This window comes from Burkholderia sp. Bp8963, assembly GCF_003854275.1.
GTDB lineage: Bacteria > Pseudomonadota > Gammaproteobacteria > Burkholderiales > Burkholderiaceae > Burkholderia.
The window spans coordinates 1-112,232 of the sequence record NZ_QTQP01000018.1 but is presented as its reverse complement, the minus strand read 5'-3'; the positions used below and the strand labels follow the sequence as shown (position 1 = coordinate 112,232).

Annotated in this window: 103 protein-coding genes, 2 pseudogenes and 1 riboswitch (1 of these 106 running past the window's edge); of the genes and pseudogenes, 35 read left to right on the top strand and 70 right to left on the bottom strand. The window is 67.5% G+C overall.

The window, feature by feature from the left end; translation table 11 throughout:
- Window positions 1-88: the 5' end (the start) of a DUF3563 family protein gene (locus tag DID96_RS17435; protein WP_124600526.1), read on the bottom strand. 89 nt of this gene lie to the left of the window's left edge; only the first 88 of its 177 coding nucleotides appear in the window; it begins with the start codon at window positions 86-88; the stop codon falls past the left edge of the window.
- Between the two features lie 82 nt (window positions 89-170).
- Window positions 171-1,304 (bottom strand): PHB depolymerase family esterase, encoded by a 1,134-nt coding sequence (locus DID96_RS17430; protein ID WP_124600525.1) that lies wholly within the window; start codon window positions 1,302-1,304, stop codon window positions 171-173.
- Window positions 1,305-1,552: 248 nt separating this feature from the next.
- Here DID96_RS17430 and DID96_RS17425 point away from each other — a divergent pair, with 248 nt between their 5' ends.
- From DID96_RS17425 to DID96_RS17410, 4 genes are all read left to right on the top strand, one after another.
- Window positions 1,553-2,251, top strand: a complete 699-nt coding sequence (locus DID96_RS17425; RefSeq protein WP_124600524.1) for a phosphatase PAP2 family protein — start codon at window positions 1,553-1,555, stop codon at window positions 2,249-2,251.
- A gap of 209 nt (window positions 2,252-2,460) precedes the next feature.
- On the top strand, window positions 2,461-3,261 hold the full coding sequence (gene modA, locus DID96_RS17420; RefSeq protein WP_124600523.1) for a molybdate ABC transporter substrate-binding protein: 801 nt from the start codon (window positions 2,461-2,463) through the stop codon (window positions 3,259-3,261).
- A 10-nt stretch (window positions 3,262-3,271) separates the two neighbouring features.
- Complete coding sequence (gene modB, locus DID96_RS17415; RefSeq protein WP_124600522.1) at window positions 3,272-3,946, top strand: molybdate ABC transporter permease subunit; 675 nt, start codon at window positions 3,272-3,274, stop codon at window positions 3,944-3,946.
- A 1-nt stretch (window position 3,947) separates the two neighbouring features.
- On the top strand, window positions 3,948-4,649 hold the full coding sequence (locus DID96_RS17410; RefSeq protein ID WP_124600521.1) for an ATP-binding cassette domain-containing protein: 702 nt from the start codon (window positions 3,948-3,950) through the stop codon (window positions 4,647-4,649).
- A gap of 45 nt (window positions 4,650-4,694) precedes the next feature.
- On the opposite strand, the gene DID96_RS17405 is transcribed toward DID96_RS17410, so the two are convergent.
- From DID96_RS17405 to DID96_RS17395, 3 genes are all read right to left on the bottom strand, one after another.
- Window positions 4,695-5,567, bottom strand: a complete 873-nt coding sequence (locus DID96_RS17405) for a TOBE domain-containing protein (RefSeq protein ID WP_124600520.1) — start codon at window positions 5,565-5,567, stop codon at window positions 4,695-4,697.
- Window positions 5,568-5,613: 46 nt separating this feature from the next.
- A complete protein-coding gene (locus DID96_RS17400) occupies window positions 5,614-7,317 on the bottom strand; it encodes a CHAD domain-containing protein (protein ID WP_124600519.1) in 1,704 nt (567 codons plus the stop codon).
- 127 nt (window positions 7,318-7,444) lie between these two features.
- Window positions 7,445-7,828 (bottom strand): tautomerase family protein, encoded by a 384-nt coding sequence (locus DID96_RS17395; protein ID WP_124600518.1) that lies wholly within the window; start codon window positions 7,826-7,828, stop codon window positions 7,445-7,447.
- Between the two features lie 109 nt (window positions 7,829-7,937).
- On the opposite strand from DID96_RS17395, the gene DID96_RS17390 reads away from it, so the two are divergent.
- The 5 genes from DID96_RS17390 to DID96_RS17370 all read left to right on the top strand — a co-directional run bounded on the left by DID96_RS17390 (window position 7,938) and on the right by DID96_RS17370 (window position 12,669).
- A complete protein-coding gene (locus DID96_RS17390; protein WP_124600517.1) occupies window positions 7,938-8,795 on the top strand; it encodes a LysR substrate-binding domain-containing protein in 858 nt (285 codons plus the stop codon).
- Between the two features lie 39 nt (window positions 8,796-8,834).
- Window positions 8,835-9,758: a DMT family transporter gene (locus DID96_RS17385; RefSeq protein WP_124600516.1), complete on the top strand. Its 924-nt coding sequence runs from the start codon at window positions 8,835-8,837 to the stop codon at window positions 9,756-9,758.
- A gap of 76 nt (window positions 9,759-9,834) precedes the next feature.
- Complete coding sequence (locus DID96_RS17380) at window positions 9,835-10,614, top strand: sensor histidine kinase KdpD (RefSeq protein ID WP_185732282.1); 780 nt, start codon at window positions 9,835-9,837, stop codon at window positions 10,612-10,614.
- A 77-nt stretch (window positions 10,615-10,691) separates the two neighbouring features.
- Complete coding sequence (locus DID96_RS17375) at window positions 10,692-12,032, top strand: hemolysin family protein (RefSeq protein ID WP_124600514.1); 1,341 nt, start codon at window positions 10,692-10,694, stop codon at window positions 12,030-12,032.
- 52 nt (window positions 12,033-12,084) lie between these two features.
- Complete coding sequence (locus DID96_RS17370) at window positions 12,085-12,669, top strand: thiamine phosphate synthase (RefSeq protein WP_124600513.1); 585 nt, start codon at window positions 12,085-12,087, stop codon at window positions 12,667-12,669.
- A 30-nt stretch (window positions 12,670-12,699) separates the two neighbouring features.
- Here DID96_RS17370 and DID96_RS17365 read toward each other — a convergent pair whose 3' ends face one another.
- Window positions 12,700-14,316, bottom strand: coding sequence for a DUF3459 domain-containing protein (locus tag DID96_RS17365; protein ID WP_124600553.1), 1,617 nt, complete (start codon window positions 14,314-14,316; stop codon window positions 12,700-12,702).
- Window positions 14,317-14,613: 297 nt separating this feature from the next.
- Between DID96_RS17365 and DID96_RS17360 the strand changes: the two genes are divergently transcribed.
- A complete protein-coding gene (locus tag DID96_RS17360) occupies window positions 14,614-15,393 on the top strand; it encodes a class I SAM-dependent methyltransferase (protein WP_124600512.1) in 780 nt (259 codons plus the stop codon).
- Window positions 15,394-15,466: 73 nt separating this feature from the next.
- Here the strand turns inward: DID96_RS17360 and DID96_RS17355 are convergent, their stop codons facing one another.
- A complete protein-coding gene (locus DID96_RS17355) occupies window positions 15,467-16,120 on the bottom strand; it encodes a DUF1345 domain-containing protein (protein ID WP_124600511.1) in 654 nt (217 codons plus the stop codon).
- Between the two features lie 141 nt (window positions 16,121-16,261).
- Between DID96_RS17355 and DID96_RS17350 the strand changes: the two genes are divergently transcribed.
- The gene (locus DID96_RS17350; protein ID WP_124600510.1) at window positions 16,262-17,005 is read left to right on the top strand and encodes a metallophosphoesterase; all 744 of its coding nucleotides are present in this window, start codon (window positions 16,262-16,264) and stop codon (window positions 17,003-17,005) included.
- A 26-nt stretch (window positions 17,006-17,031) separates the two neighbouring features.
- On the opposite strand, the gene DID96_RS17345 is transcribed toward DID96_RS17350, so the two are convergent.
- Both DID96_RS17345 and DID96_RS17340 read right to left on the bottom strand, forming a co-directional pair.
- The gene (locus DID96_RS17345) at window positions 17,032-17,739 is read right to left on the bottom strand and encodes an RES family NAD+ phosphorylase (protein ID WP_124600509.1); all 708 of its coding nucleotides are present in this window, start codon (window positions 17,737-17,739) and stop codon (window positions 17,032-17,034) included.
- Window positions 17,730-18,149, bottom strand: coding sequence for an MbcA/ParS/Xre antitoxin family protein (locus DID96_RS17340; RefSeq protein ID WP_124600508.1), 420 nt, complete (start codon window positions 18,147-18,149; stop codon window positions 17,730-17,732). The genes DID96_RS17345 and DID96_RS17340 overlap by 10 nt, the downstream gene beginning before the upstream one ends.
- A gap of 278 nt (window positions 18,150-18,427) precedes the next feature.
- On the opposite strand from DID96_RS17340, the gene DID96_RS17335 reads away from it, so the two are divergent.
- Window positions 18,428-19,210 (top strand): ABC transporter substrate-binding protein, encoded by a 783-nt coding sequence (locus DID96_RS17335; RefSeq protein WP_124600507.1) that lies wholly within the window; start codon window positions 18,428-18,430, stop codon window positions 19,208-19,210.
- Window positions 19,211-19,323: 113 nt separating this feature from the next.
- Here DID96_RS17335 and DID96_RS17330 read toward each other — a convergent pair whose 3' ends face one another.
- The 16 genes from DID96_RS17330 to DID96_RS17255 all read right to left on the bottom strand — a co-directional run bounded on the left by DID96_RS17330 (window position 19,324) and on the right by DID96_RS17255 (window position 33,850).
- Window positions 19,324-20,295 (bottom strand): type II secretion system F family protein, encoded by a 972-nt coding sequence (locus DID96_RS17330; RefSeq protein WP_124600506.1) that lies wholly within the window; start codon window positions 20,293-20,295, stop codon window positions 19,324-19,326.
- Window positions 20,296-20,339: 44 nt separating this feature from the next.
- On the bottom strand, window positions 20,340-21,317 hold the full coding sequence (locus DID96_RS17325) for a type II secretion system F family protein (RefSeq protein ID WP_124600505.1): 978 nt from the start codon (window positions 21,315-21,317) through the stop codon (window positions 20,340-20,342).
- A gap of 48 nt (window positions 21,318-21,365) precedes the next feature.
- Window positions 21,366-22,733, bottom strand: coding sequence for a CpaF family protein (locus DID96_RS17320; protein WP_124600504.1), 1,368 nt, complete (start codon window positions 22,731-22,733; stop codon window positions 21,366-21,368).
- A 20-nt stretch (window positions 22,734-22,753) separates the two neighbouring features.
- A complete protein-coding gene (locus tag DID96_RS17315; RefSeq protein ID WP_124600503.1) occupies window positions 22,754-23,962 on the bottom strand; it encodes an AAA family ATPase in 1,209 nt (402 codons plus the stop codon).
- Window positions 23,963-23,984: 22 nt separating this feature from the next.
- Window positions 23,985-24,446 carry a TadE/TadG family type IV pilus assembly protein gene (locus DID96_RS17310; RefSeq protein ID WP_124600502.1) on the bottom strand — a complete coding sequence of 154 codons (462 nt, stop codon included), beginning with the start codon at window positions 24,444-24,446 and terminating at the stop codon, window positions 23,985-23,987.
- Window positions 24,443-24,976, bottom strand: a complete 534-nt coding sequence (locus tag DID96_RS17305) for a TadE/TadG family type IV pilus assembly protein (protein ID WP_124600501.1) — start codon at window positions 24,974-24,976, stop codon at window positions 24,443-24,445. The genes DID96_RS17310 and DID96_RS17305 overlap by 4 nt, the downstream gene beginning before the upstream one ends.
- A gap of 13 nt (window positions 24,977-24,989) precedes the next feature.
- On the bottom strand, window positions 24,990-26,270 hold the full coding sequence (locus DID96_RS17300) for a pilus assembly protein TadG-related protein (protein WP_124600500.1): 1,281 nt from the start codon (window positions 26,268-26,270) through the stop codon (window positions 24,990-24,992).
- 25 nt (window positions 26,271-26,295) lie between these two features.
- On the bottom strand, window positions 26,296-26,595 hold the full coding sequence (locus tag DID96_RS17295) for a hypothetical protein (RefSeq protein WP_124600499.1): 300 nt from the start codon (window positions 26,593-26,595) through the stop codon (window positions 26,296-26,298).
- A 19-nt stretch (window positions 26,596-26,614) separates the two neighbouring features.
- Entirely contained in the window at window positions 26,615-28,990 is a 2,376-nt protein-coding gene (locus DID96_RS17290) for a type II and III secretion system protein family protein (RefSeq protein ID WP_260463925.1), read from the bottom strand.
- A gap of 101 nt (window positions 28,991-29,091) precedes the next feature.
- The gene (gene cpaB, locus DID96_RS17285; RefSeq protein ID WP_124600498.1) at window positions 29,092-29,937 is read right to left on the bottom strand and encodes a Flp pilus assembly protein CpaB; all 846 of its coding nucleotides are present in this window, start codon (window positions 29,935-29,937) and stop codon (window positions 29,092-29,094) included.
- Window positions 29,938-29,972: 35 nt separating this feature from the next.
- Entirely contained in the window at window positions 29,973-31,373 is a 1,401-nt protein-coding gene (locus tag DID96_RS17280) for an ATP-binding protein (protein WP_124600497.1), read from the bottom strand.
- Window positions 31,374-31,403: 30 nt separating this feature from the next.
- Complete coding sequence (locus DID96_RS17275; protein WP_124600496.1) at window positions 31,404-31,952, bottom strand: prepilin peptidase; 549 nt, start codon at window positions 31,950-31,952, stop codon at window positions 31,404-31,406.
- A gap of 28 nt (window positions 31,953-31,980) precedes the next feature.
- On the bottom strand, window positions 31,981-32,220 hold the full coding sequence (locus tag DID96_RS17270) for a Flp family type IVb pilin (RefSeq protein ID WP_260463924.1): 240 nt from the start codon (window positions 32,218-32,220) through the stop codon (window positions 31,981-31,983).
- Window positions 32,221-32,300: 80 nt separating this feature from the next.
- Window positions 32,301-32,471, bottom strand: coding sequence for a Flp family type IVb pilin (locus DID96_RS17265; protein ID WP_124600495.1), 171 nt, complete (start codon window positions 32,469-32,471; stop codon window positions 32,301-32,303).
- 219 nt (window positions 32,472-32,690) lie between these two features.
- Complete coding sequence (locus DID96_RS17260; protein ID WP_124600494.1) at window positions 32,691-32,864, bottom strand: Flp family type IVb pilin; 174 nt, start codon at window positions 32,862-32,864, stop codon at window positions 32,691-32,693.
- 707 nt (window positions 32,865-33,571) lie between these two features.
- Window positions 33,572-33,850 carry a hypothetical protein gene (locus DID96_RS17255; RefSeq protein ID WP_124600493.1) on the bottom strand — a complete coding sequence of 93 codons (279 nt, stop codon included), beginning with the start codon at window positions 33,848-33,850 and terminating at the stop codon, window positions 33,572-33,574.
- Window positions 33,851-33,918: 68 nt separating this feature from the next.
- Between DID96_RS17255 and DID96_RS17250 the strand changes: the two genes are divergently transcribed.
- The 5 genes from DID96_RS17250 (at window position 33,919) to DID96_RS17230 (ending at window position 39,461) form a co-directional block, all read left to right on the top strand.
- On the top strand, window positions 33,919-35,163 hold the full coding sequence (locus DID96_RS17250; RefSeq protein ID WP_124600492.1) for a glycosyltransferase family 87 protein: 1,245 nt from the start codon (window positions 33,919-33,921) through the stop codon (window positions 35,161-35,163).
- A gap of 2 nt (window positions 35,164-35,165) precedes the next feature.
- Entirely contained in the window at window positions 35,166-36,545 is a 1,380-nt protein-coding gene (locus DID96_RS17245; protein ID WP_124600491.1) for a glycosyltransferase family 87 protein, read from the top strand.
- 24 nt (window positions 36,546-36,569) lie between these two features.
- Window positions 36,570-37,637, top strand: coding sequence for a glycosyltransferase family 2 protein (locus tag DID96_RS17240; protein WP_124600490.1), 1,068 nt, complete (start codon window positions 36,570-36,572; stop codon window positions 37,635-37,637).
- Window positions 37,638-37,657: 20 nt separating this feature from the next.
- Window positions 37,658-38,065, top strand: coding sequence for a GtrA family protein (locus DID96_RS17235; protein WP_124600489.1), 408 nt, complete (start codon window positions 37,658-37,660; stop codon window positions 38,063-38,065).
- Between the two features lie 187 nt (window positions 38,066-38,252).
- Window positions 38,253-39,461, top strand: coding sequence for a glycosyltransferase family 87 protein (locus DID96_RS17230; RefSeq protein WP_124600488.1), 1,209 nt, complete (start codon window positions 38,253-38,255; stop codon window positions 39,459-39,461).
- A 179-nt stretch (window positions 39,462-39,640) separates the two neighbouring features.
- On the opposite strand, the gene DID96_RS17225 is transcribed toward DID96_RS17230, so the two are convergent.
- Both DID96_RS17225 and DID96_RS17220 read right to left on the bottom strand, forming a co-directional pair.
- Window positions 39,641-41,131 carry a sigma-54 dependent transcriptional regulator gene (locus DID96_RS17225; RefSeq protein ID WP_124600487.1) on the bottom strand — a complete coding sequence of 497 codons (1,491 nt, stop codon included), beginning with the start codon at window positions 41,129-41,131 and terminating at the stop codon, window positions 39,641-39,643.
- Between the two features lie 477 nt (window positions 41,132-41,608).
- A pseudogene (locus tag DID96_RS17220) lies at window positions 41,609-41,794 on the bottom strand (metal-dependent hydrolase); the annotation flags it as partial.
- A gap of 260 nt (window positions 41,795-42,054) precedes the next feature.
- Between DID96_RS17220 and DID96_RS17215 the strand changes: the two are divergent.
- The 3 genes from DID96_RS17215 to DID96_RS17205 all read left to right on the top strand — a co-directional run bounded on the left by DID96_RS17215 (window position 42,055) and on the right by DID96_RS17205 (window position 44,832).
- A complete protein-coding gene (locus DID96_RS17215) occupies window positions 42,055-42,396 on the top strand; it encodes an FKBP-type peptidyl-prolyl cis-trans isomerase (RefSeq protein ID WP_124600486.1) in 342 nt (113 codons plus the stop codon).
- A gap of 23 nt (window positions 42,397-42,419) precedes the next feature.
- Window positions 42,420-43,232 carry an AraC family transcriptional regulator gene (locus DID96_RS17210; RefSeq protein ID WP_124600485.1) on the top strand — a complete coding sequence of 271 codons (813 nt, stop codon included), beginning with the start codon at window positions 42,420-42,422 and terminating at the stop codon, window positions 43,230-43,232.
- 127 nt (window positions 43,233-43,359) lie between these two features.
- On the top strand, window positions 43,360-44,832 hold the full coding sequence (locus DID96_RS17205) for an MFS transporter (protein ID WP_124600484.1): 1,473 nt from the start codon (window positions 43,360-43,362) through the stop codon (window positions 44,830-44,832).
- Window positions 44,833-44,845: 13 nt separating this feature from the next.
- Here the strand turns inward: DID96_RS17205 and DID96_RS17200 are convergent, their stop codons facing one another.
- Window positions 44,846-45,316, bottom strand: coding sequence for a helix-turn-helix domain-containing protein (locus DID96_RS17200; protein WP_124600483.1), 471 nt, complete (start codon window positions 45,314-45,316; stop codon window positions 44,846-44,848).
- A gap of 173 nt (window positions 45,317-45,489) precedes the next feature.
- On the opposite strand from DID96_RS17200, the gene DID96_RS17195 reads away from it, so the two are divergent.
- Window positions 45,490-46,743 carry an MFS transporter gene (locus DID96_RS17195; protein ID WP_124600482.1) on the top strand — a complete coding sequence of 418 codons (1,254 nt, stop codon included), beginning with the start codon at window positions 45,490-45,492 and terminating at the stop codon, window positions 46,741-46,743.
- A gap of 295 nt (window positions 46,744-47,038) precedes the next feature.
- Here the strand turns inward: DID96_RS17195 and DID96_RS17190 are convergent, their stop codons facing one another.
- The 10 genes from DID96_RS17190 to DID96_RS17145 all read right to left on the bottom strand — a co-directional run bounded on the left by DID96_RS17190 (window position 47,039) and on the right by DID96_RS17145 (window position 59,810).
- Window positions 47,039-48,202, bottom strand: a complete 1,164-nt coding sequence (locus DID96_RS17190) for a glycosyltransferase family 4 protein (RefSeq protein WP_124600481.1) — start codon at window positions 48,200-48,202, stop codon at window positions 47,039-47,041.
- A complete protein-coding gene (locus DID96_RS17185; protein WP_124600480.1) occupies window positions 48,202-49,386 on the bottom strand; it encodes a glycosyltransferase family 4 protein in 1,185 nt (394 codons plus the stop codon). Before DID96_RS17185 ends, DID96_RS17190 begins: the two co-directional genes overlap by 1 nt.
- Window positions 49,383-50,852, bottom strand: a complete 1,470-nt coding sequence (locus tag DID96_RS17180; protein ID WP_124600479.1) for an O-antigen ligase — start codon at window positions 50,850-50,852, stop codon at window positions 49,383-49,385. The genes DID96_RS17185 and DID96_RS17180 overlap by 4 nt, the downstream gene beginning before the upstream one ends.
- A gap of 10 nt (window positions 50,853-50,862) precedes the next feature.
- Window positions 50,863-51,996: a glycosyltransferase family 4 protein gene (locus tag DID96_RS17175; RefSeq protein WP_124600478.1), complete on the bottom strand. Its 1,134-nt coding sequence runs from the start codon at window positions 51,994-51,996 to the stop codon at window positions 50,863-50,865.
- 43 nt (window positions 51,997-52,039) lie between these two features.
- Window positions 52,040-52,999 (bottom strand): glycosyltransferase family 2 protein, encoded by a 960-nt coding sequence (locus tag DID96_RS17170; RefSeq protein ID WP_124600477.1) that lies wholly within the window; start codon window positions 52,997-52,999, stop codon window positions 52,040-52,042.
- A 30-nt stretch (window positions 53,000-53,029) separates the two neighbouring features.
- Window positions 53,030-55,255, bottom strand: a complete 2,226-nt coding sequence (locus tag DID96_RS17165) for a polysaccharide biosynthesis tyrosine autokinase (protein ID WP_124600476.1) — start codon at window positions 55,253-55,255, stop codon at window positions 53,030-53,032.
- Between the two features lie 65 nt (window positions 55,256-55,320).
- Window positions 55,321-56,502, bottom strand: coding sequence for a polysaccharide biosynthesis/export family protein (locus tag DID96_RS17160; protein WP_124600551.1), 1,182 nt, complete (start codon window positions 56,500-56,502; stop codon window positions 55,321-55,323).
- Window positions 56,496-56,939 carry a low molecular weight protein-tyrosine-phosphatase gene (locus DID96_RS17155; protein WP_124600475.1) on the bottom strand — a complete coding sequence of 148 codons (444 nt, stop codon included), beginning with the start codon at window positions 56,937-56,939 and terminating at the stop codon, window positions 56,496-56,498. The genes DID96_RS17160 and DID96_RS17155 overlap by 7 nt, the downstream gene beginning before the upstream one ends.
- Window positions 56,940-56,955: 16 nt before the next feature.
- On the bottom strand, window positions 56,956-58,368 hold the full coding sequence (locus tag DID96_RS17150; protein ID WP_124600474.1) for a UDP-glucose/GDP-mannose dehydrogenase family protein: 1,413 nt from the start codon (window positions 58,366-58,368) through the stop codon (window positions 56,956-56,958).
- Window positions 58,369-58,433: 65 nt separating this feature from the next.
- Window positions 58,434-59,810, bottom strand: coding sequence for an undecaprenyl-phosphate glucose phosphotransferase (locus DID96_RS17145; RefSeq protein ID WP_124600473.1), 1,377 nt, complete (start codon window positions 59,808-59,810; stop codon window positions 58,434-58,436).
- Between the two features lie 438 nt (window positions 59,811-60,248).
- Between DID96_RS17145 and DID96_RS17140 the strand changes: the two genes are divergently transcribed.
- Window positions 60,249-61,775: a mannose-1-phosphate guanylyltransferase/mannose-6-phosphate isomerase gene (locus tag DID96_RS17140; RefSeq protein ID WP_124600472.1), complete on the top strand. Its 1,527-nt coding sequence runs from the start codon at window positions 60,249-60,251 to the stop codon at window positions 61,773-61,775.
- Between the two features lie 130 nt (window positions 61,776-61,905).
- Here the strand turns inward: DID96_RS17140 and DID96_RS17135 are convergent, their stop codons facing one another.
- The 9 genes from DID96_RS17135 to rrtA form a co-directional block, all read right to left on the bottom strand.
- The gene (locus DID96_RS17135; RefSeq protein ID WP_124600471.1) at window positions 61,906-62,844 is read right to left on the bottom strand and encodes a transposase; all 939 of its coding nucleotides are present in this window, start codon (window positions 62,842-62,844) and stop codon (window positions 61,906-61,908) included.
- Between the two features lie 783 nt (window positions 62,845-63,627).
- On the bottom strand, window positions 63,628-64,209 hold the full coding sequence (locus tag DID96_RS17130; RefSeq protein ID WP_124600470.1) for a DUF3501 family protein: 582 nt from the start codon (window positions 64,207-64,209) through the stop codon (window positions 63,628-63,630).
- Window positions 64,210-64,232: 23 nt separating this feature from the next.
- A complete protein-coding gene (locus DID96_RS17125) occupies window positions 64,233-65,570 on the bottom strand; it encodes a heterodisulfide reductase-related iron-sulfur binding cluster (RefSeq protein ID WP_124600469.1) in 1,338 nt (445 codons plus the stop codon).
- 146 nt (window positions 65,571-65,716) lie between these two features.
- Entirely contained in the window at window positions 65,717-66,139 is a 423-nt protein-coding gene (locus DID96_RS17120) for a rubrerythrin family protein (protein ID WP_124600468.1), read from the bottom strand.
- Window positions 66,140-66,304: 165 nt separating this feature from the next.
- Complete coding sequence (locus DID96_RS17115; protein ID WP_124600467.1) at window positions 66,305-67,573, bottom strand: RNA polymerase sigma factor; 1,269 nt, start codon at window positions 67,571-67,573, stop codon at window positions 66,305-66,307.
- Entirely contained in the window at window positions 67,570-67,731 is a 162-nt protein-coding gene (locus DID96_RS38325; RefSeq protein WP_185732281.1) for a hypothetical protein, read from the bottom strand. Before DID96_RS38325 ends, DID96_RS17115 begins: the two co-directional genes overlap by 4 nt.
- Window positions 67,732-67,756: 25 nt before the next feature.
- Window positions 67,757-68,179 carry a YciI family protein gene (locus DID96_RS17110; RefSeq protein WP_124600466.1) on the bottom strand — a complete coding sequence of 141 codons (423 nt, stop codon included), beginning with the start codon at window positions 68,177-68,179 and terminating at the stop codon, window positions 67,757-67,759.
- A gap of 124 nt (window positions 68,180-68,303) precedes the next feature.
- Window positions 68,304-68,657, bottom strand: a complete 354-nt coding sequence (locus DID96_RS17105; RefSeq protein WP_124600465.1) for a YciI family protein — start codon at window positions 68,655-68,657, stop codon at window positions 68,304-68,306.
- 141 nt (window positions 68,658-68,798) lie between these two features.
- Window positions 68,799-69,449: a rhombosortase gene (gene rrtA / locus DID96_RS17100; RefSeq protein WP_185732280.1), complete on the bottom strand. Its 651-nt coding sequence runs from the start codon at window positions 69,447-69,449 to the stop codon at window positions 68,799-68,801.
- Window positions 69,450-69,762: 313 nt separating this feature from the next.
- Between rrtA and DID96_RS17095 the strand changes: the two genes are divergently transcribed.
- The 4 genes from DID96_RS17095 (at window position 69,763) to DID96_RS17080 (ending at window position 74,311) form a co-directional block, all read left to right on the top strand.
- Window positions 69,763-71,706, top strand: a complete 1,944-nt coding sequence (locus DID96_RS17095; RefSeq protein ID WP_124600463.1) for an ExeM/NucH family extracellular endonuclease — start codon at window positions 69,763-69,765, stop codon at window positions 71,704-71,706.
- A gap of 354 nt (window positions 71,707-72,060) precedes the next feature.
- A complete protein-coding gene (locus tag DID96_RS17090) occupies window positions 72,061-72,447 on the top strand; it encodes a YqjD family protein (RefSeq protein ID WP_124600462.1) in 387 nt (128 codons plus the stop codon).
- Window positions 72,448-72,497: 50 nt separating this feature from the next.
- On the top strand, window positions 72,498-73,082 hold the full coding sequence (locus tag DID96_RS17085) for a YSC84-related protein (protein ID WP_124600461.1): 585 nt from the start codon (window positions 72,498-72,500) through the stop codon (window positions 73,080-73,082).
- Between the two features lie 176 nt (window positions 73,083-73,258).
- Entirely contained in the window at window positions 73,259-74,311 is a 1,053-nt protein-coding gene (locus tag DID96_RS17080) for an AI-2E family transporter (protein WP_124600460.1), read from the top strand.
- Window positions 74,312-74,361: 50 nt separating this feature from the next.
- Here the strand turns inward: DID96_RS17080 and DID96_RS38930 are convergent, their stop codons facing one another.
- The 5 genes from DID96_RS38930 to DID96_RS17055 form a co-directional block, all read right to left on the bottom strand.
- Window positions 74,362-74,508: a hypothetical protein gene (locus DID96_RS38930; protein ID WP_260463923.1), complete on the bottom strand. Its 147-nt coding sequence runs from the start codon at window positions 74,506-74,508 to the stop codon at window positions 74,362-74,364.
- 498 nt (window positions 74,509-75,006) lie between these two features.
- Window positions 75,007-75,795 (bottom strand): SDR family oxidoreductase, encoded by a 789-nt coding sequence (locus tag DID96_RS17070; RefSeq protein WP_124600459.1) that lies wholly within the window; start codon window positions 75,793-75,795, stop codon window positions 75,007-75,009.
- 133 nt (window positions 75,796-75,928) lie between these two features.
- Window positions 75,929-77,245, bottom strand: a complete 1,317-nt coding sequence (locus DID96_RS17065) for an Nramp family divalent metal transporter (protein WP_124600458.1) — start codon at window positions 77,243-77,245, stop codon at window positions 75,929-75,931.
- 134 nt (window positions 77,246-77,379) lie between these two features.
- Window positions 77,380-78,324: a helix-turn-helix domain-containing protein gene (locus DID96_RS17060; RefSeq protein WP_409333783.1), complete on the bottom strand. Its 945-nt coding sequence runs from the start codon at window positions 78,322-78,324 to the stop codon at window positions 77,380-77,382.
- A gap of 532 nt (window positions 78,325-78,856) precedes the next feature.
- Window positions 78,857-79,738, bottom strand: a complete 882-nt coding sequence (locus DID96_RS17055) for a Dyp-type peroxidase (protein ID WP_124600456.1) — start codon at window positions 79,736-79,738, stop codon at window positions 78,857-78,859.
- Between the two features lie 549 nt (window positions 79,739-80,287).
- Between DID96_RS17055 and DID96_RS17045 the strand changes: the two genes are divergently transcribed.
- A complete protein-coding gene (locus DID96_RS17045; protein WP_124600455.1) occupies window positions 80,288-82,150 on the top strand; it encodes an ABC transporter ATP-binding protein in 1,863 nt (620 codons plus the stop codon).
- A gap of 110 nt (window positions 82,151-82,260) precedes the next feature.
- On the opposite strand, the gene DID96_RS17040 is transcribed toward DID96_RS17045, so the two are convergent.
- The 7 genes from DID96_RS17040 to DID96_RS17010 all read right to left on the bottom strand — a co-directional run bounded on the left by DID96_RS17040 (window position 82,261) and on the right by DID96_RS17010 (window position 93,789).
- Window positions 82,261-82,980, bottom strand: coding sequence for a carboxypeptidase regulatory-like domain-containing protein (locus tag DID96_RS17040; RefSeq protein ID WP_124600454.1), 720 nt, complete (start codon window positions 82,978-82,980; stop codon window positions 82,261-82,263).
- A 62-nt stretch (window positions 82,981-83,042) separates the two neighbouring features.
- On the bottom strand, window positions 83,043-85,454 hold the full coding sequence (locus DID96_RS17035) for a YjbH domain-containing protein (RefSeq protein WP_124600453.1): 2,412 nt from the start codon (window positions 85,452-85,454) through the stop codon (window positions 83,043-83,045).
- A 358-nt stretch (window positions 85,455-85,812) separates the two neighbouring features.
- Entirely contained in the window at window positions 85,813-87,051 is a 1,239-nt protein-coding gene (locus DID96_RS17030; protein WP_124600452.1) for a voltage-gated chloride channel family protein, read from the bottom strand.
- A gap of 81 nt (window positions 87,052-87,132) precedes the next feature.
- Window positions 87,133-87,236, bottom strand: a riboswitch (Fluoride riboswitch).
- A gap of 191 nt (window positions 87,237-87,427) precedes the next feature.
- Window positions 87,428-88,561 (bottom strand): hybrid sensor histidine kinase/response regulator, encoded by a 1,134-nt coding sequence (locus tag DID96_RS17025; protein ID WP_124600451.1) that lies wholly within the window; start codon window positions 88,559-88,561, stop codon window positions 87,428-87,430.
- 385 nt (window positions 88,562-88,946) lie between these two features.
- Window positions 88,947-90,530, bottom strand: a complete 1,584-nt coding sequence (locus DID96_RS17020) for a Na+/H+ antiporter (protein WP_124600450.1) — start codon at window positions 90,528-90,530, stop codon at window positions 88,947-88,949.
- Window positions 90,531-90,685: 155 nt separating this feature from the next.
- Window positions 90,686-92,119 (bottom strand): aldehyde dehydrogenase family protein, encoded by a 1,434-nt coding sequence (locus tag DID96_RS17015; protein WP_124600449.1) that lies wholly within the window; start codon window positions 92,117-92,119, stop codon window positions 90,686-90,688.
- A 29-nt stretch (window positions 92,120-92,148) separates the two neighbouring features.
- Window positions 92,149-93,789, bottom strand: coding sequence for an acetolactate synthase large subunit (locus tag DID96_RS17010; RefSeq protein ID WP_124600448.1), 1,641 nt, complete (start codon window positions 93,787-93,789; stop codon window positions 92,149-92,151).
- A 386-nt stretch (window positions 93,790-94,175) separates the two neighbouring features.
- Between DID96_RS17010 and DID96_RS17000 the strand changes: the two are divergent.
- Window positions 94,176-94,491: pseudogene (locus DID96_RS17000) on the top strand (type II toxin-antitoxin system RelE/ParE family toxin).
- A 3-nt stretch (window positions 94,492-94,494) separates the two neighbouring features.
- Window positions 94,495-94,794: an addiction module antidote protein gene (locus tag DID96_RS16995; RefSeq protein WP_124600447.1), complete on the top strand. Its 300-nt coding sequence runs from the start codon at window positions 94,495-94,497 to the stop codon at window positions 94,792-94,794.
- A 33-nt stretch (window positions 94,795-94,827) separates the two neighbouring features.
- On the opposite strand, the gene DID96_RS16990 is transcribed toward DID96_RS16995, so the two are convergent.
- The gene (locus DID96_RS16990; RefSeq protein WP_260463921.1) at window positions 94,828-96,045 is read right to left on the bottom strand and encodes a benzoate/H(+) symporter BenE family transporter; all 1,218 of its coding nucleotides are present in this window, start codon (window positions 96,043-96,045) and stop codon (window positions 94,828-94,830) included.
- A gap of 7 nt (window positions 96,046-96,052) precedes the next feature.
- Complete coding sequence (glyA, locus tag DID96_RS16985; RefSeq protein WP_124600446.1) at window positions 96,053-97,300, bottom strand: serine hydroxymethyltransferase; 1,248 nt, start codon at window positions 97,298-97,300, stop codon at window positions 96,053-96,055.
- 229 nt (window positions 97,301-97,529) lie between these two features.
- Here glyA and DID96_RS16980 point away from each other — a divergent pair, with 229 nt between their 5' ends.
- Window positions 97,530-98,918 (top strand): PLP-dependent aminotransferase family protein, encoded by a 1,389-nt coding sequence (locus DID96_RS16980; protein ID WP_124600445.1) that lies wholly within the window; start codon window positions 97,530-97,532, stop codon window positions 98,916-98,918.
- 28 nt (window positions 98,919-98,946) lie between these two features.
- Here DID96_RS16980 and DID96_RS16975 read toward each other — a convergent pair whose 3' ends face one another.
- From DID96_RS16975 to andAc, 7 genes are all read right to left on the bottom strand, one after another.
- Entirely contained in the window at window positions 98,947-100,233 is a 1,287-nt protein-coding gene (locus DID96_RS16975) for a DUF445 domain-containing protein (protein ID WP_124600444.1), read from the bottom strand.
- A gap of 98 nt (window positions 100,234-100,331) precedes the next feature.
- Window positions 100,332-101,063 (bottom strand): Fic family protein, encoded by a 732-nt coding sequence (locus DID96_RS16970; protein WP_124600443.1) that lies wholly within the window; start codon window positions 101,061-101,063, stop codon window positions 100,332-100,334.
- A 117-nt stretch (window positions 101,064-101,180) separates the two neighbouring features.
- A complete protein-coding gene (locus DID96_RS16965; RefSeq protein WP_124600442.1) occupies window positions 101,181-101,849 on the bottom strand; it encodes a hypothetical protein in 669 nt (222 codons plus the stop codon).
- Window positions 101,850-102,190: 341 nt separating this feature from the next.
- Window positions 102,191-103,411, bottom strand: coding sequence for an anthranilate 1,2-dioxygenase system ferredoxin--NAD(+) reductase (gene andAa, locus DID96_RS16960; RefSeq protein WP_124600441.1), 1,221 nt, complete (start codon window positions 103,409-103,411; stop codon window positions 102,191-102,193).
- Window positions 103,401-103,727: an anthranilate 1,2-dioxygenase ferredoxin subunit AndAb gene (gene andAb / locus DID96_RS16955; RefSeq protein WP_124600440.1), complete on the bottom strand. Its 327-nt coding sequence runs from the start codon at window positions 103,725-103,727 to the stop codon at window positions 103,401-103,403. The genes andAa and andAb overlap by 11 nt, the downstream gene beginning before the upstream one ends.
- A 14-nt stretch (window positions 103,728-103,741) precedes the next feature.
- A complete protein-coding gene (gene andAd / locus DID96_RS16950) occupies window positions 103,742-104,230 on the bottom strand; it encodes an anthranilate 1,2-dioxygenase small subunit AndAd (protein WP_124600439.1) in 489 nt (162 codons plus the stop codon).
- 14 nt (window positions 104,231-104,244) lie between these two features.
- Window positions 104,245-105,516, bottom strand: coding sequence for an anthranilate 1,2-dioxygenase large subunit AndAc (andAc, locus tag DID96_RS16945; protein WP_124600438.1), 1,272 nt, complete (start codon window positions 105,514-105,516; stop codon window positions 104,245-104,247).
- A gap of 212 nt (window positions 105,517-105,728) precedes the next feature.
- Here andAc and andR point away from each other — a divergent pair, with 212 nt between their 5' ends.
- Window positions 105,729-106,688 (top strand): anthranilate 1,2-dioxygenase regulatory protein AndR, encoded by a 960-nt coding sequence (gene andR / locus DID96_RS16940; RefSeq protein ID WP_124600549.1) that lies wholly within the window; start codon window positions 105,729-105,731, stop codon window positions 106,686-106,688.
- Window positions 106,689-106,772: 84 nt separating this feature from the next.
- Here andR and DID96_RS16935 read toward each other — a convergent pair whose 3' ends face one another.
- A complete protein-coding gene (locus DID96_RS16935) occupies window positions 106,773-107,663 on the bottom strand; it encodes a LysR family transcriptional regulator (RefSeq protein ID WP_124600437.1) in 891 nt (296 codons plus the stop codon).
- A 91-nt stretch (window positions 107,664-107,754) separates the two neighbouring features.
- Here DID96_RS16935 and DID96_RS16930 point away from each other — a divergent pair, with 91 nt between their 5' ends.
- Genes DID96_RS16930 through catC form a run of 3 tightly spaced genes read left to right on the top strand, consistent with a single transcriptional unit; the run spans window position 107,755 to window position 110,152 of the window.
- Window positions 107,755-108,888 (top strand): muconate/chloromuconate family cycloisomerase, encoded by a 1,134-nt coding sequence (locus tag DID96_RS16930; protein ID WP_124600436.1) that lies wholly within the window; start codon window positions 107,755-107,757, stop codon window positions 108,886-108,888.
- Window positions 108,889-108,921: 33 nt separating this feature from the next.
- The gene (gene catA / locus DID96_RS16925; RefSeq protein WP_124600435.1) at window positions 108,922-109,824 is read left to right on the top strand and encodes a catechol 1,2-dioxygenase; all 903 of its coding nucleotides are present in this window, start codon (window positions 108,922-108,924) and stop codon (window positions 109,822-109,824) included.
- A 37-nt stretch (window positions 109,825-109,861) separates the two neighbouring features.
- Window positions 109,862-110,152: a muconolactone Delta-isomerase gene (gene catC / locus DID96_RS16920; protein ID WP_124600434.1), complete on the top strand. Its 291-nt coding sequence runs from the start codon at window positions 109,862-109,864 to the stop codon at window positions 110,150-110,152.
- A 184-nt stretch (window positions 110,153-110,336) separates the two neighbouring features.
- Here the strand turns inward: catC and DID96_RS16915 are convergent, their stop codons facing one another.
- The gene (locus tag DID96_RS16915; RefSeq protein WP_124600433.1) at window positions 110,337-111,125 is read right to left on the bottom strand and encodes an NAD(P)H-dependent oxidoreductase; all 789 of its coding nucleotides are present in this window, start codon (window positions 111,123-111,125) and stop codon (window positions 110,337-110,339) included.
- A gap of 86 nt (window positions 111,126-111,211) precedes the next feature.
- Here DID96_RS16915 and DID96_RS16910 point away from each other — a divergent pair, with 86 nt between their 5' ends.
- Window positions 111,212-112,105: a LysR family transcriptional regulator gene (locus DID96_RS16910; RefSeq protein WP_124600432.1), complete on the top strand. Its 894-nt coding sequence runs from the start codon at window positions 111,212-111,214 to the stop codon at window positions 112,103-112,105.
- Window positions 112,106-112,232: the final 127 nt, after the last annotated feature.

The following is a 112,232-nucleotide window of genomic DNA, read 5'->3' as shown; positions in this document are numbered from 1 at the left end:
CTTCGGCAAGGTAAGCATCGGCACGCTCTTTCGCGGCCTGCTCGGCGTTCTTGGTCAGCATCAGGAAGAGGTGGCTCAGCAGGTACATGATCGATCTCGCAAGTCCAAGGGTTTTCGACTAGGTGTTTTCCCGTATTATAGGGAAAACCCTTAAGACTTGCCAGCGTCGATCAGACCGTGCGTCGTTCCGCCGCCACAGCGCGACGATGCGCCTCAAAAAAGGACCAGATCATCCTGCTCGCATCAGGGCCGAGCGCCGAGTGGAACGGTACGGCCTCGTCGCCGCCCGCCCACGCGTGGTCGAGCCCCTTGACGTGACACAGCCGGACGACCGATTCGCCGTCACGCTGGTAATCGCAGATCTGCGCACCGGCTTCGCGCGCTTCGACGCGCTGGCCGCCGCGCAGCGCACCGCGGCTGTCCGCCATCCCGTTCAGGCGCAGGAACTGGACGGCAAGCTGATCCGCGTTCTTCGGCGAGACCACGTGATCGCCGTCGCCATGGACGATCAGCGCGGGCATGCCCGGAAACGCGTCGTCGCCGATCAGCGCGTCGACTGCTGCGGCCGGATCCTGCCGTACGCCGCGCCGCATCACGTCCATCGCGGTGATGCCCGAATGCGCTTCGCCGAGCGCGGGCCCGGAGTGCAACGCGACCGCCGCGAAGCGGTCCGGGAAATGCAGCGCGAGCAGCGATGCAAGACCCGCGCCGGCCGACAATCCCGCGACATAAACGCGCGACGCGTCGAAACCGTGCGCATCGACCAGCGCATCGACCAGCGACGCGACCGTGTGCGCCTCGCCGCGGCCGGCGCGCTCGGTATCTTCGTACCAGTGCCAGCAGCCATGCGCATGCGCGCGCATCGACTGTTCCGGATACAGCACCGCGAATCCGTGACGGTCGGCGAGCAGGTTCATCCGGGTGCCCTGCACGAATTCGTCGACGGTCTGCGTGCAGCCGTGCAGCATCACGACGAGCGGCATCCCCGCGCGCCGGCGGCCCGACGGCACGTACAGGCCGTAGGAAAGAAGCTGGACGAGGCGGCCGATCGCGGGCGCCATCGGATGTTCGCCGCGCGTCCACTCGCCGGCCGCCCACGCGGCCGCGCGCGGCCGCACCCGCGACTCGCGCACGGGCGAAGGGGACAGATCGACGGAGACGGGCGACGAGGCAGAGACGGGTGACGCAGCGGCGTCGATCACGTCGCGCGCGATGCGCTCGACGTCGCGCGCCGCGCGTTTGGCCGATGGGGACAGCATGCGTTTCACACCGCCCAGCCATAATTTCGTCAGACTTTTGGTCATCGATAGGGCTCGCAGTCAGGAATTGGGGACGCCACAAGTGACGCATCGTTCGGCGTTGTGCGATGCACAATAACATTGTTTCTGGGATTTATCCTGCGCGCCGATAGTTCCCGCCGGTGCAAAAAGCGGGCCGCGTGCATGCACGCGGCTATACTGGTGTTTCGCCGCTTGTATCCGTTGTAGTCGCTCTTCCCGGCTCGTGCGTTGATTAAGCATTCCGTCCCGCCCCTGCTTGCTCTCCTCTCCCGATGTTCGACCTGCCGTCTCACCTGTGGATCTCGATCACCGTGTTCGGTGGCGCCGGCCTGACCCTGCCGCTTGCCGTCACCATCGCCGTCTGGCTCGCGCTCGGTTATTCATGGCAACGCGCCGCAGCATGGCTCGCCGTGCTGACCGCCGCGATCGGCGTCGTCGCGCTCACGAAGATTGCCTTCCTCGGCTGGGGCATCGGCATCCGCGCGTGGGATTTCACCGGGTTCAGCGGCCACGCGATGCTGTCGACGTCGGTCTACCCGGTCGCGATGTTCCTGATGCTGATCCGCACGCGCGTGCCGGTGCGCCTGCTCGGAATCGCACTCGGGCTCGCGGCGGGCGTCGCGGTCGGTGTATCGCGCGTCGCGCTCGCGGCCCATTCGCCGTCCGAATCGATCACCGGCTGTATCGTCGGCGCGCTCGCCGCGCTGGTGTTCATTTACGGCTCGTGGCATGCCAAACCGCATCGCTGGTCGGTGTCGGCCGTCGTCGTGAGCCTCGCGCTCGTCACCGTCGCGCTGCACGGGATCACCGTGCCGTCGCACCGCTGGGTGACCAAGGTCGCGCTGCAATTGTCCGGCCACGAACGGCCGTTCGTGCGCGCGCGCTGGAAGGCCAACCCGAACTACCATCCGGCGTCGCAGCCGTCGTCGCTGCAGCGCACTGAAGCGCAGGTCCATCTGCTGCACGCGTAAATGCCGCTCGCCCGCGCCGTGGCGCGGGCGGCGCCCAAGTCGTCCCGCTTCGTCCCGATTTTTGCCGCTTCTTCCCGCGCTTACCGCTTCTTCCCGCTTCTTCCCGCTCCGTCCACCACTCATGCCCACCGTCGCATGAGTAGTATGCGAAGCGTTATAACCCGCCCTATATTACGATTACGGTTTCCTTCATTCGAACGAAAACCACCATGCGCTCATCCGTCCGTCCGCTCCGCCGCACCCTGCTCCGCCTGCTGCCGCTCGCCACGCTCGCGGCCGGGATCGCGTTCACCGCGCCCGCTCGGGCCGCCGACGAGCTGGTCGTGTCGGCCGCCGCCAGCCTGACGAACGCATTCAAGGCCGTCGGCGACGCGTACGAGAAACAGCACCCCGGCACCAAGGTGCTGCTCAACTTCGGCGCGTCGGACGTGCTGATGCAGCAGATCGCGAAGGGGGCGCCGGCCGACGTGTTCGCGTCGGCCGACCAGAAGGCGATGGACCGCGCGGCCGACGAGAAGGTGATCGTGCCCGGCACGCGGCGCGACTTCGCCGCGAACTCGCTGGTGCTGATCGTGCCGGCCGACAGCCATGCGGCCGCGCCCGCGTCGCTGCACGACCTGACCGCGCCGGGCGTGAAGCGGATCGCGTACGGCGATCCGGCCTCGGTGCCGGTCGGCCGCTACACCGAAGGCGCGCTGCGGGCGGCGGGCGTCTGGGACGCGGTCAGCGCAAAGGGCGTGCTGGCGGCCAACGTGCGCCAGAGCCTCGATTACGTCGCGCGCGGCGAAGTCGACGCCGGCTTCGTGTTCGGCACCGATGCGGCCATCATGCCCGGGCGCGTGAAAGTCGCGCTGACCGTGCCGACGCAAACCGCGATCACCTATCCGATCGCGGTGGTCAAGGACAGCCAGCATGCCGCGCAGGCGCAGTCGTTCGTCGACTTCGTCACGTCGCCGCAGGGCCAGTCGGTGCTCGCGAAGTTCGGCTTCAGGCCGGCCGCCGCCAAGTGAGTCGCCTGACATGCATGACGCCTGGGTTCCGCTGCTGCTGTCGCTGAAGGTTGCCGGCTGGGCGACCGCGCTCGACATCGTGCTCGGCGTCGCCGCCGGGTTCGCGCTCGCGCGCTGGCGCTCGCCCGTGCGCGACGTGATCGATTCGCTGCTGACGCTGCCGCTCGTGCTGCCGCCGACCGTGCTCGGCTATTACCTGCTCGTGCTGCTCGGGCGGCGCGGGGTGTTCGGCGAGTGGCTCGACCGGTACGGGATCCAGCTCGTGTTCACGTGGCAAGGCGCGGTGATCGCGTCGATGGTCGTTGCCTTCCCGCTGATCCTGAAATCCGCGCGGGCCGCGTTCGAAGGCGTCGATCCGCAGCTCGAGCGCGCCGCGCGCACGCTCGGCCTCGGCGAGGCCGCCGTGTTCTTCCGCGTGACGATGCCGCTCGCCGCACGCGGCATCCTGGCCGGCGCGCTGCTCGCGTTCGCACGCGCGCTCGGCGAATTCGGCGCGACGCTGATGATCGCGGGCAACCTGCCGGGCCGCACGCAGACGCTGTCGGTCGCCGTCTACGCAGCCGTGCAGGCCGGGGAAGACGGCACGGCCAACTTTCTCGTGCTGGTGACGTCGGTGACCTGCGTGATCGTGCTGCTCGTGGCCGGGCGCCTCGTGCCGTCGCGCGCGCTGACGGGGGCACGCTGAGATGAGCCTCGCCGTCGACATCCGCAAGACGTACGCAACCGCCGAACGCCATTTCGCGCTCGACGTGACGTTCACCGCGACGACGCAGCGCGTCGTGCTGTTCGGTCCGTCGGGGGCCGGCAAGAGCCTGACGCTGCAGGCGATCGCGGGGCTGCTCGCGCCCGACGCCGGCACGATTTCGCTGAACGGCGAGCCGCTGTTCGACGCTGCGCGCCGCATCGACGTCCCAACCCGCGAGCGCCGCGTCGCGTACCTGTTCCAGGACTACGCGCTGTTCCCGCACCTGAACGTGCGCCAGAACCTCGCGTTCGGGCTGACGCCCGGCTGGCGCAATCCGCGTGCGAAGGCCTTGCCGCCGGAAGTCGCGTACTGGCTGCACGTATTCGAACTGGAAGCGCTCGCCGGCCACTATCCGGCGCAGTTGTCCGGCGGGCAGAAGCAGCGCGTGGCGCTCGCCCGTGCGCTCATCGCTCAGCCGCGCATCCTGTTGCTCGACGAACCGTTCGCGGCGCTCGACGGCGCGATGCGCCAGCGCATGCGCCACGAGCTCGCCGAACTGCAGGCGCGGCTCGATATCCCGATGGTGCTGATCACGCACGACCCGGATGACGTCGCCGTGTTCGGCGACCAGGTCGTCCACGTGAACGAAGGACGCGTGCAGCCGGGCGCGCCGCACGCCGTGTGGCCGAGCCGCGTCGCGTAGCGGCGCGCGGCCCCGCCGGCGTCACCTCGTCACCTCGTCACCCAGTCACCCAGTCACCGCGAGGATCACGCTCGACGCCTTGAACAGCGCGATCGCGCGCTGACCCGCGGCGAGCCCCAGCGCATCGGCGCTGTCGTTCGTGACGATCGCGGCCAGCGTTCCGCCGCCGTCGAGCGCGAGCGTCACTTCGCTGTTCACCGCGCCGCCCTTTACCGCTTCGACGGTGCCGTGCAGCTGGTTGCGTGCCGACAGCTTCAGCGCTGGCCCGCCGTCGTCGACCGCCAGCACGACCCACGACGCCTTCACGAGCGCGCACGCGTCGCCGCCGACCTGCAGGCTGAGCGCGTCGGCGCTTTCGTGCGTCAGCACGGCGACGATCGCCTGGCCGCCCGGCAGCGTCAGCACGACCTCGTCGTTGACTGCGCCGCGCCGGATCGACGCGACCTTCCCGAACAGCTGGTTGCGCGCACTGGTTTTCATGCCGATTCTCCCGATCAGCGCCCAGTCGACATCGAAGCCGGCCACGGCCGCGCTCGCCGCGTCGATGAAACGGCGATGCTCGCGCTCGATCGTGCGGAATGCGGCAATCAGCGACGTCGCGCGCGGTGTCAGCGCCGTGCCGCCGCCGCCCTTGCCGCCAGTCGAGCGCAGCACCAGCGGTTCGCCGGCAAGGTTGTTCATCGTGTCGATCGCCTCCCACGCGGCCTTGTAGCTGATGCCGACCGTCTTTGCGGCGCGCGTGATCGAGCCGGTCTCGCCAATCGCCGCCAGCAGCGCGATGCGCGCCGCGCCGCCGAGCGTCTGCGTACCCGCGCGCAGCCATAGCTCGCCACCCAGCTCGAGCGGCTGGAGCGGCTCGGACGAGACGGATGGGTCGGTCGAGACCGACGATGCGGATGGGTCAGGATCGGCGCTCATCGTTCGGCGGGCAGGAAGCGGGATGCCATGATCGTCAACGCACCGCTCAGCCGGCAAGCTTCGGCGGCCGCAGGCTGGCGAGCAGCGCCTCGGCGTCGCGCACCGCGCGCTGCTCGAGCGCCGCGCCGTAGCCACGCACGAAGCCGAGCTGGTACGGCGGCGCCGCCAGTTGCTCGAGACGATGCAGCGCGACCACCGTGTCGTTCGCTTCGCCGAGCACGCCCTGCACGCGCGATAGCGTCTTGACCGTCTCGGTGCGCGTGCGGCGCGACGCCAGCGACGCGAAAAACTCGAGCGCGTAGCGCAGCCGCTTCGCATCGATCCGGACCTGATGGCGCGCGGCCGTGTCGAGCGATTCGAGCGACGGTGAGCCGTACAGATGACCGAACAGGCGGCGCACGCGCTTCGCGACGTGCCGCTTCAGCGACGGCGCATCATCGTCGCCGACGGGCGGCAGCGCCAGCGCGCTCACCCATTCGAGCCAGCCGAGCGTGAGCCGCGCGTACCGCGCCGAATGCAACTGCTGCCGCAGCTCGACACGCGCCGCCACGCATTGTGCGCGCGACGCGTCGAGCGTGCCCGCCCACTCTGGGTTGCCGCCGTCGGCGGCAATCAGTGCGGGCAGGCTCTCCGTCGAGAACACGTCCCAGTCGCGCACGGTGCCGAGCATCGACCCGAGCCAGCGCAGGTCGGTCGCGAGACTGTCCTTCCAGCCGCCGTTCGCGTAGCGCGGAAAAAAACGCATCAGCGTGCGCAAGCGGCGCAGCGCGACACGCATCTGGTGGACGAATTCTGGATCCTCGCAATCAAGCACGCCATTTTCGTTGCCGAGCCATTGGGCGGCGATGTCGCCGGACAGCGCGAACAGCGCCGCGCGCTGTGTGCGGATGCCGCTCAGGTCGACGAGCCGCGCCTTCACCGGGGTGTCTGCAGCCAGCGCGCCCGCGCAGGCGCGATCGATCACGCTCGTCAGCTGCACGAACGCGGGCCACGCACCACTCAGTTCGCGCGCGGCGGCGAACAGCGCGTGCAGCGCTGCCGTGCGCGCATCGAGCGTCTCCCAGTCCGGCGCCGCGAGGCGCAGTTCGCAATAACGGCGCGGCGGGCCGTCGCCGTCGTGGATCGACACGTCGTCGAGCGTCATCTCGACCACCACGCCGCTGTCGTCGGCCCAGCGCCCGCGCCGCCGCTCGCTGACGAGCCGCAGAGGCACGGCGCCAGCCGGCGCTGCGGGTTCGGCCTGGGGGGCGGACGCCTCGGCGGCGGCGGTTTCCAGCGCGATCGCGGCGTCCTGCGCTGCGGACGCTCCGGACGCATCGGTCACCGCGGACGCCTCCGCCGCCCCGGACCCGCCGGATGCCTTCGCTTGCGCCGACGGATCGGCCCGCACCGCCGGCTCCGGTTCACGCGCGGCGACGACGATGCCCGCGTGTTCCGCATCGAAGACCTCGCGAAGCGTGACGCCGGGCGCGAACGCCCGCGTGCGCGACGCGACGACGCGCCGCCCGTTCGCGGTGGATTCGACCCACGTCCACCAGCTCGCGCCGGGACTCGGCTCGGCTTCGACGATCTCGCACGGTTCGATCGTCACACGCTCCTGGCCGCGACGCATCCGGACCTGCGGGCAGATGCGCCACGCGCGGCCGAGTTCGGCGCCGAAGTCGCGTTGCGCGCCCCGCGCCCGGCCCGTCGCCGCGGCCGGCCAACCTTCCAACGACATGCACAGCACTAGTTCCAGCACACGCGACATGGAGGCTCCTGCGTATGAAGAATCGCCGGCGTCTCCCCGTCGCCGGCATCGCTTGTAATACAAGTGCCATAGTACACGGCACAAAAGCCTCCTGGCGACGCGCGTGCCGTCGTCGCGTTGCGGCCCGTCAGACGACGTACTGCGCGATGCCGTTGCCGAACGACCAGTCCTCCTTCAGCACCTCGACGAGACTGATGAACACGTCCTGCCGGCGCACGCCGGGCCGCTCGGCCAGGTTGTCGGCGATGGTCCGGTACAGCGCCTGCTTCTGTTCGAGCGTGCGCGTGTTGTTCACGGTCATCTGGATGATCACGAGATCGTCGCTGCGTTCGATGTCGAGATAGTGGCGGCCGAACACGAAGTTCTCTTTTGCGTGCTCGGTCACGATCATGAAGATGTCGTCCTCGGGCACGTTGAACATGCGCATCAGCGCGCGATGCACGCCGTCGACGAGCGCCGCGCGGTATTCGGCCGGCTTGCCTTCGCGTACTGCGATACGGGTGAGTGGCATGGTGGTTCTCCTGACGGTGACGTTGAAGGATCGAAACGCAAGGTCAGGTTAAGCGCGCCCATCTATAATGAACAGTCATCAATGCATATTTCATTCATTTATCTTTGAAATGAAAGTCCTTGACCTCGACGCGGTGCGCGCATTCGTGCTGGTTGCCGATCTCGCGAGCTTCACGCGCGCCGCCGACGCGCTCGGCACCACGCAATCGGCCGTCAGCCTGAAGCTGAAGCGGCTCGAAGCCCATCTCGGCAAGCCGCTGCTCGCGCGCACGCCGCGCGTCGTGAAACTCGCGCCCGACGGCGAAACTTTCCTGCCCGCCGCCCGCGCGCTGCTCGATGCGCACGATCAGGCGCTCGGCGCGATCGCAGCCGGCACGCGGCGCCTGTCGCTCGGCGTCAGCGAGCACGTCGCGGTGCCCGACCTGCCTGCGGTGCTCACGAGCCTGCACCGGCAGGACCCGGGCCTGTCGCTCGAAATGCATCTCGGCTCGTCCGCGAACCTGCTCGCGCGCTTCGACGAGCGCCGGTTCGATGCGGTCATCGTGCGCCACGAACCTGGCGAGGATCCGCCGCGCGACGACGGCACGCTGCTGTTCACCGAACCGCTCGCGTGGCTCGCCGCGCCGGACTGGACGCCGCGCGCGGGCGAGCCGCTGCCGCTCGCGGTGCTGGCCGGCCCGTGCGGCGTGCGGGCCGCCGCGTTGCGCGCGCTCGACCAGGCGGGGCTGCCGTGGTGCGAACGCTTCACGGGCGGCGGCGTCGCGGCGGTCGCAGCCGCCGCCGCCGCAGGGCTCGCCGTGTGTCCACTGGCCCGCCGCGTCGCGCCGCGCACGATCGTCGACGTCGGCGCGAAGTTCCGCCTGCCGCCGCTGCCACGCTCGCGGGTGGTGCTGTATTCACGGGTGCGCGACCCGCGCTCGGCGGCGTCGCTGCGAAGGTTTGCCGACAGCCTTGCAATGTCGGCGTAAACTAACGGGTTTCGTCAGCCCTCCACCTTACAAACATTCATGAAGCCCGCCGCCCGCCAGCACCTCCGCGCCAACCTGCTGATGCTCGCCGCCGCCGCCATCTGGGGAACGGCGTTCGTCGCGCAACGGCTGAGCCTCGACGTGATCGGGCCGTTCCTGTTCACCGGGCTGCGGTTCCTGCTCGGCGCGCTCGTGCTGATCCCGCTGCTGCGCCTGAACGCGGCGTCGCGCGCGCACCTCGCGGCGATCCGCCAGGCGCCCGCGCTGCTGCTGCCCGGCCTCGCGCTCGGCACACTGCTCGCGGTGTCGATCTCGCTGCAGCAGATCGGCCTGCAGTACACACGGATCGCGAATGCCGGCTTCATCAGCTCGCTTTACGTCGTGATCGTCCCGCTGATGGGCGTGTTCGCGCGGCACCGGATCGGCGCCGGCACGTGGTTCGGCGCGCTGCTCGCGGCGATCGGGCTGTATTTCCTGAGCATCGACGAGCATTTCTCGGTTCTCTACGGCGACTGGTTCCAGCTCGCCGGCGCAGTCATCATCGCCGCGCACGTGATGGCGGTCGGCCACCTCGCGCGACGTCACGATCCGCTCGTGCTCGCGTTCCTGCAGTTCGTGGTCTGCGGCGCACTGTGCCTTGCGGTCGGTCTCGCAATCGAGCCCGTCACCACCACGATGCTGCGCGGCGCGCTGCCGACGCTGCTGTACGGCGGCCTGCTGTCGGTCGGCGTCGGCTATACGCTGCAGGTCGTCGCGCAGCGCGACGCGGCGCCTGCGCACGCGGCGGTGATCTTCAGCATGGAAGGCGTGTTTGCGGCGATCGCCGGCTGGGCCGCGCTTGGCGAGACGCTGTCGCTGCGCGCGCTGTTCGGCTGCGTGCTGATGCTCGCTGGCCTGCTCGCCTGCCAGCTGCTGCCGAACGGCGATGCGCGGAAGAAGGACGAGGACGCGCTGCCGGCGTGACGCACACGATCCCTATAATGGCGGTTTGCGTTGCAACTGCAGTTGCAACACCAACCGCTTACGACAGGCCTGCTCCGTGACGCCCACTCCCGTCGATCCCGCCGCCGACCTGCTGCGCGAACGCGCAGCCCACTATGCCGCGCAGGCGGCACTGTTCCTCCGCGACCAGGCGCTGTCGACCGCGTCGCACGACCTGCGCAGCCCGCTCAACGCGATGCACAGCTGGGCGTACGTGCTCGAGCGCCAGCTCGCCAATGCCGATCCGAACCTGCAGCGCGCGCTCGCGGGCATCCGCGCCGGCATCGATCAGCAGGTCAGGCTGATCGATGACGCACTCGATGCGCCGCGCGCCGACACGCGCACGCTCGCCGTCGCCCCGCAGCGGTTCGCGCTGCGCACGCTGCTCGACGACACGCTCGCGCTCGCCCGCTTCGCGCTCGCCGATGCGCGGCAGGTGACGCTCGACGCGACGCTGCCCGAACCCGACACATCGCTGGCCGCCGACCGCGAACGCGTCGCGCAGGCGCTCTGGGCGATGCTGATCGCAGCCGTCGAGGCGAGCGCCGCCGGCAGCCGCGTGTCGTTCTCCTGCGCACGCGACGGCACGCAGCTCGTCGCGCGCGTTGTTTGCGACGTGCACGCCGCGTCGCTCGCCGACCCGACCCTCCCCCACGTGCTCGAGCCGTTCGCGCGCCGCGAGATGCTGCGCGAACGCGATGCGAAACGCGTCGCGTGGATGCTCGCGCTACCCCAGCGCGTCGCACTCGCGCACGGCGGCACGCTCGCACACGACCGGTTCGCCGACGGCGCGGCGGCCACGATCACGCTCACGCTCGCTTGCGAGGCGCCGGTGTAAGCAATCCGGCACCCGCGACACATTACGGTTTCCTTTCGGCCCTATACTGACGGGCCTGTCATTACCGGAGCGATTCCTTGGTTCAGATCTTCGCGCTGATCGGCGCGTTGTTCCTGGTGGCCCTCAACGGCTTCTTCGTCGCGGCCGAATTCGGCCTCGTCAAATTGCGCGCGACGCGCGTCAAGACCCTCGCGCGCAGGCGCGGCTTGCGCGGCCGCATCCTCGGCATCGTGCATTCACGCCTCGATGCCTACCTGTCCGCGTGCCAGCTCGGCATCACGCTCGCGTCGCTCGGCCTCGGCTGGATCGGCGAACCTGCGTTCGCCCAACTGATCGGCCCGCTGCTCGACCTGATCGGCGTGCAGTCGGAGCGGCTCGTGCACCTGATCTCGCTGGTGTTCGCGTTCTCGCTGATTTCGTTCCTGCACATCGTCGTCGGCGAACTCGCGCCGAAATCGATGGCGATCCGCCAGGCCGAGAAGGTCGGCCTGTGGGTCGCGCTGCCGCTGTACGCGTTCTACTGGGCGATGTACCCGGCGATCTGGGTGCTCAACAACAGCGCGAACGCGGTGCTGAAGCTCGCGGGCCTGTCGGCCGACCACGGCGGCGACGCGCACTACTCGACCGACGAGCTGAAGCTGATCCTGCGCAACCGCCGCAGCGCCGGCAACACCGCGCAGCCGGCCCGCGGCACGTACAGCAACGACGAGTGGAACACGCTCGCGCACTCGCTCGACTTCTCGTCGATGACGGTTTCGGACCTGATGCGGCCGGCCCACGAGATGGTCGGCCTGCGCCGCGACCTGCCGCTGCCGGACAACATGGAGATCGTCGCGCGGCACCGCTTCAGCCGCTATCCGCTGTTCGACGACGCATCGCGCGAACAGGTGGGCGGGCTGATCCACCTCAAAGACCTGCTGCTCGCGCGCCATGCGGGCGCGGCGCTCGACGACCTGTCCGACTACGTGCGCCCGGTGCAGTACGTGAAGCCGGACACACCCGCGCTCGACCTGTTCCGCCGCTTCCGCAAGGGTGCGCCGCATTTCGCGCTGGTCGGCAAGAAAGGTGAGAAGCCGATCGGCTTCCTGACGCTCGACAACCTGCTCGGCGCGCTGGTCGGGCAGATCCACGACGAGTTCCGCCAGGGCGACTCGGACTGGACGCGTCTCGACGACGGTACGCTGATGGGCAAGGGCAGCCTGCCTGTCGTGTCGCTCGAACAGGCGCTCGGCATCGACATCGACGAAGGGCGCGCCGAATCCGTCGGCGGCCTCGTGATCCATTCGCTGAACGACCTGCCGTCCGAAGGGCAGCGCGTGTCGTTCGATCGCTTCGACGTCGTCGTGAAGAAGATGAACGGGCCGCGCATCGTGCTGGTACGCGTGTATCCGAAGGTCGTGAAGGAAGCGGACGAATGAGCGCGCGCGCCGTCGTCACCGCTATCACCGCCGTACATCGCCGCGCCACGCGATGAACGCGCCGCTCCCGTCCTGCTGCGTGATCACGCCCGAGCCCGCGTCCGCGTCGGACGCGGACTGCCGGGCGTTCGTCGACCGGCTGTCGGCCGTCCTTGCGCGCGGCGAGACGCTCGTGCAGCTGCGCGTGAAATCGTTCGACGAAGCGTCGTTCGCGCGGCTCGCGGCCGACGCGCTCGCACGCTGTCATGCGGCTGGCGCGCAGTTGATCGTCAACGGGCGGATCGACGCGGATGCGGTGCTGGCGCTCGACGGCGCCGGCTGGCACCTCGACGGCGCGGCGCTGCGTGCGGCCGCGCGCCGGCCGCTGCCGGCCGCGCGGCTCGTGTCCACCGCGTGCCACACGCTCGACGACCTGCAGCACGCCGAGCGCATCGGCGTGGATTTCGTCACGCTGTCGCCGGTGCTGCCGACGCTCAGCCACCCGGGCGCGCCGACGCTCGGCTGGGCCCGCTTCGAGGCCTGGGCCTCGCAGGTCGCGGTACCCGTCTATGCGCTCGGCGGCATGACCCGCGCGCACCTCGACGACGCGCGCCGCCACGGCGCGCACGGCATCGCGGGCATCCGCGGCTTCTGGTAACGCCGCCGCACGCGGCCAGCGCTCACGTGCTCACGCACGCATGCCGCGCCACGTGCCGTCGTCGATCCGGCGCACGTCGTGCGTCAGCGCGTACTGATTGACGTCGCCCGTCAGCCACGCAACGAGCGAGTATGGCGGCAGCTCCCCTCCGTCGACCCGGTCGCGCGCGCGTCCCGGCGTCTCGAACACCACCATCCCTTCCGGCGCGTCGAACGGCACCGCTTCCGGCGACAGGTTCAGCGCAATGCTGAGCGTTTCGCCGTCGGCGAGCCGCCACGACGCGAGCAGCGCATCGGCCTCGCCGGCGCCGCTCATGCGCAGCGTATGCGCGTCCTGCGGCCGGCAATCGGCGAGCCGAGGCGCGATCAGCTTCGCGCGCACCGCGAGCGCCGATTGCACGAAATGCGCGCGCTCGAGATCGCGCGCCGTCTCGTCGAAGATCAGCGGAATCTGCGGCGTCAGCAACGACAGCGCGAGCGCGGCCAGGCCCGCCTCGCGATCCTGCCACGCACCGTCGGACAGCACGAGCGACGTCAGCGGCAACGCGGCCTCCGGCGCGCCGCCCTCTGCCGGCGGCGCCGGCTGGAACGCGGTGCCCGCCGCCGTCAGCGCGCGAGCGAGCGTGTGGATCGACTGATGCGCGGAGATCCCTTCATGCGTCGACGCGGCATCCGTCAACCGGTGCAGCGCCCGCTCGCCGCAGCCGTTCCACTGCGCGTCGAAATGGGTATCCGCGAGATGCACGGGATGCCGCTCGCTGCCGAGCACGAGGTGAATCAGCCGGTCGGACGGTGTCGCGGCCCGCACCCGGTCCGCGATCTCGCGCAGCCACGCGACGCCGATGCGGTCCGCCTCGCGCAGGCGCAGGCCGTCGCAACGGTATTCCTCGATCCAGTACAGCGCGTTGTCGCAGAAGAAATCGCACACTTCCGGATGGTCGAGCGCGAGCGGCGGCGCCTGCAGCGGATCGTCGCGGGTGTGGAAGAACGGCGCCGCGTAATGGCGCAACGCGTCGGTCCCGCTGCCGAACCGCGCGTAATCGAGTTCGAGCATGACCGCAAGACCGAAGCCGTGCGCGTCGTCGATCAGCGCCTTCAGCGCGTCAGGGCCGCCATCGATCGCGAGCGGCGCGAACGGCAGGCTGTCGTGCGGCGACGCGAGCAGTTCGAGCGCGGTCACGCCGAGGTGGGCGAGCTGCGGCAAGCGGCGCCGCACGCCTTCGAAGCCGCCGGCCGCAAGCGGCTGGATCGCATACAGCGCGATGTCTTCCCACGGACGCCCGTGCCAGAACGTGTGACGCCACGTGAACGCGCGCGGATCGACAACCTCGCTCGGGCCATTGAGTCCTTCGGGTTGCGAACGGGATGCGGGATCGGGAATCGACGTCGTGTCGTCCAGGCGATAGCGGTAGCGCGCGCCTGCACCGCAGTCGGCGAACACCTCGAACCAGTTCGGGCCGGCCGCCGTCATCGGCACGACGGTCATGCCGCTGCCGGTATCGAGCTCCAGCTGAACCTGGGTACAGCCGGGCGCCCACACGCGGAAATGCGTGCGCGGCGACGCGCCGCTCGCGCCGCACGGCTGCGCGCCGAACGGCAGACAGTAGATGTAGTGATGCGCGTACGGATCGTGCGGACAATCTGACATCGTGCGCTCCTCGTGCGTGCCGGGCTGCACGGTTGCGCCGTCGACGCGGCGCACGGGGCCTGGCATGCGGGTCGCCAAGCGGGAAAGAGTAAGACAGTATGCGCCGCTTCGGGGGCGGCGATGCTCGCGGGCGCGGTTTTTTAAATGAGTATCGACCCCGGGAAACGCGTTGTCCTGCGCTGCAGGGTAGCGCGCATACCGGAATGACCGCTTGCCTTGTTGCCGCGCATGCGCACGCTTACGCTCTGCCCGATCGCCCGCGGACACACCGTTCGCCGTCAACCCGAGGAACCCGCCATGTCGCTCCCCACCAGCGCCGCGAAATTCGATCCGGCGCGCGCGAACGAATACGCCGAGCAGTCCCGCATCGCGCTCGCCGGCTACGACGCGTGCCATGAGCTCACCGCCTGCATGCTCGCGTCGACGATCGGCGCGCGCGACGCGCAGCTCCTCGTCGCGGGCGCGGGCGGCACCGGGCAGGAAATCCTCGTGTGCGCCGCGCTCGAGCCGGGCTGGCGCTTCACGGCCGTCGATCCGTCCGCGCCGATGCTCGCGCTTGCACGCGCGAACGTCGAAGCCGCCGGCTTCGGCGCGCGCACCCGCTTCGTCGAAGGCGAGGTCGACGCGCTGCCGCTCGACGACGCAACGCGATCCTCGCCGGACGGCCGGCGCAACGGCCAGCAGGACGACGAATCGAACGCCCGGCAAGATGCGCGGTTCGACGGCGCGACGCTGATCGGCGTGCTCCATCATCTGCCCGGCGACGACGCGAAGGCCGCGTTGCTGCACGCGATCGCGCGCCGCCTGAAACCCGGCGCGCCGCTCGTCGTCGCCGGCAACTACCGCCGCTACGCGGACCATCCGCGCCTGCTCGACGCGTGGCAGCAACGCTGGCGCATGAACGGCGCGACACCCGACGCGGTCCGCGAGAAGCTCGCGAAGATCCTGCAGGGCGCCGATCCGCCCGCGACCGAGGAGGCCGTGCACCGGCTGCTGCACGATGCCGGTTTCGACGCGCCGCTGCGGTTTTTCGCGAGCCTGTTCTGGGGCGCGTGGATCGCGGTGCGGCGTGAGTGATGGGCAGCGGCGGCATGCGGAGACCGGCGCGCACCGCCGCGCGCACCGCCGTGTGCTCCGGTAACGGCTGCGCTCAGCTCAGCAATCCTGCCGCGACGTTGATCGACAGGCCAAGCACGGCCATGTTGAAGTAGAACGACAGGATCGACTGCGACAGCGCCGCGCGGCGCGCGGCGCGGTTCGCGAGCGACACGTCGGCGGTTTGCGATGCGACCGCGATCGTGAACGAGAAGTACAGGAAATCCCAGTAGTCGGGCTCGGGCTTGCGGTCCGGGAAGAGGAGCGCGCGCTCGCCGGCCGGCGACGCATAGTAGAGCCGCGCGTAGTGCAGCGTGAAGATCGTCGGGATCATGAACCACGCGCCGAACAGCGTCGCAGCCGTCACCGCGTAATGACCGAGGCCCGCGCGCAGGCCGATGCCCTTCGCCGTCGCGAGCTCGATCGCGATCGCGGCGACGCTCGCGACTGTGGCGAAGCAGATGATCGTCAGCACGGTCGTCGCATTCTCGTCTTCGCGGATCGCGATCTCGCGCACCTGATGGTGATGCGCGGTCACCATGCGCACCCACATCAGCACGAGATACAGCCATACCGCACAATCCCAGCCGACGAGCGCGCGCACGGTCGAGCGCAGCGGGAGCGGCAGCAGCAGCGCGCACAGCACGCCGGCGACGAATGCGGTCACCATGCGCGGACGGTTGCGTAATACCTGCGGATAAAGAGTCATCTTGCGTTTCCGAAAGCGAATGAAAGGCGCCGGTCAGCGCGGGCGGGAGCGGGCCTGAGCGGGCCGGTCCCGCTGGTACCGCCCCGATTATCGCCATTCCGGCATGTCGTGGCGAGGTACACGAGCGCCTAAGATAAAGGGATGACTGCCTTATATGAACACCTCCCCGCCCTCTGCCGCCATCCCGCGAACACCGTCGGCCGCGACTTCGTCGTCGGCGACCTGCACGGCTGCCTCGACGCGCTGCGCGCGGTGCTGCACGACGCGCGTTTCGATCCGGCGGCCGACCGTTTGTTCTCGGTCGGCGACCTGGTCGACCGCGGCCCCGACTCCGAAACGGCGCTCGACCTGATCGAGCGACCCTGGTGCCACGTCGTGCGCGGCAACCACGAGGAAGTGCTGAGCCTCGTCGCGCGCGGCAAGCTGCCGGCCGACGCGTGGCGCGGCATCGGCGGCGACTGGGGCGCCGATCTGCCGCCCGAGCGGCTGCGCGCATACGCGGCGCGCGTCGACGCGCTGCCGCTCGTGCGCGTGATCGGCGACGGGCCCGAGCGCTTCAACGTGCTGCACGCGGAATTCTTCGGTTCGGATGCCGAGCTCGACTCGGGCACGTATGCGCCGGACGTGCGCGAGCGCCTGATCTGGGGACGCGATCTCGTGCAGGGCCTCGCCGATCCCGACCGGCAGCATGGCCTGTCGCTGACGTGCAGCGGCCATACGCCGGTGCGCAAGCCGCTGCGGATCGGCTCGCAATGGTTCATCGATACCGGCGCGTTCGCGGCGTCCGGACGGCTCACGCTCGTCGAGCCGCGCACCGGAAACAGCTGGTCGGTGTCGCAGGCGGAAGCGCACGAACGGCACGCGGGCGACTGGCCGCTGCCGTGAAGCCGGGCGGCTCGAGTGAACAGGCCCTATCCGACCTGATTCAGCTCGAACACCGCGTCGATCGCCGTGCCGTTCCAGTTGTATTCGAGATACGCCGCGTGATGGCAGTCGCGCAGGATCGTCGTGCGAAACGCCGCCAGGCATTCGCCGAGCGGATCGCGCACCGACGGATAGACGATGCCCGCGCCGCCCGCGTCGTGCACCGCGCGCCCGAGCGCCTGCCCCGCGCCGTAGTTGCGCGGATGCAGCAGCGCCGGATCGCGCTGCGGCCACGCGCGCACGTCGGCGACCTCGCCTTCCGCGCTCACCGTGTAGAGCCGCATCTGCTGGCGCATCGGCGGCTCCTTCGTCGCGGCCAGGAACAGGCCGCTGTGGTAGCGGGTTTCGGCGATCGCCGTGTCGCGCGAGCGCGCGCAGTAGAACACGCCGTAGCTGCCGTCCGAGAAGCGGCTGCCCTGCGGATTCAGGTGCGTGAACGCGGCCATGATCGGCCCCCAGCCGAGCCCGTAGCGCCGCTCTGCCGACGGCACGAGGTCGAGCGTGCCGACCTCGTTGCGGATGCGGTCGTTGGTCAGCGACTCGAGCGCGTACAGCGCGTCGAAATCCTCCGCCGACGCGACGCGGTCGAACAGGTTGATCGCCGGAAAGCGGGTGGGGATGACGCGATAGGCGGGCGTCCAGTCGAGGGCCGTGGTCGGCCAGTTCGTCAAGGCTTCAGGAATGTTCACGCCCACCCGCCCCGCATTGCGTCGAGATACTGGCGAACCGCGACGAGATCGCCGACGTTGCCCGCCAGCATGCGATCCAGCGCGCGCTTGCCGCCGAACGGCGCCGCGTCGTTCGGCCGCTTGATCCACGCGTCGGCGGCGGCCGGCTGCGGCAGCAGGATCTGCAGCGCCTTGTAGATGCCTAGCAGCAGCGACAGGCGCTCCAGCGTGTCGCGCGGCAGGCGCGCGGCTGCGGGCGCGGCCTTCCATTTGAAGAACGTCGAGCGGCCGGGCGACCCGAGCAGCACGATCTGCTCGTCGACCGTCAGCGACCAGTCGCGCGCGATGTTGAAGAACGCGCGCAGGCCGGCCGCCGACATCTGCTCGACCGAAGCCTGCGGCGGAACCGGATGCGGGACATATGCGGGCTGGGTCATGATCGTTAGTCTCAAAACGAATTCACTAACAAGATTAGTCCATTTTCGTATTTTTGCAAGGATCGACGCCCGGCCGCCGACCCGGGTTTGTCTCGGCGATATCGGCGGCGATATTTTTTGTCCATTCTGGACTCCGTTTTTATTTTCTGCGTTAATGGCAGTGCGGACCGCCCGCTCGCGCATGCGTCGGACAGGCCCGCGACGTCACGCGGCCGCAACCGGCCGTCCGGCTGAAACCGTGTCGTACAGAACCGGAAAGACCACGCCAAGGAGCGCACATGAAGAGACTGATTGCCGCCGTTTCGATCGCCCTGCTCGCGGTATCGGCAGGCACCGCCGTCGCGAAGGACTGGACCACGATCCGCTTCGGCACCGACGCGAGCTATGCGCCGTTCGAGTCGAAAGCGCCCGACGGCAAGCTCGTCGGCTTCGACATCGATCTCGGCAACGAGATCTGCGCGCGCCTGAAGGCGAAGTGCGTGTGGGCCGAGAACGACTTCGACGGCATGATTCCGGCGCTGAAGGCGAAGAAGTTCGACGCGGTGCTGTCGTCGATGTCGATCACCGCGCAGCGCGCGCAGCAAATCGCCTTCACGACGAAGATCTACAACCAGCCGACGCGGCTCGTCGTGAAGAAGGGCTCGCCGCTCCTGCCGACGCCCGAATCGCTGAAAGGCAAGTCGGTCGGCGTCGAACAGGGCACGACGCAGGAAGCGTATGCGAAGGCGTACTGGGCGAAGCAAGGCGCGAACGTCGTGTCGTACCAGAATCAGGACGGCGTCTATGCGGACCTGCTGGCCGGCCGGCTCGACGCCGCGCTGCAGGACGAGGTGCAGGCCGACCTCGGCTTCCTGAAGACGCCGCGCGGCGCCGGCTACGAGTTCGTCGGGCCGGAACTCGTCGACGAGAAGGTGCTCGGCGTCGGCGCCGGCATCGGCCTGCGCAAGGAAGACGCGGACCTGAAGGCGAAGATCGACCGCGCGATCCTCGACATCGTGAAGGACGGCACCTACAAGCGGCTCGCGTCGAAGTACTTCGACTTCGACCTCTACGGCGGCTGAAGCAACGCCGAAGCGACACCGAAGCAACGCCGCCGTAAAAAGGCTGCGGCCGGACAAGCCGGCCGCAGCCTTCCCCCTTTCCGGCGCATCCGGGGTACGCGCCGGTCGGCAGCTCAGCCGCCCGTTCCTGCGAACGTCGGCAGCAGGATCCGGTAGATATGGATGAATGCCGGCCCGAGCAGCACTGTCATCAACGCAGGGAAGATGCAGAACAGCAGCGGGAACAGCAGCTTGAGCGCGATCTTAGCCGCGCGCTCCTCGGCACGCATCCGCCGCCGCGTGCGCAGCATGTCGGACAGCACCCGCAGCGATTCGCCGATGCTCGTGCCGAAGCGGTCGGCCTGGATCAGCATGCTGCAGAACGTATCGATGTCCTCGACGCCCGTGCGCAGTGCGAGATTGTGCAGCGCCGCCTCCTTCGTGAAGCCCGAGCGCATCTCGAGCAGCATCAGGTCGAGTTCGCTCGCGACGATCGGGCTGCTGAACTGCAACTCCTCGCATACCTTCATCAGCGCCGCATCGAGGCTCAGGCCGGCTTCGACGCACACCGTCAGCAGGTCGAGCGCGTCGGGGAAATCCTCGAAGATCGCCTGCTGCCGCGCCGCGACCTTGCGCGCCAGCACGACGGTCGGCAGGTAGTAGCCGATCGTGCAGAACAGCACCAGCACCAGCGCGAGCCCGTAGCGGCTTTCGTCGAGCTTCGTCGCGATCAGGAACGGCAGCGCGATCATCGGCAGCAACACCGCAAGCACCGTCTTCGCCGCGAAATAAAGGCTCGCCGCATTCGGCGAGCGCCACCCGGCATTCATCATCCGGATCCGCAGCGGCGACTGCTCCCAGCCCTCCTTCGGCACCGACAGCTTCGAGATCGGCTGCGACAGCTCCACGAGCTTTTCGGCCCATCCCGGTCCCTTGTCGGCCGGCAGGCTCGGCGCGCCCAGCGCCGCCGTGCCGCCGCCCGCCTGCACGATGCGGCGCTGCATGCTGCGTGGCACGAGTACGAGCATCGCGATCAGCGCGCCCGCGAACACGATCGCGAACAGCCCGGCCAGCACGACGATATGTGTAATGTTCATGTTTTCCATGTCAGTTCCCCGATCGGTTCGTCAGGCATCCGGCGGTGCGGCGCTCAGACACGAATCCGGATGATGCGGCGCATCCAGACCACGCCGCAGACCATCAGCAGCAGCATCATGCCGACGACCTTCAGCCCGGCCGGATCCTCCCAGAGCACCGAGAGGAACGTGCGGTTGAGCGCCATCATCAACGAGCCGGCGACGAACGGCAGCAGACCGAGCACCCACGCCGACATCCGTCCTTCGGCCGACAGCACGCGAATCTTGTCGAAGAGCTTGAAGCGCTCGCGGATCAGCATGCCGATGCCGTCGAGCAGTTCCGCGAGATTGCCGCCCGTCTCGCGCTGGATCAGCACCGCGATCACGAAGTAGCGCAGGTCGCGGATCGGCACGCGCGTCGCGAGGTTCATCAGCGCATCGTGCAGCGACACGCCGTAGTTGATCTCGTCGAACGTGATGCGAAATTCGCTGCCCATCGGCTCGCTGAACTCGTCGCTGATCATGCCGATCGCGCTCGTGAACGCATGCCCGGCCCGAAGCGCGCGCGCGATCATGTCGCAAACTTCCGGCAGTTGCCGTTCGAGCTTGCGCATCCGGCGGTTACGGCAACGCATCACGCGCAGCGTCGGCAGCACCGCAAGCGACAGCGCGATCGGCACGATCACCAGGAACGGCAGCGGCGTGAACATCAGCACGAGCAGCGCAAGCGGCGGCAGCGCGAGCGACATGCCGATCAGCTTCGCCACCGACCAGCTCATGCCGGACTGCTGCAGCAGCAGATCGAGCGACTGCACGCGCGGCATGCTCATCAGCAGCCGGTCGAGCGGCTTCGCTTCGTTGAGCATCCGGTCCTTGAGGATCGACAGCCGCTCCTGCTGCACCTGCCCGCCCGCCGACATCGCGCGGATGCGCGACTCGATGCGCTGCGCGGCGGCGCCGTGCCGCGCGTTCCACCAGTGATAGAGCCCCTCGAACGCGAGCACCACCGCGACGAACAGGAGAATCACGAATGCATAGAAAATCGGGTCCATGGCCATTCCTCGACATCGGACGGCGGCCGGCTCGCGCCGGCCGCGCGGTCAGTTCGCCTCGTAGCGGCGCGCCGGGTCGTACAGCGCATCGGGCAGGTTGATACCGAACGCCTGCAGCCGCTCGGCGAATTTCGGGCGCACGCCCGTCGCGCAGAAATGCCCGCGCACCGTGCCGTCCTGGTCCATGCCCGTGCGCTTGAACGTGAAGATCTCCTGCATGTTGATGATGTCGCCTTCCATCCCGGTCAGCTCCGAGATGCTGACGATCTTGCGCTTGCCGTCGGTCAGGCGCGCGGCCTGCACGACAACCGAGATCGCCGATGCGATCTGCTGGCGCATCGTCTTCGGCGGCAGCGTCAGGCCCGCGACGCTGATCATGTTCTCGAGGCGCGTGAGCGCATCGCGCGGCGTGTTCGCGTGGATCGTCGCGAGCGAGCCTTCGTGGCCGGTGTTCATCGCGTTCAGCATGTCGAGCGCCTCGGCGCCGCGCACTTCGCCGAGGATGATGCGATCGGGCCGCATCCGCAGCGCGTTGCGCACCAGCGTGCGCTGCGTGATCTCGCCCTTGCCCTCGATGTTCGGCGGGCGGGTTTCGAGGCGCAGCACGTGCGGCTGCTGCAGCTGCAGTTCGGCCGCGTCCTCGATCGTGACGATCCGCTCGTTGGGCGGGATGAAGCCGGACAGGATATTGAGCAGCGTCGTCTTGCCGCTGCCGGTGCCGCCCGACACCAGCACGTTCACCTTCGCGCGCGACAGCGCGTCGAGCAGTTCCGCCATCGGCGGCGTGAGGCTCTGGTAGCGCACGAGGTCGTCCATCTTCAGCGGGTTCACCGCGAAACGCCGGATCGACATCAGCGGGCCGTCGATCGCCGACGGCGGGATGATCGCGTTCACGCGCGAGCCGTCCGGCAGGCGCGCGTCGACCATCGGGCTCGCCTCGTCGATGCGGCGGCCGACGCGCGACACGATCTTCTCGATCACCTTCATCAGGTGCGCGTCGTCGTAGAACGTGACGTCGGTCAGCTCGAGCTGGCCATGGCGTTCGACGTACACCTGCTTGTACGTGTTGACGAGAATGTCCGACACGCTCGGGTCGCGCAGCAGCGTTTCGAGCGGGCCGAACCCGAACATCTCGTCGTACACGTCGATCGCGAGCTGCCGGCGCTCGATGTCGTTCGCGGGCAGCTTTTCCTCGTCGAGAATGCGCGAGATCAGCGCGGTGATTTCCTGGCGGACCTGCTCGAGCGGCAGGCGCGACAGACGCTCGAGCTCGACCCGCTCGAGCACCGCGGCATGGATCTCGCGGCGCAGCTTCTGATACGCTTCGCGCACCATCGATCCGGCCCCGTTGCCGTGATCGGCACGCGCCATGAAGGCCGGCGACCGTTGCAACGACATCTGTTCGCGCAATGACATGATGGACTCCCCGTAAGATTTCACATTGACTTGAGCTTCGGTGCGCCGCCGCGTCCGAACAGCCGCGCAATCAGCGGCTCGTTGCGTGTCGCACCGTGCGTCGCGCGCTGGTCGCCTTCGACGAGCTGCTTCGCACAAGCCTGTAGCGCGCGCGCCACGGCGCTGTTGCGCGCCAGGCGGGACACCGGATGGCCCTGGTTGACCGATTCGAGCACGACATCGACATCGTCCGGAATCACGCACACGGCGCGCATTCCGAGCACTTCCTCGAGCGCCGCACGGGTGCGTTCGCTCGAACGCGCCTGGCGGTTCAGCACGAGGCGCAGCCGGTCGAGCGGATAGCCGAGCGACATCAGGATTTCCTGCAGCCGGCGGCCCGCGCGCACATGCGGCATCGCCGGCTGCAGCACCAGTTCGATCTGGTCGCTGCGATCGAGCGCGACCATCGACAGCTGGTTGAGGCTCAGGCCGAGATCGAAGATCACGAAGTCGTAGCGCGGCGCCGCGACGCCGAGAATCCACTCGAGCGCGTCCTCGCGCATCTCGGCGGCCTTCACGGGGTCGCCCGCGCCGGCGAGCACGTGGAACGTCTCCGTCACGCGCGCGACGCTCGCGTCGAGAAACGCGCCGTCGAGCCGCTCCAGCTGCGCGCACAGCTGCGGCAGCGAGGACGGCGGCGTATCGTCGGTCACGAGAAACGCCGCATCGCCGAACTGCTGGTTCAGGTCGACCAGCAGCACGCGGCGCTTGTACACCTCGGCGATCTCGTACGCGACGTTGCCGGCAATGAAGCTGGTGCCTGCGCCGCCCTTGCACGACAGGAACGACACGATGCGCGTGTCGTCGGTGTCGCGGCGGCTGCACTGCGCGGCCGCACGCTGCAGCGCATCGGTCAGCGCGGGCGTCTCGAGCGGCCACGCGAGCACGTCGCGCACGCCCGCGCGCATCGCGTCGAGCAGCGTATGCGGCGACGCGTCCGCGGTGATCAGCATGCAGTTCAGGCCCTGGTGCAGCCGGCAAATCCGCTCGATCGCGGACAGCTCGGCCGCATCGATCGACGCGCCGTCGATCATCAGCACGTCGAATGCATCGAGCCCGTCGGTGCGGTGTTCGATCTGCGTCGGCCGGCCGGCCGCACGCGTGACGCGATAATTGCCGCATTCGGCTACGAGCCGGGCAATTTGCGTCAGTCGCCCCGTATCGTCGGACGCCACGAGGATGTTGATCATGTTGTTCGCCTCGCCTGTTCTGTCATTGGCAAACCGATCCGCCCGTCGACGTCGCCATGCTTTCGCGCGGCAGCGTCGTCGTGAACGGCGGCATCGTCGCCGTCACGTTCACGAAGGGGATCAGCGTCGAAACGGTGACGTTCGAGACCTTGACGGTCACGAACGTGCAGGTGCTGCGTGCGGTCGCTGCATCGGCATCGCAACCCGTCGGCAGGTAGGTGAGCGACACGTTCGCGTTCGACAGGATCGGCAGCAGTTCCGTGATGCGCTTCTTGATGACCGACGCGTCCGCGTCGCAGACGGTTGCGGTGCGCGCGCCGAGGCGCAGCGCCTCGCTCGCGGTATTCCAGTAGAACAGCAGACGGCCGAATTCGCAGATGCCGATCAGCAGCGTGCTGAACACGGCGGCGATCAGCGCGAACTCGACGGCGGTCGCGCCGAGCTGGCGGCGGCGACGCGGCTTGGACAGGGCGCACGGTTTCATGACACTTGCCTCATCACGGTGATGATGTCGCTGAAGATCAGTTGCTGCAGCCCGGGGTACGCGGGAATCGGCTGATACTGGTAGCCGGTGATCTTCACTTCGACCAGGTTCATACTGCCCGCCGGCGTGCCGCTCGCCGACCCGTTGTTGCTGTCGTAGGTCTGCACGTTCGCGAATTGCGCGGGATCGTTGGTACCGGTGCAGCCGGTCGTATGCGACGCATCGCAGACGACGACCATCGCCGTCGTGAGGCCCGGCTCGAGCTCGGTGCCCGACGCGCCGCAGGTCGTGCTGCCGTAGACGACGAGGCACTGCGCGGCCGCCACCGGATACGCGGGGTCGCTCGGCTTGAACGTCGACAGGTAGCGGGCCGCGTCGCGCGTCGCCTTGGTCAGCGCCTCGTACTGGTAGATCGCGCGGCCGAATTCGGCGACGCCGGTCACGAGCAGGATCATCGGGATCAGCACAAGCGCGAACTCGACTGCCGCGACACCGCGTGTCTTCGAGCGCCTGCCCGGATGTTGTTTCATGATCGTCTCCTGGTCACTGGATGAGCACCGACACTTTCGGGCCCACCGAACTGCCGTCGCCCGGCACGCCTTCGGTCGCGCACGGGTTGCCTGGCGTGCTCGACGATCCGAGGTATTCGACGTGCGCGGAGATGCTGCCGCTGCCGCCGCCGCTGTTCGCCTGCACCGGATCCAGCATCAGCACGCAGTCCCACTTCAGCACGTTGGTCTTGTGCGTGCCGTTCACGGCCAGCGCAGAGCAATCCACTTCCGGGGCGAGTGCAATCCGGCGGTCGGCGCCGTAGCTCTGGTAGCTGCTCGAGGTGAGCCCCGTCCCGCCGGTATTGATGCCGGTCGTGGTATCACCCTGGTACACCTGGTAATGCTGCCGGTCGCTCACGAAATGCGCATAGGCGTCGGGGGCGCTGTCGATGTTCGACGTCTGCGAAAAACCCGTTGCCGCGTTGTACGTATAGCCGGTGAAATCCGGCGTGTTGTTCGGCGTGCCGGCCGTCGGCGCCTTGAAGCCGTGCCCATAGATTCCGAAGCGCGTGTTCCACGCGTCGGCGCTCGCGGACATGTTCCCGGGCGAACCGATCTGCGAGCTGCCCGACGGCAAATTGCAGTAGTTGCCCGTGAGCTCGTTGGTAATCTCCGAATTGCTGTTCGAACCATCGAGGGCCGCCCAGCCGAAATTTCCGCCACTCCATGACGTAGCGCCACCGAGTGCCGTAATCCAGTTCCCGGGCGTGTAGCCGGGGCTCTGCTGGCAGATGAACACCGGAATTGCGCACACCGTCTGCGCGGCGCCGACGGTCGCCACCGCGGTCGCCCCCACCGACGCGTTCGCGACGTTCATCCCCGGCAGCACGTTCAGCACCTGCATGAACCAGTTCGGGATATTGGTCAGCGACGTCGTGCACTTGACGTACTTGATAGTGGTCGGCGACGTGACCGAGCTCTTCGGCATGAACGGATTGGTCAGCGAATCGCTGTAGGTGACGTTCGAATCCGTCTGGTATTGCACCGGCGAGCCTTGAAACATCGCGTAATTCAGGTGGCCGGCAGTGATGCCGGCCGCCTCCGAGATCGACAGGTCCGAAATCGCCCCTGTCAGATCGCGCGCGGCGGCCAACGCGCATGCGTCGGCACTGTTCTGTAGTTCGCTCCGCGCGACGTACAACTTGCCGAGGTCCAGCGCAAGGCCGACGCATCCGATCAGTACCGCCAGCGTGACCGCGACGATCACCGCGACGACGCCGCGCTGACGATGGATGTTGCGGAAGGCCTGCGGGGGTTTAAAGACGCTGGACATGGCAATCTCCCTGAGCAACCTGTCGTTATTGGGCGCCGCCCTTGCTGATACCGATGACGAACGCATTGGCCTTCGGCGCCGGCGCCTGGAACGACCTGTCGTAGTTGTCCAGCGCGGACGAGGCCGCCGCGCCCGACATGCCGGCCGCGGACTGCGTATGTTCGGCGGCGTGCGGGTCGATGATCTGCGCTTGCATCACGGTGCGGACCGATTCGCCGAAGCGGGTGTCCCACACCGGCGTCGACGACATGCAGCCGGCGAGTGCGGCGACGAGCGGCACGGCGAGCGCCGCGCGCCGTGCGAAAACGAGGTAGGCGGATTTCATGAGCTTCCCCTTGGATGACTTAATGATCGGTGGACGACGACGTCGCGTTCGCATGGGCGACCTGCTGCACCTGGTGCCTGGTCGCGCCCCGCGAGGCTGACTGCCCGGTTGCCGCGATGCGCGCGGCAACCGCTTCGATGCGGGCGATACGGGCTGCCGTCGCGGCATCCGCCGGCTGGGCTGCCTGCGGCGCGGACTCCTCCGTCGGCGTGGCGACAGGTGCTTCCTCCACCGCGGGCACGGGTGCCGCGGGCGTCGCCTCCGTCGCGGGCACGGCGGCTGCGGGTGCCGCCTCCGCCGCGGGCATGGCGGCTGCAGGCGCTGCCTCCGCCGCGGGCATGGCGGCTGCAGGCGCTGCCTCTGCCGCAGGCACGGCGGCTGCGGGCGCTACCTCCGCCGCGGGCATGGCGGCTGCAGGCGTCGCCTCCGCCGCTGGCATGGCGGCTGCGGGCGCTGCCTCTACTGCTGGCATGGCGGCTGCAGGCGCCGCCTCTGCCGCGGGCATGGCGGCTGCAGGTGCCGCCTCCGCCACAGGCACGGGGGCTGCGGACGCGACCGTGGTCGCTTTCGCGGACGCCGCGGCGAGAGGCTCGGCCGGCACGTTCTGCGTCGAGACCGGCATCGGCGACGCGCTCGGCTGCGCCATCGCATCGGCCGGCTGCGCGGCGCGCGGCGCCGGCAGCGCGGCCGTCGGGCCGCTCGGCTCATCCTGCCGCGGAGCCGGTGCCGGTGCCGGCGCCGGAGCAGGTGCCTGCGACTGCGGCGACGGTGCGGCATCGCTCGCCGGCGCCGGAGCCCGGCCATGCTTGCGCAGGCCGCCGCGACCTTCCATGTCGCCCGTCGCAAACACGTCAGCCTCGTTCGCCTTCGTGAAGCTGTCGGTCGCAAGCGGCAGGTCGGCCGTCTGCAGCGGCTTCACCAGATGCGGCGTGATGATGAAGATCAGCTCGGTGCGGTCCTGCTGGAACGACGTGCTGCGGGCCAGCGCGCCCAGCACCGGGATTTCGCCGATGCCCGGCACTGCCTTCAGCGAACCCGACACGTTGTCCTTGATCAGCCCGCCGATCGCGAACGATTCGCCGTCGGCCATCTGCACCGTCGTCGACGCGCGCCGCGTCGTGATCAGCGGCAGGATCGACGCGCCGGCGACGTTGGTCGCAGTGAGCGTCACGCCCGTCTGCGACAGCTCCGACACTTCCGGCGCGACGCGCAGGCTGATGCGGCCGTTCGACAGCACCGTCGGCATGAATTTCAGCGCGACGCCGAACTCCTCTTCCTGCAGCGTGATCGTCGTGCCGCCGCCCGTGTTGCTCTGCGGGACCGGGATGAAGATCCTGCCGCCCGCGAGGAACGTCGCTTCCTGGCCGCTGATCGTCACGAGGTTCGGCTCCGCGAGGATCTTGACGAGGTTGTCGGTGTTCTGCGCGTCGACCGCCACGCTGAACGGCCGGTTGTTCGCCTTGTTCGCCACGATGCCGCTCGCGACGCCGGCGAGCAGGTTGCTCACGAGCGCGCCGCTCCACGAACCGAAGCCGCCCTGCAGGTTGAAGGCCGAACCGAGCTGGTTGATCAGCGTCTTCGACACTTCGGCCACCTTCACCTCGAGCATCACCTGCTGCGGCTGGGTGACGCTCAGCATGTTCAGCACCGTGCCGGTCTTTCCGCCGCCACCGCCACCGCCGCTGTCGCCATTGCTGCCACCGCCATTGCCACCGCTGCTGGCGGCATTCGCGTACGCCTTCGCGATCGCCGTCGCCTGCTGCGACGCCTGCGCGTTCGACACGGAGCCGGCGAGCACGATCGTGTCGGCCGCGGTCGTCACGTGGATGTCGCGCTCGTTCGGCATCAGCTGCGCGAGCGAAGCCTGGATACCGCCGGCGTCGGCGCCGACGGCCACGTCGATGATCCGGCATGCGCCGCTCTTGCCCTGCACGATCATGTTGGTCGTGCCGACCGACAGCCCGAGGATGTAGAGCGTCTGCGGCGACACCATCGTCGCCTGCGCGACGGCCGGATTGCCGATCGTGCGGTTGCGCACCGGCTCGGGCATCGGCACGAGCAGCGACTTGCCGAGCGGCACGCTGACGGACGTCGATTCGCGCACGGCGCCGACGCAGTTCGGACCACGCAGCGGCCCTGCGGCCGCCGCCGCGCCTGCCGCCCCCGCGGCCGGCACCGGCATCATGCTGATCGTCATCTGCATCGGCCCCTTGCCCATTGCGGCCGGCGCCGTCGCGGTGCCGCCCTTCACGAGCGCACCGCCCTCCGCGCCTTCCTGCGCGAGTGCGCTATACACGTTGAACCACCCGGCGCACAGCATCGCCGCGACCACCGTGCCGCGCAGGGCGTGCGTACGCGCCGGCCCGGCTCCAGAACTTTGCGGTTTGATCTTCATTTCGTCTGATCCCCCGAGGGCCCGGCGAAACGCCGGGCTTGACTGTCAAAGGTCGCAGCGGGTTGCGTACGGCCTGGAAACTACGTGTTTTTTCGATGAATTCAGAAGCATTCGACGCTGCCGCGGACGCCCGTCAGCACGCCGACGCAGTCGCGTGCCGCCGCCGGCGCCGCGTGGGACGCCACACGCACCCGCACGGTCCGCACATGAACGCGAGCCGGCGCAGGCGCGGCGGCCGGTGCCGGCGGCGTGCCGAGCAAGGTCACCTTGGTCGCACCGTCGGTGTTCATCGTCTGCTTGTCGATCTGGTTGCGCAGCACGAGCGACAGCGTGCCGACGCTGCGTGCCAGGTCGAGCTTCTCCGCCTGCTCGGGCGCCACTTCGAGCGTCACCGCGTTGACGACCTTCGGTGCGGTATCGTCGCGGCTGACCTGCTGCGCGACGGCCAGCACGAGGATGTGCTCGAGCACGATCTTCGAGATGCTCTGCTGGTTGTCGGGCTTGCCCGGCTCCTGCGTGTTGACGATCACGTCGACGTAGTTGCCCGGCAGCGCGAACCCTGCGACGCCGATCACGTCGTTCACGCGCACCGTAATCGCACGGTTGCCGGGGCCGATCACGGCGGACAAGCCGCCCTTCGTGCCGATCGGCGCCAGCTTCGATTCGAGCACCGGCTCGCCGCGCGACAGGCTCGTGCGCACGACCCGCCCTTCGAGTTCCTTGGTGTCGGCGTACGCGCCGGGCGGCACGCTGCCCGTCGGCCAGCTCACGGTGCGAATCTGGTTCGGCCCGAGCGGTTCGCCCAGATTCAGGTCGGTGGTCGCGACCGCGACCTGCGTGACCGCGCTGGACGACGTCCTCACGAGCCAGCGCGATGCGAACGCGACGGCAGCGAGACCCGCCACCATGGCGATGATCAGCATCGTGATTGCGCGAGTGTTTTTCATGGCAGTACTCCTCGTCAGATCGTGAATGAAACAGCTCAACCGGAGGCCAGCGTGCGGCCGAGGCGATCGGCCGACGGCGGATGCGGGCTCTCACGTTCCGGCGCGGAGCCGAAATACGCGGTCCACGCTTCGTGCAATCCGTCATGCGTGACTTCGGCGGGGTCGCCGCGATAGCGCGCCGATGCCGCAACGAGGCGCAGCAGGTCGCCCGGGAAACAGGCAAGGAACGCCTTGCCGGTCGGCAGGTGCAGCCGGTGCGCGAGGTAATCGAACGCGTCGGAGGCCGGCACGAGCCCGAGCGACTTGCACATCGCGTCGAACACGGCGTGGTAATCCTCGATCGCCATCGGGCCGACGTAGAGCTTCGAGCCGAGCCGGCGCAGGAACGCGTCGTCGCCGAACTGCGATGGCGCGATGTTGCTCGAGAACACGGGCCACACGTCGAACGGCACGACGAAGCGGTTGCCGGTGCCGAGCGTCAGCAGGTCGATGCCGCGATCGAGCGGCCGCAGCCAGCGGTTCAGCAGGTCGCGCGGCTCGACGCGCTGCCGGCCGAGGTCGTCGACGATATACATCCCCATGTTGGCCTTCATGTGCGGCGGCGCCTGGTAGTAGCCTGCGCCCGCGTCGCGCCGCAGCTCGAGCTCGTCGAGCGTCAGCTCGCCACCCGACATCACGATCGGACGCTCGCACAGGCGCCAGCGGCGATCGACCGCCTGCCCTTCCGGCTGCGTCTTCACGTCGGCGTGCACGAGCGGGTCGTAGATCTGGATGATGTCGCCGGCCACGCAGATCGCATACGGAATCGGCACCTCGCCGCCCATCAGCGAGCCGAGCCGCTCCGCGAAGAAGGTCTTGCCGCTGCCGGCCGGCCCGTGGATCAGCAGCGGGCGGCCCGAATTCAGCGACGCGGCCGCGGCGTCGATGATCGCTGGATCGATCACGATGCCGTCGAACGCGGCCATCACTGCCGCGCGGTCGATGTGCAGCTTGCGCACCGAATGCGCGGCAATCACGTCGAGGTACGCGTCGAGCGTGACAGGCGCCGGGCCGTCGTAATTGCTGTGCGCCTTTTCCTCGATCGCGAGCACGCGGCCCGCATCGGTCAGGCGGAACGACACGTCGATGTCGGTCGTGCCGCGATGGGTGATTTCGACGAGATGTTCGCGCACGAGGAACGCGAGCACGTCGTCGAGCACGGAGATCGGCAGGCAGTGCCGTTCGATCAGGTCCGCGTAGTCCGAGCGCCCGTGCATCAGCGTGGACTTCAGCACCAGCCCGGCGAGAAAGGTCTCGCTCAGTCCCGTGTCCGCCACTGTGCGCGGCGCGCGCGGCAACCGCGGCGGGCGCTTCGTGTGCTGTTCGCGCGACGGCACCGGATCGGGCAGATGGGCGATCTGCGCGTCGTGTTGCGATGAGGGTTGGTCATTGTTCATGATCGCTCCGTATGCGGTGTGCGGCCCGTGTCAGATGGACGCCGCGGACGCCGCGAACAACATGCTCAGCGTGCCCAGCGCGATCGCGACGCCATAAGGCAACGCGCCGACCGACTCGCCTTCGACCGGCGCAACGGACGCGCCGCCCTGTCCGCGCACCGCGGCACGTATTGCGATGACGCGCATGTTCGCGAACAGCTGCCGCATGCGGCCCTGCCAGATCACCATCGCGAGCGCGCCGACCCCACCTGCGATGAAGGTCGCGACCGCGATGTAGACCGTGAGCGCCGGACCGACCCACGCGCCGACCGCGAGCATCAGCTTCACGTCGCCGGCCGCCATCCCGCGTAGCAGATAGAACGGCAGCAGCATGAAGAAGCCGGTTGCTGCGCCCGCGAGCCAGGCGGTCGCGCCCGCGCCGATGCCGTGCAGCACGCATTGCGCGATCAGCGCGCCCGCAACGCCGATCGCGACCAGGCGATTCGGAATCCGGCGGCTCGTGATGTCGCTGCTCGCGGCGACGATCACGAGCGTCGCGACGCACAGCGGAATCGGGTGGGACGGCATGGCTGGCAACATGGCAAACCTCGTTTCTCCGGATCGGATTTCACTGCATCGCGGCCAGCGCACTTGCCGCGACACGTTCGTACAGCTCGCTGAGCGAACCGCCGAGGGTCCCGGCGCCGGCAAATATGACGATCGAGACCAGCGAGCCCATCAGCGCGTACTCGATCGACGTCACACCGCTTTCGTCGTCGATCCACTTCGCTACCGCTTCCCCAAAAGACTTCATGACGCCCCCCGCTTTTTTTTGACCTGTCGGCCCTCGCACGAGCGCCTCGTCCACCGAGGTGTGTCCGGGCGGATGCCCGGAACACCGGATGGCGCATCGTGTGCACGGTGCTTTTCCGTGCAACGACCGTCCCGTTACATCATCGTACCGAGGCTGCTGAACAACGTATCCAGGTTCGAGCCAAGAAGCGTCGCGCCTGCCATGAGTGCGACCGCGATCAGCACGGCAAGGAGCCCGTATTCGATCGCTGTGACGCCGCCCTCATCGCGCGCGAATTGCTGAACCTGATAAACGAATGCCGACATGGTTCTTTCCTCTCGAGTTGAAACGCCACCACAATGCGTGCGTGGGCCTCGAATCGTCCGCTCTGCCGTGCTCTTCTCCGATACGAAGCGGGTCTTTCGATCGTCCGCCGGAGTCGACGCCATCTCGATGGCGTCGACTCCGGCGGACGATCGGAGCCCTCGCTCCAGAAAAGACAGCGGGACGGACGAATTCCCTTTCGGAATCGCCCGTCGCGCCGCTCAGCCGATCTTCGTGCCGAGGCTGCTGAACGTGGTGTTGAGGGCCGAACCGAGGAGCGTCGCGCCGGCGATGAGCGCCACGGCAATCAGCGTTGCGAGCAGGCCGTATTCGATGGCGGTGACGCCTTGTTCGTCACGCAGAAATTGCTTGGCTTGTTGGACGATCTTCGACATGATTCACTCTCCCTTTGGATTACTAAAAATACCCTTTGCCACCATTGGCTCGGGCGACCTACTGCTGGCACTGCAAGAAAATCAGAATGCGTAGATCGGCTGCAAGCGCACGTGCGCACGTGCGCACATGCCTTTGCGGACGATATTGGCAAACGGGAACGCATTGGCCGGATGCACGAGCCTGGCAACGCGCCAGACGCGCCGTCCACCCGGAACGGTGTCGGAACGGGCCGGCATCAGCCGACCGGATCGATGAGTTGCCCCACGGCTTGATGCCTGGGTGACGCGGCAACTGCACGCGAGCCGCGATATGCTGTGGTCTTTCATTTTTTCTACCCCCGACTTCCTGCATCCGTTCGTTCTGGTTGCCGGACGACGCCGGCATTCCGCTGATCGGGCGACGGGTTCCCAGTCGGCCTGGCGCGGCGCTCGTAGCGCCATGCTCAGGCCTTGTACCCCGTGGGCGACGCCAGCTTCGGTTCTCGTTTGATCGATTCTCTGAACCGGCTGGTCGTCACGCCGTCGACCTCCGCGGATCTCCCATCGCAAAGAGCGGGCCAGCCCGCGACGAATCCGCACCGGACAAGGGCTTTCGAAACCGACGCCGGCAACCGGATCGGGTACGGACGGGCAAAAGTTTCGGTTCTGATACATCGCGGCGGGCGTTCGCATGTGCACAACGGGCGCAAAGCCCCGCCGGACAAGGCTCAAAAAATTTTCTCGGGACTTTCCCGAATCGGCACGGCCGCCCGCACGGCGCGATGCCGGTACAGGTTTGCATCGGCCAAACCGCCGAAATGTTTCAGGTCCGCAACACGCGCCCCCGCCAACCGCGCCGCTGGCGCCCGAAAACGGCGTTTTGGCCGCCGTCGCGCAGCTGCGCGCGCGACTCCAGGCAGGCGGCCATTTGCATCGCCGGCTTTTTTTTCCAACAATGAAATCGCCCGATGGGACCAGAAAGCCAGAAAGACGACTGGCTTCGACACGCGGGCACACAACAACACGATCGGGCCACCTAGACCACAGGGCTCTTTCGGCGGACGGGGAAACATTCATGTACGAAGCAATTCGGGGACTGCGCGGCCGCAGGTGGCATTGCGCTCACTGGCTCACCGCCGATCGCATCGTGCCGTACAGCTGCGCGATGCTGATCCTGTGCGGCGCGATATTCGGCGCATGGGCGCTCGCGACGCACGGCTTCACGATCGACAACGTGACGCGGCCGGGTCTCGACTTCGCGGTGTTCTGGACCGCGTCCGACATGACGCTGCATGGACAGATCGCGTCGATCTTCGACTACCGCCACTTTTCCGCCGCCGAACTCGAACACTTCGGCAACTACGCCCACCGGAACTTCCTCCCGTGGCTTTATCCGCCGACGATGCTGCTGCTCGTCGCGCCGCTCGCTTTCGTGCCGTTTCTGCCCGCATTCTTCCTCTTTTTCGCGGGCAGCTTTCTATGCTATGCGCGTGCCGTCACCGGCCTGTCCGGGCTGCGCGCGCGCCTTCCGCAGCCGCGCCTCGCCACGCTCGCCGTGCTCGCCTATCCCGGCGTGTTCGTGACGACGGTGTGCGGACAGAACGCGCTGCTGACCGCGGCGATCGCGGCGTTCGCAGTCCGTCACGTCGAGCGCCGCCCCGTCGTCGCCGGCCTGTTCATCAGCCTGCTGGCGATCAAGCCTCAGCTGGCCGTGCTGTTTCCCGTCGTGCTGATCGCGGCGCGCGCATGGCGCGCGTTCGCGGCCGCGGCCGCCGGCACCGTGCTGCTCGTCGCCACCAGTACGTGGCTCGCCGGCCATGCCGCACTGACCAGCTTCATCGACAGCATGTCGATCACGCGCGAGGCGCTGATCGAGCACAACGTGCAGTACTGGATCGGCTCGCCGACGCCGTTCGCCGCGATGCGGCTCGCCGGCCTGCCGCTGCCGCTCGCATACGCGGTGCAGTGCGCGGTGGCATTGCTCGCTGCCGTCGCGGCCGCGACCGTCTGGCGCAGCACGCGCGACGTGCGCCTGCGCGGCGCGGTCATCGCGGTCGCCACATTGCTCGCGACGCCGTACCTGCGCGGCTACGAACTCGCGTGGCTCGGCGTCGCGGTCTTCTGCCTCGTGTCGTACGGCTTCGACGAGGGCTGGCTGCCCGGCGACCAGGGCATCCTCGTGCTCGCGTGGCTTCTGCCGTTGTTCGAATTCCTCAATTACACGCCGATGCTGCCGCAGATTGGCCCGATCGTACTGCTCGCCGTGCTGTTCGTCGTCGCGCGCCGTGCCGCCGTCGCCGCTGTTTCGGTGAGGAGTTGACGATGCGCCTCCACCGCCACAACCCCGCCCTGCTGCATGTCGACGTCCATCCCGAGCTGCCCGCCGCCGGGCCGCGCCGGCGTCCGCACTGGCTCACCGAGCCGCGCATGCGTGCGTATTCGCACGCGATGCTGTTCTGCTATTTCGCTTTTGTCGGCGCATACGTCGTGCGCCTGTTCGGCCCGCACAGCGCGGGGCTGCCCCGGCTGACGCTCGATTTCACGCCGATCTGGAGCGCCGCGTGGCTGGCCGCGCACGGCCACGCGCTCGACGCATGGCAGTACACAGCCGTCGGCATGGTGGAATTTCAGGCGATCCCGGCGATGCATGAAATGCACGCCGGTCTGCCATGGCTCTATCCGCCCACGATGCTCCTGTGGGTGCTGCCGCTCGGCTGGCTGCCCTACGCGCTCGCCGCCGCGCTGTGGCTCGGCGGCGCGTATGCGTTGTTCGTCGCCGTGTGCGGCGCGATCGTGCCGCGCCGCACCGCGATGCTGTGCGCGTTCGCGTTCCCGGGCGCGTTCTTTGCGACGCTCGTCGGCCAGAACAGCCTGCTCACCGCCGCGCTGGCGGGCCTCGGCCTGCTGACACTGCAGCGGCGCCCTGTTGCCGCGGGCGTCTGCTTCGGCCTGCTCACCGTGAAGCCGCAGCTCGCGATTCTATTCCCGCTCGCGCTGCTCTGCGCCGCGCAATGGCGCGCACTGGCCGCGTGGGTCGCGACCGTCGCCGGCGGCGCAGCGCTCGCGACGCTCGCGTTCGGGCCCGCCGCATGGCTCAGCTTCCTTCACGGCGTATCGGGCACGTATCAGGCGGTCGGCACCAGCCCGGCAATCCTCGCGCGCATCCCGACGCTGTATGCGATGTCGATGCTCGCAGGTTGGCCCGCGATCGCGACCAAGGGGCTGGAGGCCGTGTCGGTACTCGTCGCCATTGCAGCCGTGTGCTACGCGTGGCGCGGCGACTGCACGTATGCACTGCGCGCGGCGACGCTCGTCTGCGCGAGCCTACTCGTGAGCCCGTACCTGTTCGACTACGACCTCGCGTGGTACGGCATCGTGATCGCGTGGTACGCACGCCATGCGTTCTCGCACGGCTGGCGGCGCTTCGACCGCGAATGGCTCGTACTGCTGTGGCTGATGCCGCTCGCAAGCGCGAAGCTCGTCGACCACCTGCACGTCCAGTTCATGCCGATCGTCACGTTCGCGACGCTCGCGCTGCTCGTCGCGCGCATCTCGCGCGAGCGCCATGAAGCGCCGTGCCTGCCGGACGCGCACGACAGCGCGACCGACACCGATTTCGCACATGCCGCCAGGCCGCACGACGCGGCGCCGCGGCTTCATCGACTCGACCGCCCGGTGCTGCCGCATGGCAGCCGCCACTGAAGCGGCGTTCACAGGGGGAACATCATGCGCGCACTTGTCCAGAAACCGCTCATTTCGCTGGTCGTGCCGTTCTACAACGAAGGCGAAGCGGTCGAGCGCTTTTTCGACGTCGTGATCCCGGTCATGGTCGCGATCGACGCGATCCGCTTCGAGATCGTCTGCATCAACGACGGCAGCCGCGACGACACGCTCGACCGCCTGATCGCGATCGGCGCGACGGACACGCGCGTGCGCGTGATCGATCTCACGCGCAACTTCGGCAAGGAAGCCGCGCTCACCGCGGGCATCGACGAAGCGACCGGCGACGCGGTGATCCCGCTCGACGCGGACCTGCAGGATCCGCCGAGCCTGATCCCGGTGATGATCGAACACTGGCGCAACGGCGCGGAAGTCGTCGCCGCGAAGCGCACCAACCGCGCGTGCGATTCGTTCGCGAAGCGCACCGCGGCCGCGCTCTATTACCGCGTGCACAACGCGCTGTCGGAAGTGAAGCTGCCGGAGAACGTCGGCGATTTCCGGCTGATGGACCGCCAGGTCGTCAACGCGCTGCGCGCGCTGCCCGAGCGGCGCCGGTTCATGAAAGGGCTGTTCGCGTGGGTCGGCTACCGGACCGTGATCGTCGAATACCAGCGCGATCCGCGCAGCGCCGGCCACTCGAAGTTCTCAGGCTGGAAGCTGTGGAACTTCGCGCTCGAAGGCATCACGAGCTTCAGCACGGTGCCGCTGCGCAGCTGGACCTACATCGGGCTCGGCATCGCCGCGCTCGCGTTCGTGTACGGCGCGTACATCATCGGCCGCACGCTCGCGTTCGGCAATCCGGTGCCCGGCTATGCGTCGCTGATCTCGGTCGTGCTGTTCATCGGCGGCATCGAACTCGTCGGGATCGGCGTGATCGGCGAGTACATCGGGCGGATATACTACGAGTCGAAAGAGCGGCCCGTGTACCTCGTGCGCCGCCGCTACCAGGCGCGCAGCAAGGTGTCGGCGCTGCCCGTATCGCGCGATTCGCTGCGCCAGGCCGCGGCCGCCGCGCGCGCCGATCTCGCGCGCCGCCGCACGCTGGCGCGCCACCACCGCGTCGCCGCACGCTGACTTCCGTTCCGGAGCCACCCGTGATCCGTTCCCTCTATGCCGCCGAACGCGCCCGACTGTTCCGCTTCGGCGTCTCCGGCATCTGTTCGACCGCGATCCATACGCTCGTCGCGTCCGCGATGTTCGCGCTGCTCGATGCGTCGCCTGTTACCGCAAACGCGGTCGCGTTCGTCGTCGCGACCGTGTTCTCGTATCTCGCAAACACGCTGTGGAGCTTTTCGTCGACCGTGCAGTGGAGCAATCTGCTGCGCTTCCTGCTCGTGGCGGTGTCGGGCCTCGTCGAGACGATGCTGCTCGCGCGCGGCACCGAGGCGCTCGGCCTCGCGCCCGGGTGGAGCATCGTCGCGGTCGTGCTGTTCGTGCCGCCGGTGACGTTCGTGCTGCACCGGCTGTGGACGTACCGCGAGGCGGGCACGGACGACGCGTGACGTAAAGTGACGTGACGTGACTTGACGTGACGGAATGCGCCGCGGTTGCCGGCGGTGCAGCGATCGAGCGCGCGCGGGCCCGCATGCGGACGCCGCGATTCCGATTCTGCTGTGCGGCTTCGGCCCGGCATCGATTCCGGCCGTCCACCCTATGGAACTGCTGTCCCTCTCTATCCGGGAGCAAGCCATGTCATCGCCCGCGAGACCCGCAACGTACCCGCCGGAAACGGGATGGCTGACGCCGCAGCGAATCGCGATATATGCCGGCACCTTGCTTGGCTGCCAGTGCATCCTGGTCGCGATGTGGTGGTGGCAGCACGTCGTGCTGAAGGCGCGCGACATACCCATGCTCGCGTGGGACTTCGTCGTGTACTGGAGCGCATCGAGCCTCGCGATCCATCACGGCCCTGCCAGCGCCTACAACTGGGCATGGCTTCGCGCGGTGGAGCAGTCGGTCTACCCGCCGATGTTCGAACCGTTCGCCTACCCGCCGACTTTCCTGTTCACGATCTACCCGATCGCCGCGCTGCCTTTCGGCGTTGCGATCGTCGCATGGTCCGCGCTCGGCATCGCGTGCTATCTGCTGCTCGTCCGGGCGGCCGTCGCGCCGATGGACCGTCGCTGGCTGCTGCCCGCGCTCGCGTTCCCCGGCATGTGGCTCGCGCTGGTGTCCGGGCAGAATGCGCTGCTCACGCTGGCGATCGGCGGAACGGCGCTGCTGCTGATCGGCCGGCGGCCCGTCGTCGCCGGCGCCTGTATCGCGTTGCTCTGCATCAAGCCGCAACTCGGCGTGCTGTTCCCGCTGTTCCTGCTGTGCCGGCGGCACTGGACGACGCTCGCGTCCGCCGCGTTCTTCTCGCTGCTCTATGTCGGGCTGGTCTGGCTCGCATTCGGTACCGACACATTCGTCGCGTTTGCGCACGCGCTCACGAAATTTCAGCACGTCGTCGCGGAAAATTCGCTCGCTACCATTCGCGGCGCGCCGACCGTATTTGCGATCGCGCGCGTCGCGGGCGCGTCCGTTCGCACGTCGTATCTCGCGCATGCCGCCGTCGGCGGCGGCGTGGTCGCGACCTGCATCTGGCTCTGGCGCACGAACGCCCGTTTCGCGCTGTCCGCCGCCGCACTGGCGGTCGCGACGATCCTCGTGCAGCCGTACCTCATCTACTACGACCTCGCGTGGCTTGCGCTGCCGGTCGCGATCCTGACCGCCGATTACGCGCGGCATGGCGCCGACAGGCTCGAAAAAGCCGCGCTGATCGCCACGTGGCTCATTCCCGCGCACGCGTTCGCCGCCACGACGACCGGCACCTGGCCGCAGTGCGCACCCTTCGTGCTCGCCGCACTGCTGGCCGTCATCGCACGCCGCCACCTGAAGGCGGCGACCGCCGTGTGATCGACCGAACGCACACCGCGGCCGTGCGGACGTCGGCCGGCGTGTGCGACGGGTGACGAATGCCGCACGACCCGGCCGGCGCGACGCTGTGACGAATGCCGCACGGCCCGGCCGGCGCGACGCGCAACTGCACGCGCGCCCGTGTCCGACCCGACGGCAACGAACGGACACGAATCCCGTCAACCGACCCGCTGATGTCCCTCATCGTCCGGCGGATGCCCGGGCGGCGTGCCGCCCTTCCCGCCGTTGTCACCGTTGTCGCCATTGTCGTGATCGTTGAGCCCGTGCTCGATCATCATCCGGTACAGCGTCACGCGCGAAATGCCGAGCTCGGCGGCTGCCTTGTTGATCCGGTGATCGTTGCGCAGCAGCGCATTCTCGATCGCGGTGCGCTCCGCGAGCGCGCGCGCCTGCTCGAGCGTGACGGGCTCGGTTTCGCCCGGCGTCTCGAGCCCGAGATCGTGCGGCGTCAGCAGCCGGCTCTCGGCCATCACGATGCCGCGCCGCACGCGGTTGATCAGCTCGCGAACGTTGCCTGGCCATTCGTAGCGTCGCATCGCGTCGAGCGCGGCCGACGTGAAGCCGCTGATCTTGCGGCCGCTGTCGGACTTGTATTTCTGCAGCACGTAGTGCGCGAGGATGTCGATATCCTTGCCGCGCGCGCGCAGCGGCGGCTCGTGGATGCGCAGCACGCACAGGCGGTGATAGAGGTCCGCGCGGAAGCGTGCGGCCTCGACCGCGCCGTCGAGATCGACGTGCGTCGCCGAGATGATCCGCACGTCGACCGGAATCGATTCCTGCCCGCCGAGCCGCTCGATCTTCCCTTCCTGCAGGAAGCGCAGCATGCTCGCCTGGCTTTCGAGCGGCATGTCGCCGATCTCGTCGAGGAACAGCGTGCCGCCGTTCGCGGACTCGATCCGCCCCGCGCGCCGCTGGTTCGCGCCCGTGAACGCACCGCGCTCGTAGCCGAACAGTTCGGATTGCAGCAGGTGATGCGGAATCGCGCCGCAGTTGATCGCGACGAACGGCCCCTTGCCGCGGCCGGAGCGTTCGTGGATCGCGAGCGCGGTCAGCTCCTTGCCGGTGCCGGATTCGCCCGAGATGAACACGCTCGCGTCGGTCTTCGCGACCTTGCGGATCGTGCTGAACAGTTGCTGCATCGCCTCGCAGTTGCCGATCATCCCGTGTTCGCCGATCGCCGCTGCGTAGGCCGCACCGTCGACGCGGTCGAGCGCGGCCATCCCGCGCGCATGGCCGAGCACGTGCGAGATCCATTCGTAAGGAAGCGGAAGCGTGACGTAGTCGAAGCAGTAGCTGCGGATCATCTCGCGCACCGCCGCGCCGATCGACACGCCGGCCCGCGCGATCGAGATCCAGCCGATCGCAGGCTGGCTCAGGCATCCTTTCAGCGCGGGGTAATCGCGCGACGTGAACCCGGTGAAGTCGATCAGGCCCGCGGCGACACTCGCGCCGGCGGTCATGTTCTGCGCGGCGCCGGCCGTCTTCGCGATCGCGATCTCCCAGCCGAGCGCGCGCAACTGGTCGAGCAGCGGCTCCTCCGGCGAACGCGCGATCACAAACAGCTTGCGACCGGCTTCGGGCGCGGTCACGGACACCGGCGCCACGTCGGGCGCCGTCGCCCTGGTTGAATCGGGTGACTTTGAAACCATCGTTGTTCCCCGCTCAGCGTTGGTATCGCGCTTCGGCTCGCCGCCGCAGCGTGCGACAGACCAGACGTCAGAACCCACATATTCGCCGGATTTCCGTCTGAATAAAATACCCCGCGCAGCATTCGCATCGTAATGCTTCCTGCCTTGAGCGGTATATCGACGCCGGCGCAAAGCGGCTAGATGGGTGTTATCCCGGTGGTGCCGGACGTTATCCCGGTGGCTGGAGGGTTATCCCGGTGGTGCGGGCGGCGCTTGCGGCCCCGCGCAACGCATTGCGGACACAACGAATCGGCTCGCACCCGTTGCAGGTCCGATCCGCCGCGCAACGCCGCGCGGCGGCGCGGCGAGAAATACGCTTGATTCCGGTCAATCCTCAGACCTGACCGGCTGACGCGAGGGCACAACGCGCGGCAAGCGCGGCGCGGCCGCGCGGTCGCGCCACAGCAGCGTCACGTGCAACAGGAACACAGTCGGTCAGAACGTGAGCGTCGTCGCGAGGTACACGCCGATGCGGATCAGGTAGCGCCGCGCGCCCGGTTCCATCACCGTGTTCCACACGTCGAACGACACCGACTTGTGCTCGGTTTCCTCGAGCGCATGCCAGACCCACATCTGCCGGTAGCCGTCGACCGAGCCGGCCAGCCGCGTCGGGTCGCGCAGGAGCTACATGAAGCGCAAGCTGCCGCATTCGGTGCAGCTCGCGCATACGGTACGCCACGCCACGTCCTTTCGCAGGCATTTTTCACACGATTTTCACCGTGCCGCGTTTGGAATTCCGGCACCGGGCCCCATTCGCCCGCTGCGTGGTCTGCCGCGCGGTTGCCGTTCGTTTCAAACGGGCGTTCCAGCGACGATCGCGCCAGCCGGCTCACTGTCCGCTCGCCTACAATAGCGGTTTTACCCAACCCCTTTCAGGAGAAGTCATGGCAGTCATCACGACCGCATCGGGCCTCAAGTACGAAGATCTCACCGAAGGCACCGGCGCCGAAGCGGTAGCAGGCCGGACCGTCAGCGTGCACTACACCGGCTGGCTGACCGACGGCCAGAAGTTCGATTCGAGCAAGGACCGCAACGACCCGTTCGCGTTCGTGCTCGGCGGCGGCATGGTCATCAAGGGCTGGGACGAAGGCGTGCAGGGCATGAAGGTCGGCGGCGTGCGCCGCCTGACGATTCCGCCGCAACTCGGCTACGGTCCGCGCGGCGCGGGCGGCGTGATTCCGCCGAACGCGACGCTCGTGTTCGAAGTCGAGCTGCTCGACGTCTGACGCGGCTGTCCGCCGTCCGCCCGATGGAACGCATCCCGTCCCCCGCCATTGCGCTGCGCCGCTACGACGCGTCGGAAGCGTCGGACGTGCACGACTTTCACCAGGTCGTGCTCGGCGTCGACGGCGCGATGGTGATGGCGGTGGACGGCGTCGGCCAGCGCATCGACCGGCACGCCGCATGGCTGATTCCGGCCGGTTCGCGTCACGACTACGCGGGCCTCGGCGACAACCGCCAGCTCGTGCTCGACCTGCCCGCGGCGTCGCTCGCGGTGCCGCAGCGGCTGTTCGATACCGCGCGCGCGGTATCGATCGATCCGGACCTGACCGCACTCGTCGCGCGGTTCGCGGCGGCCGTCGCCGTGCAGCCCGGCGGGCTTGCCGGCGGGTTTGCCGGCGAATCGGCCGGCAAGCCGGCAAGCGATGCGCAACGCGCGGCCGCGCGTCGCTTCCAGTGGCAGGCCGCCGCGCAACTGTGCGGCGCGCTGCTCGGCGAAAGCGGCCTCGCCGCGGCTGCGTCGGGCCTCGATTTCGCGCGCATCGACCGGTGGCTGCGTGCGCGGCTCGCCGAGCCGCTGCGTATCGCCGATCTCGCCGCGCATTGCGGCTACGGGATGCGCCGGTTTCACCAGTTGTTCGTCGAAGCGTTCGGCGAAACGCCGCATCGCTATCTGCAGCGGCTGCGGCTCGACACCGCGGTAATCCTGCTCGCCGACGGACGGCATCCGCTTGCGGACATCGCCGGAATGGTCGGCTTCGCCGACCAGAGCGCGTTCACGCACGCGTTCACGAAGCGCTTCGGCATCGCGCCGGGGCGGTGGCGCGGCGAGCGGCATTGATCCGTCATTGATCCGTCACCGATTCGTCATCGATCGCGGTTGAGCGGTTGAGCGGTTGTGCGGCCGCGTATCGACACTTCACGAGAGAATGAAACGTCGGCCGCCCGCACCGTCCTACCATGCGGACATGAACACACCGAACCCCGCCCCCGCCTTCCCGCCCGCACTGGCACGCATCGTCGCGACCGTCAGCGTCGGCTTCGTCGTCACGCAGCTCGACGTGACGATCGTCAACATCGCGCTCGCGCATCTCGCCGCCGATCTGCATCTGAGCGTCGCCGGCCTGCAATGGGTCGTCGACGCCTATACGCTCGCGTTCGCGGTGCTGATGCTGTCGGGCGGCGCGCTCGGCGACCGCTTCGGCGCGCGCCGCATGTACGGCGCCGGCATCGCACTGTTCGCGCTCGCATCGCTCGCGTGCGGCGCCGCGACCGGGCCCGCGATGCTGATCGCCGCCCGCGCACTGCAGGGCGTCGGCGCTGCAGCCATGCTGCCCAACTCGCTCGCGCTGCTCAACGATGCGAGCCGCCACGACCCGCGGCTGCGCGCGCAGGCGGTCGGATGGTGGACCGCCGCCGGCGCGATCTCGATCGCCGCGGGCCCGGTCGTCGGCGGCCTGCTGATCGCCGCATGGGGCTGGCGCGGCATCTTCCTCGTCAATCTGCCGCTGTGCGCGGCCGGGCTCGCGGCAACGGCGATGTGGGTGCCGGCCAAGCCGCGGCCCGCAGCGAACGGCGCACCCGCGACCCACCACGCAACACGGTCGGCCACGCGCGCGCTCGACCTGCGCGGCCAGACGCTCGCGATCCTGATGCTGACCGCGCTGACCGGCGCCGTGATCGAATGGCGGCCGCTCGGCATCGCGCATCCGGCCGTGATCGGCGGTTTCACGCTGGCGGGCGTCGCCGCGCTCGCGTTCGTCGCGGCCGAAGCGCGCGCCGCCGCGCCGATGCTGCCGCTATCACTGTTCCGCGGCCGCACGTTCAGCGCGGCAGTGCTGTTCGGCGTCTGCGTGAACCTCACGTATTACGGAACCGTGTTCGTGCTCGCGTTGTACCTGCAGCGCGTGCGCGGCGAATCGCCGTTGCAGGCCGGGCTCGCGTTCCTGCCGCTGACGGGCGGGTTCCTGCTGTCGAACATCGCGAGCGGCAGGATCGTTGCGCGCCACGGTCCGCGCGCGCCGATGATCGCGGGCGCGCTCGTCGCCGCGCTCGGCTACGGGCTGCTGCACCGGGTGGATGCGGCAACGCCGCTCGCCGCGCTGCTCGTGCCGTTCCTGCTGATACCGGCAGGCATGGGGCTCGCGGTGCCGGCGATGACGACCGCCGTGCTTGCGTCAGTCGCGCCCGAACGCGCCGGGATCGCGTCTGCAGTCCTCAATACCGCGCGGCAGGCAGGCGGCGCGATTGGCGTCGCGGCGTTCGGCGCAATGGCGGGCGGTGCCGGCGCGCTGCACGTCGCGAACGGGCTGCGGATCGAAACCGCGATCTCGGCCGCGCTGCTGATCGCGGGCGCCGCGCTGGCATCTGCCGTCCGGCCCGACGCGCATGCGGCGGCTCCCGCATCGCGCGCCGCACGTACGGCGCACGCAATCGACTGACGCGCGCCGCTGCTCAGCGCGCGACGCCGTCGCCGTCCACTTCCACCTTCCTGACGAACGTATCCGCCGCCTTCAACGGCCGTCCGTCGTCATCACGCAGCGCGAGCTTCCGGATCGCGCGGCCGGTCTTGCGGTCGATCAGCACCGAGTGCTTTTCGCCGCGTTCGAACAGGTTCGCCTCGCCCCACTGCCGCAGCATCACGATGACCGGAAACAGCCCCTCGCCTTGCTTCGTCAGCGCGTATTCCTGATACGCGGTGCCGTCCGACGCGGGCACGACCTCGAACACGCCAGCCTCCACCAGCATCCTGAGCCGGTCCGACAGGATGTTGCTCGCGACCCCGAGGCTGTTCCGGAAATCGCCGAAACGGCGCACACCGTCGAATGCGTCGCGCACGATCAGCAGCGCCCATCGGTCGCCGACGATATCGGTCGCCCGTGCCACCGGGCACGGCGAATCCGCGAGACTTTTCTGTCTGGCCATCTTCCTCTCCGCTTTCTCCGCCTTCTCGGCTGTTGCTCCGGCGCGCCTGTGCAGCGCGCCCGGCCATCTGCGCGCAGGCGCCTGGCCCACGCGATAACAAGTTGCATTTTAAAACTTCTTTTCCTACACTCACACCAGTTTCAAATTGCAACTACTTAACACGAGGAGCACGGATGGATTCTTCCTGTACGCCGGTCGCGGCGGATCGCACGTCGCCCGCTGCCGCCGCATCTGCCGCTTCTGCCGCTGCCGCCGCCGGCGGCAGACTGTCGACCGCGCAAGTCGCGCTGCTGGCCGTGTGCTGCGCGGCGAGTGTCGCGAACGTCTATTACGCGCAGCCGCTGCTCGATTCGATCGCGCGCGACTTCGGCATTCCGCACGCCGAGGTCGGCGGCGTGATCACCGCGACGCAGCTCGGCTGCGCGCTTGCGCTGCTGTTCGTCGTGCCGCTCGGCGACCTGCTGAACCGCAAGCGGCTGATCGGCGCGCAACTGGTGCTGCTGGCGCTGGCCTGCGTCGGCGTCACCGCGTCGTCGTCGCGCGTCGCGCTGCTGGCCGGCATGGCCGGCGTCGGTCTGCTCGGCACCGCGATGACGCAGGGCCTGATCGCCTGCGCGGCCGCGCTCGCGGGCGACGTCGAACGCGGCCGCGTGGTCGGCGCGGCCCAGGGCGGCGTCGTGATCGGCCTGCTGGCCGCGCGTTCGCTAGCCGGCGTCGTGACCGACGTCGCGGGCTGGCGTGCCGTGTATCTCGCGTCGGGTGCATTCGCGCTCGTGATGCTCGTCGTGCTGTCGCGGCTGCTGCCGGACATGCGCACGCCGCGTGCCGGCGTCGGCTACGCGGCGTTGCTGCGGTCGATGGTGTCGTTGCTGCGCGGCGATCGCGTGCTGCAGGTGCGCGGCACGATCGCGCTTCTGATGTTTGCGGCGTTCAGCATCTTCTGGAGTGCGCTGGTGCTGCCGCTCAGCGCGCCGCCGCATGCGATGTCGCATACGGCAATCGGCGCGTTCGGCCTCGTCGGCGCGATGGGCGCGGCTGCCGCCGCCCGTGCGGGACGGCTCGCCGATCGCGGGCGCGGACAGGCGACGACCGGCATCGCACTCGCGCTGCTCGCGGTGTCGTGGCTGCCGCTTGCGTTCACGACGACGTCGATCCCGCTGCTGGTCGTCGGCATCGTGCTGCTCGACGTCGGCGGGCAGGCCGCCCACGTCGTCAACCAGAGCATGATCCTCGGCACCCGCCCCGACGCGCACGCGCGTCTCGTGGGCTGCTACATGCTGTTCTATTCGGCCGGCAGCGGGCTCGGCGCGATCATGTCGACGCTGGTCTATGCACGCGCCGGCTGGACCGGCGTCTGTGTGCTCGGCGCGGCGGTGAGCGTCGCCGCGCTCGGATTCTGGGCGGCCACGCTGAAGCGCGCGCGCTGACGCCGGCCGCGTCGCGGCCGTGCGGCCGGCCGGCTGCGGACAGCAGCCGCTCCGCATCCAGCACGGCTTCGGCGCTGCAACGGCCGCTCGCATCCGCATGGCAGCAGTCGTGGCGGCCGGCCACGCGCACGTCGGGGCGCGCGCCCACCCGCAGCGCAACGCGCCGCGAGGTCAGGCGGCGCTCGGCACGGGCCGGACGCAGCCCGTCGACGCCGCGCGGCCTGCCGATGCGAACCGCCGCCGCAAGTGTGGAGCCCATCGCGCTGCGCGTACGCGCCGGCCGAGCGTGGCACGCTCAGCCGGCGCGGATCGCCTCGTCGTACACGTCGGCGACCCGCCTTGCGATCACCGCGTTGTCGAAGTGGTCGCGCGCATAGCGCTTGCACGCGGCTTCGTCGGGCAGCGCGATAGCGCCCGACAGCGCGGCGCCGAGCCCTTCCGCGATCGCATCCGCACCCGTCGACGGCAGCACGAGATCGCTGGACAGCCCCGCCACGGCCTCCGGCAGGCCGCCGACCGGCGTGACGAGCACCGGCGTGCCGGACGCGAGCGATTCGACCGTGATGAGGCCGAAGCCTTCGAGCGCGACTGTCGGCACGACGCTGACCGTCGCCGCGCGATACAGCGCCGCGAGGTGCTGGTCGGGCACGAAGCCGAGCAGCTTCACGTTGTCCTGGAGCCCCGCCGCGTCGATGCGCTGCTGCAGTTCCTCGGCGAGCTTGCCCTTGCCTGCGATCAGCAGCAGCACGTCCGGGTGGCGGTGCTTGACGAGGCCGATCGCGTCGACCAGATCCTCGAGCCCCATCCGCCGCACGAGCCGCCGCACCGCGAGCACGATCGGCCGGTCCTGCGGCAGCTGCAGCCGGTGCCGCGCGTCGCCGGGCGTGAGCGGCGTGTCGAACTGCGCGGTGTCGACGCAGCCCGGGATCACGCGCACGCGCGCCGGATCGATGCCGTAGCGGTTCGTCAGGATCTGGCCGAAGGCCTGCGACAGCACGATCAGCCGCGACGAGCGCGCATAGACGGCCTGCTCGAGATAGCGCTTCGCACGCTGCCCGAGCGACGCGGCGCCTTCGACCTGGCTCTCGTCGGCCCACGGGCCCTGGAAATGCGACACCTGCGGTATCCCGCGCGTGACGTCGAGACCGGGGAACGTGTACAGCGCGAAATGCGACGAGATCACGTCGGGCCGTTCGGTACGGATCACGTCGCGCAATGCGCGGCGCGCGGCCAGCATCCGGCGCGCAAGCGGCTCGGATGCGGGGCCGAAGCCGCGGATCGCGCCGCCGGTGTCGTTCGCGACCTTTTCCGAGCCGGCGACGAGCCCGCGCACCGCGACGCCCGCGCCCGGCAGCGCGCCGACGAGCGAGTAGTACATCCGGTCGAGGCCGCCCGCGCGTTCGGGGAACCAGTGCATGCCGATTTGCAGCGATTTGATCGGCCGGGAAGATTGATTCATCAGGACTGCTCCTGCGTGACCGCATGCTCGACGCGCTGGAATGCGCTCGGCTGCGAGGGTTGGCCCATGCGCCGGTAAAGCGCGATGTACTGGGCGCCCATGTGCGCCCAGCCGAAACGGGTCATCAGTTCGCGTGCCGCGTCGCCCATCGCGCGGCACGTGTCGCGCGACGCCGCGAGCGACGCGATCGCCTGCGCGAGCGCGGCCGGATCGTCGGGGTCGTCCAGCACGATCCCGCACTCGCGCGTGATGATCTCGGCGCCGCCCGCCGTGCGCGCGGTGACGACCGGCAGGCCGGCCGCCATCGCCTCGAGCAGCGACAGGCTCATCGCTTCGTAACGCGAAGGAAACACGTAAGCGTCGACCGATTGCATCAGCGTCGGCATGTTCTTGACGAGCCCGAGGAAGTGCACGCGCCGGTCGAGCCCGAGCGCGCGCGCCTCGTCCGGATACGGGCTGCCGGGCAGGTAGCCCGCGACCGCCAGATGCACGTTCTCCGGCAGCTTCGTCAGCGCCTTCAGCACCGTGCCGAGATTCTTGCGCGGCGTGCGCAAGTCGCCGACGAACAACAGCAGGAACGCGTCGGCCGGCAGCTTGAACGCCGCACAATCGGGCGCCGCGTGCGCGAATGCGCTGCCATCGACGCCGTTATAGATCACGCTGATCTTTCGGCTGTCGATGCCGAGCCCGCCGATCTCGTCGGCGACCTTCTGCGACACCGCGGTGATCGCGCGCGAACGCCGGTACGCCCAGCGTTCGAGCGCGGTGTTCACGCGCGTATAGACATACTGATACGCGGACCACAGCCCCTTCGTCGGCCCGAACGGGTAGTACGGACTCTTGAACCAGCCGCCATGCACGAAGTGCGCAGTGTTCACGTCGGCCTTGATCCACGAGATGAAGCCGTTCACATGCAGCACGTCGTATTCGGCGCGATGCGTGCGCAGCCACCACGCGCTCTTCAGCGCGAACACCTGCTGCCTGACGAGGTTCGACGGCCAGAAGCGCCCGACCTTCACCGGCACCCAGCGCACCCGGTGGTCGGCCAGCAACTCGGGCGCGACATGCGACGCGACGAGCGTCACCTCGTAGTTCTCGGCCAGCGCCGCGCGGGCGATTTCATAGTTGACGCGGCCCTGCCCGTCGTTGTGACGCACGACATGCGTGACGATCGCGATTCTCAATGCTCGGCTCCCCGTGAGTATGCGGCGGCGGTCTGGCGCCGGGCCTTCTGCCAGTGCGCCGCGGATAGAATCGAAAAAATGGCGGTGAACAGCAGCAGCCCGCCCGTGCCGATCAGCGAGTTCGTGAACACGAGCATCGCGAACACCGACAGGCACAGGCTCAGGCATGCGCCGACGAACTTGTCCTTGCGCAGCTTGAATGCCGCGCGCAGCGTGCGGCCGAGCAGCAGCACGATGCCGGCGAGATAGAGCAGCGTGCCGGGCCAGCCGAGCACGAACGGCACGTTCATCACGCCGCTGTCGAAGCTGCCGTACTTGCCGAGCTCGCCACTGTCGCTCGACAGCTTGGTCGACGCGCCCGTCGCGCCCATCCCTTCGCCGGCGACGTCGGTAAAGGCCGTCTCCGCGAAGGTCGCGTAGAACTTGTTGCGGTCGTCGTAGCTGCGGTCGTCCTTCAGGTTCGTGATCGACTGCAGGCGCGCGCCGAGGCGGTCGGCGACCGGCCCGACGGTCAGGAGCGGCACGCACAGCCCGGCCAGCACGACCGCGCTGATGATGATCCGCATCCGCACGCGGTTGCTCGACTGCACGAGCTGGATCGCGAGCGCGATCACCCAGCCGCCCCACGTCGAGCGCACGAGACACAGCGCGAACGACAGGAAGCCTGCCGCCCCCGCGACCCAGCGGATCTTTTGCGGCGCCGCGAGCACGAACACCAGCGCGCCCATCATCGCGAACGCGAACGGCCCGGACGAGTTCATCGTGCTGAACACGCGCACGCCGTACGGCACCGGCTCGCCCTGCGAGCTCATCTGCGAGCCGACCATCCACAGCACGTCCCACTGCGGCATCACGAAGTACTGCACGACGCCGTACGCGCCCATCACGAGCATGCCCCACATGAACGTCGACAGCAGCACGTCGCGGTACTCGGGATAGTCGCGTGCGTTGACCATGATGTGAAAACCGATCAGCACCGGGTACACCCAGTTCGCGAGGTCGTAGGTCGCCGCCATCACGCCGCTCGACACGATGCCGACGAGGTACGCGTAGGCGAGCCCGAACAGGATCAGCAGCACCGGAATGCCGCGCTGCTGCGCGAGCGCGCGGTAATGCCGCACGAGGCCGAGGCCCGCGATCATCGTCACCGCGAGCGGCGCGATCTGGATCAGGCTCGTCGGCGTATACGCGCCCTTCGACCAGTCGGCGAGACGCCGCACCTCGGGGCTCAGGAACCACACCCACCACATGAAGCCGACGTAGCGCGCCGGACTCTTGAAATACAGCCACAGCCCCACCGCGATCGACAGCGCCGGGAACGCGAGCGTCAGGACCGAGCCCTGGTGCGCGGCGATCAGCGCGGCCGTGACGGTCCACAGCCCGGCCTGCCCGGCCCAGTGCTTCGGTTCGGCGAACCAGCCCCGCGAGCGGGATGGTGCGGACGGAGCAGCAATCGACGTACTCATGACGCTGCGCTCACTGCGACGACGGTCGGGAATCGGCGAGCGGCATCGACACGTCCGCCGCCGGCGTGCGGCGCTGGCGCAGCAGATCGCGCGTGATCCGCACGTGCTGCGCGGCGAACGCCTGCGTCGTCAGGTCATGCTCGCGCAGGCGCGTCGCCGCGGCTTGCGCGCACGCGAGCGCAACGCCCGGCTCCGCGACGAAGCGGTCGGCCGCCTGGCGCATCGCCTGCGCGTCGAACGGCGGCACGTACGCGGCCGTGTCGGGCGGGAAGTAGTCGCGCAGCCCGCCGACGTCGGACACGATCATCGGCTTGCCGACCGCGGCCGCCTCGAGCATCACGGTGATGCCCGACGCGTGGAAGTTCGGCCGCAGCGGCACGACGATCAGGTCGGCCCACGCATACAGCTCGTGCTGCTTCGCGAGCCCCGATGCCGAGCCGATCTTCACGTTCGGTGCGTGCCATTCGCGCGGCACGCGGCGGCGCGTCGCGAGCCGCACTTCGTAGCGGTCGTCGCCACCGAATGCCGCGAGGAAGGTCCGCCAGTCGCGATCGCGGTCGTTGCCGATCGCCGCGATCCGCAGCGGCCGGTTCGGCCGCCACTGTTGAGGATCACTGATCGGGAAATCCTGCGTGTTCAGCCCGTAGTAGACGAACTGCGCGTCGCGTCGCAGATAGCGGCGGCACAGCTCCGCGTTGTCGCGCGCGAGCGTGGTCAGCACGTCGGCGCGCGCGAGCAGCTTGCGATACAGCCAGCGGCGCGGCGCGCCGAAGCTCGCCCACTTGTCGTACAGCCACACGCTCTGCGCGAGCAGCAGCGGCCGCTTGCCCCGCGCGCCCGCGAGTTTCAGGATCATCGACGCGGCGAGGTGCTCCTGCTCGGTGTGCGTCCAGATCACGTCGGTATCGATCAGCGCGGCGCGGTTGCGCCACGCGTGGACGACATCGAAACCGAGCGCCGCCTTCAGCGCGCGGCGCGCCATGCTGACGATGCGGTTCTCGCGCGTGTCCTGCGAGTAGGTCAGCTTGAATTCGTCGGATTCGGCGTGGTGATAGCCGTACAGGCAGCCGATGTCGTCGCCTTTCCGGTACGTACGCGGATCGGCGCCGTAAAACAGATGGACGTGCACTTTCGTGGCAGTCATGCGAGCCCTCCGGGGTTGGCCGCGCGAAACGCGCGCAGCCCGTTCAAGACGTCACCGGCGGCATCGCCGCGCGGTGGGAGGCAAGGTTCGCGCGGCGGGCATCGCGGGCGCCGCGGCGCACCGCGCGCCAGTGTTCGCGCACGCGGTCGCCGTCGGCCGAGCGCAGCGCGAGCACCACGTGCGCGAGGCCCGGATACACGCGCGTGCCGACGACCGTGTACCACCACCACGCGATTTCGCGGCGCAGCGGCGGCAGATGCTCGCGCAGGATCAGGTGCAGGTTGTAGGCGGAATTGCTGACCGCGTTCAGCGACGCCGCATCGCGCCGGTTGTCGTCGAAGCGCTCGGCCGGGTAGTGATCGACCGCGACGAGCGGGTCGTACACGAGCTTCCAGCCCGCACGCTTCACGCCCATGCTGAACGCCATGTCGTTATGTACCTGCGCCCCCGCGCCGCGCAGCCGCGTGTCGAAACGCAGCCGTTCGATCGCCGCGCGCCGATAGCTCATGTTCGCGCCCTTCAGCATGTCGACCTCGCGCGCACCGCCGACGCCGAGGTGGTGGTTGCCGATGATCTTGCCGGACGCGGTCAGCTGGCCGACCCGCTCGCGCGATTCGTCGAGCACGCGGCCTTTCTCGTGCACCCAGTCGCGTCCGCCGACGGCGCCGACGCGCGGATCGGCGGCAAACGCGGACTCGATGCGCGCGAGCCAGTCGCGATGCGGCGCCGCATCGTCGTCGGTGATCGCGACGATGTCGCCGTGCGCCGAGTCGAGCCCCTTGTTCAGCGCGGCGACCTGCCCCGGCACGTCGACCGGCACGATGCGCAGCGGCAGCATGCCGCCGACGGACGGATCGGCGAGGCGCTCGTGCGTCGCGTCGTCTTCCGGGCGCGCGACGACGATCACTTCGTCGGGCAAGCGCTGCTGACGCTGCAGCGCCAGCAGGCAGCGCGCGAGGTCGGCGGGACGCCGGTAGGTCGGAACGAGCACGGAAATCTTCATCGTGGGTTCTCCAGTCCGTATTCGAAGCCGTCAGGCGCTCAGGTATTCATGGACAGCCGCATAGCCGCGGCCGTAGCCGCGCGTCTTCGGCGGCACGCCGTTGAAGATGCCGCCTTCCAGGTCGACACCGGCGGTGCGCAGCCGCTTGATCGCATCGGCGATCTCGCCTTCGGTATGCATGCCCGAGCGCAGCACCATGAACGTCGAGCCCGCCATGCGGCCGATGATCGTCGCGTCGGTCACCGCGAGCACCGGCGGCGAATCGATCAGCACCACGTCGTAGCGCTTGCCGAGGCCCTCGAGGTATTGCGGCAGGCGCGTCGACATCAGCAGCTCCGACGGGTTCGGCGGGCGCGTGCCGGCCGCGATGAACGACAGGCCCGGCACCGGCGTTTCGCGCACGGCCTCCTCGAGCGCCGACTGGTCGCTCAGCAGTTCGGACAGGCCCGGCTGCGCGGTGAGGCCGAAGTAGCGCTCGAGCACGCCGCGGCGCATGTCCGCGTCGACCAGCAGCACGCGCTTGCCGGAGTGCGCCAGCAGCACCGCGAGGTTGACCGTCAGGAAACTCTTGCCGATCCCCGGCGTCGGGCCGGTCAGCACGATCACGCGGTTCTTCGCGTCCATCATCGCGAACTGCATCGCGGTGCGCAGGCTGCGCAGGCTCTCGATGCTCGGGTCCTTCGGACGCAGGCTCGCGAGGATCGGGCGGGTGCGGCCGCCGCTCTTCTCGGCCGTCGCGTCGAGGCGCACCTGCTCGGCGCTCTGCGGCACGAGCCCGTACAGCGGCAGGTTGAACGTGCGCTCGATGCGGTCCGGATCCTCGATGCCCTGGAACATGTTGCGGCGCAGGAACACGACGCCCGTGCCGAGGATCAGCCCGAGAAACACCGCGGCCGACAGGATCAGCACCTTCTTCGGCTTGACCGGATCGCCCGGACGCAGCGCCGAGTCGACGAGGTGGATGTTGCCGCCCGTGCCGGCCTTCTGCACCGACAGCTCCTGCACGCGGTTCAGCAGCAGCACGTAGATGTCCTCGGCCACCTTCGCGTCGCGCTGCAGCTGCACGGCCTTCACTTCGGTCGCCGGCAGGCTGCGGAAGCGGTTCGCGAACTTGTCCTTCTCGGCCTGCAGTTCGCCGAGCTGCTGCTTCGCGGCGATCACGAGCGGATGCGAATCGGTGAAGCGCTGCGCGAGCGACGCGAGCTGCAGGCGCTGCGCGGCGATCTGCTGTTCGTACTGCACGCTGCCTTCGAGGTAGACCTTCGCCTCGTCGCTCGCGTTGATCGAGCCCGACGTGCGCTGGTACTGCGTCAGCGCGGCCTCCGCGTGCTCGAGATCGGCCTTCAGGCGCGGTTCCTCGCCCTTCAGGAAGTCGAGCATCTTGGTCGCCTCGGCCTGCTTCGCGATCACGTGCTGGTTCAGGTACGACTGCGCGAGCGCGTTGGCGATCGCCGCGGTCTGCTCCGGATCCTTGCCATCGAGCGAGATCTGCACGACGCCCGTCTGCTTGCCCTGCTCGCTCACCTGGATGCCCGACTGGAAACCGGTGATCGCGTCGAGATCGTTGTACCGGACCACCGTGAACTGCGTGCCCGGACGCGCGGCCAGCTTCGACACCTGGATCGTCACGCCGCCGCCCTGCTCGGATTCGCCGACGCGGCCGGTCAGGATCCGCCCGCCGTTCTCGTCGGCGAGCGAATAGGTATCGTTCGGGCCGGCGGTCAGCGTCAGCTTCTTGCCTTCGAGTGCCGGCACGACGTTGATCGTGTCGATGTCGGCGATCTCGCCGCCCCATGCGTACGACTGCAGGCCGAGCCACGCCTTCGCCGGATGGCCCGGCGTCGCGAGACGCGCGGCCAGGCTGCCGAGCACCGGAAGCGTCTTCGGCATCGCCGAGAAATTCAGCTTGAACTGCTCGACGACGGGCGCGACGACGCCGCGGCTCTTGATGATCTCGATTTCGGCATCGGTCGGCGCCTGCTGCGGGCCGCTGTTGATCATCGCACCCGTCTGCGTCTGCGTCAGCGCCTGGGTCGTGTTGTCGTTGCCTTCGACCCGCACGTGCACGTCGGCCTGGTACACCGGCTTCGCGATGAAGCAGTACAGGCCGGCGAGCGCGACCACCGTCACCGCGATGCCGAGCAGCAGCCAGATGTCGTCGAAGATCACCTGGATCAGCTGGCCGAGTACGACGTCTTCTTCCTCGGTCTTCGCGGTCAGGCCCGCGTAGGATTGTTTCGCTTGCGTGTTCATCATGTGTTCCCGCTTGAGTGGTGCCGGGGCGGGATCGCCGCCCCAGCGGGGGGCCGCCCCGCGCTTCATCAACGCGTGATCTGCCTCATGAAGAAGATCGTCTGAATCGTCGGCAGCACCTGCTGCAGCACGCGGTTGAACTGCACCGAACCCGCGGTGTCGACGTACACGACATCGAGCGGTTGCAGCTGGAAGCGGCTCGACAGCATCAACGCGTCAGGCTGCGTCATGTCGAGGCGGAACACTTCCGGTTTGGTCGGGTTGTCGCGCATCCCGCGCATCACGTAGACCTTGCGCGGGTTCGCATCCGTGTCGAGGACGCCGCCGCCCGACGTCAGCGCGTCGGCGATCGTCAGCTTGCCCTTCAGCATCGGGATCGCGACCGGCGTCTTGACTTCGCCCATGATGAACACGCGGCTGTCGCTGCGGTCCGGCACGTTGATGATGTCGCCCTGCTGCAGCATCACGTTCTGCTTCACCTCACCGCGGTCGAGCACACCGTGCGCGTCGAGCGTATAGAGCTTGCCGTCGCGCGTCAGGCGCACGCGCTGCAGGTCGGCGTCGGAGGTCGAGCCGCCCGAGCGCGAGATCGCGTCGACGAGCGTAAGCGGCACGTCGCTCAATGCGAGCGGGCCCGGCTGTTTCACTTCGCCCGTCACCTGCACCTTCTGGCTGCGGTACGACAGCACGCGCACGTCGATCTGCGGATTCTTCACGTAGCGCGCGAGGCTCGTGGCCAGCTCGTCGCGGATCTGCATGATCGTCTTGCCCGCCGCGCGGATGCGGCCGACGAACGGGAAATAGATCGTGCCGTCGGCGGCGACGGTCTGGCCGTACGGATCGGCCTGGCCCGGCAGCGCCGTCGTATACGGCGCCTGCAGCGCGCCGGCGACCGTCTGCGTTGTGTTGCCGCCGCTCGAGAACGACTGGCCTTGCGGCGTCGTCAGCTCGGGGTGGTCCCACACGGTCACGCCGAGGATGTCCTGCGGCCCGACGTGATACACGTACTGCGACGGATCCGTGTAGCGCGACGGCGGCAACGGGTGCGCCATCTGCTGCTGTTGCTGGAGCTGGTCCATGATCAGCTTGGCGTCGATGTAATGGACCGGGTAGGTCTCGGCCTGCTGAGTCGGACCTTCGTCCTTCAGGCGCGAGCCGTCGAGGTAGTTGCCGGGCGCGGTCGCGCAGGCTGACAGAAAAGTCGTCAGCGCAAGGGAAAGCGCCACAGGGCGCATCGAGCGAATCAGCATAGTCTTTGCAGCCATCCTTGAACCAGTCGTTCGATCAGTGTGTAGCTCTCGCGATAGTCGGCCTCGGGGCCGCCATGCGGATCGGCGATTTCGGCGCTCTCCCACTTTCCAAGCAGGTGCACCTTGCCGCGCGCGAACGGGTCGACGGACTCGACCGCCGCGATCTGCGCGCGCTCGCTGACGAGAATCAGGTCGGCGTCGCGCACGATCTTGCGGGACAGGCGTCGCGAGCGGTGCGGCGTCGCGTCGACGCCGCGCTCCGCGAGCAGCCGGCGCATCATCGGATCGATGCCGTCGCCGACGTTCGCATCGACGCCTGCCGAATGAAATGTCACGCGCGGCCCGCCGCGCACCGCGGCGTGAGCCTTGAACAGCAGCTCCGCCGCCGGGCTGCGGCAGACGTTCGCGTGACAGACGATCAGGATGTTTCGGAACATGGCGTGTAGCGGGGCCTCACGCATTCGCGCGCGCGGCTCCCGGAATTCGTGCAGCCACCGCCTGGCGCGAGCCCGGACGGCCGATCGGGTGGTATTCGATGCCGTGCTCGCTCATCGTTTCCGGCTCGTACAGGTTGCGCCCGTCGAAGATCACGGGCGACTTCCACAGCCGGCCGAGCGCGGTGAAGTCCGGGCTCTTGAACACCTTCCATTCGGTGACGATCACGAGCGCGTCGGCGTCGCGCGCCGCCTGCGACTCGTCGTCCGTGTACGTGAGACGCTCGAGCCAGCTCGGGTGATTCGCGAGATCGAGTGCAATCACGCGCTGCGCCTCGTGCTGCGCGACCGGATCGTAGGCGGTGATGCGCGCGCCGCGCGACAGCAGCTCGGCGATCAGCGCGCGGCTCGGCGCCTCGCGCATGTCGTCGGTGTTCGGCTTGAACGCCAGGCCCCAGATGCCGAACGTGCGGCCCGTCAGGTCCTCGCCGAAGCGCGCGACGATCTTGTCGGCGAGCACGCGCTTTTGCGTCGCGTTGACCGACGACACCGCCTTCAGGATCTGCAGCGACTGGCCGTGATCGTCCGCGGTGCGGATCAGCGCCTCGACGTCCTTCGGGAAGCACGAGCCGCCGTAGCCGCAGCCCGCATACAGGAAGTGGTAGCCGATGCGCGGATCGGAGCCGATCCCGCGCCGCACTGCTTCGATGTCCGCACCGAAGCGGTCCGCGAGGTTTGCGAGCTCGTTCATGAACGAGATGCGGGTCGCGAGCATCGCGTTCGCCGCGTATTTCGTGAACTCGGCCGAGCGCACGTCCATATATAGCGTGCGCTCGTGGTTGCGGTTGAACGGCGCGTAGAGCTTCTTCATCAGCTCGCGCGCGCGCTCGCCGGGCACGTCGTCGTCGCAGCCGATCACGATGCGGTCCGGCCGCGTGAAATCGTCGACCGCCGCGCCTTCCTTCAGGAATTCAGGATTCGACACGACCGAGAACATCTGGCCGTCGCCGCGCTTCGCGAGCTCGTCGGCGACGGCCGCGCGCACGCGCTCGGCGGTGCCGACGGGCACCGTCGACTTGTCGACGATCACCTTGAAGCCGGTCATGTAGCGGCCGATGTTGCGCGCGGCGGCGAGCACGTACTGCAGGTCGGCGGAGCCGTCCTCGTCGGGCGGCGTGCCGACCGCGATGAACTGCACCTCGCCGTGCGCGACCGCGGCCTCGACGTCGGTCGAGAAGCGCAGGCGGCCCGCGGAGCGGTTGCGCGCGATGATTTCCTTGAGGCCCGGCTCGTGGATCGGCACGCCGCCCTTGTTCAGGATGTCGATCTTCGTCTGATCGACGTCGAGACAGAACACGTCGTGCCCGATGTCGGCGAGGCATGCGCCGGTGACGAGCCCTACGTAACCGCTGCCGATGATAGTCAGATTCATGATGTGTCGGACCCCTTGACCAGTGATTCGAAATTCGGAGAAAGCAGGCAGGCTGCTTTCGGTATTCAGTACGCGTTGCTGCCGGTGAAGCCTTTCCACAGCGTCAGCGCGACGATCTTGATGTCGAGCCAGAACGACCAGTTCTGCATGTAGTAGAGATCGAGCTTCACGCGCCCCATCATCTTCTCGACCTGGTCGGTCTCGCCGCGAAAGCCGTTGACCTGCGCCCAGCCCGTGATCCCCGGCTTGATCCGGTAGCGGAACATGTAGCCCTTGACCAGATCCTTGTAGATGTCGTCGTGCGCGAGCGCATGCGGGCGCGGGCCGACGACGGACATCTCGCCCTTCAGCACGTTGATGAACTGCGGCAGCTCGTCGAGGCTCGTGCGGCGCAGGAACCGGCCGACCGGCGTCACGCGCGAATCGTTTTTCGTCGCCTGCGTGACCTTGCCCGCCGCTTCCTGGTGCACCTTCATCGAGCGGAACTTGTAGATCTCGAACTCGTGACCGTCGATGCCCTTGCGCTTCTGCCGGAAGAACACGGGCCCATGCGACGTGATCTTGATCAGGCATGCGATCGCGAGCATCACCGGCGCGAGCGCCGTGAGCGCCGCCAGCGCGAACAGCCGGTCGAACACGAACTTCGGCAGGATCCGCACGTCGGTGATCGGCGACGCCGCGAGGTTGATCGCCGGCACGCCGAGCACCTCGACGACTTCCTGGTTGAAGAACGACAGGCTGCGCACGTCCGGGATGAAGCGGATGTTCACGAAGTCGTGGCGGAACACCGTGACGAGCTGGTGAATCCGGCGCTCCTCCGAGATCGGCAGCGTGAGCCACAGTTCGCGGATCGCGCGGCTCCTCACGAGCCACACGAGCGAATCGAACTGCCGCTCGATCCGCACGTCGTCGAGCGCGACGTCGCTGGTCGCCGCGTCTTCGTCATACACGCACACCGGGTTGAAGCCCGCTTCCGGCCGGGCGCGCATCTGCGCGATCAGCCGCCGCGCCGCGGGCGTGCCGCCGACGATCGCGACCGCCTTCAGGTTGTAGCCGCCGCGCCGGAGCTGTCGCAGCACGACGTGCACGCACGCCTTCGAGCCGGCGAGCAGCGCCATCGTCGCGACCGCCCAGTAGCCGAGCCACAGCCGCGACAGGTCGCCCGACTGGTGAAAGCTGAAGCTCATCAGGATGCCCGCGAGCTCCACCGCGAGCCACGCGAACGCGACGCGCCCCATCAGCGCGACGAGCCGCTTGCCGCGCCACGACTGGTAGATCCCGAGCGCGGGAAAAAACACGACGACAAGCAGGCAGTCGAACAGCACCATCGTGCGCTGCAGGTCGTCGAGCCAGACGATGCGCCCGCCGTGCAGCGCAGCGGCGATCAGGCCCCCCATGACGACCATCGCGATGTCGATGACTCTCGCCAGCACGCTCAACATGTTCGCTTCCTCTTTGGACAGGCGTTTGCCGAACTGCTCCTTGCGCAGCCCGTGCCGCGCATTCGATTCAAACGTTGCATGACCGCTATTGAACCGGGAAGAAAATACCTCCGGCAAGCTACAAGTATTTCGAAAATTAATCGGAAATTCTTGCCGCGCGGCCGGGTATTTATATCGGCATGTTTTCCCGAAGTCGCAAGAAATATCGATGGTTTCAGGTTCGTTACACGCCGCTCTCCGCCTTTACCGGCGGGCGTCATACGGGAATTCACGGAATTATTTTTTATTTTTTTATTTACCCGGGAGACACCCGGCAGAGAGTCGCGGAAAATTTTCCCTGACGATAAGGCAACGAATATCGAGCGAATCGCCCGGTTTTATTGTCGATTTACTTCATGCTACAACGACAGGCACTGACATCACTCGAGGAGTGCCATCATGAATGCTCCGGCCGTGGCAGCCGATACGCGCCAATCTTCCTCCGCCGCCGCATCCGCAGGCTCGCGCGTCGCGGTGCAGCCGGTGATCCTCGCCGGCGGCTCCGGCACGCGGCTGTGGCCCATGTCGCGCGAACACTATCCGAAGCAGCTGATCGGGCTGCTCGGCGACCATTCGCTGCTGCAGTCGACCGCGTGCCGCCTCGACGGACTTTCGTCCGGCCATCCGCTGAACGACGACGTGCTGATCGTCTGCGGCGAGGACCATCGCTTCACGACCTCCGAACAGCTGCGCATCGCCGGCAAGCGCGCGACGATCATGCTCGAGCCGCTCGGCCGTGACACCGCGCCCGCGCTGACGCTCGCCGCGCTGCGCATCGTGGCCGGCGGCGACGATGCGGTGATGACCGTGATGCCCGCCGACCACGCGGTCGCCGACCTGCCGCGCTTTCATGCGGCCGTGGCCGCCGGCGTGCAGTGCGCGGCGCAAGGCAAGATCGCGACGATGGGCATCGTGCCGAACCGCGCGGAAACCGGCTACGGCTATATCCGCGTCGGCAGCCCGCTCGGCGCCGCCGCAACCGGCAATCTCGACGTGCGGCGCCTCGACCGCTTCGTCGAAAAGCCGCATCTCGAACTCGCGCAGCAATATGTCGCGTCCGGCGAATACTGGTGGAACAGCGGCATCTTCATCGTCCGCGCGTCGGTGTGGCTGAATGCGATCCGCCATTTCGAACCGGCGATCTACGCGGCCTGCGAACAGGCAATCGCGCAAGGCAAGACCGACGGCGATTTCTTCCGCGTCGATCGCGACGCGTTCGCCGCGTCGCCGTCGAACTCGATCGACTACGCGGTGATGGAGCCGCTCGCGAGCCTGCCGTCGGTGTGCGAGAGCGTCGTCGTGCCGCTCGATGCGGGCTGGTCGGACGTCGGCTCGTGGGACGCGATCTGGCAGATCCTGCCGAAGGACAACGCCGAGAACGTCGGCCGCGGCCACGTGCTGTTCGAGGACGCCGAATCGACGTTCGCGCATTCGGAAGGCCGGCTCGTCGCCTGCGTGGGCACGCAGAACCTCGTCGTCGTCGAGACGCCCGACGCGGTGCTTGTGGCCGACAAGTCGCGCGTGCAGGACGTGAAGAAGATCGTCGGCCGCATCAAGGCGGAACGCGGCGCCGAAGCGACCGATCACCGCAAGGTGCATCGCCCGTGGGGCCATTACGACTCGGTCGACATGGGCGAGCGGTTCCAGGTGAAGCGCATCGTCGTGAAGCCCGGCGCGCGGCTGTCGCTGCAGATGCATCACCATCGCGCCGAGCACTGGATCGTCGTGCGCGGCACCGCGCGCATCACGCGTGGCGAAGAAACCTTCCTGCTGTCGGAAAACGAATCGACGTACATCCCGCTCGGCGTGTCGCATCGCCTGGAGAACCCGGGCAAGATGCCGCTCGAACTGATCGAAGTGCAGTCGGGCTCGTATCTCGGCGAAGACGACATCGTGCGCTTCGACGATACGTACGGCCGGCAGTGACGTCCGTGCAGAAACTTCCGGGCAGTAACATCCCGGCAGTGATGTCCGCATGAACGAAGGGCGCCGTCAGACTGACGGCGCCCTTTCTTTTCGACCGGCGCGGCGCGTGACGATGCGCCGCGCGCCCGACTCAACCCACCCGATACGCGAAGTCGCTGCGATCGGCCTGCACCGGATCGTTGCGGCCGTCCGCGAGCGACGCGCTGCGACGCTGCGCGATGAAGCGCTGGATGTCCGATTCCGCGCGCGCGAGCACGGACAGCACCGGCGCATTGTCCGCCGCACGCACCGGTTCGCCGCTTGCGCCATGCCGGTCGATCCACTGCCGCGCCCAGTCGAGCGCGAACTGCTCCGCTTCCTCGGGATCCGTGAAACGCGGGCCGATCAGGCCGGAACGCTCGACGCGTCGCTCGTCCTGCGTGATCTCCGCCCACGCGCGGTACATCAGGTTCTGCACCGGCTGCGCAATGCCGTGGATCGTGTAGCCGCGATACTCGTCGACCTGCGGCTCGGACGCCGCGAAGCTCGTGGTGGACGCACGCGCCGGCCGCGTTTCCGACGCGGCGAGCGCGCCTGGCACCGCAAACGACGGCTGCGCCGAAACGTCCGTTTCGCTGCGCGACGTCACGGAAAGTACCGAATCGTCGCGATGCCAAACGTTTGCCTGAGCAACCGGCAATTGCCACGATTCGGGGTTCTGCCAGAACACGCCGCGCAGGCGATCGTTCTCGGCCGCCGGTTCCGCATGACGCACCGGTACGACCGGCACCGGCGGCGGCGGAACATACGCGAACGTGCGCCCGCTGAACTGCACCAGCATGTCGATCATCTGCAACAGCGTGCCGTTCGCGAGCCACTCCTCATAGCGGCGACGGCAAGTGGGCCCGGACGGATAGCGGCCGGGCAGCTTGGACCACGCCTCTCCAGTCGTCAGGATCCACAGCACCGCGTTGGCGACGACACGCGGTTCCGCACGTGGTCGACCACGACGATTCAGCCGAATCGGTTCATCGGCGATCAGCGTTGAAAGACGAACCCACTCTTCATCGTTTAGCTCATCGAAGAACATAGTAGATCTCTCCACGCAGCCAGGCCGGGCTGCGATTGGCGGCGCCGTCGCGAACGAATCGCGGGGCGGCCAGGTTGCACATTATGGTTATCCGGTTGTGCATACGGTCGCGACACGCACAAAAGCCGTGCCGACATTCCCGAAAATGACGCACAAATCCGGTCTCACTCCAATGTGGGAATTTTTGTGCACGAAGCATACCATCCCTAGGGTTTATCTCAATATGACAATGACTTTATGTTACGTAATGAAACATCATGCCAAGGATGCGCAATCCTTTTATGCTTGAATTTTTTTACGCGAACTTTATGCGCCTGACTGCAAAGCCCCTTCTGGCGGGGCTTTGCGGGGTGCCATGCGGTTGCCCGCCGGACGGGCCGGCAAAACGTTCCGACCCTCACCAGTAACATTCTCCGGACCAATGATCGAAAATCGGTAAATCATGGATAAATTCGTAACGAGAAATTGATCGATCGGTAAATCATTCAAATTCTTTCATTCAACTTTTCTCCATGCACAATCTTTTTATTGTTTCTCGCCGGACGATGACAGGCGTGTGACCGCGCACGAGACGACGCGCAGCAGAGATGTGAACGGGAATGTGATGATCACGCAGCCAGTTTCGTCGCGAACATGCGACCCTGCTTTTTTGCGCTTCGCTTGATCCTGATCAATCGCGATCGATCGGGGCGGCGCGGCACGCACGCTGCATCCCAAGCGCGCGGCCATTACGTCGTTCTGCAGAAGAAAAAAGATTCGCGTGGCGTGCGACTTTTATAGCCGCTATTGCAGATCGCCGGCGAGCAATGCGGCGACGTCGGAATCGATGCGCTGCGGCGGCAGCGCGTAGCCCGGATGATCGCAGCCGATCGACAACGCGGCGCCCTGCTTCAGCGCCGCGCGCATCGGCGCGCTCAGCTCGAAACGCACGAAATGCACGGCGGAGGTCTTCACGTCCGTCTCGCGATCGAGATCCTCGTCCGCGATTGCGTAGACCGGTTCGTGGCCGTCGACCTGCAGGTACACGCGATCCTCGACGCCGATCAGCCGGCCGAGCGCCGCACGCCGCTCGGCCTCGTGCTCGTATTCGATCTGCATCGTCGCCTTCAGGTTGGTGCCGTCGGGCACCAGCGGCAGATACGCTTCCAGCTCGCCGTCGATGCCTGCTTCGTCGAAGATCTTCTCGATGTGCAGCATTTCCTGGATCTGGTAACGGATCGTTGTCTCGTCCTCGAACAGGAAGCGCAGGTGATTGCCGAGCTGCACCGCGCGCCGCCGCTTGTGCGCGATGAGCCGTGCATGTTCGGCCTCGCGGATCTTCGCGTAGGCCTCGAGCGTCAACAGGGAGTCGCGGGTGAGCGTCATGGAAGGTCCTTTGCGTGAGTCGATCAGATGCCGTACGCGCGGCGCAGCAGCGTGAGCGGATGCGCGAGCGGCGGTTCGCCGAGCCCTGCCTCGCCGATGCCCTGGACGATGTGATGGCCCGCGAGCGCGCAGTCGGACGACACGAAGTCCGGCTTCGGCTCCGCCATCGACTTGAACACCGGTCCGCCGATCCGCATCGCGTCCTTGTGGAATTCCTTCTTCACGCCGAACGTGCCCGCATGGCCCGAGCAGCGCTCGACGACGTTCACGCGCGTGTCGGGCACGAGCGACAGGACGTCGGCGGTCTTGCGGCCGATGTTCTGCACGCGCGCATGACACGGCACGTGATACGACACGGTGCCGAGGCCGGTCTTGAAGTCCGTCTTCAGCAGCCCGTCGCGATGCCGCGCGACCACGTATTCGAACGGATCCCAGAATGCGTCGGCGACCGCGCGCACCGCTTCGTCGCCGGGGAACATCAGCGGCAGCTCGCTCTTGTACATCAGCACGCAGCTCGGGGTCGCGCCGATCAGCGCATAGCCTTCGCGCGCGTAGCGCTCGAGCACGGGGATATTCCTCTCCTTCTTCGCAGCCACGCCCGCGAGGTTGCCCTGTTCGAGCAGCGGCATGCCGCAGCACGCCTCGCTCGTCACGAGCTCATACGGAATGTCGTTGTGCGCGAGGATCGCGAGCAGGTCGTGGCCGATGCCCGGTTCGTTGAAGTTCACATAGCAGGTCGCGTAGATCGCGACCTTGCCGGGCGTGCGCTCGCCGTCGCGCACCGGATGGCCGTCCGAACGCTTCGCCGTGCGCCGGAACTTGCGCGGCGCGAATTCCGGCAGCCATGCATTGCGGTCGACGCCGAGCGCCGCTTCGAGTGCGTGGCGCGCGGGCGGCGCGCGGTTCACCGCGTTGACCGTCTGCGTGACGATCGGGATGCCAGCGAAATGGCCGAGCGCATCGGTGTTCGACAACACCTTGTCGCGCAGCTTCACGTCGCCGCGCTGGTAGCGCGCCGCCTTGCCGCGCAGCATCAGGTGCGGGAAATCGACGTTCCATGGATGCGGCGGCACGTACGGGCATTTCGTCATGTAGCAGAGGTCGCACAGGTAGCACTGGTCGACGACCTTGCCGAACGCGTCCTTCGACACTTCGTGCGCTTCGCCCGTCGGCGTCTCGTCGACGAGGTCGAACAGCGTCGGGAACGCGCCGCACAGCGACACGCAGCGCCGGCACCCCGCGCAGATGTCGAACACGCGGGTCATCTCGGCGTCGATCGCGTCCTGGTCATAGAACGCGTCGGACTGCCAGTCGAGCGGATGCCGGGTCGGGGCTTCGAGACTGCCTTCCTTGTGGGGCATGGGACGCTCCAGCTTGACGGGAATGCACGCGCGCGCGCCACACCTCCGCACTGCCGCTCAGGTTGCGCGAGCGGCGGCGTGGCGGCGTGGCCTTGAACGGCGAACGGCCGGCGGCGCACCGCGATGCGCGCGCCGGCTGCCCGGGGTCAGTCGACGAGTGCGTCGAGCGCCTTCGTATAGCGGTTCGCGTGGCTGCGCTCGGCCTTCGCGAGCGTCTCGAACCAGTTCGCGATTTCGTCGAAGCCTTCTTCGCGGGCGGTCTTCGCCATGCCCGGATACATGTCGGTGTACTCGTGCGTCTCGCCGGCGATCGCCGATTCGAGATTCAGCCGCGAGTTGCCGAACGGCAGGCCCGTCGCCGGATCGCCGACCGCTTCGAGATACTCGAGATGGCCATGCGCGTGACCGGTTTCGCCTTCGGCGGTCGAGCGGAACAGCGCGGCGAGGTCGTTCTGCCCTTCGACGTCGGCCTTCGACGCGAAATACAGATAACGACGGTTCGCCTGCGATTCGCCCGCAAACGCATACTTCAGGTTCTCTTCGGTTTTGCTGCCCTTGAGTTGAGCCATCTGCGCCTCCGTGCATGTCGGCGCGGCCGAGCGCCGAGCCGACCGTGGATATGTGGGGAACGATGCGCGCGGTACGCCAGCATCGTGCTCTTTAATCTAGGCGTTCGCGCACGCATCCCCCAATAGGCATTTTCAATCCGCGCGATAGCCGGGCGGCGGCCCCGCTCACGCGTCGGCCGCGCGCTTCAGCAGCAATTCGCGCTCCCGCGCGTTGTGGGTCAGCTCGGCGGCGCGACGGAATTCGGCCTTCGCCTCGTCAGCGCGCCCGAGCTTCGCGAGCAGGTCGCCACGCACGCTCGGCAGCCAGTGATAGCGTGCGAGCGCCGGATCGTCGCGCAGTGCATCGACGAGTTCGAGCCCCGCGGCCGGCCCGAACGCCATCCCGACCGCGACCGCGCGGTTCAGCTCGACGACAGGCGATGGCGCGACTTCCGCGAGCGCGTCGTACAGCGCGACGATCTGCGCCCAGTCGGTCTCAGACGCATGCCGCGCCCGCGCATGACAGGCCGCGAGCGCCGCCTGCAGCGCATACGGCCCGCGCACGCCGCCGAGCTTCGCCGCACGATCGAGCGCGGCGAGGCCGCGCCGGATCAACAGCGGATCCCAGCGGCTGCGGTCCTGGTCGAGCAGCAGCACCGGGCGGCCCTGCGCGTCGGTGCGCGCATGCATCCGCGACGCCTGCAGCTCCATCAGCGCGACGAGCCCGAGCACCTCGCTTTCGTCTGGCGCGAGCCCCGCGAGCACGCGGCCGAGCCGCAACGCTTCGTCGCACAGCGCCGGACGCGTCCAGTCGTCGCCGGCGGTCGCCGCGTAGCCTTCGTTGAAGATCAGGTAGATCACTTCGAGCACCGACGCGAGCCGCGCCGGCCGCGCGTCGGCGGCCGGTACCTCGAACGGCACACGCGCCGCCGCGAGCGTGCGCTTCGCGCGCACGATCCGCTGCGCGATCGTCGGCTCGGACGCGAGGAATGCGCGCGCGATCTCGTCGGTCGTCAGCCCGCCGAGCAGCCGCAACGTCAGCGCGACGCGCGCGTCCTTCGACAGCACCGGGTGGCATGCGGTGAAGATCAGCCGCAGCAGGTCGTCACCGATGTCGTCGTCACGCGCGTCGGCGAGCGCGTCCGCGATGTCGGGCACCACGTGCGCTTCGAGCGCGTCGAGCTCGCGGCCGAGCTGGTCGCGCTTCGCCGCGTGCAGCGATTCCTGGCGGACCCGGTCGAGCGCGCGCCGCTTCACGGCCGTCATCAGCCATGCAGCGGGATTGTCCGGCACGCCGTCGACGGGCCAGTGCTCGAGCGCCGCGACGAGCGTGTCCTGCGCAAGCTCTTCCGCGACCCCCACGTCGCGCACCACCCGCGCGGCCCGCGCGATGATCTTCGGCGCCTCGATCCGCCAGACCGCCTCGATCGCGCGATGCGTCGCCGCATGCGTCACGACGCCGGCCCCTGCGCGGCCGCGTCCTGCGCCATGTATGTCAGTTCCCACACATGGCCGTCCGGATCGGCGAACGCGTGGCCGTATATCCCCGGATATTCCTGTTGCGCGTGCGGCAGGTCGGCCACCGGCAGGTTGATGTAGATCTGCTTGTGCATGTGTGCGCTCCTTGTTGGTTCGCGTTCAGACTGCGTTGCCGCGGGCGGCCTGCAGTTCGCGGAACCGTTCGACCGCGTCGCTCGGCGTGAGCTCGTCCAGCTCCATCAACTGGCGCACCTCGACCTCGCAGTCCATCTCCGCTCCAAACGGCGCGGGGAAACGGCGCGACCATTCGAGTGCCTCGTCGCGCGAGCGCACCTGGATCAGCGTGTAGCCGGCGATCAGTTCCTTGGTCTCGGCGAACGGGCCGTCGATCACCGTGCCCTTGCCACCGACGTAGCGTACGCGCCAGCCCTTCGCGCTCGGCTGCAGGCCCGTCGCGTCGAGCAGCACGCCCGCCTTCGCCAGTTCCTCGTGATAGGTCGTCATCACCTCGACCAGACGGTTGTCCGGCGGTGTGCCGGATTCGCTGACGGCATTCGCCCGCACCATGATCATGAATCGCATCGTTCGCTCCTGGTTTCAGTTGTCGGTGGCGCCGGCCCACCGGCGCCGTATCCAGACGACGCGCGAGTCACTTCCGGATCGACGCGTGGCACGACGAATCAGGGTAAATACCCGGATACGGCGATCAGAGGAAGCACGGACCGACCGCGCGCACCTCGACCGTGCACCACTGTGCGGCCGGGCACTGGCGCGCGATATCGAGCGCTTCCGCGTGCGTGTCGACGTCGACGAGGAAGAAGCCGCCGACCATCTCCTTCGCCTCCGCGAACGGCCCGTCGATGAGCCGCGTCTCGCCGTCGCGCACCTGCACGCGCGTCGCGCGGTCCGTCCGCTCGAGCGACTCGACCGCGCGCAGCACGCCACGCGCCTTCAGGCCTTCCGCGAAGTCCTGCATCCGCGCATAGAGCGCTTGCCCGTCGGCGAGCGTGCGTTCGGCGCGCTGGTCGGTCGGTTCGACAATCAACAGCATGTAAGCCATGAAGCTCTCCTCGGAAGGTATGGCAGTCCGGCCGGCCGGGGCCGGAGCGCGGACCACCAGTTGGTCTCGATGTTTCGTTGCGGTGCGTGCTTCGTGTTTGCGGGTTGCGGGTCGTAGAGCATGGAGCGCCGCAGACGACCGCTATTTTGAGCCGGTGGTGCGTAACGGTCCAAGCGATCGCACACGGCGCCGACGCGCGTGGCACGCGGTCACGCCCGCCCATGCGACGCCCGCGATCAGCCCCGCCGCATGCCCCGCCGGTGCGACCGGCCCGCCGAGCCACGCCGTTTCCTCAGCCGGCACGCCGTACAGGCATTGCCAGCCGACCCGGACCTCAAGCATCGCAAGCGCGCCGGCCGCGAGCCACGCAGGCATCCGGCGGCCCGCAACGGCGCCCAGCACATACGCGAGCGCGCCATAGACGACACCTGACAGGCCCGCATAACGCTCGACCTGCGGCGCGCCGAACCACAACAGCGCGCCCGTGCCGCAGGCGAGCGTGAAGATCGTGCGCAGGCCACCCGCGTCGCGTCCGGCCAGCCATGCGCATGCGGCCAGGCACGCGACGTTGAGCCACGCGTGCGCCCAGCCGAGATGCACGAAATGGCCGGTTGCAACTCGCCACGCCTGCCCGGCCGCGATCGCCGCGCGGTCGTAGACGAGCGCCGCTGCGATCGACGCGGGCAGGCACTGCAGGCCGACCACGGCCACGCACACGGCGAGCCAGCCGGGATCGAGCCTCGTGTCATTGCGAAATGACGTTGCCGTGCGGGAACGCGATGGTGGTGGCATCGGCATCGGCATCGGCATCGGCGTAGGCGTAGGCATCGGCATAGGCATAGGCATAGGCATCGGTCGGGTATTGGTCACTTCATCGAGTTCTCGCGGAAACGAACAGCCGCACGGGCGTCGATCAACCCGCACGGTGCGGATTTCGATGTGTCGTGCGGCCGCTGCACGCAGTGATATTGCGGCATCCCGCGGGCAATCGCGCCATCTCTGGCCAACCGGCACTGGCCGAACGGCCTGTTCCCGCCACTTCATTACATCTTGCTGTCACCATGCGATACCAACCTTTCACCCCTTCCGACATACGGATCGCCCCATGCGCCATACGCTGCCATCGTTCGCCCTTGCCTCGTCCCTGGCCGTTTCGGCCCCCGTTGCCGTCGCCGCGTTGCCCGTCAGTGCCGCCTGCGGCGGTGCGGCGACGCCCATCGCCGATATCCAGGGCAGCGCCGGCCCATCGCCGCTGGTCGGACAGACAACATCGATCGAAGCGGTCGTCACGCCGGATTTCGGCGACACCGACGGTTTCGGCGGGTTCTTCGTTCAGCAGGCCGACGCGCAGCGCCGCCACCAGCCGGGCGTCTCGGAAGGCCTGTTCGTCTATGCGCCGAAAACACGCGCGACGGCCGGCGATCTCGTCCACGTGACCGGCAAGGTCGAGGAGAAGTTCGGCCAGACGCAGCTCACGATGTCGGGCGGCATCGCGGTCTGCGCGCGCGAACAAACGGTCACGCCGGCCACGCTGACGCTGCCCGTCGCGGCCACGTCGGCATTCGCCGCATACGAGGGCATGCTGGTGCGGCTGCCGCAGACGCTGACGGTCAGCGACACATACGAACTCGGCCGCTACGGCAGCATCGTGCTCAGCAACGGCCGGCTGCGCACGCCGACACATGTCGTCACACCGGCACAGGCCACCGTGCAGGCGGACGCGAATGCGCGCAACCGGATCGTCCTCGACGACGGCTCGTACAAGCAGAACCCCGCCACGGTGCGCTACCCGCCGCCCGCGCTGAGCGCCGCGAACACGCTGCGCGCGGGCTATACGGTGCGCGGCGTCGAAGGCGTGCTCGAGATGCGCTACAACGCGTGGCGGTTGCAGCCGGTGCCGGGCAAGGCGGCACCCACGTTCGACGCGGCGGCGAACCCGCGCACCGACGCGCCCGCGCGTCACGCCGATGCCGACATCCGGGTCGCGTCGTTCAACGTGCAGAATTACTTCAACGGCGACGGTCGCGGTGGCGGCTTCGACGCGCCCGACAACCGCGGCGCGAAAACGCCCGCCGAATTCGCGCGGCAGGAGCCGAAGATCGTCGCGGCACTGCGCGCGATGCGCGCCGACGTGATCGGCCTGATGGAAATCGCGAACAACGGCTACGGCGGCGCGAGCGCGGTGCGGCGTCTCGCAGCGCAGCTCGGCGAGCACTGGCGCGTGGTCGAGCCGGGCACGCCGCGGCTCGGCGGCGACGCGATCTCGGTGGCGCTGCTGTACGACAGCCGCACGGTCGAGCCGACCGGCCGCGCGGCGACGCTCGAGATCGACAACCTGAATCGGCAGCCGCTCGCGCAGACGTTCCGGCGCATCGGCGGCAGCCGCGCCGTCACGGTCGCGGTCAATCACCTGAAATCGAAGAACTGTCCAAACGCGACGGGTGCGGACCTCGACCAGGCGGACGGCCAGGGCTGCTGGAACGCGACCCGCACGCGTGCGGCCGAGCGCGTCGCCGACTGGCTCGCGGGTACGCCGACCGGCGCGGCAGCCGACGGCGTGCTGCTGATCGGCGACCTGAACAGCTACGCGAAGGAGGACCCGATCCGCGCGCTCGAAACGCGCGGCTTCGTGAATCTCGCCACGCGCTTTCTCGGCGACGATGCGTACAGCTACGTTTACGGCGGCGAAGCGGGCTACCTCGACCACGCGCTCGCGACAGCCGCGCTCGCCGCGCGCGTGAAGGCCGTGCATGACTGGCACATCAACGCCGACGAACCCGTCGCGCTGCAGTACACGCTGGATTACAAGACACCCGCGCAGCAATCGAGCTACTACGCGCCGGATTCGTACCGTGCGTCCGACCACGATCCGGTGGTGATCGATCTCGCGCTCGCCGATCGCGACACGTCGCCGGTCCTGAACCACAGTACGTCCGGCGGATCGGGCGCCGGCTCGACGAGCGCGGGCGCCGCCGATACGTGGCTGTTGCTTGCGCTGTCGGCGGCCGGCATCGGCGTCGCCGTGCGGCGCACGCGCGGCCGCGCATGATCGGGCGCGCATGATCAGGCGCGAACGGCCGCGTGAGCCCGCTCGCGTCATCACGCTCGTCCGGCACAGCCGCCCGTCATCGGGACGGCGAAATTTACCAGCCCACCTTACAATTCGAATCATTTTTACCTGGTCGGCGAACGCGAGCCGCGCGCCGCGCAAACCATCGGCGCAAAGCCCGCGCGCGCGGCGAAAAAAATCTCGCCCCGCTGCGTCAAGCCTGGCGGGGCTCTCCGCGCATTGCACCGATGATTTGAAAAATTGTCTCGAAACTCCCCCGCATTGAAAGAATCACACAGATTGCAGCGATTCTTCTTATCTTCAATTTGCTCGGATCAAAGGAGGATGATCACCATGGCGTTCACCGACTCGATCGAACACAAGCTGGACCGCGGACTGTCGGACATCCGTCGCACCGGCCGCCGTATGGGACGCAGCACGCGCGCCGCCGCGCGCGATCTGCATGCGGACGTGAAGGACGATCTGCGCGAGCTCGTCGACGAGCTCGACGATCTGCTGAAGAACGATGGCGACGGCGACATCGCCGCGTTGCGCAAGCGCGTGCAGTCGCGTCTCGACGAGGCGCGCAGCACCCTCGATGCCGCGTCGAATTCCGCGGTCGCCCGGCTGCGCGATTCCGCCGAGCGCGTGTCGCAGGTCGTGCACGACAACCCGTGGCAGACCGCGGGCGTCATCGCCGGCCTCGCGTTCGTGGCGGGCCTGCTCCTTGCTCGCCGTTGATATTGGCCGGCTCTGGTGCCGCCCTCAACCCGAAACGAAGGAGAACAAGCATGCAAAAGACTCTCGTGATGAAAGCCGCGGCGGCTGTCGTGCTCGGCAGTCTCGCCCTCGCCGGCTGTACCACCACGCCCGACAAGAATCCGCCCCCTGCCGCGAGCGCATCGAAACGCGAATCGATCGATGCGAGCGTGAATGCGACGCTGTCACGCCTCTATTCGACGGTGCCGGGATCGCGTGAACTCGTCGCGAAATCGCGCGGCGTCCTCGTGTTCCCGAGCGTGCTGCAAGCCGGCTTCATCGTCGGCGGCCAGACCGGCAACGGCTCGCTGCGCGTCGGCGGCGCGACGGTCGGCTACTACAACACGTCGTCGCTGTCAGTCGGCCTGCAGGCCGGCGCGCAATCGAAGGCGGTCGTGTTCCTGTTCATGACGCAGGATTCGCTCGACACGTTCCGCAAGTCCGAAGGCTGGTCGGCCGGCGCCGACGCGTCGGTCGCGGTCGTCAAGGTCGGCGCGAACGGCGCGGTCGACACGACCACGGCCACCGCGCCGGTCGAAGTGCTGGTGCTGACCAACGCCGGCCTGATGGGCGACCTGTCGGTGAACGGCACCAAGGTCTCGAAACTCAACATCTGACGATGCGGCGCGGCGCCGCCGCATCTCTCCTGCACCGCCGCGGCTTCGGCCGCGGCGTTTTCGTCTGTGCACCGCGGCCGCACCTATGACGCCGGCGTCTTTGCGGGCATACTCCGGTTCGGGCCGTCCCGGACACGCGCCGGGCCTTCAGACTTCACCCTCACGCGAATGCCATCATGGATAGCGGAAACGACCACCAAAAATTCTTCTATCTGCTGCTGTTCTTCGTCACCGTCGGACTCTGCTGGATTCTCACACCGTTCTTCGGCGCGGTCTTCTGGGGCACCATTCTGGCGATCCTGTTCCAGCCGGTGCAGCGCTGGCTCGCCGCCCGCTTCGGCAAGCGGCGCAATCTCGCCGCACTCGTGACGTTGACCCTGATCATCCTGATCGTGATCCTGCCGCTCGTGTTCGTCACCGCGACGCTCGTGCAGGAAATCGCGTACGTCTACCAGGAGATCAAGACCGCGCAGCCGAACTATACGCAGTACTACCAGGACATCATCCATGCGCTGCCGACGTCGATCCAGCGGCTGCTCGCGAAATACGGGATGACCAACCTCACCGGCATCCAGAGGAAGCTCACCGACGGCGCCGCGCAGATCAGCCAGTTCGTCGCGGCCCAGGCGCTCGTCATCGGCCAGAACACGTTCCAGTTCGTGATCAGCTTCGGCGTGATGCTGTACATGGTGTTCTTCCTGCTGCGCGACGGCGGCGAGATCGGCCGCCGCGTGCGCCGGGCGCTGCCGCTCGACGACGAGCACAAGCAGCTGTTGCTGTCGAAGTTCACGACGGTCGTGCGCGCGACCGTGAAGGGCAATATCGCGGTCGCGCTCGTGCAGGGCGCGCTCGGCGGGCTGATCTTCTGGATTCTCGGGATCGAGGGCGTCGTGCTGTGGAGCGCGCTGATGGCGTTCCTGTCGCTGCTGCCCGCGATCGGCGCGGGCCTCGTCTGGGTGCCGGCCGCCATCTATTTCCTGATGATCGACGAGATCTGGAAATGCGTGATCCTCGTCGCGTTCTGCGGCGGCGTGATCGGGCTCGTCGACAACCTGCTGCGGCCGATCCTCGTCGGCAAGGACACCAAGATGCCCGACTGGGTCGTGCTGCTGTCGACGCTCGGCGGGATGGCGCTGTTCGGCATCAACGGCTTCGTGATCGGGCCGCTGATTGCCGCGCTGTTCATGGCAAGCTGGGACATCTTCGCGCGCGCCGAACAGGGCGAGTGACGGATGGGCCGCGCTGCCAGCCCGGCGCGTGACACGTCACGCGCTGCCCGTCACGGATGGCGGATCTTCATCACGACCGGATCGGCCGACTCGGCATCCGCTGCCGCGACCGTCATCGTGCCGCCATGCGGGCCGACGCGATAAGCGCCGTCCGGCCGCGGCGGCATGACCTCGACGGACGGCACCGCAAGCGTCACGTCGTATTGCTCTCGACGAGCGCCCCCGAGAACCGCACCAGCCCGCCCGATGCATGCCGTTCCGCCGCGCATGCGCCCGACGCGCCGAGCGCGATGCACACCCCGGCCAGCATCGCGTGCCACGTCCGGCACGCGTCATTGCGTTGCGCCGTATCCGTTGCGCACGTGATTGCCGTCGATTTCCATTGCCGATACGTCCGCATCTGCTCCCCCGTAGCGCCAACCATTTGAAACTGGCGACCTGACGCTCGCGTCAAGCCGCCTCATGTTGGCGACCACTTTAGGGGGACGTGTCTGAACAAGATATGGGACAAGTCCGAAACTGAAATTCGAACTATCGGACGACCCCGGCCCGAACCCCGGCCCGATATAACGCTTCGCCACCCTTGCGCGAACGCATGCACGCGCCACGCAGCGCGGACACGATGTGCTCGTCCGTGGTGGCCGGATCGGGCGCGACGCGTGCGCGCCCGTGCAGGTTCGTATGAAAGGTGCGCGTCAGACCGCGCACATGCCGCCGTCGATCACGAGCTCGGCGGCCGTGACGAAGCGGCTCTCGTCGGACGCGAGATACACGGCCGCATGCGCGACGTCGTCCGGCTCGCCGAGGCGCCGCATCGGAATGCCGCGCGCGAGCTTGCGCGTCGCGTCGCGCTCGCCGAGCTGCCGGAACAGCGGCTCGACGATGCCTGTGCGGATGAACGCCGGATGGATCGAATTGCAGCGCACGTCGAGCTCGCGGCGCGCGCAGTCGATCGCGACCGATTTGGTCAGCGACGCGACCGCCGCCTTCGACACGTTGTACGCGGTGAACTCGGGTTCGACCTTGAACGCGGCGACCGACGAGATGTTGATGATCGACGCGGGCCGGCTCGCGCTCAGATACGGCAACGCGTACTTGCAGCCGAGCACGATGCTCTCGACGTTGATCTCCATCACGCGCCGCCATTCGTTCAGCTCGAGCTGGTCGAGCGAGCCGATCGAGCCGACGCCCGCGTTGTTGACGAGCACCGACAGGCCGCCCATCGCGTCGTTCGCCTGCGCGAGCAACGCCTGCCAGCGCGCTTCGTCGCGCACGTCCTGGGTCGCGGCGAACGCGACCGGCGCATCGCGGCCGGCATTGAGCGCCTGCGCGATCGCGTCGAGCACAGTTGCATCGACGACGTCCGTCACGAACACCCGCGCGCCCTGCTCGACCATGCGGCGCGCGATGGCGCGGCCGAGGCCGCCCGCTGCGCCGGTGATATATGCGCACTTGCCTGCAAGGCGCGAAGAAACCGCTGTCATCTGTCCCACTCCCGATCATGATTCGACGCCGCAAGACGGGTTCGCCGCCGCGCGGTTCACGAGTATATCGAGACGGCCATGCCGGTCGGCGCGTTCGACTGTCACGCAGCGTACGCGATGCAGCGCCCTGGCGTCAGCCCGCGACGCCGGTGATCAGCAGCAGGTTCGTGCCCGTGATCACCGCGAACAGCGCCCACGCGGCAACCTGCATCCGCCGGCCGATCGCATGCTCGCCCATCGTCGCGCGATCGCTGACCGACCGGATCAGCGGCCACATCGCGAACGGCAGCTGCAGGCTCAGCAGCACCTGGCTCCAGACGAGCAACTGGCCAACCGACTTGTCGCCGAGCCACAGCACGCCGATGAGCGCAGGCACGAGCGCGAGCCCGCGCGTGATCAGCCGGCGCTGGTAGCACGGGATCTTCAGGTGCAGGAAGCCGTCCATGATCACCTGCCCGGCGATCGTGCCCGTCAGCGTGGAGCTCTGCCCGGACGCGAGCAGCGCGATGCCGAACAGCAGCGCGGCCGCGCCGCCGACGATCGGCGTGATCAGTTTGTACGCCTGCTCGATGTCGGTGACGGTGGTCTGCCCGGTCGCGTGGAATGCGGCGCCCGCGAGGATCAGGATCGCCGCGTTGACGAGCATCGCGACGACCAGCGACACCCAGGTGTCGATGCGCACGAGCGCGAGCGTGTCGCGGATCATTCCGCGCGCGCCGCCGACGACGCGCCGCGTCTGCACGACCGACGAATGGAGGTACAGGTTGTGCGGCATGATCGTCGCACCGACGATGCCGAGTGCGAGCACGATCGCGTCCTTGCGGTCGTGGCCCGGGTCGCCCGGCACGAGGCCGTTGAACACCGCGTGCCAGTCCGGCGGCACCATCGCGACCTCCGCGACGAAGCAGAACGCCATCGTGCCGATCAGTCCGAGCACGATCGCCTCGATCTGGCGAAAGCCCTTGCCCTGCAAGCCGAGCACGATCATCGTGTCGAGCGCGGTCAGCACGATCCCCCACGCGAGCGGCACGCCGAGCAGCAGCTTGAACGCGAGCGCGCAGCCGAGCACTTCGGCGATGTCGCACGCGATGATCGACACCTCGGCCGTCACCCACTGGACGGCGCGGCCGAACGGCCCGTAGCGGTCGTAGCTCGCTTGCGCGAGATCCTTGCCGGCGACGAGGCCGAGACGCGCGGCGAGCATCTGCAGGAAGATCGCGGCGACGCTCGAGAATGCGACGACCCACAGCAGGCTATAGCCGAATTGCGAGCCGGCCTGAATGTCGGTCGCCCAGTTGCCGGGGTCCATGTAGCCGATCGCGACGAGCAGGCCGGGGCCGAAGAAGCGTTTCAGCTTCGCCAAGCGGGACGCGCCGGCGTCGATCGTGATGCTGCCTTTGACTTCGGAAGGGCAGAACGGAGCCGTGGCGGTGGTCGGAAAGAAGGACATGGAAGCCGGAAGTCGGGTCGCGATACGGCCATTCTAAGGGCAGCCGCGGCCAACCTCCGCTCGCTGCGGCCCGGCGGCTGTCGCGGCGCGTCCCGGCCGGCGCCCCGCTGCCTACGCAGGTCGCTGCGCCGTGCTCAGCGTCCGCCCGATGCGACGCCGTACGGCCAGCTGGCGGCCGGCATGTCGGCCGGTTCGCTGTCGGCCTTCGAGATCCGGTCGCGCTCGGCCGCGCGGTATTCGGTCGGCGACATCGACAGACGCTGCCGGAAGAGTTTCGCGAGGCGCTCGCCGCTGCCGAGCCCCGTGCGACGGGCGACCTTGTCGGCCGGCAGGCTCGTATGGACCAGCATGTGGCACGCGCGCTCGAGGCGCACGCTCAGCACGAATTCGGTTGGCGTCATGCCGATTTCCGTCTTGAAACGCCGCAGAAAATTGCGCTCGCTCATCGCGACGGATTGCGCGGTGCCCGCGATCGAGATCCGGTTCGCGCTCTGTGCGCGCAACTGCTGCACCGACGCGCGAATCGGCGGGCTCGCGCTCAGCTCGCGGATCGCCCACATCGACTGCGCCTGGTGCGGGTCGACCGGCCGCGATATGTTGCGGGCGATGTCCTGCGTGACATCGTCGCCGAGATCGCTGCGGAACATGTCCAGGGCCACCGAAAACACGTCGTCGCAATCGCCCGCCTGCGCGGACGCTGCCGGCGCCGACACGAGGCTCGTCGAGCCGCCTGCCGGGTTCGACGCAACGATCTCGGGAAGCTTCATCGCATCGCCGATCCAGCGGGCATTTGCGCGGATGTCGGTCAACCGGCGCTGCAGCGCATCGCTCCAGGTAACGACCGCGCGATCGCCGTGAAGATGAAAAAACGCGTGCGCACGCTGGCCATGCGTGTCGTCGAGCGCGCCGGTCGCGATCTTCACGCCCGACGACGACTGCAGCAGTCCGCCTGTCGCGGACACGAACTCCAGCTGGTAAGCGGCGCCGAGCGCCTGCAGACGGTTGGCGAGATTGAAGGCTTCGCCGAGACGCGCGGCCTGAGCCAGTGAAAATCCCGTACTCAGGAAAATGACGACCAACCGTTGATCTTCTACGTCCACGTACCCAGCCCCCGACTCTCTCAGTCTTCTCTTTATGACTCTCTGACCATCTGCGCCTTTATTTTTTATTAATCCATCGGCGTAACAGGATGGCCATTCTAAAACACCGCATCATAATCGAACCGGCGCTGCCGGAGGCGCTGCCGTCCGCGATCGACCGGGTTATGGCGGATTATTACAGGATGTAATTGCATTCCGGCTTTCCGTTGACCGGCCGGCGCGGAAGCGGATTAATCCGGGCGGCTGCCGATATCCCGCACCACCCGGCCACACGTCGGCACGCATACCGACCCGATTTTCCGGATATACAGGAATCTGCGGATTTAAATCAAACGAGCTTCGCAGCCGCCGTTCGGGCAAACCGCAAACGTTTTCCTTTCGCCGGAACCAAAAAACCGGGCGCGCGATTTTAATATCGCAAGCTGCGATGACCGAAGCAAAAACGGGCGGGCCGCGATCGAACGCGGCCCGCCCGCCTGTAAGCACGTCTGCGAGCCCTTGCGCGCGGCGCTTACAGCCCGAGCGCGGACAGGTCGAGCTTGCCGTCCTTCATCGGCGGACACCAGAAATACGCACCCGTCAGCGGCCGCGTGAAGCGGAACAGGCCGTCGACGATCCCGTCGTCCGCGCCGCTCATCCGGCGCATCTGCACGTCGAACGCGCGGAACGAATGGCCGAACGCGACGAAATACAGGCCCGCGCGGCGCGCATCCGACCACGGCGCCGAACGCCGCAGCATGAACGCCTCGGGCTCGAAGCTCTCCTGCGCGGTGCGTTTCACGTGCGCGAATTCGGGCGCGTCGTCGAGCTCCTCGTTGTCCGACTGGCGGCGCCCGATGATGTTGTCCATGTCGTCCGACGCGATGCTTTCCATCCTGTCGAAGTCGTGCAGCCATTGCTGCACCGCAACGAAGCTCGCGCCGTCGAGCCCGGCGCCCTGCCCGGACACGATCGCCGCCGCAACCGCGTCGTCGCCGGTCGGGTTCTCGGTGCCGTCCTCGTAGCCGGACAGGTCGCGATCGTTCGCGTAGCGGAACGCGTCGACCGCATCCTGCAGCGCGAACGCGGGCGCGAGCACGCGCTCGATCGCGCGCGCACGCAGCGTGATCTCGCCGCGATCGTCGGAACGCAGCCAGACCCACACGTCGGCCGGCGTCGCCGGCAGCGGACGGTCGTTCACGGCAAACGCCGGAAATCCGGTCAGCCCGGCGATCGGCCGCCCGATGCGCGTCGCGAGCGAATGGCCGAAGCCGACGACGGTATCGCGTCCGTTGACGATCTCGCGCAGCGCGGCGAGCGCCGCCGCGACGTTGTCTTCGTCGGAAATCGTGAAAGTGAGGTATCGGGCCGCCGCATCGATCGGAGCCAGAATGCCTTGCTGAACGTCGCTCATCGTTTCCCCAGGAATATGTCGTGAATCTGCGATGGCCGCTTGGGCCGGCGCGCGCCCGCCGTCGTCCGGTCGTCGCTTGGCGCGCGCAGGCATGCAGTTTAATCGATGCGCGCCCGGCAGCCGGACGACCGACGCTCGCATGCACGACGGCACGCCGCTCGCGCGGCATGCGGCGCTGCCCCGAATCGTTTAAATAGGGGCCAAAGAGCTGATTTAAAACGCATCGGCACGGCAACGCGCTATTCATCAGACATTGCAGCCGGCCTAATTCTGCTGATAAAATCCTTTCACGTCTTTTCGACGCCTTTTCAGCTTTTCAACCATTCACTTCAGGGAGGTGCTGATGTTCCGAATGCAGTCCGCCTTCCCGAACGTGGTCCCACGGCTCAGCTGATCCAGCCAGCCGTTCGCGCCGGCGCCTGACGGCCCGCGCATCTTCCCGACAGCCCGTTCTCCGTCATCCGCGTTGCATCCGCGGGGTCGGCTGTTGCGTTTTCGACGTTCTCCGAACCGGAAAGTCCCGTCGCGCGACGCGCCGGGCAACGACACATGACCAGAAAAACCACCCAACTGGGCGGCCATGCGTTCCAGGCCGTCTTCGGCTTCACACTGCGTTACTGGCACCGGCAACCGGCGCGCATCGTCGCTGTCGCGGCGCTCTCGCTGCTCGCGGCGCTTGCCGACGTGCTCACCCCGCTGTTCGCCGGCCGCCTCGTCGACGCGCTGTCGCTCGGCGTCACCGACCGGTCGGCCGGCTGGCACGCGGCGCTCGCGGCGTTCGGCGCGCTCGCCGGCCTGGGCATCGGCGCGACGCTGCTGCGGCAAGGCGTCTACCTGAACATCATCTCGCTCACGCTGAAGATGATGGGCGAGATCGCGACGGCGTCGTTCCATCGCGTGCAACGCTTCTCGACCGACTGGCACGCGAACAGCTTCGCCGGCTCGACGGTCCGCAAAATCACACGCGGGATGTGGGCGCTCGACCTGCTGAACGACACGCTGCTGATCGCGCTGCTGCCGTCGCTGACGATCCTGGCCGGCGCGACCGTGCTGCTCGGATCGCACTGGCCGGTCATGGGGCTCGTCGTCGGCGCGGGCTCGGTGCTGTACATCCTCGTGACGGTCGCGATGTCGCTCGGCTTCGTCGCGCCCGCGGCGCGGCTCGGCAACCTGTGGGACACGCGGATGGGCGGCGCGCTCGCGGATGCGGTCAGTTGCAACGCGGTCGTCAAGGCGTTCGGCGCCGAACACCGCGAGGAAGCGCGGCTCGCGCGCGTGATCGGCAAATGGCAGAAGCGCACCCGGCGCTCGTGGGTGCGCGGCACGTTCAACGGCGGCCTGCAGGGCGCGATGCTCGTCGCGCTGCAGGCCGCGATGATCGGCGTCGCGCTGAGCCTGTGGGCACGCGGCGAAGCGAGCGTCGGCGACATCGCGTTCGCGCTGACGATGTTCTTCATGCTGCAGGGCTACCTGCGCGACGTCGGCTTCCACATCCGCAACCTGCAGCGTTCGGTGAACGACATGGAAGAGCTCGTCGAGCTCGCGCGGCAGCCGCTCGGCATCGACGACCGGCCCGACGCGCAGCCGATCCGGATCACGCGCGGCGAGATCCGCTTCGAGCACGTGACGTTCCGCTACGGCAACCATCCGGTGCCGCTGTACGACGACTTCTCGATGCGCATCGCGCCGGGCGAGCGGATCGGCCTCGTCGGCCATTCGGGATCGGGCAAGACGACGTTCATCAAGCTGATCCAGCGCCTGTACGACGTGTCGGGCGGCCGCATCACGATCGACGGCCAGGACATCGCGCAGGTCCGGCAGGACTCGTTGCGCAACCAGATCGCGATCGTCCAGCAGGAGCCGGTGCTGTTCCACCGCACGCTCGCGGAAAACATCGCGTACGCGCGTCCCGATGCGAGCCGCGCCGACATCGAACGCGCGGCGCGGCTCGCGAGCGCGCACGATTTCATCGCCGCGCTGCCGGACGGCTATGACACGCTCGTCGGCGAACGCGGGATCAAGCTGTCGGGCGGCGAGCGGCAGCGCGTCGCGATCGCGCGGGCGTTCCTCGCGGACGCGCCGGTGCTGATTCTCGACGAAGCGACGTCGAGCCTCGACAGCGAGAGCGAGGTGCTGATCCAGCAGGCGATGGAACGGCTGATGGAAGGCCGCACGACGCTCGTCGTCGCGCACCGGCTGTCGACCGTGCGTGCGCTCGACCGGCTGCTCGTGCTCGATCGCGGCAAGGTGATCGAGGAAGGCAGCCACGATGCGCTGATCCGGATCGACGGCGGCGTATATCGCCGGCTGTTCGAGCGGCAGGCGCTGGAGCTCGCGAAGGGGCTGGCGGAACGTCCGGACGCAGGCGCGCTCGAAGGCACGGAACCGCTCGGGCAGCCGGCGGAAGCCTGATCCTCCGAGTGAGCATGCGTGGCGCGCGGGTTCGCGTTTGAACCGCGCGCCGCGCATTGCGCCGAAACCGGATCCGCGCGCCCGCGCAACGCACGCGGATTCGCTCGTGCTTACCCCGGGTTGCCGCTGCCACCCTTGCCGCCGGTCGGCTTGCCGACTTTCTTGCCGTTATTCGACACCTTGTCGACCAGCGTCGCGTTCGGTTGGCCGTTGCTCGTGAATGCGTTCTTCCCGCGCAGCGTTTCAAGGTCCGCATCCTGGCCGGCCTGACCGGGCTTGAACGGCGTCGTCAGGAATGCTGACGCCGACAGCGTCACGCCGGTTTCGTCCTTGATGGTCTGAATGACCCCATTCTCCGCAGCCGTAATGACCGCAGGGTTCGTCAACGCACTCTGGTAGTCCGGATTGGTCGCGAGACCCGCCAGCAGCCCGTTCAGGTCCGTGCCAAACTGGCCGGCGAGATAGGTCAGCAGCAGTTCGGTCAACGGCGTCACGTTGAACGTGCCGCCGCCGCTTGCGAACGAGTGGAGCGTGGTCGTCCCGGTCGTCCCGGTTATCGCGCACGGCCCCGACAACACGAACGAGATCGAGAACGCGCCGTTCGCGTCGGCCGTACCCGTACCGCTGCCGCTCGCGCAGACGATCGTGATCGCCGCGTTTGCCATCGGTGCGCCGACCGCAGCCGTGCCGCTGATCGTGGATGCCGCAGGCGTGGGCGTGGATCCGCCCGAACTGTCGCTTCCCCCGCCGCACGCCGCGAGCGTGCCCGCCGCGAGTGCGAACGTGCCGACTTGTAATGCCCTGAGTGTCACTTTCTTGATCGTCTTCATCGATGTTCTCCGTTAGGCCAGCTCTATCTTCCAGAGGACTCTCCGGTCCCTCGATCACTGAATCATTGCGTCTCGTTGGCGGCCCGTAGCCGTGCGGCGCCTGCCGGCAACTGCGCCGCATCTGCCGCGGGCGCCGCTGCACTCGCGGAATGCGCATAGCGCTTGTACGCGTCGCGCATCCGGTAAAGCTGCGTTGCAAAGTACTCGGCGCTGAAGCGCCCCTGATTGAGCAGGAACTGTTGCGTGTTGTAGGCAAAGACGAGGTTCTCGGCACCGTCTTGCGCGAGATAGTTCGACGATCCGACACGCGTGCGGAAATTGAGCGAGAACTGCTCGGGCCCGTTGATCTGCACGATCCCCGGCTTCATGCCCTGGCGCGGCGTCAGCGGGAAACTGACCGTCACACCGGCGAACGAGCCCCGGCCGCTGTGCCACCCCTGCAGGCTGAACGATACGTCGTCGAACCAGCGCGTCAACGTGATCAGCGGCCCCTTGTCGCCGCCGACGTAGCGCGCGACGCCCGCCTCGATCCACATCTTCCAGGACGGCTGCACCCACCGGTACGTGAGCAGCGCGTTCTTCTGGTCCGGCAGCGCATCCTTGCCCGGCTCGTGACGCAGATACGCGAGCTTCAGCCGCACCACGTCGGGACGGCCGGGCACGAACGCGGTCGTCTCGTTCTCGACGCCAAGGTACTGGAGATTGAACTTGCCGAGCGCGGTCACGTTGAACACGCGCGGCGCGATCCAGAAGCTCTGCACGAGCGCGACCGTCGACAGCCCGCCACGCAAGCGGTAGCTGTCGTAGACCCGGCCGTTGTCCATGTTCCGGCTGTTCGCGAGCGGCACGATCACGCTCGAATACAGTTCCGCGCCGCGCCACAGCGGCACGAATCCCTGAATGTTGGCCCCGACGGAATAGTCGAAGTTGCCGTACTCCGTGCCGTACAGATAACTCGTGACCGGCGCGATCTGGATGCGGACGAGCCCGTGCTTGCGCGCGTTGCCCGTCCACGCGATCGCGCCGGCGTCGTGCGTTGGCCGCGTGCGCATCGTCAGCAACGCGCCGGCTTCGGTGGGCGCACCGCCTTCGACGAATCGCGCGTACGCCGCGCGCTCGATGCTCACCTCGCCGAGTGGCTCGTTCGCCTTCTTGATCACGACGCGAATCGTGTCGACACCGCTCGGCGCGTATTCCGCCGCTGCGCCGAGTGCGATGCCGAGCGCGTCGGCCTCGTTCTGGTTGTAACGGTGGTTTTCGTATTCGACGACCAGGTCCGCGCCGACCGTGCCCGCGCGCACCCGCTCGAGCCCCGCGTCGGTCAGTATGCGCACGATCTCGTCGAGCTTCGCTGCATCGGGCAGCGCTGCATCTGGCGTCGCCGCATCGGGCATCGCCGATTTGGCGGGCGCCGCAGTTTTCAGGTAAAGCGGGCTGCGCTGCGGCGACGCGTCGACGTGGTCGTAGTCGGCCGCGACGCTCGCCGGTGAATCCAGGTCCGGTGTCACACGCGCGAACGATCCGATTGGTGCCGCTGCCGAGAGCGGTACCGGCGCGACGTCGCTGTCGGCACGCCAGCCGTCGGCCGCTGCCGTGTTTGCTGTCGTGTTTGCGGCAGTATTCGCAGCAGTGTTCGCGGCCGCGCTCGACGCTGCGGCCATCGGCCCCTTGCACAGCCCGTCACCACAGCGCGCCGCGTCGAAGCGCTTGCCCAGCGGAATCTGTACGCCGATCGAAAACGAGGTTCTCGCGACCACGCCGTTCGTGTCCTTGAGCGCGCGCACCAGCGTTCCCACGATGCTGGCGTCGGCCAGCCAGCGGATCGGCGGCGAACGGTAGCGGATGCCCGCATACGGCGTCTTCGAATCGTGCTCGGCCACCAGCGACAGGCCCGTGTGCCACACCTGCAGCTCGGCGCCGCCGAACACGCCGTCGAGCCGGTCGCCCTTGCCGTAGCCGACCGTGAACGTCGCGGGCCCGAGCGACTGCGACACGACCCCGTACGTCGACCGGAAATAGTGCGTCTGCCCGCCGACATCCGCGATGCCGAGCGCGATGTCGGGCTGGTACGGGAGAAATTTCGGCACCGCGACCTTGAGGTTCGCCATCAGGTGCCGCAGCACCAGATGATCGTAGCCCGGCACCGTGACCGGGTTGTGGCCGGGATAGTTCACGAGCCCGCCGGACACCTCGACATACGGAAACAGGCCGACCGCGCCCCACACGATGTCCGAGCGCGTCGTCTTCTTGCCGAAGCGCGGATCGATATAGTTGTTGTATTGCCCCTCGAATGTCCCCTCGGGCAACACGAACCCGTAAGGAATCACGAGGCCGCCCGTCTGGCCGAGCGATGTCAGCGCTCGCGAATCGGCCGCATGGGCCGCCTGGGCGGAAAGGGAAAAGGCCAGCGCGGCGCCCAGTGCGGCAGCCGTCGGCCTGTTCGTGATTCTCTGCGCGCGTAACTTGTTTGTCATTTGCTCAGGTCGAGGATGCTCGAATCGCGTTGAGGCACTCAACACCGACAGACGTCGTCGTCCGGCACGCAACCACCGCGCCGCCTTCCCGACTCGTCCCTGCTTCAAAAAACGTTACTTTGCACGACTAATCAAAGGCCCATCATCGAGCACTCCGCCCGCACAACGTGAACCAGGCTGAATCAGCACCAGCCGCTTCACGCAATCTCCTGACTGCGAGCATGTTTCAAGCGGAGATTAAAGGATTCGCCCCCAAATCTCCGCCAGACTCTTGATCAAATCAGACATCGCCGAATGCCACACGATGCACACGATGCACGCCGGGCCTCCGGCGCTCACTCCGCAGGGCCTCCGGCGCTCACTCCCCGGCCCCGCGCGCCCCCTTCTCCACGGCCACCCGCTGCGCCCGATAGATCCCCGCGTGTCCGGAAAACAGATACGCGACAACACACGCGACGATCGCGTACACGCCGATATCCGCGCCGAACAGTTCGATCGCCATGATCGTCGACGCGATCGGCGTGTTGGCCGCGCCCGCGAACACTGCGACGAAGCCGAGCCCCGCGAGCACCGGCACCGGCAGCGCGAGCAACTGGCCGAGCGCGTTGCCGAGCGTCGCGCCGATATAGAACAGCGGCGTGACCTCGCCGCCCTTGAAGCCCGATGCGAGCGTGACCACGGTGAACGCGAATTTCCCCGCGAAATCGTAGAGCGGCAGCGGGCCGTGGAACGCGGCCTCGATCGTCGGGATGCCGAGGCCGAGATACTGCGGCACGTTCAGCGCCGTCGCCGCGGCCGCCACGAGCAGGCCGCCGACCACCGGCTGCAGCGGCGCATAACGGATGCGCTGGCGAAACAGCGCGGACAGCGCATGCGTCGCATGGGCGAACAGCCGGCCGACGACGCCGAACGCGATGCCCGCGACGACCGTCGCGCCGAGTGCCGCCGCGGAAACGGGCGGCACGAACGGAATCGCATACACGGTGTGATGCACGCCCCACAAGCGGCACACGGCGTCCGCGACGATCGCCGACGCAACGCACGCCAGCAGCGCGTCGTAGCGCACGCGCCCGATCGCGAGCACTTCGAGCCCGAACACGGCGCCGGCGAGCGGCGTGCCGAACACCGATGCGAAACCGGCTGCGATCCCGCCCATCAGCAGCACGCGGCGATGCTCGCGGTTGAGGCGCAACAGGAGCGTGACGCGATCGGCGAGCGCGCCGCCCATCTGCACGGCCGTACCTTCGCGCCCGGCCGAGCCGCCGAACAGGTGCGTGACGACGGTCGCGACGAGCACGAGCGGCGCCATCCGCTTCGGCACGAGCGCCTTCGGGTCGTGAATCTCGTCGATCAGCAGGTTGTTGCCGCGCGCGACCGACTGGCCGAAGCGGTGATACACCCAGCCGGTCGCGAAGCCCGCGGCGGGCAGCCCCCACAGCAGCCACGGGTGCGCGACGCGCGTGCCGGTCGCCCGGTCGAGCGCGATCAGGAACAGCGCGGAAGCCGACCCGGCGAGCGCGCCGAGCACCGCCGAGAGCGCGAGCCAGCGGCACACGTAGCGCACGGTCGCGAAGAAGTCTGCAGACGTGTTGAACATCGAGTGATTTCCAGATTCGACAGAACATCAAACCTGGGCGGCAGGACACCGCATGGACGGCCTGCGACCTCCCGAACCCAGGAATGCGCAGGCATCATCAGCCGGACAACCGGCGGTTGAAGGCCGGTACGCGCTCATGGCGAGCGGGACCGTGCCCGGGGAGGCATGCCATCTCCGAAGCGCGCATTGTACGCGGGCGCGAGCGCGGCGCGCAACGCGGGCCGTCAGCCGCGCGGCCCGCGCGTCACGCGTTGCCGAGCGTCAGCCGGACACCGCCGATCGTCGGATGCAAGCTTTCATTGGTCGCGCTGGGCGTCACGATGGCCATGTTTGTTGTGGGCTTTCAAAGTCTGTGTTGAAAATGGTCCGCGCGGACTCACCGTTCCGCTTGCGCCGGCAGCCAGAGCGCGACCATGAAGCCGCGCGCGGTATAGCGCATCTGGATCTGGCCGCGGTGCCGCGCGGCGGTCGCGCGGACGAACGCAAGGCCGAGACCGAAGCCGGCGCGCGCCGCGCCGTGCGCGGGCTCGAGGCGCACGAACGATTCGGTCGCCGACGCGCGCTGCGCGGGTGCGATGCCCGAGCCGGCGTCCTCGACACCGATCAGCCACGCGCCGCCGTCGCCACTCAATGTGCAATGCACGTCGGTGCCGGCCGGGCCGTATTTCAGCGCGTTGTCGATCAGGTTCGCGACCGCGCGCGTCAGCATCATCCGGTCGCCCATCGTCACGCATTCGGTATCGGGCACCTGCGCGACGACCCGGCTGCCGAACCCGGCCGCCTTTTCCCACAGCTGGTCGACCGCATCGAGCACGATCTCGTTGAGGCTGACGACTTCATGCGCGCGCCGCTCCGATTGCGCACGGGTCAGGTGGATGAAGCCGTCGGCGAGTGCGAGCGCGCGCCGCGCGTGGCCCGCGATCCGCTCCATGATCGGCGGCATGTCGCCGTGCTCGGTGCGGTACACGTCGAGCAGCGCGAGAATCGACGTCTGCGGCGAACGCATGTCGTGCGACAGGAAATCGAGCGCTTCGTCGCGCTGGCGCGACATCAGATAGGAATTCGAATGGTAGCGAATGCGCGCCGTCAGCTCCATCGCATCAGGCAGCTTGACCAGATAGTCGTTCGCGCCGGCGATGAACGCCGCGCGCTTGACGACCGGCTCTTCCTTCGCCGACAACACGATGATCGGCACGCGTGCGGTGGCCGCATCCGCACGCCACGCGCGGACGAGGCCGAGACCGTCGATGTTCGGCATCACGAGATCCTGGAGGATCACCGTCGGCTTCACTTCGTGCGCGACGGCCATCGCGTGCTGCGCGTCGGTGCAGATATGAAGGTCGATGTCATGCTCGCTGCGCAGCGCGCGACTGATCACTTCGCCGACGAACGGCTGATCGTCGACGAGCAGCACCGATAACCCGGATTCAAGGTAATCCGACGGGTTTTCCTCGCTCGATTCTTTCATAAATGCGGTTTCAAACGACGAATCTCCGATCGATTCATTCATGAGAGTTGCTTATCCGACTTAAAAACTATTCTGCTTTTTCGGAAGAGAAACCTGTTCGCATTTGCCGATCCGGCCCGTCAGCATTGCCTCGCGGGGCTGCGAGCATCGATTTTCCCCGTCGACACCCGCATTCGTTCCCCGGCTCTTCTGTCAATAAACATAAGCGGGTGATTTTAGATGAAATGAGTGCAGGGCATCCATCTCGCGCCGTGACGATTACGACGAATGCGCAAAAAGATGCGCGTTCGATTAAATCGGATCATTTTCCCGAGGTGAAATCGCCCATGCCGGCATAGGCGCCGCGGGCGGGGTTGCGCGCGTGGCAAGGCGGCGCGGCAGGCGGTGCGGCAAGCAACGATGCGCCCGCCCCACCGCCGCGCGGCGTTCAACCGCGCGCGTGCTGCGCGGACACTTCCTGCAGATCGAGGTCGCGTTCGAGCGCGTGCAGCATTTCGTCGTGAATCTGCCCGGAGCGATGCAGCCGCAGCAGTTCCACGCGGCCGGCCGCGATTGCGGCCAGCACAACGTCGTAGTGCGCGGCGCGCCCGCTTTGCGGATACACCGGCTCACGCTGTATGCGCTGCGTCAGCTCCGCGCGATACGTGTACTGCTCGAGCAGGCGCGGGTGGATCACGACGCCGCTCGCGTCGCGCACGAGCGGCTGGATCGCCGCGAGCTGCGCAGCCTCGATGCGCGCCCACGCCTGCGGCTCGGTCATGTGATGTGCGGCGTGCGCGGGATGGCTCGGCAGCCGCAGCAACCGGATCAGCGGACCGATCGTCGTGCCCTGCAGCAGCACGGTGACGAGAATCACCGCGAACGCGGCGACCAGGATCAGGTCGCGCCCCGGCATCGTGTCGGGCAGCGACAGCGCGACCGCGAGCGTCACGACGCCGCGCATCCCGGCCCAGCTCATCACGGTCGCGGCTCTCCAGTCGGGCCGGCATTCGCTGCGCGTCAGCCCGCTCACGGGCCACTTCAGCACCTCGACCGCATAGATCCACACGAAGCGCGACACGATCACCGCAGCCAGCACCGCGAGCACGGCCGGCATCATCGTGCCGATCACCGGCTCGAAACCGCCGAGCCGGTGGATCACGCCGCGCAGCGACAGCCCGATCAGCACGAACACGAGCGCCTCGAGCAGGAACACGACGACCTGCCAGAACGCGGTGGCGCGCGTGCGCACCGCCGCCGAGAACACGTCGTGCTGGTGCCACCCGAGCATCATGCCGACCACCACGGTCGCGATCACGCCGGACACTTCGAGCATTTCGCCGGCGACGTAGCCGATCCAGCCGGCGAGCACCGCGACGGTAATCACGAGGTAATCGTCGTCGAGCAGCTTCAGGAACCGCACGACGAGCCAGCCGATCACGAAACCGACCACGACACCGCCGAGCCCCAGTTCCGCGAAGCCGACCAGCGCATGCTGGAAGCTGAACGCGCCGGTCAGCGCGGCGACAACCGCGAAGCGGAACAGCACGAGGCCCGCCGCATCGTTCAGCAGGCTCTCGCCGTCGAGCAGCACCATCAGCCGGCGCGGCAGCGCGACGCGCTCGAGCACGGCCTTCGCCGCGACCGCGTCGGGCGGCGACACGATCGCACCGAGCGCGAAACAGGCGGCCCACGGCAGCGACGGCACGGCCCAGTGCACGGCGAGCCCGACGGCGAACGTCGTGAACACCACCGCGCCGATCGCGAGCAGCAGGATGCCGCCCACGTTGCGCTTGAATTCTTCCCAGACGGAAAAATACGCGCCGTCCATCAGCAGCGGCGGCAGGAACACCACCAGCACGAGATCGGGATCGAGATTGATCGGCGGCAGGCCCGGAATGAATGCGATGCCGACGCCGCCGACGAGCAGCGCCGCGGCCGGCGGCAACCGCAGGCGCTTCGCGATGCACTCGAGCGCAACGATCGCAAGGAACGACAACAGAATCAGCTTGAATGCCGAGACGGGGGACATGAATCGACCTCGTGAGTAAATAATCCGCCGGCAGCCGGGTGTCGTACCCCGGCTTGCCGTTTCGCGCGATTACATCACGATGCCGTGCGGGCAGTCGAGGCCGTTCGGCGAATGGGCGGCGCGTTGGCGCGCCGCCCGATTTCCCGCGCGCCGCGCTACCTGCGCCGCACGACCATCAGGCGCGGCTCGGTCATGTCCTCGATCGCATAGCGGATCCCTTCGCGGCCGAGACCCGAATCCTTCACGCCGCCATACGGCATGTTGTCGACACGGAACGACGGCACGTCGTTGATCACGACACCGCCCACGTCGAGCTCGTCCCACGCGCGCTGCGCATGCGCGAGCGAATCGGTGAACACGCCGGCCTGCAGCCCGAAGTCGCTGTCGTTCACGCGTGCGAGCGCGTCGTCGAACTGGTCGAACTTCTCGAGCATCGCAACCGGGCCGAACGCCTCCTTCCGGTACAGGTCCTGCTCGCGGCCGACGTTTTCGAGCAGCGTCGCCTGGAACATCGCGCCGTCGACATTGCCGCCCGCGATGATCGTCGCGCCCGCCGCGACGGCTGCGTCCATCCAGCCTGCGAGCCGGCGCGATTCGGATTCGGAGATCATCGGGCCGACGAAGGTCGCCGGATCCTTCGGATTGCCCATCTTCAGCGAGCGGGTCTTCGCGATCAGCTTCTCGCGCAGCGCGTCGTAGAGGGCCGCGTGCACGATGATCCGCTGCACGCCGATGCAGCTCTGGCCCGACTGGTAGTACGCACCGAACGCGAGCCGGTCGACCACGTAATCGAGCCGGTCGCGCTGGTCCGCGTCGACGATCGCGGCCGCGTTGCCGCCCAGCTCCAGCACGACTTTCTTCTTGCCGGCCTTCTCCTTCAGCGCCCAGCCGACTGCCGGCGAGCCCGTGAACGACAGCAGCTTGAAGCGCTCGTCCGTCGTGAACAGGTCCGCGCCGTCGCGATGCGCGGGCAGCACCGAGAATGCACCCTTCGGCAAGTCGGTTTCCGCGAGCACCTCGCCGATGATCAGCGCACCGATCGGCGTGCGGCTCGCGGGCTTCAGCACGAACGGGCAGCCGGCCGCGAGCGCCGGCGCGACCTTGTGCGCGGCGAGGTTCAGCGGGAAGTTGAACGGCGAGATGAACGAGCACGGGCCGATCGGCACGCGCTTCGTGTAGCCCGTGTAGCCCTGCGCGCGCGCGGAGATTTCGAGGTTGATCACCTCGCCGTCGATCCGCACCGATTCCTCGGACGCGACGCGGAACGTGTCGATCAGCCGCGTGACTTCGCCCTTCGAATCGTTGATCGGCTTGCCGGCCTCGATGCACAGCGCCTCGGCCAGCTCGTCGAAGCGCTCGCGAAAGCGCGCGACGCAATGATCGAGCACGGCCTGCCGCTTGTACGCGGGCAGCTCGCGCATCGGCTTCGCGGCGGCGACCGCCGCGCCGATCGCCGCATCGATCGCCTTCGCGTCCGCGAGCGCGACGCGCGTCGCGACTTCGCCGCTGTATTTGTCGGTCACCTCGAGATCGGTGTTCGCGTACGCGGCAACGTTGGCGAGGTAGTACGGATAGGTTTCCTTCAGCATGGAACGTCTCCTTCCGGTGAACTGTGAATTCAGAGCTGCGCCGACAGGCGCTTGATCTCGCGGTTCAGCACGCGCTCGTTGTCCGAGTAGTCGATCGGCACGTCGATCACGTGCACGCCCGGCGCTGCGAAGCATTCGCGCAACAGCGGCTCGAGATCGTCGGCCGACTCGACCCGGTGGCCGTGCGCGCCGTAGCTCTGCGCATACGACACGAAGTCGGGGTTCTGCAGCGTCATCGCGAAGTCGGGGAAATTCATGTTCTCCTGCTTCCAGCGGATCATCCCGAACGCGTCGTCGCGCAGGATCATCACGACGATGTCGAGCTTCAGCCGCACGGCTGTTTCGAGCTCCTGGGAATTCATCATGAAGCCGCCGTCGCCGCACACGGCGATCACCTTGCGCTGCGGATGCACGATCTTCGTCGCGATCGCCGACGGCAGGCCCGCGCCCATCGACGCGAGCGCGTTGTCGAGCAGCAGCGAATTCGGCTCGTGCGCGCGCCAGTAGCGCGCGAACCAGATCTTGTACATCCCGTTGTCGAGGCACACGATCCCGTCGGCCGGTAATGCACGGTACAGGTCGTTGACGATGCGCACCGGATACATCGGGAAGCGCGGGTCATGCTGGCCCTTCTGCAGGTGCGCGTCGAAATGCTCCTTGATCATCGCGAAGCGCGCGAAATCCCAGTGCGGCTGCGGCGCGAGCGCCTCCTTCATCTGCCACACCGCGTTCGCGATGTCGCCGACCACCTCGATCTGCGGGAAATAGACCGGGTCGACCTGCGCGCCGAGGAAGTTCACGTGGATCACGGTCTTGTCGTCGGCGCGCATGAAGAACGGCGGCTTCTCGATCACGTCGTGGCCGACGTTGATGATGCAGTCCGCGTGCTCGATCGCGCGGTGCACGAAGTCGCCGTCCGACAGCGTCGCGTTGCCGAGCCACAGCGGGTGCGTCTCGTCGATCACGCCCTTGCCCATCTGCGTCGTGAAGAACGGAATGCCCGTCTTGTCGACGAATTCGAGCAGCATCTTGCAGGTCGTCTTGCGGTTGCCGCCCGCGCCGATCATCAGCAACGGATGATGCGCGGCCTGGATCGCGTCGACCGCGTGCGCGATCGCCTTCTCCTCGGCGACCGGGCGCCGGCTGTAGCTCGCGGGGATCGGCTTGCCGTCGCCCTCCTCGTGCGCGATGTCCTCCGGCAGCTCGAGGTGGGTCGCGCCCGGCCGCTCCTCTTCCGCACGGCGAAACGCCTCGCGCACGGCCGACGGAATGTTGCCGATCGACACGATCTGCCGCGTGAACTTCGTGAGCGGCTGCATCATGTCGACCACGTCGACGATCTGGAAGTGGCCCTGCTTGCTGGACTTGATCGGCTTCTGCCCGGTGATCATCAGCATCGGCATCCCGCCGAGCTGCGCATACGCGGCCGCCGTCACGAAGTTGGTCGCGCCCGGGCCGAGCGTGGCCAGGCAGACGCCCGTCTTGCCCGTCAGGCGGCCGTAGGTGGCGGCCATGAAGCCGGCCGCCTGCTCGTGCCGGGTCAGCACGAGCTTGATCCGCGATCGCCGCAGCGATTCGAGCAGATCGAGGTTTTCCTCGCCGGGAATGCCGAACACATACTCGACGCCTTCGGCTTCCAGCGCCTTCACGAACAGATCCGATGCTTTCATGGGGGGGGACTCTCGGTTGATGCCGCCTGCCCGGCTTACGGACGCGCGGCGTTCAGGACGCACGCCGGCCTACGGCGCGCGGACGCTTTACCAAAAAGACACAGACCACACTGCACTTGCCCGCCGCGCAGCGCGCGGCGGCGTCTCCGGATTCCGGAGGACGAACGGATCCGCCGGCGCGCAGCGAACGCGCACCGGCGGCAAAGTCGTTTTTGATTGTAGTCGGTATCGGCACATTCCGACTTCGGTCGCCCGTCACGCGCGACTGGCCTGAAAGCATCGTCCGGATGGCCGGAACACCAACAAACGCAGCGGGAGGCCTTATGGTCAGGACATTGAAACTCACCACGCGCAGCCTGTGAACCATGGTTTACACACCACGATCAATGCCCTACAGTGCTCCTTCATTCAGCATCCGAACCACCGACGTCTTCGACGCATGGTTTGCCGGCCTGCCGGATCGCATCGCGAAACGCCGCATCCAGGCGCGCATCGACCGTCTGTCGATGGGCAATCCGGGCGACTGGAAATCGGCCGGCTCGCCGGTCGTCGAAATGCGGATCGACCACGGCCCCGGCTATCGCATCTCACGTCCGGCGGGGAACGATCTGGGTGATCCTGCTTTGCGGCGGCGACAAGTCGACGCAACAAGCAGACATCCGCGCCGCGCACGCGATGCTCGCGCATCTCGATATGGAGTGAACGATGGACAAGATCAGCACCCGGCCATGGGATTCGGCCGAACACCTGAAGACGGAAGACGACATGGCCGAATACTTCGAGGCCTGCCTGCAGGAGGCTGGCGACGATCCGGCCTTCATCGCGCACGCGCTCGGCGTGATCGCGCGTGCGCGCGGCATGTCGCAGGTTGCGCGCGATGCAGGCATGTCGCGCGAAGGCCTGTACAAGGCGCTTTCGCACGACGGCAATCCGAGCTTCGGCACGATCCTGAAGGTCATCAAGGCGCTCGACCTGCAACTGCATGGCTCGAAGGCGCACGCCTGAACCCTCTGATCCCCCTGATCCGCGTGCGCGCGATCAGATCTTGTTCATGACCGGCGTCTTGCCGCTGTCGCGTTGCCAGCTTCGATGCAGGACGGCATACGCAACGGCGCCGATGGCGAGGCCCCAGAACGCGGAACCCAAGCCAAGAAAGCTCATGCCGGACGCGGTAACCAGGAACGTGATGATGCTGGCGTCACGATGTTTGTCATCCTGAGCGATGCCGATCACACCGGTCGTGATCGCGCCGATCAAGGCCAGTCCCGCGAGCGCCGCGATCAGCTCCGCGGGCAGTGCGCGGAACAGCAGCGCCAGGGTGCCGCCGAACACGCCGATGCCGATATAGATCAGGCCGCTGGCGATGCCGGCGATGTAGCGGCGGTCCGCGTCCTCATGCGCTTCCTTGCCCGTGCAGATGGCAGCCGTGATGGCCGCGAGATTCACGCCGTGCGAGCCAAACGGCGCGAGCAGGAGCGAAAGAACCCCGGTCGTGCCGATGATGCCGCCCGCCGGAACCTGATAACCCGACGCTCGCAGCACGGCCATGCCCGGCACGTATTGGCCCGTGAGCGTGACGAGGGCCAGCGGCACGCCCAGGCTCAGCAGCACATGCCAGTTCCAGGCCGGCGCGATGAACACGGGCGCCACCGGCGCAAGCCGCAACTGGGACAGATGCGTGGTGCCCGACGCAACGGCGATGACGATGCCGACCACCATCACGGCGGCGATCGCATAGCGCGGCCAGACCCGCTTCATGCCCAGGAAGGTGAACAGCATGGCGAACACGAGCAGCGGACTGGCGCTGATGGAAGCAAACACCTGCATGCCGAAGTGCAGGAGAATCCCGGCCAGCATCGCCGCCGCAATCCCCTTGGGAATTCGCTCGATGAAGCGGTCGAACACACCCGACACGCCCATCAGCGTCACGATCGCCGCGCTCAGCAGATAGGCGCCCACCGCCTCCGGCAACGGTACGCCGGGCAACATGCCGACCAGCAGCGCGGCCCCCGGGGTGGACCACGCCGTGATGATCGGCGTGCGCAGTTTCCAGCTCAGGATCAGCCCGGAAATACCGCTGCCGATCGACACCGCCCATATCCACGACGACGTGACCTCGGTGGAAAGATGCGCCTGGTTCGCTGCCTGAAACACGATGACGAGCGGGCCCGCATAGGAAATCAGGACGGCGAGAAAGCCCGCCACCAGCGCGGACAGGGAGGCGTCAGCACGCCATTGGCCCAATGTGCGAATCACGATGACCTCAGTTGTAGACGGGGAAGCGCTTGCACAGCGCGCGCACCTGCTCCAGCACGGACGCGCGCACCGCGGCGTCGTGCGGCGCAAGCACGATGTCCGCGACCAGCGTCGCGACCAGACGCGATTCGTCGAGACCGAAGCCCCGCGTCGTGATGGCCGGCGTGCCGACACGGATGCCGCTCGTCACGACCGGTTTGCGCGGATCGTTGGGCACGGCATTCTTGTTGCAGGTGATGCAGACCTCGCCCAGCGCCTGCTCGGCGTCGCGGCCCGACAGATCGAGCGAGCGCAGATCGATCAGCATCATGTGGCTTTCCGTGCGCCCGGAAACGATGCTCAGCCCCCTCGACTGGAACACTTGCGCCATGGCCTGCGCGTTCTCCAGCACGCGGCGCTGATACGCCTTGAACTCATCGGTCGCGGCCAGCTTGAAAGCGACAGCCTTGGCGGCGATGACGTGAACGAGCGGTCCTCCCTGAATGCCCGGGAAGATCGCCGAGTTGATGCTCTTCTCGTGCTTCGCCTTCATGAGAATGACCCCGCCTCGCGGCCCGCGCAGGCCCTTGTGCGTCGTGGTCGTCACGAAATCGGCGTGCGGCACCGGATTCGGATACACGCCGCCCGCGATCAGGCCGGAGTAGTGCGCCATGTCGACCATGAACAGGGCGCCGACCTCGCGCGCGACGCGCGCAAAGCGCTCGAAGTCGATACGCAGCGAGTAGGCGGACGCGCCCGCGACGATCAGGCGCGGCTTGATCTCGCGCGCCAGACGCTCCATCGCGTCGTAGTCGATCTCCCCCGCTTCGGTGAGCCCGTAGCTGGCCACCTTGAACCACTTGCCGCTGATGTTCAGCGGCATGCCGTGCGTGAGGTGACCGCCTTCGGCCAGGCTCATGCCGAGAATCGTGTCGCCGGGCTGCAGCGCGGCAAAGAAGACCGCCTGATTGGCCTGGGATCCCGAATGCGGCTGCACGTTGGCCGCCTCTGCGCCGAACAGGGCCTTCAGGCGATCAATGGCGAGCTGTTCCGCTTCATCGATGACTTCGCAGCCGCCGTAGTAGCGCTTGCCGGGATAGCCCTCGGCGTACTTGTTGGTGAGTTGCGAACCCACCGCGCTCAGTACGGCCGGAGAGGTGTAATTCTCCGATGCAATGAGTTCAATGTGGTCTTCCTGCCTCTGGTTCTCGCGACAAATCACGTCCCAGATCGCCGGGTCGACGTGCTGCAGGGCATCCTTGCTGGTATCGAACATCCTATCCTCTTTGTTGAATCGATTGATTCAATATGAATTGACTTAATCGCGCTTAAAAGTAAACTAATTGAATTGACTCAATCAGTCAACAACCTCGACGCGGCATTCCCCATTCGGGCCTGGAGAGCTCATGGAGCAAGGCGCCGAAGCCGTTGATTCGACGACAAATGATAATTCGATTACACTACCGCCTTACATTCATTGCACCGATTCAAGGAGAGTCGTTCCCATGTGGGCACCGGACCTGAATGCATTCGCCGGGGCGATCTATGAAAGGATTGCCGCGGCACTGGAGAACGACATCCAGGCAGGCCGCCTGACGGCGGGCACCCGTCTGCCAACCCTGAAGGAGCTCGCCGCACAGCTTGGCGTGACGCCCGGCACCGTCAATCGCGCCTACGAACTCGCCCAGCGGCGGGGGCTGGTCGAGGGCGAAGTTGGACGCGGCACCTTCGTGCTACGGCGCGAAACGCCTCCTGCCAGCCGGGTGCAGCCCGCACCGCCCGACCAGAATTCCTTCAACGGGATCATCGATCTGTCGATCGTCAAACCGAATCTTCTGCTTCAGGAACCCTATATTCGGGCGGCGCTCGGGGAGTTGGCGCAATCGAGTTCGTTGCCGGACATGCTCGATTACACGCCGGACGGCGGACATCCGCTGCACCGTCAGGCCGGGGCCATGTGGATGCAGCATGCCGGGTTTCCCGCGCGAACCGAACAGGTGCTGCTGACGGCCGGCGCGCAACATGGGCTGTGGGTGGCGGTCAATGCGCTCACCAAGCCGGGCGATCTCGTGTGCTGCGAATCGCTCTGCTATCCGGGCGTGGCCTCCGTCGTGCTGAGTCTCGGCCGCCGCATTCGTGGCGTGCGCCTGGACCAGGAAGGCATGGAGCCCGGCAGTCTGCGCGACATCTGCCGCGAGGAACGCCCCGCCCTGGTGATCTGCATCGCGACCTGCCAGAACCCCACCACGTCAGTGATGTCGGAGAGCCGGCGACGCGACATCGCCCAGATCGCGCGCGACTTCGATTTCCTGTTGCTGGACGACGACCTGTATGGTTTTCTCGCGCCCGAGCCGGTCGTGCCGCTGGCGACCTTCGCCCCCGAGCGCACGGTCTATCTGACGAGCTTGTCGAAGTCCGTTGCCTCGACCATCCGCCTGGGCTATATGCATTGCCCGCCCGAGTGGCTGGCGCGCATGACCGCAAGCGTGCGCACGAGCATCTGGATGGTGTCACCGCTCGCCGCACAGATCGCGACGCATCTGATCACGAGCGGGCAGGCCGCGGAAATGGCCCGCAACCAGTGTCAGGAAGCGCGCGCGCGGCAGGTCATGGTGCGTGAATCGCTCGGGCAATTCGAGTACAAGGCTCAGCCCACCTCGTTTCACATCTGGCTCAAGTTGCCGCCCCGCTGGCCGAGCGGCGAACATTTCGCGGTGCTGGCAAGAGGCCACCAGTTGATGATTGCGGGCGGCGATACCTTTTCGGTCAACCGCGATGAAGAAGGACGTCACTGGGTGCGCGTTGCGGTGATGGCCTCGACACAGGACCACATGCGCTTCGTGCTCACCAAACTGGCCGGGCTGATCAACACACCGGACACGGTCTGGCTGTAATTCCTTGCGTTCGTTGTGTGCGGGCCGCTCAATACACCCATCCCCCCACCCACCGCGGCACCAGCGACACGAGATACAGCCCCAGCCCGATCAACCCGCCGACCAGCGTGCCGTTGATGCGGATGTACTGCAGGTCCTTGCCGATGTTCAGTTCGATCTGGTGCGACATCTCGCGCGCATCCCAGTTGCGCACCGTGTCGCGAATGTGACGCATCAGAAAATCGGCAAAATCCGGCGCCATTTCATACACGGCCTTCTCGACGTGCTCGTTCAGTGACGCGCGCAGCGCGGGGCTTTCCGCCAGCCGCGCGCCGAGCCAGCCGCCGAGCGTCGCGGCCTGCCGGTGCAGCATCGAATCGGCGCGTGCAAGATCGGCCTTCAGCCATGCACGCAACTGGTCCCACAAGTCCTTCAGGTAGAGATTGAACGCGTCACCATCGCGGATGTAGCGCTTGATCTCCTCGCCCTTCTCGATGAACACGGGATCGTGCTTCAGGCGCTCGACCAGCTTGACGACCGTCGCGTCGAAGCGCTGCCGCAGCTCGTGCTCAGGGTCCGCGGCAACCTGTTCGAGCACGCGGTTCACCGCGTTCGCGATCAGCTCCGCGCCGTTCTCGCCTAGCCAGTTCGTCGGCAGGATCTTCTCGACCGTCGGGTACTGGCTCTTCAGCCAGTCGACGATGTACGCGGCGATCACCGCGCGGTTTTCCGGCTTGTCGAGCAGGTTCGTCACCTGCCCGATCGCGTCGTCGAGCAGCGCCTGGTGGCGGCCGTCCTTCGTCAGCGTATCGAGGATCGCACCGGCCGATTGCGACAGGTCGATCCGGTCGACGAGCGCGCGGAACGCGTCGTGCACGAACGACTGGATTCGTGCATCGTCGGTCATGTCGAGCGCGAAGCTCATCAGTTTCGTCGCGTAGCTGCCGAGCGCCTCGGTGTTCGCGGGCTCGCCGAGCCACGCGCCGAGCTTCTGCGCGGGATCGTGCTGGCGAATCTGCGCGGCGAGCGCGTCCGGGCCGAGGAATTTCTCGCGGACGAAGATCGCGAGGTTGTCGGCGATCTTGTCCTTGTTCTGCGGAATGATTTCGGTGTGGCGCGACACGAACGGAATCGGCACGCGGCGGAACAGCGCGACGACCGCGAACCAGTCGGCGAGCGCGCCGACCATCGCGGCCTCGGCTACCGCCTTGATCCCGTCGACCCAGATGCCGCGCGGCAGGAAGATCGTCGTCACGAATACCGCGACGGCGACGAGCAGCAGCGACAGCGCGCGGCGCTTGCTGCGGTTCAGTTCGAGGGCTTTGTCTGGCGTCATGGGCGGCGGGCGAATCGGCGATGCCGCTAATATGCACCGAATTCGCAACCGCCGACAAACGTGCTGGCCCGCCGCGCGCGCAGGTGCGCGGCCTTTGTTTATCGACGCCGTGCGCTGTCCATGGTGGCATACCGAGCCGGCCCCTCAGGGTCATCGCTACGGTAAGCGACGTTCTGCTCCGTGCCGGCACTACCATCCAGACCCTGAACGGCCAGAAGCCGGTCGCGCCAATTCAGCCGCGCATCGACATTCCGGATCAGCGGCACGAAATACTCATTGAGCTTCCCTTGCCCCGGGTTCCACAACTCGTCAGTCAGCGCCTGCAGGTACGAGTCTTTCTTCGATGAGCCCCAATCGATGGCGAAGCCTGCACGGGCACACAGTTCAGTATGAACAAGCAACATCGCTCGCCCATTCCCGTCGAGGAACGGGTGGCCCCACGCAAAAGCACCCATCACGTCGCCCGGCCCAGTCCGCTTACCGTGCATGTCGCAGGACATTCGCAGCCCCCACTCCACAGCCTGCCGCGACAGATCGGCCCGCTCGAACTCAACCGCTCCATTACCCTTGCCTACGTGCATTCCTACCCCAAGCGTGAGCCGGTCACTTCCGGCCCATGGGTAAAAGTCGCCGAACAGCATGCGATGCACATCCAAAAAGGTCTGGTATGTGATGTCCGGAGAATGGTCCGGTGAGAGATAGTCGAGCGCCTCTTCCAGGTGTGCGGAAAAAAAGAGATGCTCCTGAGCCTTGACAAGATCCATATCCTTCGAGCGTTCAACATTACGAAGGTATCCCGCCGACTCAAAGTCCCCGAATGGATCGAACATGCTGTCCTTTTTCTGGAATCATGGCCCGGATGAATCGCCGATGCTGCATTCACAGACGGGCCCGGCAAACCGGTCGCGCTTGAGGCAATTTCTGCAAGTATGCTAGATCGCCCGCCACTAGTGGCTGGTCGTCGCGGAAGACGAGCGTGATGCTATCTCGCTGTTACGCAACGCATCATTCTCACGCCGCTCATGTATGTAGTTGGTCATCAGGCGGGCCATCTGCAGTCCATTGATGAGCTTTGCCTTGCTCAGCGTTATGAGCAACTGCCCTATGGGATCGAGTTCCACGTGGTCGCCTGCAGCCCGGGTCACCGCCTCTGCCCACACATCGAGACCCGAACGGCGGGCCTCGATGCCGTGGGCGCGAGCGAAAGCTTCCAGGAACTTGCCAACGTTCTTCTTCGGCAACTTGTCGAGGTTCGAAGGCATCTTGGGCGCTGTGCCCCGGCGCCTATGACGTCTGCCCACGTACCTGACAGTGTCACGTCCCACCTCAAGCTGCCTGGATGTACGCGCACGGCCAGCGTCTATCAAATAGACGCAGCCGCCGTGGTCTCGCTCAATCTTCACCTGCCCGGCGGAGATACCTAATTTGCGGAAAAGCTCCTGCACGACAACCTCAGGTGGGGCCAGCAATTCGGCTTTGCCGCCGGAATCTTTTCGCGCTCTCGCGAAGACCCCCCTATCAAGGCGCATCAAGATACCTTCATCGACCAGTCTGCCCAAAGCCGCAGTGAGTTGCGACCGACCTCCCAATCGACGAAGTTCGGAACGCAGAATCACCTGATCGCTCCGGCTGCAGACCGAAGTTCGCACCCTATCCAGCACGACCATAATTCTCTCGCCTCCCTCACTTCAGGCCAGCGCTCATTTTACCATTTCCTCTTTTTTTTCATGCAATTGCACATCTCCTGCCCCCCCTCCGCGGACCAGCCGGCGCACCTCATCGTCCCGCGCATCATGCATTCAGTGCAGCCACAATCCACCTGTTGCGGCTGCGAGCCGATTTCTGACCAACACGTCGCAGGCTCTGCGCGGAATTCTGCGAACCAACACCGCCCAATTCGTCAGCAAGACAAGCCATTTCTCGGCCAGCCAGGGGCAACGATCCAATTGGGAGCCTTTTACAGGAACGCCTTCAAGCTCACCGCAGGATCGGCGAGCCGCGCCGGATCGAGCACGGCCTCCGCCGCGATCAGCCGTCGGCATGCGCCGATGTCGCGCCCGGCGTTCACCGAAGCGGCCGCGACGAGCTTGCCGTCCGCATCGAGCCCGAACACGCCGAACGGGCCGTTCAGCGGATCGCCACGCACCACCGTCGTCCGCTCGCTGCCAAACAGCCCGAGCATCTGCAGGTTGCAGTCGTACTGATCCGACCACAGCCACGGCATTTCCGCATAAGTCTCGTCCGCGCCGAGCACGTTCGCCGCGGCGACGGCCGGCTGGTTCTCCGCGACCTGCCACGATTCGATCCGCACGTGCCGCCCGAGCAGCGGATTGAAGTGCATCGTCACCTCGCCCGTCGCGTAGATCGCCGGATCGGCCGTGCGGCAGCCCGCGTCGACGCGCACGCCGTTGTCGACGTCGAGCCCTGCCGCGGCGGCAAGCTCGACGTTCGGCACGACGCCGATGCCGACGACCACCACATCGGCCGCCACGTCGCCGCGGTCCGTCTCGACCACCGCGCCGCCGGACGCACTGCGCCGGATCGCGCGCGGCAGCGTCGACAGCCGGAACGCGACGCCGCGCCCGTCGTGCAGGTTCTGCGCAAATGTGCCGACCACTTCCGGCAATGCGCGCTGCAGCAGGCACGCGGCCGGATCGATCACCGTCACCGCGCAGCCGAGCTGACGCGCGGCTGCCGCCACCTCGAGACCGATGAACCCGCCGCCGAGCACCGCAACGTGACGCCCCGGCGCGAGCGCCGCACGCAGCGCGCGCGCATCAGCGACCGTGCGCACGTAATGCAGCGGCACGCCCGCGTCCACGGGCCCGCCGAACGTGCGAACCCGCGAGCCCGTCGCGAGCACGAGCCGCCGGTACGGCAGCGCGGCACCGTCGTCGAGCCGCACGCGTTGCGCATCCCGCTCGATCGCGTCGACCCGCGTACCGAGCCGCAGCTCGATCCGTTGCGCGCCGTACCACGCGGCATCGCGTATGAACGCACGCGCTTCGCCGCCGTCGCTCAGCAGCGCGTCCTTCGACAACGCGGGCCGGTCGTAAGGCAGATCGCGCTCCGCGCCGATCATCACGATGCGCGCGTCGGCGTCGCGCGCGCGCAGCGCCTCGGCGGCACGCCGCGCGGCGTGCCCGGCGCCGACGATCACGATCGGATCAGCCGACATTGACTTCCACCTGTCCGTCGACGATACGGATCGGATAGGTCCGCACCGGTTCCGTGATCGGCGCGCATTTCGGCGCGCCGGTGCGGATGTCGATCAGCCCCTGATGCAGCGGGCATTCGACGCAGCCGTCCTCGACATAGCCTTCCGACAGCCGCGCGTGGCCATGCGTGCAGAGGTCGTGCATCGCGAACAGTTCGTCGCCGATCCGGAACACCGCGATCGGTTTCTGTCCGGCGACGCGTGCCGCCGGTTCGTCTTCGGAGAATTCGTCGACGGCGCCGAGCGAATGCCACTCGGTCAGTGTTGCTTGAGTCATGTCGTTCCTCACACTCAGATCGGGGTGGCCAGCAGCGTCTGCACACGCGACGTGTCGTAAATCACGCGCTTGGTCTTGTAGCGCAGGCCGTTGGGCGTGCGCACGACCGTGTCGTAGTACTTGCCGGCCTGGTAGACGTTCGATTCGCCGTTGCTGCGCGTCTGCACGACGACGTAGTTGCTTTCGGTGTCGATCTCGCCATCGCGCGCCGCGACGATCGTCAGCCCCGACGTCATGTGCCGGTATGTGTGCTCTTCGTAAATGTTCGCGTGCCGCAGCGACACGACGCGGTCGCGCAGCATCCGCTGGTTCGTGCAGTACACGATCCCGACCGGCAGCCCGAGGTCGGCGTTTTCCTTCGGCACGATCTCGTACCTGCAGTCCTCGGTGAACATCTCCGGCCACTGCTCGAGCCGGTTATTGTCGAGATGGCCGATGTAGCGGTTCTGCAGCATAGAGATCTCGAACCACGTCTTCATGTCTTCCGTCAGGTTTTCCATCATTGCGCGCTCCCGCTTCAATAGCCCATCAGCTTCTGGTAGCCGACCCAGAACTTGCGGATCAGGCTTTCGGTGATCACCGTGTCCTGCTGGTCCGGATTGCCGCGCGACATCTCGATCACCGACGTCGCGTCGCCGTCGCGCACCGTGCCGCGCTGCACGAGCTCGGTCGCCTCGGTGTCTTCCATCGAGATATAGCCGGCCGGCCCGACGAGGTTCGCCTGCTTGATGCGCAGCTCGCGCAGCTCGGGCGTGTCGTCCGTATAGCCGAAGAAATGGAAGATCAGCTCGAAGTTGTCGGGCCCCTTCGGCAGGATCTGCCGCGCGACCAGCGTGTTGTGGATCTGCTGGATCACGAGCTGCGGGAAGATCGGCTGGATGTGGTTCGTACAGTCCTCGTCGTATTCGGATACGAGATCGAGAATCGATTCGTCCTCCAGATGAAAACCTTCATCGAACGAGCGGATGTTCTGCTGCTTGTACGCCGCCGACGTGTCGTCGCCCGTCTTCGTCACGGTAATGATGCTGTGCAGCCCGTGGTTCGCATCCGGAATCGAACGCGCCTTCATGCCGACGCGGAAGATGTTGAAGGTCGTATGGAACAGATGCAGCATGCTCGCGTGATACGGGTCCTTCACGTTCTCCATGTACAGCTTCCAGTTCGACTTCGAGTACTGACGCGTGCAGCCGAGATACTCGATCGGCTTGTGGAAGATCCGGTCGATCCACGGACGCATCTGCTCGCCGAGATAGTCGGGCAGAGGCGCGACGTCGTCGCTGAAGGTTGCGAACACGAGGCCGCGATAGCTGTCGACGCGCAGCTTGCGCAGCCCGTGCTGCTTCGGATCGAAGTCCGCCGGCATCCCGCTCATCCCCTTCTGGCCGCGCCGGAACGGCACGCCGAGCAGGTTGCCGGTGTTGTCGAAGCTCCACTGGTGATAGACGCACGTGTGCGACGTGGCATTGCCGCGCGCCTTGCGGCACACCTGCGCGCCGCGATGCGCGCAGCGGTTCACCCACGCGGCGAGCGAGCCGTCGTCGGCGCGCGTGACGACGACGGGCGTGTCGCCGACGAACGTGCTCTTGAAGTCGCCCGGGTTCGGGATCTCCGCTTCCAGCGCGACGAAATTCCACGTCGGGCCGCGGAAGATGCGCTCCTGCTCGCGGTCGTAGACGGCGCGCGAGCTGAACACCTTGTACGGCACGCGCGAGCCGTCTTCGTGCGGAAACGTCACGTCGGACGCGTTGTCGCGCGCCGCAAACAGGACTGGCGATTCGGTCTGCTCCATGTCGGACTCCTTGTCGATCCGGTTGGGTAGTTCTGATGGAGCCGATTTTTGAAAAGCTAAAATTCGCCGTCTATCCGGAATCTGCAATTGCGGCGGCGCAGTATCCACTTCCGGCAGGTTTCTGCGCTAGGATGGCGGCACACATGACGCCGGCGCGCGATCCCGCCCCATTCGCGGAATCGAAGCGCGCGTCCAAGAACAGGCTGATGCCCATGTCCCCAACGTCGTTCGAGCCGTTCGCGCTGCGTGCGCACCGGCTGTTCGAATCCCGCGATCTCGACGAGACGCGCGAGCGGATCTCGCGCGTGATGCAGCCGCACGCGCTGCAGCCGCGCGGCCGCGTGCACGGCGCGTCGCATATGGATTTCGTGCGGATCGGCGGGCTCGGGATCGGCACGATCGCGTTCGGCGACGCGATGCGCGTGCAGGTCGACGCAGTCGACGGCTATTACCTGCTGATGTTCTGCCTGTCGGGGCAGGCCGACGTGCGGGCGATGGGCCGGCAGGTCGGCGTTGACGCGCAGACCGGCATCCTGTGCGCGCCCGGCGAGCGCTTCGACGCGCAGTTGTCGGCCGACTGCGAGCAGTTCGTGCTGCGCATCGACGCGTCCACCGTCGCCGCACTGACCGGCGATCCGCGCGCGACGCTCGACCCCGTGCTGCGCGTGAGCGACGCGGCGCTCGCCGCATGGCGCCAGCAGCTGATGCTGGTCGCGGGCTCGCCGGACCTGCTGGAACGCGCGAACGCGAATCCGCGCGTCGCATCGCAACTCGAACACCTGCTGATCGACCTGCTCATCGAAGGGCATCCGCCATCGGCCGTGCCCGCGTCGCGCCACGACCCGGCGCCGGGCTTCGTGCGGCGCGCGCAGGAATTCGTCGCCGCCCACTACGCGCAACCGCTGCAGCTCGCCGATATCGTCCGCGCGGCCGGCGTGCCGGAGCGCACGCTGCGCGACGCGTTCATCCAGTTTCGCGCGATGAGCCCGATGCAATACCTGCGCCACACGCGGCTCGAGCACGCGCGCGAACTGCTGCGCGCCGCGGACACCGAGCGGCGGATCGCGGACATCGCGCTCGATTGCGGCTTCACGCACCTCGGACGCTTTGCGATCGCGTATCGGGAGACGTTCGGGGAATTGCCTTCGGAGACGCTCGACGGGAAGCGCTGACGCGGCCGCGCCACGTCGGCGTGGGGGTTCGGGCTCGACCGTTAGTTGCGATCTCTAGCGCCAAAGCCAGCACCAAAGCCAGCGTCAGCCCGCCGGCGCGATCATCGCGCGAGCGATCGCGCAGAACGCCGCCGTCGCGGGGCTTTCGTCATGCACGCGGCGGCTCATGATGATCGGCGACGTCGCGACCGGCTCCGGCAGCCGGCGGTAAACGACGCCCTTCACCCGCACGCCCTCGACGCTTTCCGGCACCAGCGACACGCCGACCTCCGCGGCCACCAGCCCGAGCGCCGTCTGCAGCTCGCGCACCTCATGCACGGCGGCCGGCGCGAGGCCGCCGTCGCGCAGCGCGGACAACTGCTGGTCCGCGAAACTCGGCCGCGGCGTGCTCGGATAGACGATCAGCGTCTCGCCCGCGACGTCGGCCAGCGCGAGCGGCCGGTCCGGATCGGCGAGCGGATGGCCGGCCGGCAACGCCGCGATCAGCTTCTCCTCGATCAGCGCCTCGCGCACGAGCTGGTCGTCGTCGAACCGCAGTCGACCAAAACCGATATCGATCCGCCCGCCTTTCAGCGCGCCGAGCTGCTCGAGCGTGAACATTTCGATCAGCGACAGCTCGACGCCCGGCTGCGCCTCGCGGAATGCGCGGATCACGTCCGGCAGCGCGCCATACAGCGTCGACGGCACGAAGCCGATCACGATCCGCTCCGACATCTGTGCAAGCCGCCGCGTCAGCGGGCCGAGCTCGTCGGCCTGGTCGACGAGCCGCTTCGCCTGCGCATAGAACACCCGCCCCGCCTCGGTCAGCTTCAGCGGCCGCGCGCCGCGCTCGAACAGCGGCAGGCCGATTTCGTCCTCGATCGCCTGCAGCTGACGGCTCAGCGGCGGCTGCGTCATGTGCAGGCGCTCGGCCGCCCGCGTGATGTTCATCTCTTCGGCGACGGCAATGAAATACCGGAGCTGACGCAATTCCATTGCATACCTCGAAAGTATGGAAGTAGTCGGAAAGAGTGTTGGACGCCGCCGGGCGGATATTCCTACCATGTGCACCAACAGGAGGAATCGCATGATAGCAACTGCCGCCACCATCGACCGCGTCGAGACGCTGCTCGTCGATGTACCGACGATCCGCCCGCACAAGCTGTCGGTCGCCACGATGAATTGCCAGACCCTCGTGCTGGTCCGCATTCGATGCTCGGACGGTATCGAAGGCGTCGGCGAGGGCACGACGATCGGCGGCCTCGCGTACGGCGAGGAAAGTCCGGAAAGCATCAAGGTCAACATCGACACCTATTTCGCGCCGCTGCTGCAGGGCATGGACGCGACCCGCCCGGGCGCCGCGATGGCGCGTGTGCGCAAGCTGTTCCAGGGCAACCGCTTTGCGAAGTGCGCGCTCGAGACCGCGCTGTTCGACGCGCAGGCGCGCCGCCTCGGCGTGCCGCTGTCCGAGCTGTTCGGCGGCCGCACGACCGACGCGGTGGACGTCGCGTGGACGCTCGCGAGCGGCGACACGCAGCGCGACATCGCGGAAGCCGAGGCGATGCTCGAAGCGCGCCGCCATCGCGCGTTCAAGCTGAAGATCGGCTCGAACGCGGTGGCCGACGACGTCGCGCACGTGATCGCGATCAAGCGCGCGCTCGGCGAGCGCGGCGACGTGCGGATCGACGTGAACCAGGCGTGGACCGAAACCGACGCGATCTGGGCCGGCCCGCGTCTCGCGGAGGCCGGCGTGAGCCTCGTCGAACAGCCGATCGCCGCGACCAACCGCGCGGGCCTGAAGCGTCTCACGCAGCTCGCGCAGATTCCGATCATGGCCGACGAGGCGCTGCACGGTGTCGTCGACGCGTTCAGGCTCGCGCAGGACCGCGCGGCCGACGTGTTCGCGGTGAAGATCGCGCAGTCGGGCGGCCTGCAGGGCGCGGCGAGCGTCGCGGCGATCGCGGCGGCGGCCGGCATCGGCCTGTACGGCGGCACGATGCTCGAAGGCGCGGCCGGCACGATGGCGTCCGCGCAACTGTTCAGCACGTTCGGTTCGCTGCAATGGGGCACCGAGCTGTTCGGCCCGCTGTTGCTGACCGAGGAAATCCTCGTCGAGCCGCTGCGCTACCAGGATTTCAAGCTGCACCTGCCGGCTGCGCCCGGCCTCGGCATCACCTTCGACTGGGCCCGCATCGAACGGATGCGACGCGACGCCCGCTGATTCCCCACACGACACCCGATATTGGAGACACGCATGAACAAGGACGCCATCGACGCACTGCTGCAGACCTTCGACGATGCGGCTGAAAAGCCCGGCAACCCGCGCGTGCGCGCGATCGTCAACCGGATCGTGAAGGATCTGTGCTACACGATCGAGGATTTCGACGTGCAGCCGAGCGAGTTCTGGACTGCGCTCAACTACCTGAACGAAGCCGGCAGGGAGTTCGGCCTGATCGCCGCGGGCCTCGGCCTCGAGCGCTTCCTCGACGTGCGGATGGACGAAGCCGAAGAGAAGGCCGGCTTCCACGGCGGCACGCCGCGCACGATCGAAGGCCCGCTGTATGTAGCCGGTGCGCCGGAATCGGTCGGCTTCGCGCGGCTCGACGACGGCACCGATCCGGGCCAGACGCTCGTGATGCGCGGCCAGGTGCTCGGCGACGACGGCGCGCCGCTCGCGAACGCGCTCGTCGAGGTGTGGCACGCGAACCATCTCGGCAACTATTCGTACTTCGATCAATCTCAGCCCGCGTTCAACCTGCGCCGCTCGATCCGCACCGATGCCGAAGGCCGCTACAGCTTCCGCAGCGTGCTGCCGGTCGGCTACAGCGTGCCACCGGGCAGCAAGACCGAGCAGCTGCTCGACCAGCTCGGCCGTCACGGCCATCGTCCCGCGCACATCCACTTCTTCGTTTCCGCGGACGGCTATCGTAAGCTGACGACGCAGATCAACATCGAAGGCGATCCGCATATCTGGGACGACTTCGCATTCGCGACGCGCGAAGGGCTGATTCCGAAGATCAAGCAGGCCGAAGGCGCGCAAGGCCAGCCGTATGGCGTCGATGGCCAGTTCGCGCTGATCGACTTCGACTTCACGCTGCTCAAGGATCGCGCGAACGTGCCCGAGAGTGAAGTCGAACGCCTGCGCGCGCAGGCCTGACGGACGTCGCAGAAAAACATAACGCAAGGAGCAAGTGATGCTGTTTCATGTGGAAATGACCGTCCATCTGCCGGCCGACATGGATCCGGTCAAGGCGGCGACGCTGAAGGCCGAAGAGAAGGCCATGTGCCAGCGCCTGATGCACGAAGGGGTCTGGCGGCATCTGTGGCGGATCGCCGGGCGGTATGCGAACGTCAGCATCTTCGACGTCGAGAGCGTGCAGCAGCTGCATGACCTGTTGAGCCAGTTGCCGCTGTTTCCGTATATGGATGTCGAGGTGCGGGCGCTGTGCCGGCATCCTTCGTCGATTCGGGAAGACGATCGGTAAGCGAGCGGTGCAACGCGGCAGTCGGCGGACGGCCGCGAGCGATCGCGATGCGGGCGACCTGTGATCCGATCCAGGTCGCCCGCTTCACGTCACGGTGCCGGGACGCGCACGTCCCGACGCCGGAGCCCGGCTTGTTGCCGACGGGCGCGGGCATCAAGCACTCGCGACCGCCATTGATCGGGTTTCAGCGCCCCGCTGTCTCCACATGCGCCGCGAACCCCACCTTCTCGGGCGCGATTTCGGCCCTTAGCGTCAGCGCCGGAATCTCGTAATCGCCGAAATTCTGCCGCCTGAACGGAATCGGCGGCGTCTCCCACAGACTGTCCAGACGCTCGCCGAGCGCATCGCGCGTCTGCGCAAACCGCGCATCATCCATTTTTCCGGACCGGTAGATCACGAACGGCGGCAGCACGTCGAAGCCCGGGTAAAACAGAATCCCGTGCTGGATCGGGAACAGCACATCGTCGATCGCGCCGTTGATGCCGCGCGGGCTGTAGTGCGATTCCCAGCCGCCCGTCGTGACGAGCACCATTGCGCGCTTGCCCGCGAGCGAGCCTTCGCCATACCGGTTGCCCCAGTGCGTGTCCGAATGCTCGCCAACCCCGTATGCAAAGCCGTACGCATACACGCGCTCGACCCAGCCCTTCATGATCGCCGGCATCGAGAACCACCACAGCGGAAACTGCAGGATCACCGTATCGGCCCACTTCAGCTTCGCCTGTTCGCGCGCGATGTCGTCGCGTTGCGTGCCTTGCTCGAACGCGCGCTTCGAGTCGAGCGACGGATCGAAACGCGCTTGCGCGTGACGATCCGTCACGTCGTCCGCATCGAGCGTCGCTTTCCAGTTCATCGCGTACAGGTCAGACACCTGCACCGTATGGCCGGCTGCTTCGAGACGCTGCACGGCGAAATCCCGCAGCGCGCCGTTCAGCGAGCGTGGCTCGGGGTGGGCATAGACGACAAGAACATTCATGATCGGGCATCCGTTGCTTGAATGTCAGCAGGATGCCGAATCGAACGGTATATTAGAAATGAATTTCCGATATTCCAGCTATAGCCATGACTAATCTCAGACGTCTGGACCTGAACCTGCTCGTCACGCTCGACGTGCTGCTGTCCGAGCACAACGTCACGCGCGCGGCCGAGAAACTGAACGTGTCGCAGCCGTCGGTCAGCGTGCAGTTGCAGAAGCTGCGCGACGTGTTCGGGGATCCGCTGCTGCTGCCCGGCCCGCGCGGAATGCGGCCGACCGCGCGCGCCGAAGCGCTGCGCGAGCCGCTGCGGGAAGCGCTCGAAGCGGTCGAGCGCGCAGTGCTGCCTGCGACGCCGTTCGATCCCGCGACCGCGACGAACACCTGGAGCGTCGCTGCCACCGACTACGGCGAATCGACGATCGTGCTGCCGGCGCTGCGCACGCTGCGGTCCGCCGCGCCCGGCACGCGGCTCGCGGTCGTCGAACTCGCGCCGCCGCACATCGGGAAACAGGCGGAACGCAGCGAGATCGACCTGGCGTTTCACACGACCGAAGGTTCGCCGGCGGGCATGCGGCGTTTGCCGCTGTTCGTCGAACGCTATGTGCTCGTCGGCCGCGCCGGGCATCCGAAGCTCAGGCGCCGGCCCACGCTCGCGCAATTCGGCGCGCTCGAGCACGTGATCGTGTCGCCCGACGGCGGCGGCTTTGCCGGCGTGACGGATGAAGCGCTCGCGCAATGCGGCGCCGCGCGCCGTGTGGTGCTCTCGGTGCCGCATTTCCTGTTCGCGATCTCGGCCGTCGCCCATACCGACCTCGTCGCGATGGCGCCCGAGCGCCTCGTGCGCGACGCGCCCGCGCTGCGGATCGTCGACGCGCCCGTCGAAGTGCCCGGCTACGAGATGTCGATGCTATGGCACGAGCGCTCGCACCGCGACCCGGCCCACCGCTGGCTGCGCGAAACCATCGCGACATCGGTGTGAACTAGTACAACATCCCGTAAATAGATTGAATAAATAACTGCCTCGGTTATCATGTCTGGATGAGCCGAGGCCGACATGCAACGCCAGTGAAGCTGGCGAATAAAGAACGACAGGAACTGCGATCGCT

What these genes read in the sequence shown, in the direction of transcription:
- DID96_RS17430 (WP_124600525.1), bottom strand. Translation starts at nt 1,304, where the DNA reads ATGACCAAAAGTCTGACGAAATTATGGCTGGGCGGTGTGAAACGCATG.
- DID96_RS17425 (WP_124600524.1), top strand. Translation starts at nt 1,553, where the DNA reads ATGTTCGACCTGCCGTCTCACCTGTGGATCTCGATCACCGTGTTCGGT.
- modA (WP_124600523.1), top strand. Translation starts at nt 2,461, where the DNA reads ATGCGCTCATCCGTCCGTCCGCTCCGCCGCACCCTGCTCCGCCTGCTG.
- modB (WP_124600522.1), top strand. Translation starts at nt 3,272, where the DNA reads ATGCATGACGCCTGGGTTCCGCTGCTGCTGTCGCTGAAGGTTGCCGGC.
- DID96_RS17410 (WP_124600521.1), top strand. Translation starts at nt 3,948, where the DNA reads ATGAGCCTCGCCGTCGACATCCGCAAGACGTACGCAACCGCCGAACGC.
- DID96_RS17405 (WP_124600520.1), bottom strand. Translation starts at nt 5,567, where the DNA reads ATGAGCGCCGATCCTGACCCATCCGCATCGTCGGTCTCGACCGACCCA.
- DID96_RS17400 (WP_124600519.1), bottom strand. Translation starts at nt 7,317, where the DNA reads ATGTCGCGTGTGCTGGAACTAGTGCTGTGCATGTCGTTGGAAGGTTGG.
- DID96_RS17395 (WP_124600518.1), bottom strand. Translation starts at nt 7,828, where the DNA reads ATGCCACTCACCCGTATCGCAGTACGCGAAGGCAAGCCGGCCGAATAC.
- DID96_RS17390 (WP_124600517.1), top strand. Translation starts at nt 7,938, where the DNA reads ATGAAAGTCCTTGACCTCGACGCGGTGCGCGCATTCGTGCTGGTTGCC.
- DID96_RS17385 (WP_124600516.1), top strand. Translation starts at nt 8,835, where the DNA reads ATGAAGCCCGCCGCCCGCCAGCACCTCCGCGCCAACCTGCTGATGCTC.
- DID96_RS17370 (WP_124600513.1), top strand. Translation starts at nt 12,085, where the DNA reads ATGAACGCGCCGCTCCCGTCCTGCTGCGTGATCACGCCCGAGCCCGCG.
- DID96_RS17365 (WP_124600553.1), bottom strand. Translation starts at nt 14,316, where the DNA reads ATGTCAGATTGTCCGCACGATCCGTACGCGCATCACTACATCTACTGT.
- DID96_RS17360 (WP_124600512.1), top strand. Translation starts at nt 14,614, where the DNA reads ATGTCGCTCCCCACCAGCGCCGCGAAATTCGATCCGGCGCGCGCGAAC.
- DID96_RS17355 (WP_124600511.1), bottom strand. Translation starts at nt 16,120, where the DNA reads ATGACTCTTTATCCGCAGGTATTACGCAACCGTCCGCGCATGGTGACC.
- DID96_RS17350 (WP_124600510.1), top strand. Translation starts at nt 16,262, where the DNA reads ATGACTGCCTTATATGAACACCTCCCCGCCCTCTGCCGCCATCCCGCG.
- DID96_RS17340 (WP_124600508.1), bottom strand. Translation starts at nt 18,149, where the DNA reads ATGACCCAGCCCGCATATGTCCCGCATCCGGTTCCGCCGCAGGCTTCG.
- DID96_RS17335 (WP_124600507.1), top strand. Translation starts at nt 18,428, where the DNA reads ATGAAGAGACTGATTGCCGCCGTTTCGATCGCCCTGCTCGCGGTATCG.
- DID96_RS17330 (WP_124600506.1), bottom strand. Translation starts at nt 20,295, where the DNA reads ATGGAAAACATGAACATTACACATATCGTCGTGCTGGCCGGGCTGTTC.
- DID96_RS17325 (WP_124600505.1), bottom strand. Translation starts at nt 21,317, where the DNA reads ATGGACCCGATTTTCTATGCATTCGTGATTCTCCTGTTCGTCGCGGTG.
- DID96_RS17320 (WP_124600504.1), bottom strand. Translation starts at nt 22,733, where the DNA reads ATGTCATTGCGCGAACAGATGTCGTTGCAACGGTCGCCGGCCTTCATG.
- DID96_RS17315 (WP_124600503.1), bottom strand. Translation starts at nt 23,962, where the DNA reads ATGATCAACATCCTCGTGGCGTCCGACGATACGGGGCGACTGACGCAA.
- DID96_RS17310 (WP_124600502.1), bottom strand. Translation starts at nt 24,446, where the DNA reads ATGAAACCGTGCGCCCTGTCCAAGCCGCGTCGCCGCCGCCAGCTCGGC.
- DID96_RS17305 (WP_124600501.1), bottom strand. Translation starts at nt 24,976, where the DNA reads ATGAAACAACATCCGGGCAGGCGCTCGAAGACACGCGGTGTCGCGGCA.
- DID96_RS17300 (WP_124600500.1), bottom strand. Translation starts at nt 26,270, where the DNA reads ATGTCCAGCGTCTTTAAACCCCCGCAGGCCTTCCGCAACATCCATCGT.
- DID96_RS17295 (WP_124600499.1), bottom strand. Translation starts at nt 26,595, where the DNA reads ATGAAATCCGCCTACCTCGTTTTCGCACGGCGCGCGGCGCTCGCCGTG.
- DID96_RS17290 (WP_260463925.1), bottom strand. Translation starts at nt 28,990, where the DNA reads ATGAAGATCAAACCGCAAAGTTCTGGAGCCGGGCCGGCGCGTACGCAC.
- cpaB (WP_124600498.1), bottom strand. Translation starts at nt 29,937, where the DNA reads ATGAAAAACACTCGCGCAATCACGATGCTGATCATCGCCATGGTGGCG.
- DID96_RS17280 (WP_124600497.1), bottom strand. Translation starts at nt 31,373, where the DNA reads ATGAACAATGACCAACCCTCATCGCAACACGACGCGCAGATCGCCCAT.
- DID96_RS17275 (WP_124600496.1), bottom strand. Translation starts at nt 31,952, where the DNA reads ATGTTGCCAGCCATGCCGTCCCACCCGATTCCGCTGTGCGTCGCGACG.
- DID96_RS17265 (WP_124600495.1), bottom strand. Translation starts at nt 32,471, where the DNA reads ATGTCGGCATTCGTTTATCAGGTTCAGCAATTCGCGCGCGATGAGGGC.
- DID96_RS17260 (WP_124600494.1), bottom strand. Translation starts at nt 32,864, where the DNA reads ATGTCGAAGATCGTCCAACAAGCCAAGCAATTTCTGCGTGACGAACAA.
- DID96_RS17250 (WP_124600492.1), top strand. Translation starts at nt 33,919, where the DNA reads ATGTACGAAGCAATTCGGGGACTGCGCGGCCGCAGGTGGCATTGCGCT.
- DID96_RS17245 (WP_124600491.1), top strand. Translation starts at nt 35,166, where the DNA reads ATGCGCCTCCACCGCCACAACCCCGCCCTGCTGCATGTCGACGTCCAT.
- DID96_RS17240 (WP_124600490.1), top strand. Translation starts at nt 36,570, where the DNA reads ATGCGCGCACTTGTCCAGAAACCGCTCATTTCGCTGGTCGTGCCGTTC.
- DID96_RS17230 (WP_124600488.1), top strand. Translation starts at nt 38,253, where the DNA reads ATGTCATCGCCCGCGAGACCCGCAACGTACCCGCCGGAAACGGGATGG.
- DID96_RS17225 (WP_124600487.1), bottom strand. Translation starts at nt 41,131, where the DNA reads ATGGTTTCAAAGTCACCCGATTCAACCAGGGCGACGGCGCCCGACGTG.
- DID96_RS17215 (WP_124600486.1), top strand. Translation starts at nt 42,055, where the DNA reads ATGGCAGTCATCACGACCGCATCGGGCCTCAAGTACGAAGATCTCACC.
- DID96_RS17210 (WP_124600485.1), top strand. Translation starts at nt 42,420, where the DNA reads ATGGAACGCATCCCGTCCCCCGCCATTGCGCTGCGCCGCTACGACGCG.
- DID96_RS17205 (WP_124600484.1), top strand. Translation starts at nt 43,360, where the DNA reads ATGAACACACCGAACCCCGCCCCCGCCTTCCCGCCCGCACTGGCACGC.
- DID96_RS17200 (WP_124600483.1), bottom strand. Translation starts at nt 45,316, where the DNA reads ATGGCCAGACAGAAAAGTCTCGCGGATTCGCCGTGCCCGGTGGCACGG.
- DID96_RS17195 (WP_124600482.1), top strand. Translation starts at nt 45,490, where the DNA reads ATGGATTCTTCCTGTACGCCGGTCGCGGCGGATCGCACGTCGCCCGCT.
- DID96_RS17190 (WP_124600481.1), bottom strand. Translation starts at nt 48,202, where the DNA reads ATGAATCAATCTTCCCGGCCGATCAAATCGCTGCAAATCGGCATGCAC.
- DID96_RS17180 (WP_124600479.1), bottom strand. Translation starts at nt 50,852, where the DNA reads ATGAGTACGTCGATTGCTGCTCCGTCCGCACCATCCCGCTCGCGGGGC.
- DID96_RS17175 (WP_124600478.1), bottom strand. Translation starts at nt 51,996, where the DNA reads ATGACTGCCACGAAAGTGCACGTCCATCTGTTTTACGGCGCCGATCCG.
- DID96_RS17170 (WP_124600477.1), bottom strand. Translation starts at nt 52,999, where the DNA reads ATGAAGATTTCCGTGCTCGTTCCGACCTACCGGCGTCCCGCCGACCTC.
- DID96_RS17165 (WP_124600476.1), bottom strand. Translation starts at nt 55,255, where the DNA reads ATGATGAACACGCAAGCGAAACAATCCTACGCGGGCCTGACCGCGAAG.
- DID96_RS17160 (WP_124600551.1), bottom strand. Translation starts at nt 56,502, where the DNA reads ATGCTGATTCGCTCGATGCGCCCTGTGGCGCTTTCCCTTGCGCTGACG.
- DID96_RS17155 (WP_124600475.1), bottom strand. Translation starts at nt 56,939, where the DNA reads ATGTTCCGAAACATCCTGATCGTCTGTCACGCGAACGTCTGCCGCAGC.
- DID96_RS17150 (WP_124600474.1), bottom strand. Translation starts at nt 58,368, where the DNA reads ATGAATCTGACTATCATCGGCAGCGGTTACGTAGGGCTCGTCACCGGC.
- DID96_RS17145 (WP_124600473.1), bottom strand. Translation starts at nt 59,810, where the DNA reads ATGTTGAGCGTGCTGGCGAGAGTCATCGACATCGCGATGGTCGTCATG.
- DID96_RS17140 (WP_124600472.1), top strand. Translation starts at nt 60,249, where the DNA reads ATGAATGCTCCGGCCGTGGCAGCCGATACGCGCCAATCTTCCTCCGCC.
- DID96_RS17135 (WP_124600471.1), bottom strand. Translation starts at nt 62,844, where the DNA reads ATGTTCTTCGATGAGCTAAACGATGAAGAGTGGGTTCGTCTTTCAACG.
- DID96_RS17130 (WP_124600470.1), bottom strand. Translation starts at nt 64,209, where the DNA reads ATGACGCTCACCCGCGACTCCCTGTTGACGCTCGAGGCCTACGCGAAG.
- DID96_RS17125 (WP_124600469.1), bottom strand. Translation starts at nt 65,570, where the DNA reads ATGCCCCACAAGGAAGGCAGTCTCGAAGCCCCGACCCGGCATCCGCTC.
- DID96_RS17120 (WP_124600468.1), bottom strand. Translation starts at nt 66,139, where the DNA reads ATGGCTCAACTCAAGGGCAGCAAAACCGAAGAGAACCTGAAGTATGCG.
- DID96_RS38325 (WP_185732281.1), bottom strand. Translation starts at nt 67,731, where the DNA reads ATGCACAAGCAGATCTACATCAACCTGCCGGTGGCCGACCTGCCGCAC.
- DID96_RS17110 (WP_124600466.1), bottom strand. Translation starts at nt 68,179, where the DNA reads ATGCGATTCATGATCATGGTGCGGGCGAATGCCGTCAGCGAATCCGGC.
- DID96_RS17105 (WP_124600465.1), bottom strand. Translation starts at nt 68,657, where the DNA reads ATGGCTTACATGCTGTTGATTGTCGAACCGACCGACCAGCGCGCCGAA.
- rrtA (WP_185732280.1), bottom strand. Translation starts at nt 69,449, where the DNA reads ATGCCACCACCATCGCGTTCCCGCACGGCAACGTCATTTCGCAATGAC.
- DID96_RS17095 (WP_124600463.1), top strand. Translation starts at nt 69,763, where the DNA reads ATGCGCCATACGCTGCCATCGTTCGCCCTTGCCTCGTCCCTGGCCGTT.
- DID96_RS17090 (WP_124600462.1), top strand. Translation starts at nt 72,061, where the DNA reads ATGGCGTTCACCGACTCGATCGAACACAAGCTGGACCGCGGACTGTCG.
- DID96_RS17085 (WP_124600461.1), top strand. Translation starts at nt 72,498, where the DNA reads ATGCAAAAGACTCTCGTGATGAAAGCCGCGGCGGCTGTCGTGCTCGGC.
- DID96_RS17080 (WP_124600460.1), top strand. Translation starts at nt 73,259, where the DNA reads ATGGATAGCGGAAACGACCACCAAAAATTCTTCTATCTGCTGCTGTTC.
- DID96_RS17070 (WP_124600459.1), bottom strand. Translation starts at nt 75,795, where the DNA reads ATGACAGCGGTTTCTTCGCGCCTTGCAGGCAAGTGCGCATATATCACC.
- DID96_RS17065 (WP_124600458.1), bottom strand. Translation starts at nt 77,245, where the DNA reads ATGTCCTTCTTTCCGACCACCGCCACGGCTCCGTTCTGCCCTTCCGAA.
- DID96_RS17055 (WP_124600456.1), bottom strand. Translation starts at nt 79,738, where the DNA reads ATGAGCGACGTTCAGCAAGGCATTCTGGCTCCGATCGATGCGGCGGCC.
- DID96_RS17045 (WP_124600455.1), top strand. Translation starts at nt 80,288, where the DNA reads ATGACCAGAAAAACCACCCAACTGGGCGGCCATGCGTTCCAGGCCGTC.
- DID96_RS17040 (WP_124600454.1), bottom strand. Translation starts at nt 82,980, where the DNA reads ATGAAGACGATCAAGAAAGTGACACTCAGGGCATTACAAGTCGGCACG.
- DID96_RS17035 (WP_124600453.1), bottom strand. Translation starts at nt 85,454, where the DNA reads ATGACAAACAAGTTACGCGCGCAGAGAATCACGAACAGGCCGACGGCT.
- DID96_RS17030 (WP_124600452.1), bottom strand. Translation starts at nt 87,051, where the DNA reads ATGTTCAACACGTCTGCAGACTTCTTCGCGACCGTGCGCTACGTGTGC.
- DID96_RS17025 (WP_124600451.1), bottom strand. Translation starts at nt 88,561, where the DNA reads ATGAATGAATCGATCGGAGATTCGTCGTTTGAAACCGCATTTATGAAA.
- DID96_RS17020 (WP_124600450.1), bottom strand. Translation starts at nt 90,530, where the DNA reads ATGTCCCCCGTCTCGGCATTCAAGCTGATTCTGTTGTCGTTCCTTGCG.
- DID96_RS17015 (WP_124600449.1), bottom strand. Translation starts at nt 92,119, where the DNA reads ATGCTGAAGGAAACCTATCCGTACTACCTCGCCAACGTTGCCGCGTAC.
- DID96_RS17010 (WP_124600448.1), bottom strand. Translation starts at nt 93,789, where the DNA reads ATGAAAGCATCGGATCTGTTCGTGAAGGCGCTGGAAGCCGAAGGCGTC.
- DID96_RS16995 (WP_124600447.1), top strand. Translation starts at nt 94,495, where the DNA reads ATGGACAAGATCAGCACCCGGCCATGGGATTCGGCCGAACACCTGAAG.
- glyA (WP_124600446.1), bottom strand. Translation starts at nt 97,300, where the DNA reads ATGTTCGATACCAGCAAGGATGCCCTGCAGCACGTCGACCCGGCGATC.
- DID96_RS16980 (WP_124600445.1), top strand. Translation starts at nt 97,530, where the DNA reads ATGTGGGCACCGGACCTGAATGCATTCGCCGGGGCGATCTATGAAAGG.
- DID96_RS16975 (WP_124600444.1), bottom strand. Translation starts at nt 100,233, where the DNA reads ATGACGCCAGACAAAGCCCTCGAACTGAACCGCAGCAAGCGCCGCGCG.
- DID96_RS16970 (WP_124600443.1), bottom strand. Translation starts at nt 101,063, where the DNA reads ATGTTCGATCCATTCGGGGACTTTGAGTCGGCGGGATACCTTCGTAAT.
- andAa (WP_124600441.1), bottom strand. Translation starts at nt 103,411, where the DNA reads ATGTCGGCTGATCCGATCGTGATCGTCGGCGCCGGGCACGCCGCGCGG.
- andAb (WP_124600440.1), bottom strand. Translation starts at nt 103,727, where the DNA reads ATGACTCAAGCAACACTGACCGAGTGGCATTCGCTCGGCGCCGTCGAC.
- andAd (WP_124600439.1), bottom strand. Translation starts at nt 104,230, where the DNA reads ATGATGGAAAACCTGACGGAAGACATGAAGACGTGGTTCGAGATCTCT.
- andAc (WP_124600438.1), bottom strand. Translation starts at nt 105,516, where the DNA reads ATGGAGCAGACCGAATCGCCAGTCCTGTTTGCGGCGCGCGACAACGCG.
- andR (WP_124600549.1), top strand. Translation starts at nt 105,729, where the DNA reads ATGTCCCCAACGTCGTTCGAGCCGTTCGCGCTGCGTGCGCACCGGCTG.
- DID96_RS16935 (WP_124600437.1), bottom strand. Translation starts at nt 107,663, where the DNA reads ATGGAATTGCGTCAGCTCCGGTATTTCATTGCCGTCGCCGAAGAGATG.
- DID96_RS16930 (WP_124600436.1), top strand. Translation starts at nt 107,755, where the DNA reads ATGATAGCAACTGCCGCCACCATCGACCGCGTCGAGACGCTGCTCGTC.
- catA (WP_124600435.1), top strand. Translation starts at nt 108,922, where the DNA reads ATGAACAAGGACGCCATCGACGCACTGCTGCAGACCTTCGACGATGCG.
- catC (WP_124600434.1), top strand. Translation starts at nt 109,862, where the DNA reads ATGCTGTTTCATGTGGAAATGACCGTCCATCTGCCGGCCGACATGGAT.
- DID96_RS16915 (WP_124600433.1), bottom strand. Translation starts at nt 111,125, where the DNA reads ATGAATGTTCTTGTCGTCTATGCCCACCCCGAGCCACGCTCGCTGAAC.
- DID96_RS16910 (WP_124600432.1), top strand. Translation starts at nt 111,212, where the DNA reads ATGACTAATCTCAGACGTCTGGACCTGAACCTGCTCGTCACGCTCGAC.